100 protein-coding genes, 6 tRNA genes, 4 pseudogenes and 1 CRISPR repeat array (2 of these 111 cut by a window edge) are annotated in these 115,343 nt (G+C 52.9%); of the genes and pseudogenes, 38 read left to right on the top strand and 72 right to left on the bottom strand.

What is annotated here, in order from left to right:
* The 5 genes from lysS to xerD form a co-directional block, all read right to left on the bottom strand.
* A protein-coding gene (gene lysS / locus DAQ1742_RS03435; RefSeq protein WP_035339881.1) for a lysine--tRNA ligase crosses the window boundary here: on the bottom strand, positions 1-407 show its 5' portion. It extends 1,111 nt beyond the left edge of the window; 407 of the gene's 1,518 nt are visible here — the first part of the coding sequence; its start codon is at positions 405-407; its stop codon lies off the left edge, out of view.
* Between the two features lie 9 nt (positions 408-416).
* Positions 417-1,515, bottom strand: a protein-coding gene (gene prfB / locus DAQ1742_RS03430) for a peptide chain release factor 2 (protein WP_145916151.1) whose coding sequence is annotated in 2 segments (ribosomal slippage) — positions 417-1,439 and positions 1,441-1,515 — 1,098 coding nt in all. Because the reading frame shifts where the segments join, the coding sequence is not laid out codon by codon here.
* Between the two features lie 184 nt (positions 1,516-1,699).
* Positions 1,700-3,430 (bottom strand): single-stranded-DNA-specific exonuclease RecJ, encoded by a 1,731-nt coding sequence (gene recJ / locus DAQ1742_RS03425; protein WP_035339877.1) that lies wholly within the window; start codon positions 3,428-3,430, stop codon positions 1,700-1,702.
* A gap of 81 nt (positions 3,431-3,511) precedes the next feature.
* Positions 3,512-4,243, bottom strand: coding sequence for a bifunctional protein-disulfide isomerase/oxidoreductase DsbC (gene dsbC, locus DAQ1742_RS03420; RefSeq protein WP_035339875.1), 732 nt, complete (start codon positions 4,241-4,243; stop codon positions 3,512-3,514).
* 88 nt (positions 4,244-4,331) lie between these two features.
* Positions 4,332-5,231: a site-specific tyrosine recombinase XerD gene (xerD, locus tag DAQ1742_RS03415; protein WP_035339873.1), complete on the bottom strand. Its 900-nt coding sequence runs from the start codon at positions 5,229-5,231 to the stop codon at positions 4,332-4,334.
* A gap of 262 nt (positions 5,232-5,493) precedes the next feature.
* Here xerD and DAQ1742_RS03410 point away from each other — a divergent pair, with 262 nt between their 5' ends.
* Both DAQ1742_RS03410 and fldB read left to right on the top strand, forming a co-directional pair.
* Complete coding sequence (locus DAQ1742_RS03410; RefSeq protein WP_035345729.1) at positions 5,494-6,819, top strand: MFS transporter; 1,326 nt, start codon at positions 5,494-5,496, stop codon at positions 6,817-6,819.
* 107 nt (positions 6,820-6,926) lie between these two features.
* Entirely contained in the window at positions 6,927-7,445 is a 519-nt protein-coding gene (gene fldB / locus DAQ1742_RS03405; RefSeq protein ID WP_035339871.1) for a flavodoxin FldB, read from the top strand.
* Between the two features lie 66 nt (positions 7,446-7,511).
* Here fldB and DAQ1742_RS03400 read toward each other — a convergent pair whose 3' ends face one another.
* Entirely contained in the window at positions 7,512-7,943 is a 432-nt protein-coding gene (locus DAQ1742_RS03400; RefSeq protein WP_035339869.1) for a protein YgfX, read from the bottom strand.
* Positions 7,924-8,190 carry an FAD assembly factor SdhE gene (gene sdhE, locus DAQ1742_RS03395; RefSeq protein ID WP_035339867.1) on the bottom strand — a complete coding sequence of 89 codons (267 nt, stop codon included), beginning with the start codon at positions 8,188-8,190 and terminating at the stop codon, positions 7,924-7,926. The genes DAQ1742_RS03400 and sdhE overlap by 20 nt, the downstream gene beginning before the upstream one ends.
* A 318-nt stretch (positions 8,191-8,508) precedes the next feature.
* Here sdhE and ygfZ point away from each other — a divergent pair, with 318 nt between their 5' ends.
* Positions 8,509-9,489: a tRNA-modifying protein YgfZ gene (ygfZ, locus tag DAQ1742_RS03390; RefSeq protein WP_035339865.1), complete on the top strand. Its 981-nt coding sequence runs from the start codon at positions 8,509-8,511 to the stop codon at positions 9,487-9,489.
* 102 nt (positions 9,490-9,591) lie between these two features.
* Here ygfZ and trhA read toward each other — a convergent pair whose 3' ends face one another.
* On the bottom strand, positions 9,592-10,242 hold the full coding sequence (trhA, locus tag DAQ1742_RS03385; RefSeq protein ID WP_035339863.1) for a PAQR family membrane homeostasis protein TrhA: 651 nt from the start codon (positions 10,240-10,242) through the stop codon (positions 9,592-9,594).
* A 206-nt stretch (positions 10,243-10,448) separates the two neighbouring features.
* Here trhA and DAQ1742_RS03380 point away from each other — a divergent pair, with 206 nt between their 5' ends.
* Positions 10,449-11,057 carry an HD domain-containing protein gene (locus DAQ1742_RS03380; RefSeq protein ID WP_035339860.1) on the top strand — a complete coding sequence of 203 codons (609 nt, stop codon included), beginning with the start codon at positions 10,449-10,451 and terminating at the stop codon, positions 11,055-11,057.
* 71 nt (positions 11,058-11,128) lie between these two features.
* On the opposite strand, the gene DAQ1742_RS03375 is transcribed toward DAQ1742_RS03380, so the two are convergent.
* From DAQ1742_RS03375 to gcvT, 4 genes are all read right to left on the bottom strand, one after another.
* Positions 11,129-11,770 carry a LysE family translocator gene (locus DAQ1742_RS03375; RefSeq protein WP_035339858.1) on the bottom strand — a complete coding sequence of 214 codons (642 nt, stop codon included), beginning with the start codon at positions 11,768-11,770 and terminating at the stop codon, positions 11,129-11,131.
* Between the two features lie 124 nt (positions 11,771-11,894).
* A complete protein-coding gene (gene gcvP, locus DAQ1742_RS03370; RefSeq protein WP_035339856.1) occupies positions 11,895-14,765 on the bottom strand; it encodes an aminomethyl-transferring glycine dehydrogenase in 2,871 nt (956 codons plus the stop codon).
* Positions 14,766-14,915: 150 nt separating this feature from the next.
* Entirely contained in the window at positions 14,916-15,323 is a 408-nt protein-coding gene (gene gcvH, locus DAQ1742_RS03365; protein WP_035339854.1) for a glycine cleavage system protein GcvH, read from the bottom strand.
* Positions 15,324-15,353: 30 nt separating this feature from the next.
* Positions 15,354-16,454, bottom strand: coding sequence for a glycine cleavage system aminomethyltransferase GcvT (gene gcvT / locus DAQ1742_RS03360; RefSeq protein WP_035339852.1), 1,101 nt, complete (start codon positions 16,452-16,454; stop codon positions 15,354-15,356).
* A gap of 551 nt (positions 16,455-17,005) precedes the next feature.
* Between gcvT and fucO the strand changes: the two genes are divergently transcribed.
* Entirely contained in the window at positions 17,006-18,157 is a 1,152-nt protein-coding gene (fucO, locus tag DAQ1742_RS03355) for a lactaldehyde reductase (RefSeq protein ID WP_035339850.1), read from the top strand.
* A 226-nt stretch (positions 18,158-18,383) separates the two neighbouring features.
* Here the strand turns inward: fucO and alsS are convergent, their stop codons facing one another.
* Positions 18,384-20,063 carry an acetolactate synthase AlsS gene (gene alsS / locus DAQ1742_RS03350; protein ID WP_180706311.1) on the bottom strand — a complete coding sequence of 560 codons (1,680 nt, stop codon included), beginning with the start codon at positions 20,061-20,063 and terminating at the stop codon, positions 18,384-18,386.
* A 65-nt stretch (positions 20,064-20,128) separates the two neighbouring features.
* Positions 20,129-20,910, bottom strand: a pseudogene (gene budA, locus DAQ1742_RS03345) (acetolactate decarboxylase).
* A gap of 117 nt (positions 20,911-21,027) precedes the next feature.
* On the opposite strand from budA, the gene DAQ1742_RS03340 reads away from it, so the two are divergent.
* Both DAQ1742_RS03340 and DAQ1742_RS03335 read left to right on the top strand, forming a co-directional pair.
* The gene (locus tag DAQ1742_RS03340) at positions 21,028-21,921 is read left to right on the top strand and encodes a LysR family transcriptional regulator (RefSeq protein ID WP_035339844.1); all 894 of its coding nucleotides are present in this window, start codon (positions 21,028-21,030) and stop codon (positions 21,919-21,921) included.
* A 168-nt stretch (positions 21,922-22,089) separates the two neighbouring features.
* On the top strand, positions 22,090-22,377 hold the full coding sequence (locus tag DAQ1742_RS03335) for a DUF1435 family protein (RefSeq protein WP_035339842.1): 288 nt from the start codon (positions 22,090-22,092) through the stop codon (positions 22,375-22,377).
* A 103-nt stretch (positions 22,378-22,480) separates the two neighbouring features.
* Here DAQ1742_RS03335 and DAQ1742_RS03330 read toward each other — a convergent pair.
* The 4 genes from DAQ1742_RS03330 to rsmC form a co-directional block, all read right to left on the bottom strand.
* Positions 22,481-22,566: transfer RNA gene (locus tag DAQ1742_RS03330), tRNA-Leu, on the bottom strand.
* 63 nt (positions 22,567-22,629) lie between these two features.
* Positions 22,630-22,715: transfer RNA gene (locus DAQ1742_RS03325), tRNA-Leu, on the bottom strand.
* Between the two features lie 33 nt (positions 22,716-22,748).
* A tRNA-Leu gene (locus DAQ1742_RS03320) sits at positions 22,749-22,834 on the bottom strand.
* Positions 22,835-23,050: 216 nt separating this feature from the next.
* Positions 23,051-24,079, bottom strand: a complete 1,029-nt coding sequence (rsmC, locus tag DAQ1742_RS03315) for a 16S rRNA (guanine(1207)-N(2))-methyltransferase RsmC (protein ID WP_035345727.1) — start codon at positions 24,077-24,079, stop codon at positions 23,051-23,053.
* 141 nt (positions 24,080-24,220) lie between these two features.
* Here rsmC and DAQ1742_RS03310 point away from each other — a divergent pair, with 141 nt between their 5' ends.
* The 6 genes from DAQ1742_RS03310 (at position 24,221) to DAQ1742_RS03285 (ending at position 31,092) form a co-directional block, all read left to right on the top strand.
* Positions 24,221-24,655, top strand: a complete 435-nt coding sequence (locus tag DAQ1742_RS03310) for a DNA polymerase III subunit psi (RefSeq protein WP_035339840.1) — start codon at positions 24,221-24,223, stop codon at positions 24,653-24,655.
* Complete coding sequence (rimI, locus tag DAQ1742_RS03305) at positions 24,603-25,067, top strand: ribosomal protein S18-alanine N-acetyltransferase (protein WP_232046585.1); 465 nt, start codon at positions 24,603-24,605, stop codon at positions 25,065-25,067. The genes DAQ1742_RS03310 and rimI overlap by 53 nt, the downstream gene beginning before the upstream one ends.
* A 99-nt stretch (positions 25,068-25,166) precedes the next feature.
* Positions 25,167-25,706, top strand: a complete 540-nt coding sequence (locus DAQ1742_RS03300; protein ID WP_035339836.1) for a sigma-70 family RNA polymerase sigma factor — start codon at positions 25,167-25,169, stop codon at positions 25,704-25,706.
* Positions 25,703-26,710 (top strand): FecR domain-containing protein, encoded by a 1,008-nt coding sequence (locus DAQ1742_RS03295; protein WP_051124004.1) that lies wholly within the window; start codon positions 25,703-25,705, stop codon positions 26,708-26,710. Before DAQ1742_RS03300 ends, DAQ1742_RS03295 begins: the two co-directional genes overlap by 4 nt.
* 121 nt (positions 26,711-26,831) lie before the next feature.
* Positions 26,832-29,351: a TonB-dependent siderophore receptor gene (locus tag DAQ1742_RS03290; RefSeq protein WP_083960973.1), complete on the top strand. Its 2,520-nt coding sequence runs from the start codon at positions 26,832-26,834 to the stop codon at positions 29,349-29,351.
* A gap of 49 nt (positions 29,352-29,400) precedes the next feature.
* Entirely contained in the window at positions 29,401-31,092 is a 1,692-nt protein-coding gene (locus DAQ1742_RS03285; RefSeq protein ID WP_035339834.1) for an ABC transporter ATP-binding protein/permease, read from the top strand.
* Positions 31,093-31,252: 160 nt separating this feature from the next.
* Here DAQ1742_RS03285 and deoD read toward each other — a convergent pair whose 3' ends face one another.
* The 4 genes from deoD to deoC all read right to left on the bottom strand — a co-directional run bounded on the left by deoD (position 31,253) and on the right by deoC (position 35,620).
* Positions 31,253-31,978 (bottom strand): purine-nucleoside phosphorylase, encoded by a 726-nt coding sequence (gene deoD, locus DAQ1742_RS03280; protein ID WP_035339832.1) that lies wholly within the window; start codon positions 31,976-31,978, stop codon positions 31,253-31,255.
* A 70-nt stretch (positions 31,979-32,048) separates the two neighbouring features.
* Positions 32,049-33,272, bottom strand: coding sequence for a phosphopentomutase (gene deoB, locus DAQ1742_RS03275; protein WP_035339830.1), 1,224 nt, complete (start codon positions 33,270-33,272; stop codon positions 32,049-32,051).
* Between the two features lie 77 nt (positions 33,273-33,349).
* Complete coding sequence (gene deoA, locus DAQ1742_RS03270) at positions 33,350-34,681, bottom strand: thymidine phosphorylase (RefSeq protein ID WP_035339828.1); 1,332 nt, start codon at positions 34,679-34,681, stop codon at positions 33,350-33,352.
* 159 nt (positions 34,682-34,840) lie between these two features.
* Positions 34,841-35,620, bottom strand: coding sequence for a deoxyribose-phosphate aldolase (gene deoC, locus DAQ1742_RS03265; RefSeq protein WP_035339826.1), 780 nt, complete (start codon positions 35,618-35,620; stop codon positions 34,841-34,843).
* A 189-nt stretch (positions 35,621-35,809) separates the two neighbouring features.
* A CRISPR array of direct repeats spans positions 35,810-37,180; the repeat unit is 29 nt; unit sequence CGGTTTATCCCCGCTGGCGCGGGGAACAC.
* 205 nt (positions 37,181-37,385) lie between these two features.
* On the opposite strand from deoC, the gene DAQ1742_RS03260 reads away from it, so the two are divergent.
* Positions 37,386-37,688, top strand: coding sequence for a GIY-YIG nuclease family protein (locus DAQ1742_RS03260; protein WP_035339824.1), 303 nt, complete (start codon positions 37,386-37,388; stop codon positions 37,686-37,688).
* On the opposite strand, the gene DAQ1742_RS03255 is transcribed toward DAQ1742_RS03260, so the two are convergent.
* Entirely contained in the window at positions 37,675-38,178 is a 504-nt protein-coding gene (locus DAQ1742_RS03255) for a GNAT family N-acetyltransferase (RefSeq protein ID WP_035339822.1), read from the bottom strand. The two genes, DAQ1742_RS03260 and DAQ1742_RS03255, sit on opposite strands and share 14 nt — an antisense overlap.
* Positions 38,172-38,696 carry a ubiquinone anaerobic biosynthesis accessory factor UbiT gene (gene ubiT / locus DAQ1742_RS03250; RefSeq protein ID WP_035339820.1) on the bottom strand — a complete coding sequence of 175 codons (525 nt, stop codon included), beginning with the start codon at positions 38,694-38,696 and terminating at the stop codon, positions 38,172-38,174. Before ubiT ends, DAQ1742_RS03255 begins: the two co-directional genes overlap by 7 nt.
* A gap of 320 nt (positions 38,697-39,016) precedes the next feature.
* Here ubiT and ubiU point away from each other — a divergent pair, with 320 nt between their 5' ends.
* From ubiU to DAQ1742_RS03235, 3 genes are all read left to right on the top strand, one after another.
* Positions 39,017-40,015, top strand: a complete 999-nt coding sequence (gene ubiU / locus DAQ1742_RS03245) for a ubiquinone anaerobic biosynthesis protein UbiU (protein WP_035339818.1) — start codon at positions 39,017-39,019, stop codon at positions 40,013-40,015.
* A gap of 14 nt (positions 40,016-40,029) precedes the next feature.
* On the top strand, positions 40,030-40,908 hold the full coding sequence (locus tag DAQ1742_RS03240; protein WP_035339816.1) for a U32 family peptidase: 879 nt from the start codon (positions 40,030-40,032) through the stop codon (positions 40,906-40,908).
* Positions 40,909-41,025: 117 nt separating this feature from the next.
* Positions 41,026-42,045, top strand: a complete 1,020-nt coding sequence (locus DAQ1742_RS03235; RefSeq protein WP_035339814.1) for a luciferase-like monooxygenase — start codon at positions 41,026-41,028, stop codon at positions 42,043-42,045.
* A 57-nt stretch (positions 42,046-42,102) separates the two neighbouring features.
* On the opposite strand, the gene DAQ1742_RS03230 is transcribed toward DAQ1742_RS03235, so the two are convergent.
* The 17 genes from DAQ1742_RS03230 to rlmE form a co-directional block, all read right to left on the bottom strand.
* Positions 42,103-43,989 carry a DEAD/DEAH family ATP-dependent RNA helicase gene (locus DAQ1742_RS03230; RefSeq protein ID WP_035339812.1) on the bottom strand — a complete coding sequence of 629 codons (1,887 nt, stop codon included), beginning with the start codon at positions 43,987-43,989 and terminating at the stop codon, positions 42,103-42,105.
* 12 nt (positions 43,990-44,001) lie between these two features.
* Positions 44,002-44,061 carry a protein YrbN gene (gene yrbN / locus DAQ1742_RS20825; protein ID WP_107760761.1) on the bottom strand — a complete coding sequence of 20 codons (60 nt, stop codon included), beginning with the start codon at positions 44,059-44,061 and terminating at the stop codon, positions 44,002-44,004.
* 108 nt (positions 44,062-44,169) lie between these two features.
* Complete coding sequence (gene nlpI, locus DAQ1742_RS03220; protein ID WP_035339809.1) at positions 44,170-45,054, bottom strand: lipoprotein NlpI; 885 nt, start codon at positions 45,052-45,054, stop codon at positions 44,170-44,172.
* Positions 45,055-45,181: 127 nt separating this feature from the next.
* A complete protein-coding gene (pnp, locus tag DAQ1742_RS03215) occupies positions 45,182-47,302 on the bottom strand; it encodes a polyribonucleotide nucleotidyltransferase (RefSeq protein WP_035339808.1) in 2,121 nt (706 codons plus the stop codon).
* 272 nt (positions 47,303-47,574) lie between these two features.
* Positions 47,575-47,844 carry a 30S ribosomal protein S15 gene (rpsO, locus tag DAQ1742_RS03210; RefSeq protein ID WP_035339806.1) on the bottom strand — a complete coding sequence of 90 codons (270 nt, stop codon included), beginning with the start codon at positions 47,842-47,844 and terminating at the stop codon, positions 47,575-47,577.
* A gap of 180 nt (positions 47,845-48,024) precedes the next feature.
* Positions 48,025-48,981: a tRNA pseudouridine(55) synthase TruB gene (gene truB / locus DAQ1742_RS03205; protein WP_067486584.1), complete on the bottom strand. Its 957-nt coding sequence runs from the start codon at positions 48,979-48,981 to the stop codon at positions 48,025-48,027.
* Positions 48,981-49,382, bottom strand: coding sequence for a 30S ribosome-binding factor RbfA (rbfA, locus tag DAQ1742_RS03200; protein WP_035339800.1), 402 nt, complete (start codon positions 49,380-49,382; stop codon positions 48,981-48,983). Before rbfA ends, truB begins: the two co-directional genes overlap by 1 nt.
* A 74-nt stretch (positions 49,383-49,456) precedes the next feature.
* Positions 49,457-52,171 carry a translation initiation factor IF-2 gene (gene infB / locus DAQ1742_RS03195; RefSeq protein ID WP_067486581.1) on the bottom strand — a complete coding sequence of 905 codons (2,715 nt, stop codon included), beginning with the start codon at positions 52,169-52,171 and terminating at the stop codon, positions 49,457-49,459.
* Positions 52,172-52,196: 25 nt separating this feature from the next.
* Positions 52,197-53,687: a transcription termination factor NusA gene (gene nusA, locus DAQ1742_RS03190; protein WP_035339796.1), complete on the bottom strand. Its 1,491-nt coding sequence runs from the start codon at positions 53,685-53,687 to the stop codon at positions 52,197-52,199.
* Positions 53,688-53,708: 21 nt separating this feature from the next.
* A complete protein-coding gene (gene rimP / locus DAQ1742_RS03185; protein ID WP_035345723.1) occupies positions 53,709-54,161 on the bottom strand; it encodes a ribosome maturation factor RimP in 453 nt (150 codons plus the stop codon).
* Between the two features lie 221 nt (positions 54,162-54,382).
* Positions 54,383-54,459, bottom strand: a tRNA-Met gene (locus tag DAQ1742_RS03180).
* A gap of 59 nt (positions 54,460-54,518) precedes the next feature.
* Positions 54,519-54,605, bottom strand: a tRNA-Leu gene (locus DAQ1742_RS03175).
* A 55-nt stretch (positions 54,606-54,660) separates the two neighbouring features.
* Positions 54,661-54,996, bottom strand: coding sequence for a preprotein translocase subunit SecG (gene secG / locus DAQ1742_RS03170; protein ID WP_035339794.1), 336 nt, complete (start codon positions 54,994-54,996; stop codon positions 54,661-54,663).
* A gap of 295 nt (positions 54,997-55,291) precedes the next feature.
* Complete coding sequence (gene glmM, locus DAQ1742_RS03165) at positions 55,292-56,629, bottom strand: phosphoglucosamine mutase (protein ID WP_035339792.1); 1,338 nt, start codon at positions 56,627-56,629, stop codon at positions 55,292-55,294.
* Positions 56,630-56,638: 9 nt separating this feature from the next.
* Entirely contained in the window at positions 56,639-57,472 is an 834-nt protein-coding gene (gene folP / locus DAQ1742_RS03160; RefSeq protein ID WP_035339790.1) for a dihydropteroate synthase, read from the bottom strand.
* A gap of 111 nt (positions 57,473-57,583) precedes the next feature.
* Positions 57,584-59,533, bottom strand: a complete 1,950-nt coding sequence (ftsH, locus tag DAQ1742_RS03155; RefSeq protein WP_067486578.1) for an ATP-dependent zinc metalloprotease FtsH — start codon at positions 59,531-59,533, stop codon at positions 57,584-57,586.
* 47 nt (positions 59,534-59,580) lie between these two features.
* Positions 59,581-60,210, bottom strand: a complete 630-nt coding sequence (rlmE, locus tag DAQ1742_RS03150) for a 23S rRNA (uridine(2552)-2'-O)-methyltransferase RlmE (protein ID WP_035339788.1) — start codon at positions 60,208-60,210, stop codon at positions 59,581-59,583.
* Between the two features lie 271 nt (positions 60,211-60,481).
* On the opposite strand from rlmE, the gene yhbY reads away from it, so the two are divergent.
* Positions 60,482-60,775, top strand: coding sequence for a ribosome assembly RNA-binding protein YhbY (gene yhbY, locus DAQ1742_RS03145; RefSeq protein WP_035339786.1), 294 nt, complete (start codon positions 60,482-60,484; stop codon positions 60,773-60,775).
* Between the two features lie 125 nt (positions 60,776-60,900).
* Here the strand turns inward: yhbY and greA are convergent, their stop codons facing one another.
* On the bottom strand, positions 60,901-61,377 hold the full coding sequence (gene greA / locus DAQ1742_RS03140) for a transcription elongation factor GreA (RefSeq protein WP_035339784.1): 477 nt from the start codon (positions 61,375-61,377) through the stop codon (positions 60,901-60,903).
* A 265-nt stretch (positions 61,378-61,642) separates the two neighbouring features.
* Between greA and dacB the strand changes: the two genes are divergently transcribed.
* On the top strand, positions 61,643-63,076 hold the full coding sequence (dacB, locus tag DAQ1742_RS03135) for a serine-type D-Ala-D-Ala carboxypeptidase (protein WP_035339781.1): 1,434 nt from the start codon (positions 61,643-61,645) through the stop codon (positions 63,074-63,076).
* Between the two features lie 135 nt (positions 63,077-63,211).
* Here the strand turns inward: dacB and cgtA are convergent, their stop codons facing one another.
* From cgtA to rplU, 4 genes are all read right to left on the bottom strand, one after another.
* Positions 63,212-64,387, bottom strand: a complete 1,176-nt coding sequence (cgtA, locus tag DAQ1742_RS03130) for an Obg family GTPase CgtA (protein WP_035339779.1) — start codon at positions 64,385-64,387, stop codon at positions 63,212-63,214.
* 267 nt (positions 64,388-64,654) lie between these two features.
* Positions 64,655-65,599, bottom strand: coding sequence for a DMT family transporter (locus tag DAQ1742_RS03125; protein ID WP_035339777.1), 945 nt, complete (start codon positions 65,597-65,599; stop codon positions 64,655-64,657).
* Positions 65,600-65,709: 110 nt separating this feature from the next.
* Entirely contained in the window at positions 65,710-65,967 is a 258-nt protein-coding gene (rpmA, locus tag DAQ1742_RS03120) for a 50S ribosomal protein L27 (RefSeq protein WP_035339775.1), read from the bottom strand.
* A gap of 19 nt (positions 65,968-65,986) precedes the next feature.
* Positions 65,987-66,298, bottom strand: a complete 312-nt coding sequence (gene rplU / locus DAQ1742_RS03115; protein ID WP_035339773.1) for a 50S ribosomal protein L21 — start codon at positions 66,296-66,298, stop codon at positions 65,987-65,989.
* A 259-nt stretch (positions 66,299-66,557) separates the two neighbouring features.
* Between rplU and ispB the strand changes: the two genes are divergently transcribed.
* Positions 66,558-67,529 carry an octaprenyl diphosphate synthase gene (gene ispB, locus DAQ1742_RS03110; protein ID WP_035339771.1) on the top strand — a complete coding sequence of 324 codons (972 nt, stop codon included), beginning with the start codon at positions 66,558-66,560 and terminating at the stop codon, positions 67,527-67,529.
* A gap of 15 nt (positions 67,530-67,544) precedes the next feature.
* Here ispB and DAQ1742_RS03105 read toward each other — a convergent pair whose 3' ends face one another.
* Both DAQ1742_RS03105 and DAQ1742_RS03100 read right to left on the bottom strand, forming a co-directional pair.
* On the bottom strand, positions 67,545-67,961 hold the full coding sequence (locus DAQ1742_RS03105; RefSeq protein WP_408609429.1) for a DNA-binding protein: 417 nt from the start codon (positions 67,959-67,961) through the stop codon (positions 67,545-67,547).
* A gap of 275 nt (positions 67,962-68,236) precedes the next feature.
* Entirely contained in the window at positions 68,237-68,623 is a 387-nt protein-coding gene (locus tag DAQ1742_RS03100; protein ID WP_035339769.1) for a DNA-binding protein, read from the bottom strand.
* A 188-nt stretch (positions 68,624-68,811) separates the two neighbouring features.
* Here DAQ1742_RS03100 and DAQ1742_RS03095 point away from each other — a divergent pair, with 188 nt between their 5' ends.
* Positions 68,812-69,081, top strand: coding sequence for a helix-turn-helix domain-containing protein (locus DAQ1742_RS03095; RefSeq protein WP_071604054.1), 270 nt, complete (start codon positions 68,812-68,814; stop codon positions 69,079-69,081).
* A gap of 73 nt (positions 69,082-69,154) precedes the next feature.
* Here the strand turns inward: DAQ1742_RS03095 and mdh are convergent, their stop codons facing one another.
* A complete protein-coding gene (gene mdh / locus DAQ1742_RS03090) occupies positions 69,155-70,093 on the bottom strand; it encodes a malate dehydrogenase (protein ID WP_035339767.1) in 939 nt (312 codons plus the stop codon).
* 472 nt (positions 70,094-70,565) lie between these two features.
* On the opposite strand from mdh, the gene argR reads away from it, so the two are divergent.
* On the top strand, positions 70,566-71,036 hold the full coding sequence (gene argR, locus DAQ1742_RS03085; protein ID WP_035339763.1) for a transcriptional regulator ArgR: 471 nt from the start codon (positions 70,566-70,568) through the stop codon (positions 71,034-71,036).
* A 79-nt stretch (positions 71,037-71,115) separates the two neighbouring features.
* Here the strand turns inward: argR and tsaD are convergent, their stop codons facing one another.
* Entirely contained in the window at positions 71,116-72,129 is a 1,014-nt protein-coding gene (gene tsaD / locus DAQ1742_RS03080; protein ID WP_035339761.1) for a tRNA (adenosine(37)-N6)-threonylcarbamoyltransferase complex transferase subunit TsaD, read from the bottom strand.
* Between the two features lie 226 nt (positions 72,130-72,355).
* On the opposite strand from tsaD, the gene rpsU reads away from it, so the two are divergent.
* The 4 genes from rpsU (at position 72,356) to DAQ1742_RS03060 (ending at position 76,754) form a co-directional block, all read left to right on the top strand.
* Complete coding sequence (gene rpsU / locus DAQ1742_RS03075; protein WP_001144069.1) at positions 72,356-72,571, top strand: 30S ribosomal protein S21; 216 nt, start codon at positions 72,356-72,358, stop codon at positions 72,569-72,571.
* Positions 72,572-72,699: 128 nt separating this feature from the next.
* Positions 72,700-74,454: a DNA primase gene (gene dnaG, locus DAQ1742_RS03070; protein ID WP_035339759.1), complete on the top strand. Its 1,755-nt coding sequence runs from the start codon at positions 72,700-72,702 to the stop codon at positions 74,452-74,454.
* 157 nt (positions 74,455-74,611) lie between these two features.
* Positions 74,612-76,453: an RNA polymerase sigma factor RpoD gene (rpoD, locus tag DAQ1742_RS03065; protein WP_035339758.1), complete on the top strand. Its 1,842-nt coding sequence runs from the start codon at positions 74,612-74,614 to the stop codon at positions 76,451-76,453.
* A gap of 225 nt (positions 76,454-76,678) precedes the next feature.
* A tRNA-Ile gene (locus DAQ1742_RS03060) sits at positions 76,679-76,754 on the top strand.
* Between the two features lie 102 nt (positions 76,755-76,856).
* Here DAQ1742_RS03060 and DAQ1742_RS03055 read toward each other — a convergent pair.
* The 5 genes from DAQ1742_RS03055 to DAQ1742_RS03035 form a co-directional block, all read right to left on the bottom strand.
* On the bottom strand, positions 76,857-77,690 hold the full coding sequence (locus tag DAQ1742_RS03055) for a DUF4942 domain-containing protein (RefSeq protein WP_180706228.1): 834 nt from the start codon (positions 77,688-77,690) through the stop codon (positions 76,857-76,859).
* Between the two features lie 115 nt (positions 77,691-77,805).
* Positions 77,806-78,120, bottom strand: coding sequence for a TA system toxin CbtA family protein (locus DAQ1742_RS03050; RefSeq protein WP_180706227.1), 315 nt, complete (start codon positions 78,118-78,120; stop codon positions 77,806-77,808).
* 64 nt (positions 78,121-78,184) lie between these two features.
* Positions 78,185-78,658, bottom strand: a complete 474-nt coding sequence (gene radC / locus DAQ1742_RS03045; RefSeq protein ID WP_035339552.1) for a RadC family protein — start codon at positions 78,656-78,658, stop codon at positions 78,185-78,187.
* A 30-nt stretch (positions 78,659-78,688) separates the two neighbouring features.
* Positions 78,689-79,510: a DUF932 domain-containing protein gene (locus DAQ1742_RS03040; RefSeq protein ID WP_180706226.1), complete on the bottom strand. Its 822-nt coding sequence runs from the start codon at positions 79,508-79,510 to the stop codon at positions 78,689-78,691.
* 90 nt (positions 79,511-79,600) lie between these two features.
* The gene (locus DAQ1742_RS03035) at positions 79,601-80,467 is read right to left on the bottom strand and encodes a GTPase family protein (RefSeq protein WP_180706225.1); all 867 of its coding nucleotides are present in this window, start codon (positions 80,465-80,467) and stop codon (positions 79,601-79,603) included.
* 422 nt (positions 80,468-80,889) lie between these two features.
* Between DAQ1742_RS03035 and DAQ1742_RS03030 the strand changes: the two genes are divergently transcribed.
* From DAQ1742_RS03030 to DAQ1742_RS02995, 8 genes are all read left to right on the top strand, one after another.
* Complete coding sequence (locus DAQ1742_RS03030) at positions 80,890-81,795, top strand: helix-turn-helix transcriptional regulator (RefSeq protein WP_035339755.1); 906 nt, start codon at positions 80,890-80,892, stop codon at positions 81,793-81,795.
* Positions 81,795-85,073, top strand: coding sequence for a helicase-related protein (locus DAQ1742_RS03025; RefSeq protein WP_035339753.1), 3,279 nt, complete (start codon positions 81,795-81,797; stop codon positions 85,071-85,073). The genes DAQ1742_RS03030 and DAQ1742_RS03025 overlap by 1 nt, the downstream gene beginning before the upstream one ends.
* Positions 85,070-85,759, top strand: a complete 690-nt coding sequence (locus DAQ1742_RS03020) for a DUF4391 domain-containing protein (protein WP_035339752.1) — start codon at positions 85,070-85,072, stop codon at positions 85,757-85,759. The genes DAQ1742_RS03025 and DAQ1742_RS03020 overlap by 4 nt, the downstream gene beginning before the upstream one ends.
* 30 nt (positions 85,760-85,789) lie before the next feature.
* A complete protein-coding gene (locus tag DAQ1742_RS03015) occupies positions 85,790-87,670 on the top strand; it encodes an ATP-dependent nuclease (protein WP_035339750.1) in 1,881 nt (626 codons plus the stop codon).
* Between the two features lie 2 nt (positions 87,671-87,672).
* Complete coding sequence (locus tag DAQ1742_RS03010) at positions 87,673-89,082, top strand: DUF2130 domain-containing protein (RefSeq protein WP_035339748.1); 1,410 nt, start codon at positions 87,673-87,675, stop codon at positions 89,080-89,082.
* Between the two features lie 59 nt (positions 89,083-89,141).
* Positions 89,142-91,160 (top strand): site-specific DNA-methyltransferase, encoded by a 2,019-nt coding sequence (locus DAQ1742_RS03005; protein WP_051124002.1) that lies wholly within the window; start codon positions 89,142-89,144, stop codon positions 91,158-91,160.
* Positions 91,161-91,170: 10 nt separating this feature from the next.
* Positions 91,171-94,242, top strand: a complete 3,072-nt coding sequence (locus tag DAQ1742_RS03000) for a type III restriction-modification system endonuclease (protein ID WP_035339747.1) — start codon at positions 91,171-91,173, stop codon at positions 94,240-94,242.
* Positions 94,243-94,550: 308 nt separating this feature from the next.
* Positions 94,551-96,092 (top strand): glycosyltransferase family 9 protein, encoded by a 1,542-nt coding sequence (locus DAQ1742_RS02995; RefSeq protein ID WP_051124001.1) that lies wholly within the window; start codon positions 94,551-94,553, stop codon positions 96,090-96,092.
* Here DAQ1742_RS02995 and DAQ1742_RS02990 read toward each other — a convergent pair.
* From DAQ1742_RS02990 to DAQ1742_RS02955, 8 genes are all read right to left on the bottom strand, one after another.
* A complete protein-coding gene (locus DAQ1742_RS02990) occupies positions 96,047-96,838 on the bottom strand; it encodes a glycosyltransferase family 32 protein (RefSeq protein ID WP_035339745.1) in 792 nt (263 codons plus the stop codon). The two genes, DAQ1742_RS02995 and DAQ1742_RS02990, sit on opposite strands and share 46 nt — an antisense overlap.
* Positions 96,835-97,965, bottom strand: a complete 1,131-nt coding sequence (locus tag DAQ1742_RS02985; protein ID WP_035339743.1) for a hypothetical protein — start codon at positions 97,963-97,965, stop codon at positions 96,835-96,837. The genes DAQ1742_RS02990 and DAQ1742_RS02985 overlap by 4 nt, the downstream gene beginning before the upstream one ends.
* 11 nt (positions 97,966-97,976) lie before the next feature.
* Positions 97,977-98,822 (bottom strand): histidinol-phosphatase, encoded by an 846-nt coding sequence (locus tag DAQ1742_RS02980; protein WP_035339740.1) that lies wholly within the window; start codon positions 98,820-98,822, stop codon positions 97,977-97,979.
* A complete protein-coding gene (locus DAQ1742_RS02975; protein ID WP_035339738.1) occupies positions 98,819-99,847 on the bottom strand; it encodes a radical SAM protein in 1,029 nt (342 codons plus the stop codon). Before DAQ1742_RS02975 ends, DAQ1742_RS02980 begins: the two co-directional genes overlap by 4 nt.
* A gap of 870 nt (positions 99,848-100,717) precedes the next feature.
* A complete protein-coding gene (locus DAQ1742_RS02970) occupies positions 100,718-101,341 on the bottom strand; it encodes an inovirus Gp2 family protein (RefSeq protein WP_035339736.1) in 624 nt (207 codons plus the stop codon).
* A 240-nt stretch (positions 101,342-101,581) separates the two neighbouring features.
* Complete coding sequence (locus DAQ1742_RS02965) at positions 101,582-102,991, bottom strand: YfjI family protein (RefSeq protein WP_035339735.1); 1,410 nt, start codon at positions 102,989-102,991, stop codon at positions 101,582-101,584.
* Between the two features lie 136 nt (positions 102,992-103,127).
* The gene (locus DAQ1742_RS02960; protein ID WP_035339734.1) at positions 103,128-103,364 is read right to left on the bottom strand and encodes a helix-turn-helix transcriptional regulator; all 237 of its coding nucleotides are present in this window, start codon (positions 103,362-103,364) and stop codon (positions 103,128-103,130) included.
* 273 nt (positions 103,365-103,637) lie between these two features.
* The gene (locus DAQ1742_RS02955; RefSeq protein WP_033575779.1) at positions 103,638-104,426 is read right to left on the bottom strand and encodes a hypothetical protein; all 789 of its coding nucleotides are present in this window, start codon (positions 104,424-104,426) and stop codon (positions 103,638-103,640) included.
* Positions 104,427-104,578: 152 nt separating this feature from the next.
* On the opposite strand from DAQ1742_RS02955, the gene DAQ1742_RS02950 reads away from it, so the two are divergent.
* Positions 104,579-104,725 (top strand): hypothetical protein, encoded by a 147-nt coding sequence (locus DAQ1742_RS02950; RefSeq protein ID WP_145916150.1) that lies wholly within the window; start codon positions 104,579-104,581, stop codon positions 104,723-104,725.
* Here DAQ1742_RS02950 and DAQ1742_RS20770 read toward each other — a convergent pair.
* The 4 genes and pseudogenes from DAQ1742_RS20770 to DAQ1742_RS02935 all read right to left on the bottom strand — a co-directional run.
* Positions 104,722-104,847: pseudogene (locus tag DAQ1742_RS20770) on the bottom strand (cell filamentation protein Fic); the annotation flags it as partial. The gene DAQ1742_RS02950 and the pseudogene DAQ1742_RS20770 overlap by 4 nt on opposite strands.
* Positions 104,848-105,063: 216 nt before the next feature.
* On the bottom strand, positions 105,064-105,465 hold the full coding sequence (locus DAQ1742_RS02945; protein WP_035339731.1) for a hypothetical protein: 402 nt from the start codon (positions 105,463-105,465) through the stop codon (positions 105,064-105,066).
* A gap of 56 nt (positions 105,466-105,521) precedes the next feature.
* A complete protein-coding gene (locus tag DAQ1742_RS02940) occupies positions 105,522-106,088 on the bottom strand; it encodes a hypothetical protein (RefSeq protein ID WP_035339729.1) in 567 nt (188 codons plus the stop codon).
* Between the two features lie 153 nt (positions 106,089-106,241).
* A complete protein-coding gene (locus tag DAQ1742_RS02935) occupies positions 106,242-107,558 on the bottom strand; it encodes a tyrosine-type recombinase/integrase (RefSeq protein ID WP_035339726.1) in 1,317 nt (438 codons plus the stop codon).
* A gap of 416 nt (positions 107,559-107,974) precedes the next feature.
* On the opposite strand from DAQ1742_RS02935, the gene DAQ1742_RS02930 reads away from it, so the two are divergent.
* Positions 107,975-108,481 carry a membrane protein gene (locus DAQ1742_RS02930; protein ID WP_035339724.1) on the top strand — a complete coding sequence of 169 codons (507 nt, stop codon included), beginning with the start codon at positions 107,975-107,977 and terminating at the stop codon, positions 108,479-108,481.
* Positions 108,482-108,779: 298 nt separating this feature from the next.
* Here the strand turns inward: DAQ1742_RS02930 and DAQ1742_RS02925 are convergent.
* The 4 genes and pseudogenes from DAQ1742_RS02925 to DAQ1742_RS20765 all read right to left on the bottom strand — a co-directional run.
* A protein-coding gene (locus DAQ1742_RS02925) for an IS3 family transposase (protein WP_180706169.1) occupies positions 108,780-109,900 on the bottom strand; the annotation gives its coding sequence in 2 pieces (ribosomal slippage) (positions 108,780-109,642 and positions 109,642-109,900; 1,122 coding nt in all).
* Between the two features lie 361 nt (positions 109,901-110,261).
* Positions 110,262-111,397 (bottom strand): IS3 family transposase gene (locus tag DAQ1742_RS02920; RefSeq protein ID WP_202959069.1). Its coding sequence is split into 2 segments (ribosomal slippage): positions 110,262-111,151 and positions 111,151-111,397, totalling 1,137 coding nucleotides; the frame shifts between segments, so codons are not numbered across the junction.
* A gap of 289 nt (positions 111,398-111,686) precedes the next feature.
* Positions 111,687-111,782, bottom strand: a pseudogene (locus tag DAQ1742_RS02910) (tail assembly protein); the annotation flags it as partial.
* Positions 111,782-111,883: pseudogene (locus DAQ1742_RS20765) on the bottom strand (cell filamentation protein Fic); the annotation flags it as partial. The pseudogenes DAQ1742_RS20765 and DAQ1742_RS02910, both read right to left, overlap by 1 nt.
* Before the next feature lie 220 nt (positions 111,884-112,103).
* Here DAQ1742_RS20765 and yjjJ point away from each other — a divergent pair.
* Positions 112,104-113,417, top strand: a complete 1,314-nt coding sequence (yjjJ, locus tag DAQ1742_RS02900) for a type II toxin-antitoxin system HipA family toxin YjjJ (protein ID WP_180706224.1) — start codon at positions 112,104-112,106, stop codon at positions 113,415-113,417.
* Here the strand turns inward: yjjJ and DAQ1742_RS02895 are convergent.
* A protein-coding gene (locus tag DAQ1742_RS02895; RefSeq protein WP_152482109.1) for an IS5 family transposase occupies positions 113,414-114,258 on the bottom strand; the annotation gives its coding sequence in 2 pieces (ribosomal slippage) (positions 113,414-113,913 and positions 113,913-114,258; 846 coding nt in all). The two genes, yjjJ and DAQ1742_RS02895, sit on opposite strands and share 4 nt — an antisense overlap.
* A gap of 355 nt (positions 114,259-114,613) precedes the next feature.
* On the opposite strand from DAQ1742_RS02895, the gene DAQ1742_RS02890 reads away from it, so the two are divergent.
* On the top strand, positions 114,614-115,343 hold the 5' portion of the coding sequence (locus tag DAQ1742_RS02890) for an aldo/keto reductase (protein ID WP_067486572.1). 320 nt of this gene lie beyond the right edge of the window; only the first 730 of its 1,050 coding nucleotides appear in the window; the start codon lies at positions 114,614-114,616; its stop codon lies off the right edge, out of view.

Here is a 115,343-nt window from a genome sequence, read left to right as displayed (position 1 = left end):
AGTTCACCGGTCTTGGTTTTGAACAGCTTGCCGCGTGCGCCAAGGATGTCGCCCAAATCCCACTTTTTGAACTGCTCGTTGTAGATACCTTCTGGCAGATCGTCGCGGGAGACATACAACTGGATACGGCCACCGACGTCCTGCAAGGTGACGAAAGACGCTTTACCCATGATACGGCGGGTCATCATACGGCCAGCGACCGTCACTTCCAGACCCAGCGCTTCCAGCTCTTCATTGTCTTTTTCGTCATAGCTGGCGTGCAGCCGATCGGCGGTGCTGTCACGGCGGAAATCGTTCGGAAAAGCGATGCCGGTATCACGCAACGCCGCCAGCTTCTCGCGGCGGGTTTTGAGTTCGTTATTAAGATCCAGCGCCTGCCCGGCACCCTGATGTTGTGATTCAGACATGAGAATTCCTTATAACCCCGCTTTTAAGCTTGCTTCGATAAACTTGTCCAGATCCCCGTCCAGCACCGACTGGGTATTGCGTGTTTCCACGCCGGTGCGCAGATCTTTAATGCGGGAGTCGTCCAGCACATAAGAACGAATCTGGCTGCCCCAGCCGATGTCTGACTTATTGTCTTCCAGCGCCTGTTTCTCCGCGTTCTTCTTCTGCATTTCAAACTCATACAGCTTGGCTTTCAGCTGCTTCATGGCTTGATCTTTGTTCTTATGCTGGGATCGGTCGTTCTGGCACTGAGTCACAATATTGGTAGGAATATGGGTGATACGCACCGCAGATTCGGTACGGTTAACGTGCTGACCACCGGCACCCGAGGCGCGATACACGTCGATACGCAAATCGGCCGGATTAATCTCGATATCGATGTCATCGTCAACTTCCGGGTAAACAAACGCGGAACTGAATGACGTATGGCGGCGACCACCGGAATCGAACGGGCTTTTTCGCACCAGACGGTGTACGCCGGTTTCGGTACGCAGCCAGCCGAACGCATAGTCGCCCATGATTTTGATGGTGGCAGACTTGATACCGGCCACTTCACCTTCAGACTCTTCAATGATTTCCGTCTTGAAGCCTTTGCTTTCCGCCCAGCGCAGGTACATGCGCAGCAGCATGCTGGCCCAGTCCTGCGCTTCGGTGCCACCGGAACCGGCCTGCAAATCGAGATAACAGTCTGCGCTGTCATACTCGCCGGAGAACATACGGCGGAACTCCAGTTGGCCCAGTTTGCCTTCCAGTTGGTCAAGCTCAGCCAGCGTGTCATTAAAGGTTTCTTCGTCGTCCTCTTCCACGGCCAGATCCAGCAGGCCGGAAACGTCGTCCAGCCCCTGAACCATCTGATCGATGGTATCAACGATCATTTCCAGAGAAGAACGCTCTTTACCCAACGCCTGCGCGCGTTCAGGTTCGTTCCATACGTCGGGCTGCTCCAGCTCGGCGTTTACCTCTTCCAGACGCTCTTTCTTGGCGTCATAGTCAAAGATACCCCCTCAGAACGGCTGTCCGTTCAGACAGGTCCTGAATGCGGTTTTTTACCGGATTGATTTCAAACATGGTGTGAGATCTTATAGGTTGTTTATCGATGAAAGAATGCATGTAAACCGCGAATTGTAGCGGATCCACGTCGGGGTTTATAGTTTTTTACCGACTTTCGCGTTTTACCTCTTTGAGCAGGAAAGCGTGTACAGCGAAGAAAAAACGCCGGTGGAGGCCCGGCGTGAGTATCAGCGTGTATCGATTACAACGGCCAGAGGTGTTCTATCAGCAACTGCACCGTGCGTTTACCACGAAACTCATTGACGTCCAGTTTGTAGGCCAGCTCCACTTCGCGCACACTTTGGTCAGGCCAGCGGGTGGTTTCAACATTAAACGCAATACCGTCAAGCAGCGGGCCTCCGCCCAGCGGCTCAACCATTACCTTGAGGTGGCGCTCTCCCACCAGCCGCTGTTGCAGCAGGCGAAAACGCCCGTCAAACGTCGGCTCAGGAAACGCCTGCCCCCAGGGGCCAGCATCACGCAGCATTTCAGCGGTATCCAGCGTCAGCTCTGTCATGGCGAGTTCGCCATCTGACCACACCACGCCTTCAAGCTGAGAAACATCAAGCCACTCGCCCACCAGTTCGGCAAAGCGCACACGGAACTCGTCAAACCGGGATTCCATCAGCGACAATCCAGCCGCCATCGCATGGCCGCCAAACTTCAGCATCATGCCAGGGTAACAGGTATCGAGGCGCTCCAGCGCATCACGCAAGTGCAGCCCGGCAATCGAGCGACCCGAGCCTTTCAGGATACCCTCCCCGGCGGGTGCAAACGCAATTACCGGGCGGTGAAAGCGCTCTTTGATGCGGGAAGCCAGAATCCCCACCACCCCCTGGTGCCACTGCGGATGGTACATCGCCAGCCCCAACGGCAGGGTATCGCGGCTGCGCTCTAACTGCTCGCAGAGCTGTAATGCTTCCACCTGCATTCCCGCTTCTATTTCGCGGCGGCTTTGGTTTAACGCATCAAGCTCAAAAGCCAGCATGCGCGCCTGGGCGATGTCCTGACACAGCAGCAGCTCAACGCCAACGGACATATCATCCAGACGGCCTGCGGCATTCAACCGCGGGCCCAGGGCAAATCCGAGATCGCTTGCCACCAGTTGAGAGGCCTCGCGATTAGCAACTTCCAGCAGTGCCCGGATCCCCGGCCGGCATTTGCCTGCACGAATGCGACCCAGCCCTTGAGCCACTAAAATACGGTTATTGGCATCAAGCGGCACCACATCGGCTACCGTGCCAAGTGCGACCAAATCAAGCAGCTCAGCCAGATTGGGCTCGGCAATCCCCTGTGCGCTAAACCAGCCGGATTCGCGCAGCCGCGCACGCAACGCCATCATCAGATAGAACGCGACACCAACACCCGCCAGCGCTTTTGAGGGAAAGGTACAATCCGGCAGGTTAGGGTTGATCATCGCCTGCGCCGCCGGCAGGGTGTCGCCGGGCAGATGGTGGTCTGTCACCACGACGGCAATACCGCGCTGATGCGCATCATCCACCCCGGCATGAGATGAAATACCGTTATCAACGGTGACAATCAGCTCAGCCCCTTTGGCCGCGGCCTGCGCCACCACCTCAGGGCTAAGCCCGTAGCCATCTTCAAAGCGATTGGGCACCAGATACTGCACCTCGCGTGCGCCCATACTGCGCAGCGCCAGCACGGTCAACGCCGTGCTGGTGGCTCCATCCGCATCAAAATCGCCGACAATGACAATGCGACGATGCAACGACAGCGCCTGCTCCAGCACGCTGACCGCCTGGTTAATGCCATGTAACTGGCGATAATCGAGCAGGCCACGCAGGCTGCGCTCCAGTTCCTGCGGCTGTGTTACGCCGCGCTGGGCATATAAGCGGCGCAGCAAATCGGGCAGGGTATCGGGCAATTGCGTCGACACCACCGGACGACGACGGAGTTGGGTAACGACATTCACGCTGATTTAACCATCACACTGACTTCACTTAACCCTGATGTTTATTGAGCCATGAGCTTGATTCAACGGCTCGCGATGAGATTAGCCGCCGGACTTCTGTGACGCTTTATGCGCTTCGAGCATCGCCAGCATCTCTTTGGGGGGCTGATAGCCCGGCACGACGGTGCCATCATTAAGCACAATCGCCGGAGTGCCCTGCACGCCAAACAGCACGCCCAGTTGATAATGGGCAGCAATGTCGGTTTTGCAGGTAGCAGGAGAGATATCATCGCCTTTCATCGCGGCGTCAAAGGCTTTGTTGCGGTTCGCCACACACCAGATGGACTGCATCTCTTTTGCCGGCTGGGAATTCATGCCCTGGCGGGGAAAGGCCAGATAACGCACGGTAATCCCTTGCGCATTATAGTCTTTCATCTGTTCATGCAACTTGTGGCAGTAACCGCAGGTGATATCCGTAAACACGGTAATAACGTGTTTCTCCTGCGCGGCTTTGTACACAATCATCTGATCGCTGAGGGCATCAAGGCGACCGTTCAAAATCGAGTTGGTAACGTTGACCGGCGTGGCTCCGCTCACATCATACAGCGGCCCCTGTAGCAGGTGTTTCCCATCCTCGGTGATGTAGAGTACGCCGTTATCCGTCAGCAGGGTTTTCATGCCGCCAATCGGCGACTCTTTGACTTCCACATTTTGTAAACCCAGCCGATTAAGCGCCTGCTTAATCGCTGCGTCATCTGCGCGTGCGACACCACTCAGCGCCACACCGCTGAACGCCAGGGTCAATAGCGAAAGCCATACACTACGTTTTTTCATGGAGTTATCCTGTTATCAAGGCGCAAGCGCCGTGCGTGTCCATCATTGGCGAACCGCCCGCCATGACATCCTGTCAATCCACCAGGCATTATGCCCGGGGATGATGTTGTTGATGCAGCGTTCTTAGCCGCTCCGTCGCAACATGGGTATAAATCTGCGTGGTCGAGAGATCGCTGTGGCCCAGTAACATCTGCACCACGCGTAAATCCGCCCCGTGATTCAGCAAATGGGTTGCAAAAGCATGACGCAAAACATGCGGAGAAAGTTTATTGCTGTCAATAGAGGCGAGTGTCGCATAGTGCTTAATCCGGTGCCAGAAGGTTTGTCGCGTCATCTGCCGGGCACGGTTACTGGGAAACATCGCATCCAGCGTATGTCCATTAAGCAGCCACGGCCGACTGTATTGCAAATATTGCTCCAGCCAGTACACCGCCTCTTCTCCCAGTGGAACCAGCCGCTCTTTGTTGCCTTTACCAACCACACGCACAACGCCCTGACGCAAGCTGACATCACTCATGGTCAGCCCCACCAGTTCGGAGACGCGAAGGCCGGTGGCATACAGCAACTCCAGCATGGCTTTATCGCGCAGCTCGATGGGTTGGTCGATGGCCGGTGCGGCCAGCAGGGCCTCGACCTGTGCTTCGGTCAGATCTTTCGGCAAACGCTGCGCCAGTTTAGGGGAAGCCAGCGCCGCACTGGGGTCATCGGCCCGCCGCTTTTCCCGGTACAGATACTGAAACAAGCGCCGCATGGCACTGAGCAGACGGGCAGAACTGGTGGCTTTATATCCCCCTTCGACCCGTTCTGCGAGGAACCCTTGTAAATCGAGTGGCTGAGCGTGCAGCACACTGCTGCCGTGATGTGACAACCATTGCGCCATCGCACACAAGTCATTGCGGTAGGACGACAGCGTATTCTCCGCCAGGTTACGCTCAAGCCACAATGCATCCAGAAACTGTTCGATTAATGCCTGATCCGGTTGTTGCATCTCCCCTCCTGATTCGGTCATACAGGGCTCTGCCCTTTATTATGCCCTACGGTGCATGTTCGGGGTACAATTCGGTAATCATTCTCAACTTCATCACATCCTGTTGCGAAATGAAGTCAGTAACGGATTATATTTTCTTATTCTCATCTAACCCGGAATGCCCTTCCTGCAAGGCCTGACGTCAGACTGCCCCCCGGTTTGAAAAGAAATTTTTTCTATGCATAGAATGCGCGCCCGTGTGTTACAGAAAAGCAAAAAAATTATGCAAGCCTCCATCTCATCCACTCTTGATAATCAAACCGCCGATGCGCCGGTTAACTCACGCAACAAGGTGATTGTCGCATCCCTGATCGGCACCGCCATCGAATTTTTCGATTTTTACATTTACGCCACCGCTGCCGTGCTGGTGTTTCCGCATATCTTCTTCCCGCAGGGAGATGCCACCGCCGCAACGCTGCAATCACTGGCCACATTCGCCATCGCCTTTGTTGCCCGCCCGATTGGCTCGGCGCTGTTTGGCCACTTTGGCGATCGCATCGGCCGTAAAGTCACCCTCGTCGCCTCATTGCTGACCATGGGGATTTCCACCGTATTAATCGGCCTGTTGCCCAGCTATGCCACCATTGGCGTGCTGGCTCCAATGCTGCTGGCGCTGGCCCGCTTCGGTCAGGGACTTGGCCTTGGCGGTGAATGGGGGGGGGCGGCGCTACTGGCAACGGAGAATGCGCCAGCCAACAAACGCGCGCTGTATGGCTCCTTCCCGCAACTGGGCGCACCTATCGGTTTCTTCTTTGCCAACGGCACCTTTTTGCTGCTCTCCTGGGGGCTGACGAACGAACAGTTTATGAGCTGGGGCTGGCGCGTGCCGTTTATCGCCTCGGCGGTGCTGGTGATAATCGGTCTGTATGTGCGTGTATCGCTGCATGAAACGCCGGTATTCACCAAGGTCGCCAAAGCAGGCAAACAGGTGCGCATCCCGCTCGGTACGTTGCTGAGTAAGCATGTGAAAGCCACAATTCTGGGCACGTTTATCATGCTGGCGACTTATACGCTGTTCTACATCATGACGGTGTATTCCATGACCTATGGCACCACACCAGCACCGGCAGGTCTTGGCATTCCCCGTAACAACTTCCTGTGGATGCTGATGATGGCGGTGATTGGTTTTGGCCTGACCATCCCGATTGCCGGGTATCTGGCCGATGCGCTGGGTCGCCGCAAAACCATGATTGCCGTGACCTGTATCATGCTGGTATTTGCCATGGCTTTTCCGTCACTGCTGGGTTCTGGCAACCAGGCGCTTATCATGGCGTTTCTGGTGTGCGGCCTGAGCCTGATGGGGCTGACTTTCGGCCCGATGGGTGCACTGTTGCCAGAACTGTTTCCAACCGAGGTGCGTTATACCGGTGCCTCTTTTTCTTATAACGTCTCCTCGATTCTGGGCGCATCTGTCGCACCTTACATCGCGGCCTGGCTAACCAGTCACTATGGCCTGTTCTATGTGGGCGTTTATCTTGCGGCCATGGCATCGCTGACGCTTATTGCGCTGCTGCTGACCAAAGAAACCCGTCATCAATCGCTCAGTTAAGGTTGTGGGTGAAGGCCATGCCTTCACCCTGTACCTGCGCCACCCTGTACGCCCCCGTCATATTCCGCTAGGCTAACGCCTTTATTAATGCCACCACTCAGACACTTATGAAAATAGGACTTTTTTACGGTTCAAGTACCTGCTACACCGAGATGGCCGCGGAGAAAATCCGTGATGTGCTGGGCGAAGAGCTGGTCGAATTGCACAACGTCAAGGATGTCGCGCCTCAGGCGATGGAGTCATACGACATCCTGATTTTAGGCATTCCAACCTGGGATTTCGGTGAAATTCAGGAAGACTGGGAAGCTATCTGGGCAGGCCTGCCCACCCTTAATCTGCAAGGCAAAATCATTGCGCTCTACGGCATGGGAGACCAGGTTGGCTACAGCGAGTGGTTTTTAGATGCGCTCGGCATGTTGCATCAACAGCTCGTGCCGCTGGGCGTGCAGTTTATCGGTTACTGGCCGACTGACGGTTATACCTTCACCAGCCCAAAACCCGTGACCGGCGATGGCAAGCACTTTGTCGGGCTGGCACTGGATGAGGTTAATCAGTACGAACTGAGTGAAACGCGCATTGAACAGTGGTGCGAGCAAATTTTGCAAGAAATGGCGGCGCTGCTGTAACGCCACGGCATGAAAACTGCCGAGTTCCTGAACGGCGCATTGCAGGCTGCACGCCTCTCTGTGGCGTTAAGGGTGCCGGGAGGACTCGGCACCCGACAACGCAGGGTGTTGCAGTAACTGACGCAAGCGTCGCCACTCCGCGTTTCCCATACTGTCTGATGCCAGCCACAAATGCTGTCGGCCTTTGCCATTAGCCGCACGCAGCGACAACAGAATGCCGCTACGCAGCATCCAGGGCCGCCGAACAATCAGCCAGTCTCGCTGTTGCCAGTGCAGACGGTTCTCGTCATGCAGCGATATTTCACCCTGACGCGATTTAATCACGCGCTGGCTACGCACAAACCCAAACACCACCAGTGTGACCAGGCCAAGCCATAGCGGCGCATAGCCGTCCGGCCACGGGGCCAGCAGGATCATCAGCACCAGCAAGCCATGCATCATCAGTGAAAAGAGCTGCATGCGCCAGGATACGCGCAGATCACATTGCCACAAGGCCACGATCTTTATTTCGCGTCTGAATGAGGGAAACCATACGTTTCAGGCCAGGATCCACCGGTTCCCCGTGGTTCATCAGCCAGTTAAACAAATCAGGATCATCGCATTCCAGTAAACGGATGAACTGATGTTTGTCATCATCACTTAACGCATCATACTCATGCTCAAAAAATGGCATGATGGAGATATCCAGTTCGCGCATTCCGCGCCGACAGGCCCAGTGAATACGTGATTTATTATCAATATCCATGTTCTTTCACCCACTTCGCTGTATGGTTATTGCCGTTGGCAATTGAAAATCATCGGCGTTTTACTCATTCTACCTGATGGTCTTCGATTAAGAGTAACACTTTGACATATTCTCGCGTATTACCGTGCGTACCATTTTACAGGTACACCGTCAGAAATGCGTATCCTGTCGCAGAGATGACCGTCTGATAGCGTGCTTTTCACAACACCCTCCCCTCTCCCTTCCAAAGTGAAAAAACACCGCCTAAATTGCTTGCAAACCCTTGTCGCTCTTTTACCATTGGGCAACCGCTGACATTACGCATCGCAGGATTGTAATATGGCTCATACGTTTACCGCACAACCGTTGTTCCCTTGCACCCAATTGCCCGCCACCTTGATAGCACTGGATGACTGGGCGCTGATTACACTGACCGGGCCGGATACCGTCAAATACCTTCAGGGTCAGCTTACGGCTGATGTGGCTGCCCTGACTGACAGCCAGCATGTTTTATGCGGCCATTGTGATGCCAAAGGAAAAATGTGGAGCACTCTGCGCCTGTTCCATTATGGCGAGGGACTGGCTTATCTGGAGCGCCGCAGCCTGCGTGACTCACAACTGTCGGAACTGAAGAAGTACGCGGTATTTTCCAAAACCACCCTGAGCGCTGACGACAGCGTGGTACTGCTGGGAGCCGCAGGCCTGAATATCCGTGAACATCTGGCCGGGGTGTTCGATACATTACCCGACGCCGATAACACGGTGGTGCAACAGCCGGGAGCCACACTGCTCTACCTCGCCCAGCCCGCCGAGCGCTTTTTGCTGATACTCAGCTCCGGGCGCGCACAAACGCTGAACGAAGCCCTGCTGCCTGCGCTTCAGGCCAATGACAGCCGCCAGTGGCTGGCGCTGGACATTGAAGCCGGGCTCCCGATTATTGACAGCACGAACAGCGCACAGTTCATTCCTCAGGCGACTAACTTGCAGGCATTACAGGGCATTAGCTTTACCAAAGGGTGTTATAGCGGTCAGGAAATGGTGGCGCGCGCCAAATACCGGGGAGCCAACAAACGCGCCCTTTACTGGCTTGCCGGTACAGCCGCTACCACGCCAGCCATCGGTGACGAACTGGAGCTTCAGTTAGGTGAAAACTGGCGTCGTACCGGAACGGTGCTGGCAAGTTGCCTGTTACAGGATGGTACGCTGTGGGTACAAGCGGTACTGAACAATGATTTGGATGCCCAAAGCCTGCTGCGGGTGCGCGATGACAGCAGCAGCCGCTTGACGGTTCAGCCGCTGCCTTACTCACTGCTGGACTAGCCTGAGCCGGAAATACACGGCCTGTAAAAGCTATCGGGGAGCGGCTCGCTCCCCGAAATAAGTGTTCATGCCAAGTGGGGAAGACCACATGCCGCGTCTGGGTTACGCCACATACAGGTAGATGGCCAGAAAATGGCACAAGCTGCCACCCAGCACAAAGCCGTGCCAGATAGCGTGATTAAACGGAATACGTTTGCAGACGTAAAACACCACGCCCAGCGTATATACTGCACCGCCAAGCGCCAGCAGTGTGATGCCTCCGGCCGAGAGTTTGACCGCCAGCTGGTACACCACAATCAGCGACAACCACCCCATTACCAGATAAGTTGTCAGTGACAACACTTCAAAACGGTGGGCAAAGGCCAGTTTAAAAATCACGCCTGACAGGGCCAGGCTCCAGATAGCAATCATCAGCCCATGGGCCAATGGCGAATTCAGCCCAACCAGCAAAAATGGGGTATAGGTTCCTGCTATCAGCAGGTATATGGCACAGTGATCCAGCTTTTTCAGCCAGCGCTTGATGCGTTGATGCGCAATCGCGTGGTAGAGCGTAGAGGCAAGGAACAACAAAATCAAACTACCGCCGTACAAGCTATAGCTGGCGATCGCAGTAGTATCCGCCCCGGAATTAACGGCCTGCACCAGCAGCAAAACCAACCCGACAACCCCCAACACAAAGCCAATTCCGTGACTAATGCTGTTGGCAATCTCCTCTGCCAGCGAATATTCCGATGCTTGCGTTTTTCTCGTCATAACTCACCTCTTCTTTACCATGTGTGAGACGTCCACCGACCATACGGCAAGCACGATTGAATACACTTTGCGCAGATTAGCTGAGAACCATTCCAGTGTACACCTGTACGCTAAAATAAAGGCCGCCCATAAATAGCCCGCATCGCAGCATATTCATCACCGGGGACATCCTCTACAATGACCGGGTTACTTACAGGAGGTTAGCCATGTCATCTGCTTTACCCGTGCTGGATTTCGGCCCTATGACCGAAGTCGTGCAATTTCTGATGGAAATCGACAAACTCAAGAGCGTTCAACGCCGTTCAAAGGTGATTGGCACTGACAGACAGGAAGACTCGGCAGAACACAGCTGGCATTTTGCGGTCGCGGTGATGAGCCTGACGCCTTATGCCGCGCCCGATATTGACATCACCCGTGTACTGAAAATGGCATTGATCCATGACATCGTAGAGATTGATGCCGGGGACGTCCTGGTTTATGACCTCAAAGCCCGTGAAGCTATTCAGCAGCAGGAACAGGCGGCCGCCATACGTATTTTCGGCCTGCTGCCACAACCTCAACATGATCAGTTTCTGGCGCTGTGGCATGAGTATGAAGCCGGTGAAACCGCCGAGGCGCGTTTTGCCCTGATGATTGACCGGGTGATGCCGGTACTGATGAACCTGCACAACGGCGGCCAGAGCTGGGTAGAGCACGGTATCCGGCTGGAACAGGTGTTAAGCCGCAATGCGTTTATCGGCGATATTAATCCGGCGCTGTGGGGTTATCTGCAACAGCATCTGGAAGAGGCGCAGGCGAAAGGCTGGCTTCAGTAAACGGGCGGCTCTGGCTCTCATGGTGAGCGGCACATCGGGCCGCTCATCGCCCGATGTCATACCCCGCGGACTCAATTTTTGGCCGAAAGCGCCAGTTTCACCCCTAATGAAATAAACAGCGCACCAATGGTTTTATTCAGCCAGAAACGCACCACGTTGCTGACGTTAAACCTGTTACTGGCTATCGCGGTCGAGATAGCAAGGAAGTGATACCACAGCATACCGGTGGTATTGAAAATCAGCCCCAGCACAATAAACGCCAGCGCTTTTTGCGGGGCCTGTGGGTCAATAAACTGCGGCACAAACGCCAGAAAAAACAGCGCAACTTTCGGGTTTAGCACATTGGTGAGAAACCCTTGCCAGTAAATCTTACCTTTAGACAGTTGCGCCGGGCGGGTGGGCCGGAAGGCACTGGCAAGCGCAGACGTTTTTGCCAGCAGCACCTGTACGCCCATGTAAATCAAATACACGGCCCCTAACACTTTTACCACCACAAAGGCGGTGGCAGAGGTCGCCAGAATCGCAGACAACCCCAGCGCGGCTGCCAGCACATGCACCAGCGTACCCGAGCCAATCCCCAGTGCCGCCGACACCCCTACGCGCCACCCGCGAGAGGCGCTGTTTGTCATTATCAGTAATGAGTCCGGGCCGGGCATAATATTGAGTACAATGCCAGACAAGATAAACAGTGACAGATCGTGAATCCCTAACATCCTTCCTCACCTTGTATTCGTTATGCCTGTGTGCGCTCACACCCAGGCGCGCAAAAAAACGGGCACCACTCACGTCGTGCCCGTTACAGAGTGTGTGTCTTTCACCCTCAAGATACGGTGAAAACTACTGATACTCGCTTACCGGGACACAGGAGCAGAACAGGTTACGGTCGCCATAGACATCATCAAGGCGCTTCACCGCTGGCCAATATTTATGGGCCTGACCGGCCGGGAATACCGCCTGCTCACGGCTGTACGGATGTGACCATTCCGCCACCAGCTCAGCCTGGGTATGCGGCGCATTCACCAGCGGGTTATCATCCTGCGGCCAGTCACCGGCCACAACCTGTTCAATTTCAGCACGAATGGCCAGCATCGCATCAATAAACCTCTCCAGCTCAACCTGGCTTTCCGACTCGGTCGGCTCAATCATCAGCGTACCCGCTACCGGGAATGACATGGTAGGCGCATGGAAACCGTAGTCGATCAGGCGTTTGGCGATATCCATTTCACTGATGCCGGTGCGCTCTTTCAGCGGGCGAATGTCCAGAATACACTCGTGCGCCACTCTGCCATCACGACCGGTGTACAGCACCGGATAGGCGTCTTTCAGGCGGGTCGCCACGTAGTTGGCATTCAGAATCGCCACCTGACTGGCCTGCTTAAGCCCCTCGGCCCCCATCATGCGAATGTACATCCAACTGATAGGCAGGATCGAGGCACTGCCAAATGGAGCGGCAGACACCGCCCCCTGACGGGTCAGCACACCGTCCATCGCCACTACCTGATGGCCGGGCACAAACGGAGCCAGATGCGCTTTCACCCCAATCGGCCCCATGCCGGGGCCGCCACCACCGTGCGGAATACAGAATGTCTTGTGCAAGTTAAGGTGAGAAACATCCGCACCAATGAAGCCCGGCGAGGTGATACCGACCTGCGCATTCATGTTGGCACCGTCCAGATACACCTGGCCGCCGTACTGGTGCACTATCTGGCACACTTCACGGATGGTTTCTTCATACACACCGTGCGTTGACGGGTACGTCACCATAATGCAAGAGAGTGTGTCACCCGCCTGCTGTGCTTTTTCCCGCAGGTCGTGCAGGTCAATGTTACCCTGCTTATCACACGCCACCACCACCACCTGCATTCCCGCCATCTGGGCTGATGCCGGGTTGGTGCCGTGGGCTGAGCTTGGGATCAGGCAAATTGTGCGCCCGCCTTCGTTGCGGCTTTCGTGATAACGGCGGATCGCCAGCAAACCGGCATATTCCCCCTGCGCACCGGAGTTCGGCTGCATACACACGGCGTCATAGCCGGTCAGTTTTACCAGCCAGTCGGATAACAGGGTAATCAATTGACGATACCCCAGCGCCTGCTCTGGCGGGCAGAACGGGTGCAGTTCGGCAAATTCCGGCCAGGTGATCGGTAACATTTCAGCCACCGCATTCAGCTTCATGGTGCAAGAACCAAGCGGGATCATCGCCTGATTAAGCGCCAGATCTTTGCTCTCCAGGCGATGCAAATAGCGCATCATCTCGGTTTCACTGTGATACTGGTTGAAGACCGGGTGAGTCAGGATGTCATCAGTACGCAGTAACGCCGCCGGAACAGAAACGCTATCGCTCAGCGCCGCATCGAGCGTATCAATATCAAGCCCGTGGTTGTCGCCCAGTAACACGGCAAACAGCGCCAGTACGTCATCACGGGTGGTGGTTTCATCCAGCGCTATCCCGACAGCGCCATCCAGATCGGCACGCAGGTTAATGCCCGCGTTCACGGCGCGGTGCAGTAACGCCGCTTTATCGGCCACCTCGACGGTCAGGGTGTCAAACCAGGTGTGATGGCGCAGGGTCATGCCACGCTGCACCAGCCCGGCGGCCAGAATATCGGTGAAACGATGAATGCGGTGGGCAATGCGTTTTAGCCCCTGCGGGCCGTGATACACGGCATACATCCCGGCAATATTCGCCAGCAACACCTGCGAGGTACAAATATTGGAGTTGGCTTTTTCACGGCGGATATGCTGCTCGCGGGTCTGCATCGCCATGCGCAGCGCGGTGTTCCCGGCGGCATCGCGCGACACGCCGATAATGCGGCCCGGCATCGCACGTTTGTATTCGTCTCGGCAGGCAAAAAACGCTGCATGCGGGCCGCCATAGCCCATCGGTACACCGAAGCGCTGTGCCGACCCCAGCACGATATCCGCTCCCTGCGCGCCCGGTGCCGCCAGCAGCACCAGCGCCATGATATCGGCTACCACACTGGTGATGATGTTGCGGTTTTTCAGCTCCGCCATCAGCGCACGGTAATCGTGCAGCTCACCCGTGGTGCCGAGGTATTGCAGCAACACGCCGAACACGCCCTCTTGTTCCAGCGCCTCGTGCGCTTTCCCGGTGACAATCTCAAAGCCGAAGGTCTCTGCGCGCGTGCGCACCACATCCAGCGTTTGCGGGTGCACATCCTCTGCGACAAAGAAACGGTTCGCCTGCTTGAGCTTGCTCACGCGCCTGGCCATCGCCATCGCTTCTGCTGCGGCCGTCGCTTCATCAAGCAGCGAAGCCGAGGCCAGTTCAAGACCGGTTAAATCCTGTGTGACCTGCTGGAAATTCAGCAACGCCTCCAGACGCCCCTGCGACACCTCTGGCTGATACGGCGTATAAGCAGTATACCAGCCAGGGTTTTCCAGCACGTTGCGCAAAATGACCGGTGGCGTCAGCACCGCGTGATAGCCCATGCCAATATAGCTTTTATGGCGCAGGTTACGGCTGGCTATCGTTTTCAGCTCAGCCAGTGCCTGCGCTTCGGTTGCAGCATCGCCGACCGCTGGCGGCTGCGGCAACTGGATATCGGCAGGCACAATCTGGCGAATCAGCCCGGCCAGAGAGTCCGCGCCAATCGCATTCAGCATGTGCTGCTGTTGGCTATCCGACGGGCCGATATGACGTTCGATAAAAGCATTGGCGTGTTCAAGTTCACTGAGGGTCTGGGTCATGGGGGGATTTCCTGCATTTAGCACAGTGATATGCCGCAAACGGCATCAAAACGCCGCAGGCACACCGAAACAGACAACAAAATAAAACCGATTGCAAAACCAGCGGGCCACTGCCATGCCCTGCCGCCATCAGGCCGCAGGGCAACAGCGTTATTCGTCTTCGTCGCCGTCTTCTTCTTCCAGCAACGCCTGGTAGCCTGCGGCATCCAGCAATTCATTGAGTTCTGCCTCATCAGCAGCTTTGATGCGGAACAGCCAGCCTTCGGCATAAGGAGCGCTGTTCACCAGCTCTGGCGCACCTTCCAGCTCGTCATTAATTGCCACAATCTCACCGCTGAGGGGAGAGTAGATATCCGAGGCTGCCTTGACCGATTCCGCCACGGCGCAGTCATCACCCGCGTTCACCGTGCTGCCCACTTCCGGCAGGTCGATAAACACCATATCCCCCAGCAGTTCCTGTGCGTGCTCGGTAATGCCCACACTGTAAACGCCGTTGCCTTCTGCCATCACCCATTCATGGGAAGAGGTATATTTCAGTTCAGCCGGAACATTGCTCATTGCCACTTTCTCCTTACTCAAGCCAAAAAATTAAAACTGAACCAGCGCCTTACCGGCGCGGACAAAATTCGGTTTGGTGACATGCACCGGCATTTCACGATTGCGAATCTGCACGGTTGCCTGTTCACCGATACCCGCAGGCACACGGGCCAGCGCGATGCTGACGCCCAGCGTAGGTGAGAATGATCCGCTGGTGATGACACCCTCATGCACAACCCCGTCGCTGTCGGCAAAACGCACCGTCTGACCGTGGCGCAACACGCCTTTCTCGGTCATCACCAGTCCCACCAGTTGCTCGGTGCCTTGCGCCTGCTGACGCTCCAGCGCCTCGCGGCCGATAAACTGACGATCTTGCGGCTGCCAGACAATCGTCCATGCCATATTGGCGGCCAGTGGCGAAACGGTTTCATCCATGTCCTGACCATACAGGTTCATGCCCGCTTCCAGACGCAGCGTGTCACGCGCGCCCAAACCACAGGGTTTTACGCCAGCGGCCAGCAACTGTTGCCAGAGGCTCACCGCCTGTTCCTGTGGCAGGGCAATCTCGTAGCCCGCTTCGCCAGTATAGCCAGTGGTGGCAATAAATAACTCGCCGGCCTGCACACCGAAGAACGGTTTCATACCGGCTATCTGTTCACACTGTGCTGCGCTTAACAGGCTGCGCACCTTTTCCTGCGCCTGCGGCCCTTGCACCGCTATCAGCGACAGGTCTTCACGCTCGGTGAGGGTCACCTTAAACGGTTTGGCGTGCTCGCTAATCCAGGCCAGATCCTTCTCACGGGTGGCGGAATTCACCACCAGGCGGAAATAGTCTTCGCGCTGAAAATAGACGATTAAATCATCAATCACGCCCGCTTGCGGCGTCAGCATCGCGGTATAAAGCGCTTTGCCTGGCTGGGTCAGTTTAGCGACGTCGTTGGCCAGCAGATAACGTAAAAATTCGCGCACCCGCGCGCCGCGCAAATCGACAATGGTCATGTGTGACACATCAAACATACCGGCGCTGTTACGCACGATGTGATGTTCGTCGAGTTGTGAGCCGTAATGCAGCGGCATCATCCAGCCATGAAAGTCCACCATCTTGGCACCATCGGCCAGATGCTGTTGATACAACGGAGTGTGGTTCGCCATTTTTCTCTTCTCTACGCCTTTCTACGTTGTTAGCCACGCGTTGTGACGCCAGGCCCCACGACGCAAACGTTTATCCTGCCGTTGAACTTACCACCGAAATGCGCCCGCCACCACACCTTTGGTCATAAGTTTATCTATATAAAATAGAACATTCCCGCCACACTTTCTCGAACCGAGAAAAGCCATTAAAACCAAAAAATGATAATAATAAAGAATTTAATTTTAATTAATTGCTATTAAATGAATATTTAATACATAAAAATTCGATTAAGAAGTGCGTTATTGAATAATCAAAAACCACGATAAATTAGATAAAGTAATGCGAAAAAAACCTGAAATTAGATTATTTCAGGTCAGTTACGCACGCGTTAACATCACCGCAGTATGACGTTTTGTGATAAGGCGCATGACTATCTTCCCTTTAGCGCCAGCCTGCCGGTAACAATGGCAACAACCGGAAGGTTCCCCCGATAAGAGGTTCACACTGGTTTTCATCAGCGAATTATTTTTATCAATGAATTGTTGTTATCAGCGAATTAGGGGAGTCAATAATGACACACAGAATGATACTCAATGAGACGTCTTACTTCGGCCAGGGTGCGATTGCCCACCTGACGCAAGAGGTGCAACGGCGCAGTTTTCATAAAGCGCTGGTGGTGACAGACAGCGCGCTGGTGGCGCATGGGGTCGCAGGAAAAGTGACCGGCCTGCTCGATAACGCCGGGCTGCCTTATGAGGTCTACGACGGCGTTATCCCCAACCCGACCATTGCCGTTGTTCACCAAGGTGTCAGGTGTTTTCAAGACTCGGGGGCTGACTATTTGATTGCCATCGGCGGCGGCTCACCGCAGGATACCTGCAAGGCCATCGGCATTATTATCAACAACCCGGAATTTGCCGACGTGCGCAGCCTCGAAGGGGTCGCCGCCACGCGCAAACCCAGCGTGCCGATTTTCGCCATTCCGACCACCTCCGGCACCGCCGCGGAAGTGACCATCAACTACGTCATCACCGATGAAGAGAAACGGCGCAAATTTGTTTGCGTTGACCCGCACGACATTCCGATGGTGTCGTTTATTGATGCCGACATGATGCGCTCTATGCCCGCCTCTCTTAAAGCGGCGACCGGTATTGACGCACTCACCCACGCCATCGAAGGCTTTACCACCCGTGCGGCCTGGGAGTTGACCGACATGCTGCATTTAAAAGCCATTGAGATAATCAGCCGCTCACTGCGTGATTCGGTAGCGGGCCACGCTAAAGGCGTTGAAGACATGGCGCTGGGTCAATACATCGCCGGAATGGGCTTTTCTAATGTGGGATTGGGGCTGGTGCACGGTATGGCGCATCCGCTGGGAGCGTTCTACAACACGCCACACGGGGTGGCGAACGCGATTCTGCTGCCGCACATTATGGCCTGGAATGCCGATTACACCGGTGAAAAGTACCGTGCGATTGCGCAGGCGATGGGGGTAAAAGAGGCCGCGACGCTGCCGCTGGCACACGCCAGAGCCGCTGCGATTGATGCCGTCACCCAACTGGCGCGGGATGTGGATATTCCGCCGCGCTTGCGTCAGGTTGGCGTCAAAGAGCAAGACATTCCGGCGCTGGCGCAGGCCGCCTTTGACGATGTCTGCACCGGCGGTAATCCTCGGCCAGCCAGTGTGCAAGAGATTGCGGCGCTCTATCGGTCAATTTACTGACACCAGTCAATTTACTGATTCGCTGCTGTTCACAGAAAAAAAGGCGCGTCCAGCCAGTCTCAGGCTTCGCCCTGCAACACCTGGCGGTGTATGGCAGGGGCAGAGCCCCGTGTCGGAGTGTCAGGACGCGTAGAGCGAAAGCTCTGCCGTGGCAGTCAGATGATCGGCGTCACGGCAGAGTGGCTCAAAGGCTGCACGCTATCGATGCAGCAGGTAGGGAACCTGTTCAGATAAGCTGGCTGATATTCACATTCTCCATCAGGTAGTGGTTATCTGAGTAATCCACCGGAATGGCGATAACAGCCGGGCCATCCACTTCCATCGCCTGCCAAAGCTTGGGCACCAGCTCACCGGCCGACTCCACGGCGAACCCTTTCGCGCCAAACGCCTCGGCATAGGCTTTGAAATCAATCGGCCCGAAGGTAACACCGGATGTACGCTGATACTTTTTCTCTTCCTGAATCGCCACCATGTTATAGGCGTTATCCACCCAAATGATGTGCAGGATATTGGCGTTTAAGCGCACGGCAGTTTCCAGCTCCATGCTCGACTGCATAAACCCGCCATCACCGGATACCGACACCACTTTCTGTTTCGGGTTTACCAGCGCAGCCGCAATCGCCCACGGCAGGGCCACCCCCATAGTTTGCTGGCCGTTGGTCATCAAAATCTGGCGGGCGCGGAAGCTGTAGAGATAACGCGCCAGCCAGATATGAAAGCTGCCCATATCCACACACAGCGTCACATCCTGATTCACCAGATCCTGCATCACCCGCACCAGCCGCAGAGGGTGAATGGCAAAGCCCTCCATGTTAATCGCCCGGGTGGCCAGTTGATGACGCAACTGACTGCGTTCAGCCAGAATCTGCTGTGCGCCTGAGGAAAGCGCTATCGGTGAGCGTAATTGCTGATTGAGCATGTCAACGGTGATGCTGATGTCACCGACCAGTTCAACATCCGGGCGATAGGCGCTCTCGACCTCGGCGGGAAGCACATCAATATGCACCAGCGTCGCATTACCGCTGTTCCACAGTGCAGGTGCATACTCAACCGGGCTGTAGCCGACGGTGACAATCAAATCAGCCTGCTGTAATAGCTTGTCACCGGCCTGATTGTTAAATAGCCCAACGCGTCCGGCAAAGTGGTCAAAATGTTGTTGATCGATAACACCGGCGGCCTGATAGGTGCTGGTGACCGGTAAACGACTCTGATGCAGCAAGCGGCGCAGCGCCTCGGCATTTTTCGGCTGACTGGCCATCAACCCCAGCAGCAAGATGGGGTTTTTCGCTTGCTTTATCAGGCTGACCACGCGGTCTACATCCGCCTGTGGTGCGCTGTTTAACGTTGGCAGCGCACGACGGGCCAACACGGCGCTGGTCACAGGCTCGTTGACGATATCTTCAGGCAGGCTAATAAATGCCGCCCCAGGACGGCCAAATTCCGCCGCGCGAAACGCATTGGCCATCACTTCTGAAATGGCCGATGACACGGTGATTTCCGCGCTGTATTTACTCACCGGCTGAAACAGGCTTACCGTATCGAGGCTTTGGTGAGTAAGCTTTAAGCGATCGGCGCGTTTCACCCGCCCCCCCAGTGCGACCAGCGGGTCGCCTTCTGCCGTAGCGGTCGCAAGTCCCGTCACCAGATTGGAGCAACCCGGCCCGGATGTCACCAGCGTCACCCCCGCTTTCCCGGTCAGGCGACCGATGGCCGCAGCCATAAATGCGCCGTTGGCTTCGTGGCGCACGGCAATGGTTTGAATCGGCGAGTCTTCCAGTGCATCGAATACGCGGTCTATTTTGGCACCCGGGATACCAAAGACATAATTCACGCCTTGTTGTTCAAGATGCTTAACAATCAGCTCCGCCCCACTCGACCAGTGCTGTTGATAATCCCTATTTTCCATCATGTTTATCCTCTGCGTAACGATGTGCTTTTACTTTGAGTCTCTGACTGGTGCACGCTCTCGCGTTAGCTCTCGACCGAGTGAATCACCTGGTCGAGATCTTCGGGGATAAATTGGCATTGAGAAAATCCCGGTCACGGGGAAGGTCAATCACCAGTTTGGCAATCGTGCCGAATGTCAGCACGCCTTCTTCGAGTTGGTAATCCAGAATATGCCCGCCGCCTTGACGGTTATCGGTAATGAAATGTTCGTGATAACCGGCCACATTAATCCCCTGCACATAAGCAGGACTACGAAAACCGATGGCGCTACCCTGACAGTGTTCAAAATGGAACGTAGGCTGTTGGGCAACCGCTTCCAGCATCGGTTTATAAGGGCGTTCCTGGCGGGGCACCGTGCGGGTTTCAACATGGCTAAAATGGCCATCTATCCGCAGGGCGCAAAACAGATTGTCGGTTGCAATAAAATCGTTAATACGCTGATGAATCGCCTCACGGCGAATGGCCTGGGTAAAACGAACCTGTTCTGTTGGCCGGAAAAACGTCATCACCGCAAAAGGCGTTTTCTGATGGGGCTGCGCCGCACGGGCGCTGCCATCTTCGCGTAACTGGAAAATACGGCTGTTAAGCGCCACCAGTTCACCATCCAGACCGTTAAATGTCCCTAATCCAAAATCGCCGTGCTCCAGCAATTCCGACATGGTTGTCTGTCCTTCATAGAGACCATTAATCAGGCCGCTCATTAATGAGGTCTGATAGATAACGCTCTCTGGATGCTGTTTCTGATGATGAAGTGCAAAGCTGGCCAGTTCCGCAACACAAGGATCGACACAGTTGACCTCTTTCATATTCTTTCCTTTCTGACGATTGGCAACTTAAATTTTTTTAATGTTTCGCTTGAATATTGACGTGCGTCACACCAAAGTTCCAATACAGAAAGGTGGCCATTTGGAGATCGAAAATATATGGAGTTACGTTATTTGCGCTATTTTGTCGCAGTGGCCTCAACCCGGCATTTTACCCGCGCAGCAGAATTACTGGGCATTTCGCAGCCGCCGTTAAGTCAGCAAATTCAAAAGCTTGAAAGAGAAGTCGGCACACCGCTTTTCAAACGCCTGACGCGCGGCGTGGAGATGACCGAAGCTGGCGAAGCGCTGTTTCAGGATGCCAGCCATATTCTGGAACTGACCGACTCAGCGCTGGAGCGGGTGCGCAGCATTGCCCGTGGCGAGCATGGAATCATTAATGTCGGCTTTTCTTGTGCCGTGACATTCCATCCAATGGTCCTCACCTTGTTGCAGCACTACCGCCAGCGTTACCCGCATGTGCGTCTGCAACCCAGGGAAGAACATATTGACCAAATCCTGGAAAGCCTGCGCAACCGCACCACGGACGTTGCCTTTGTACGCCTGCCCAGTGATATCGGCGATGAGTTTGAGGGCGAGTTGCTGGTCAACGAGCCGATGCAACTGGTTCTGCCGGAGCACCATCCCCTCAGCCAGCAAACTCACGTCACATTGAGTCAATTGCAGCGTGAACCGTTGATCATTTTCCCGCGTGAACTCTGCCCCAGCCTGCATGACATGATTGTGCGCGCCTGTTACCTGTCGGGTTACCAGCCCGCCATTAACCCGCTGGCTCCGCACATCACCGCCACCATCAGCATGGTGGCATCCGGTTTCGGCATTACTTTCGTGCCTGAATCACTTTCCAGCATCCAGACCGGCAACGTCACCTATCACGATACCGGTGAATTGCATCTGACCACGCAAATCGCGGTTATCTGGCGTAAACACGACCACAGCGCCACGTTAATGAATATGCTGCAACTGGTGCGACATCACCTGAACCATCGCTGATCAGCCAGCCTGCCTGCCGCAATGGTACGGCAGGCCTGCGAATAAATTATTTCCTGTTACCGATGAGTCAGTTATCGCTCTGCCGGGCTAAATCATGGCCTGCGCGGTTGTCTGGCATGAAATCTTATATATGATATTGGTTATCATTATCATCACGGAACCACCACAATGCTGACCGCCATGATAGCTGCCTGCGGGCTATGGGGAGTAAGCTGGTATTTCGGTAAACGCCTGTCGAGCGCCTGGGGGGTGTTGCTGCCAGCCGCGCTGATGCCATTACTGGCCTTACCCGCGCTGAATCTGACGCATCTGAAATGCATCTGCATGCTGGCCATGCTCATCACGTTAAGCATGCTGTTTCATCATCGCCTGCGCCACTACCTGCTGCTGCCTTCCTGTATTGCTCTGGCAGGCGGCCTGGCAGCACTCTCTGTCACGCTGATGAGAATAAGTTAACGGTCTTGGGTTATTGAGACGAATACGTTGATATATCGCTAACTGCGGCGCGGCAAAGGCCAGCGGTATGAATAATGAATTGAAGGGAATTTACCGGAAATATTGGTGCGAAGAGAGGGACTTGAACCCTCACGTCCGAAGGACACTAACACCTGAAGCTAGCGCGTCTACCAATTCCGCCACCTTCGCACTGTGTAAACTACGGTACTGCTAAAAGGCACTGCTTTAGAACTGACTCAATGTGTATCCCAGTGGTGCGAAGAGAGGGACTTGAACCCTCACGTCCGAAGGACACTAACACCTGAAGCTAGCGCGTCTACCAATTCCGCCACCTTCGCAGGTACTGAGTGATACAAATTTCGTGGTGATTATGGTGCGAAGAGAGGGACTTGAACCCTCACGTCCGAAGGACACTAACACCTGAAGCTAGCGCGTCTACCAATTCCGCCACCTTCGCAAACCCAGCAACATTACGTCACATAATGCCACCACGGAGGCGCATTCTAGAGATTTTCGCACCAAGGTCAATCATTATTTCCATCCCGCATCCGTATTTGCCGTAAAAAACAGCACCCGGCAAAACAGAACCGATTGAAAGCCTTAGACACGCTATGCAATGGCTGGGCACAAGCGTTGCCCGGCACCCGCCGGGCGACACGCGTTGACGTATGGATTAACGGTGTTTATGGCGGCGCAGGACGGCGCGATACACCTTAAAACGCCCGGTTTGTGCCAGCACTTCGTGACTGCCGAAGGTTTCATCAAGCAGCGCCGGGTAAGGCAGAAAGGCGTTGGCGACAATACGCAGCTCGCCTTCCATGTTCAGGTGAGAAGCTGCACCGCGAATCATCATTTCTGCGGCGTGCAGGCTGGTTTGCATACCATCATGGAACGGCGGGTTAGAGATGATCAGATCAAAACGCCCCTGAATGTTCGAATAGACGTTGCTTTCGACCACTTGCCCTTCCAGACCATTGGCCTCGAGGGTCGCCCGGCTGGCTTCCAGCGCCGCCGCACCGACATCACTCAGCGTCAGGCGAATTTTCGGCGAAATACGCGCAAAGGCCGCCGCCAGCACCCCGGCACCACAGGCGAGATCCAGCACCTTGCCACGGCGATGCGGCTCCAGCGTCGAGAGCAGCAACTGGCTACCGACGTCCAGACCATCACGGCTGAACACACCCGGCAGGGTACGTACCGCCACACCGTCAACATCATACTGGTGCCACCACTCCTCGTGCGAGAATGTTGCCTGCGTTTCCAGGCGACCGTGATATAAGCCACAGCGGCGGGCGCTGTCGATTTTATTGAGTGGCGCAAACGGCTCCAGAATAGCTTCGGCGCTGCGCACCCCGCTGCGGTTCTCACCGACGACGAAAATTTCACAGCCCACCGGCAACAGTGACAACAGGTTAAACAACTGGAACTGTGCTTCCTGTTTGCTTTTCGGCCAGTAGTAGACAAGGGTATCGCACCCGGCCACCATGTCCGGTGTCGCCAGCAGCGAAAAGTGCGCCTGCTCCCCCAGCGCCGCCTGTAACGACTGCCAGTGGTGGTACTGCATGGTGTGCACAGTGACGGTGCTCGCGTCAAAATGGGCAGGCAGGGTGTCCTGCAAGTCACCGGCAAACAGCACCCGGCGGGTAACAAATTCATCACTGTGGCGCAGTATCACTTCACTGGCGGGGGTTAATGCTGACATCAGGTGTGGCTCCTCAATAAACTGAGCGGCGATTATAGTGGTTTGTTGGCGCATGTTCAGCGATTTGTTAGCATAGCGGCGCACAATCACGCACCGTTATCTGCTATCCACACACCCTGAGCATCGCGCACGGAGTAAGGCATGACATCAAGACGAGACAGGCTGCTGGAGCAACTGGGGATAACGCAATGGAATTTGCGCCGTCCATCAGTGCTCAAAGGCGAGATAGCCATCAGCCTGCCACCTGCCGCACAGTTACTGATAATCAGCGACCCGCTGCCGGCCAACGATGATCCGCTGGTGCAAGACGTGGTGCGCAGCCTGTGCCTTAACCATACGCAAGTCGTCAGCCTGACCCCGCGCCAGGTGGAAATGCTGCCTGAACACACCCGCTGCCACTGTTGGTGGCTGGGCCTGCCCGCCACTGAACAGTGGCATGGCGTACACCTGACCAGCCCGGCTCTGACCGAGCTTTACCATGATGCCGGGGCGAAACGCGCCCTGTGGCAACAGATCTGTCACCATGAACAAGCCTTCCATGCCGACCACAACGCTCTCAATACTGACCCAACCTGATCTGGCGGCCGCTTTTGCCATTGAATGCCAGAGCCATGCCTTTCCCTGGAGTGAAGCAACCTTTGCCAGCAATCAGGGCGAGCGTTACCTCAACCTGAAACTGTGCCATGACCAGCAACTGGTGGCCTACGCCATCACCCAGGTGGTGGTGGATGAAGCCACGCTGTTCAACATCGCGGTAGCCCCAACGTACCAGCGCCACGGCTACGGGCGTCAGTTGCTGGAGCACCTGATAGCCGAACTGGAGCAACGGGAGGTGCTGACGCTGTGGCTGGAAGTGCGTGCTTCTAACGCGCGTGCCATCGCGCTGTATCAATCCCTCGGCTTTAATGAAGTTTCGGTACGGCGCAACTATTACCCCACAGCCACCGGGCGGGAAGACGCGATTATTATGGCGCTGCCCTTGGGCTAACCCGCGCACAGGGCGGGATGGCTGTGATAATTTGAAATGGAAATCATTCTCAATTAATATGCGGCGATATTTTGCGCTTTCCGCGTTCAGGAACCCGTTATGTCTGCCGTCAAGACCGCCAGCCCCACTGATGTTCAGCAGCTTTACCAGCAGCACCACGGCTGGTTGCAAGGGTTGCTGCGCCATCGGCTGGGCAACCTGTGTGACGCCGCCGATCTGGCGCATGATATTTTCGTGCAGTTACTGACTCGCCCGCGTGATTTCGACAGCCACGCCGGGGCGCGAGCCTATCTGAGCGTCATGGCACAAGGCATGTGCATCGATTTATGGCGACGGCGCACACTGGAGCAAGCCTGGCTAGCCTCACTCAGTGCCAGTGACGTGCAGGTGTCCGTCAGCGCCGAGCAGCACACCATTATTCTGGAGACGCTCTATCAGGTGGATGCCATGCTGCGCCAGTTACCGGAAAAAGTCCGCACGGCGTTTATCCTGTCACAGATAGAGGGGCAGACCTATGCCCAGATAGCCATCACGCTCAGCGTGAGTGAAAGAATGGTGAAAAAGTACATGGCGCAAGCCATGCTGCACTGCCTGTTACTGGAAACTGACCTGATGCACAGCAAAAGCCCGCCGCCATGAGCACAGCCATCAACACCACAGACCGGCCTGATTATGCCGTGTTGCAGCAGGCGGCACAGTGGTACGCCAGACTGCTCGACACCCCACCGGACAGCGAGCAGCTCGCCCGCTGGCAGCTGTGGCTTTCGCAAAGCGAGGCCCATCGACAGGCATGGCACTACGTAGAGACTGTCAGCCAGCGCTTTCAGCCGCTGCGGGGTGATGTGACCCCGCTGGCGGCACAAACCCTGTTGACTCCGGCCCCGGCGTTAAGTCGCCGCCAAACCTTGCGCCTTGGCGCTGCGTTGGCGGGCGGTTCACTGCTGTCGTGGCTCGCCTGGCAATCGCCCTCGCTTCGGGAGCCTGTACTGGCGATGGGGGCTGATTATCGCAGCCAAACCGGGGAAATCCGCGCGCTCACCCTGAACGACGGCTCACACCTGTGGCTGGATACCGCCTCCGCACTGGATGTTCGCTATAGCGCAACCCAGCGACAACTGCATTTACTGGCAGGTACAGTGTTTGTCGAGGCGGCCTTTGATAAGCAGCGCCCGCTCATCATGACCACGCGAGAAGGCACAATACACACCCGCACGCCGGAGGAAAATGCCTCCGCCAGCCGCTTTAGTGCACGCCAGCTAGCGGGCCATACCCAGTTAAACGTCTATGCCGGGCAAGTGAGCGTTGCGCCGTCACAGCGCGATGAGGCACAACGGATTCGGGCTGGCATACAGTGGCAATTTGACGCGGCAGGCAACGGCACGACAAGCCCGCTGCTCAGTGAGGATGCCGACTGGCGGCTTGGCCTGCTCAATGCCAGCGACACCCCGCTTGCGCAGGTCATCACCCGGCTGGCGCGCTATCGCCGCGGCTATCTGGCCTGTTCGCCTGACATCGCCGCCCTGCGGGTGGTAGGCACCTTTCCACTGACCGATACCGATAAGGCACTGGCGATGCTGGGCCGCGCACTGCCGATACGCATACGGCGTCGCGCCAACTGGTGGGTTACGGTTGAACCGGCCTGAAAACAGGCCGAAAACACCGATAATCGAAAAAAAACGCTGCCCGCAGTTCCCCTTTTACCGGCCTGGTTCGATTCCTGATTGAACGTACTTGATTGATTTTGATCCAGGGATACCACACACCATGACACCGATCACTTCTGCGCCAGCACCTTTGGCACCGACAAGCGCACGCCAGCACGGCGGCACCCCCACGCGACTGGCACTCACACTGCACCTGAGCCTGCTGGGCCTCTTCCTGCCCTGCGGTAACGCCATCAGCGCCGCTGCGACGGCAGCACCGGTCGGCCCACACCAGTACGCGGTGACGGCCGGGTCGCTCGGCAGTCAGCTAAACCAGTTGGCTGCCCAGATGGGGTTTTATCTGGTAGCCGATGCCAGCCTGACACAGGGTCTCAGCGGCCCGGCACGACACGGTGAGGCCAATGCGACCGAAGCCTTGCACCAACTGCTCAATGGCAGCGGATTAGTTGCCATGCGCGAGCCTGACGGCAGCTACATACTCAAAAAACAGCCTGCGCTGTCAACACAGCACGGCGTGAGCCTCACCGGTGATGAGATGTACGTTACCCAGCGCCTGAACCTGAATGGCCCGACGGAAGACACCGGCGCTTACACGACCCGCCAGCTCAGTACCGCCACCCGGCTGGCCCTGAGCCCGCGCGAAACACCGCAGTCGGTCAGTGTCGTCACCCGCCAGCAGATGGACGACCAGCGCATGACCTCGCTGGAAGACGCCATGACCACCTCCACCGGTGTCACCGTGGTGAAAGAAAGCTCTTATCAGAGCCGGTTCCAGTCACGCGGTTTTATGATGGACAACGTGCAGGAAGATGGCGCAGGCAGCTCATTTCAAAGTAGTGTCTCCGGCATGGGCTCGGCCGAGTCCTCCAGCGAGTCACCCGATTTAGCCATCTATGACCGGCTGGAGATTTTGCGCGGGGCCTCCGGGCTGTTGCAAGGCAACGGCGAGCCAGGCGGCACGGTCAATCTGGTGCGCAAGAAACCCACCAGCGATGTTCGCCGCACATTTAGCACCAGCGCAGGCAGTTGGGATAACTACCGACAGGAGGCTGACGTGTCAGGCCCGCTCAGTCAAGACGGCTCCCTGCGCGGCCGTTTTGTCGGCGTCACCCAGAAAAAAGGCAGCTTCGTCAACGACATTCACAGCGAACGCCATGTGATGTACGGCACGCTGGCCTATGACCTCACCCCTGACACCACACTCACCACCGGACTCAACTGGCAGAAAACCCGCACTGTGCCGGATCTCTACGGTGTGCCAATGTCAACCGACTACAGCAGCCTGAACCTGTCGCGCGATACCTTTTTAGGGGCAAGCTGGAACCAGATAACCTTTGAGAAAATCAACACCTTTGCCGAAATAGAGCACCACTTCAAGAATGACTGGACGCTCAAAAGTGCGCTGAACTACACCCACGCCACCGCACTGGGCCGTTTTACCGGTATTTTCGGCAATGGCACCAGCGGCGTTGGCAGCAGTGGCACCGGGCGGCTGAACAACCTGCTTGAGCGCGACAATCAGGGTGCCCAGTGGAGTTATAACCTGAGTGCCAGCGGGCCATTTGAGTGGCTCGGGCGCAGCCATGAGCTGGTCGCTGGCGTTGATTATCAAAAAGAGCACTTTGATAACCTGTTTGGCCGCATCACCGATACGCGCGTGGTCAACATCTATCACTGGAACCCCGCGGCACTGGCGGAACCGACCTGGCCGACATACAGCAACAACTACACCTATGACCTTGAGCAGACAGGTCTGTTCACCACCACCCGTCTGACATTGGCCGATGACTGGAAACTGATCATGGGTGCCCGTTACAGTCATTTCAGCTACGACAATAGCCTGCGCAACATCAACAGTGGCTCCGCCACCAACACGCACTTTAGCGCCAGTGACCAGCTAACCCCTTACGGCGGCCTGCTGTGGAACTTCGCCGGGCATTACACCTGGTATCTGAGCTATGCCGACATCTACAAACCCCAGGGAAACGTTGACCGCTATGGCAACCTGCTGCCTGCTGTCACCGGGAAAAATTACGAAACTGGCATAAAAGGCGAATTTTTTGACGGCGCGCTCAACACCTCGGCGGCGCTGTTTCGTATCGTGCAGCAAAACCGGCCGCTTGAAGACGTGAACTGCCCGGGCGCACTGGCGTGTTACCGGGCTGATGGCGAGGTGGAAAGCCAGGGGCTGGAGCTGGAAGCCGCAGGCAAACTGGCCACAGGCTTACAAATCGCCGCCGGTTATACGCTTACCAACAGCAAATACCTGAGCGCCGACGACAGTGCTCAAGGCCAGCGCTACAGCCTGAACACCCCTCAGCATCAGTTCAAGCTCTACACCCGCTATCAATTACCGGGGCGTTTTAATGCCTGGACCGTTGGGGCTGGGTTAACGGCACAAACCGACACCACCACCAGTCGCGGCATCACACAAGGGGGCTACACGTTGTTTAACGCTAACCTCAACTACCGCTATAACGATAACCTTAGTTTTAACCTGGCCGGCTACAACCTGACAGATAAGGTTTACTACGTGAACGTCGCCAACCGCCATCGCGGGGGCAACAATTTTTATGGCGACCCGCGCAACCTGATGTTGACCGCCAAGTGGACCTTCTGAGCATGAAAGTGCCGACAACCCGCACCGGTCATCGGTCTGGGCGCGAGCCATGACCAGCCTGCGGCATTTTTACCGGCTAACCGCACCGCTGTGGTTACGCCGCCAGGCCGCAGGGCTATGGCTACTGCTGCTGGCGGAGATAGCGTTGACGCTCGCCGTGGTGTGGATAAGCGTGCAGTTTGCGCACTGGAGCAAACTGTTCTATGACGCGCTGGCGGATAACTTCCGCCATGCCGCCGTCAGCGAACTGGCGTTCAGCTATCTGGGTTATACCGCGCTGTTTGTGGTGGTGGTGGTATGCGCCAATGGCCTGAAAAAATGGCTGATCCTGTGCTGGCGCAGGCAGATGACTCAGCACGTTGAGCAATGCTGGTTGCAGCATCACGCTCACTACCATCTCCACCTGACGCCACAAGGTGCGCCGGATAACCCTGACCAGCGTATCGCAGAAGACATTCGTTTACTCACCGAACAAAGCCTGACGCTGCTGTTATCGTTGATAAAAAATAGCGCCCGGCTATTTTCATTTCTGGCGATCCTCTGGCAGATTTCCGGCACGCAAACGCTGGCACTGGGCAGTGTACAGCTCGCGGTGCCGGGCTATCTGGTGTGGATAGCGCTCGGCTATGCAGCGCTTGGCAGCGCCATCACCCACGGGCTTGGCGCGCCGCTCCATCGCGTTAACGCCAGCCTGCAACAGGCAGAAGCGGAATACCGCGCCACCTTGCTGCGCACCCATGACCACAGCGAACAAATCGCCTTTCATCAGGGGCAACCGGCCGAGCAGCGACGTATGCAGCACCACTTCAGCGCCATTGTTAACCGCACCAGTCAACTGATCGGCCGGGAATTCCGGCTGGAGAGCTTTACCACCAGCTATTTTCGCCTGAGCCTGATTTTACCGGTGTTTGCCCTGCTGCCGCTTTACCTGGCCGGGCAGATCTCGCTGGGCATCATCATGCAAGCGCGCACGGCATTCGGCTACGTGCTGGATGCCTTTGGCTGGTTTGTTGACAGTTACCACGAGCTGGCGCGCTGGTCGGCCACCGTCAGCCGCCTGTGGGAGTTGCAACAGCGGCTGGCCGGGCTGCCCCAGTGCTCCCGGCCACTACACCGGGGGGATGCATTACACATCCATCGATTGCACCTGCACACACCACAAGACAGAGCGCTCCTGAAGCCGGTTACGCTGCACCTGCCACCCGGCCATTGGTGCCAGTTACGCGGGGCTAGCGGCTGCGGTAAAACCACCCTGTTACGCGCACTGGCAGGGATCTGGCCGTTTTATACCGGTGAGATCCTCTTCCCGGCCGGCCGGGTGATGTTTTTACCACAAAAGCCCTACCTGCCACCGGGTACCCTGCGCCAGCTTCTCAGCTACCCCCAGCCGGACATCCGGCATGATGCGCGGCTGCATCTTGCGCTGCAACGGGTGCAATTAGCCCACCTTAGCGGTGAGCTCGACCACCAATGCCCCTGGTCGATGCGGTTATCCGGTGGGGAACAGCAGCGGCTGGCACTGGCGCGGGCTCTGTTACAGGCACCGGTACTGTTGTGCCTTGATGAAGCCACCAGCCAGTTAGATGATGACAGCGCCTGGCAGTTGATGCTGATGCTGCGCCAGCAACTGCCCGAGACGCAAGTGCTGGCCGTTACCCACCAGCGCATTCTCTCTACGCTGTTTGACAGCGTGGTGCACGCCATACCCGACCCGCAGCACGAAACCGCAGTGGCCGGGTAGACTGGCTCACGCAGTACGCCAGAGCACAACTAAAGAGGAACACCGGGGGAAAGCACACGGGGGAAAAACGCAGCATAAAACGTCAGAACACGCCTTTCGGCTGAAAAAAAACAGGCCCGAGTGAATCGGGCCTGTTTGCACCATTCGTATCAATCGGGCATCACGCCTCGGCTTTATCGCCCAGCAACACCGATTCCAGCGCGATTTCGATCATCTCGTTAAAGGTGGTCTGGCGCTCGGCAGCGGTGGTCTGCTCGTGGGTACGGATATGGTCAGACACGGTGCAGATGGCCAGCGCTTTCGCGCCGAATTCCGCCGCCACGCCGTAGATACCGGCCGCTTCCATTTCCACGCCCAGAATGCCGTATTTTTCCATCACGTCGAACATGTGCGGGTCAGGCGTGTAGAACAAATCAGCGGAGAACAGGTTGCCGACGCGGGCGTTGATGCCGCGTGCTTTGGCCGCGTCCACCGCGTGGCGCAGCAGGTCGAAATCGGCAATGGCGGAGAAGTCGTGATCTTTAAAGCGCATGCGGTTGACTTTGGAATCGGTGCACGCGCCCATGCCAATCACCACGTCACGCAGTTTCACGTCTTCGCGTACCGCACCGCAGGAGCCGACGCGGATGATCTTCTTCACGCCGTATTCTGTTATCAGCTCTTTGGTGTAGATAGAGCAGGACGGAATGCCCATGCCGTGGCCCATCACCGAGATGCGGCGGCCTTTGTACGTGCCGGTGAAGCCCAGCATGCCGCGCACGTTATTCACTTCAACGGCGTTTTCCAGAAAGGTTTCCGCGATGTACTTGGCGCGCAGCGGGTCGCCCGGCATCAGTACCACGTCCGCGAAGTCACCCATTTCTGCATTGATATGTGGCGTAGCCATCTCTTTTCTTCCTTATCGAATTCGATTCAAAATCATGACGATAGATTATAGCGCCCGTGAGCGGTAGCTGTCACAGCATTGCGGTGCCGTAATCCATCGGCGACACGCCAAAATAGCGGGCAACCGTCTGGCCGATATCGGCAAAGGTAGTGCGGTGGCCGTAGTCGCCCGGTGCAACCTTCGGGCCGTAAATCAGCACCGGCACATGCTCGCGGGTGTGATCGGTGCCCGGCCAGCTCGGGTCACAACCGTGGTCGGCGGTCAGAATCAGAATGTCATCCTCCGTCACGCGCGCCAGCATCTCCGGCAGACGGCGGTCAAACAGCTCCAGCGCGGCGGCGTACCCTGCCACATCGCGGCGATGGCCGTAAGAGGAGTCGAAATCGACAAAATTGGTGAACACAATGGTGTTGTCACCGGCCTGCTCCATCTCGGCAAGCGTGGCGTCAAACAACGCGTCGATACCCGTTGCTTTGACTTTTTTGGTGATGCCGACGTTGGCGTAGATGTCGGCAATTTTGCCCACCGACACCACCTGACCGCCCTTCTCGTCCACCAGTTTTTTCAGCACCGTCGGCGCAGGCGGCTCGACCGCCAGATCGTGACGGTTGCCGGTGCGCTGGAACTGACCGGCTTTCTCACCGACAAACGGCCGGGCTATCACCCGCCCGATGTTGTACCCGCCGTCAGTCAGCTCTTCACGGGCGATTTCACACAGTTCATACAGTTTATCCAGCCCGAAGGTCTCTTCGTGGCAGGCAATCTGGAATACCGAATCCGCCGAGGTATAGAAAATCGGCTTGCCGGTTTTCATGTGCTCCTCGCCAAGCTGGTCAAGAATTACCGTCCCTGACGAGTGGCAATTGCCGAGATAACCCGGCAGCCCGGCACGTTCAACCAGCCGGTCTAACAGCGCCTCGGGGAAGCTATTGTGTTCATCACGGAAATAGCCCCAGTCGAACAGCACCGGCACCCCGGCGATTTCCCAGTGACCGGACGGCGTATCTTTGCCAGAAGAGAGCTCGCTGGCATAAGCATAGCCACCGATTATCTGCGCCTGTTCATCCAGCCCCGGCGGGAAATGCCCGGTGGAGCCTTGCGCCGCTTTGCCCAGCCCCAATCGGCTTAGGTTCGGCAACTGCAACGGCCCCTGACGCCCGCGATTGGCCTGGCCCTGTGCGCAGGCATGTGCGATATGGCCCAGCGTATCTGAACCTGCGTCACCAAACTGCCCGGCATCTGCGCTACTGCCGATACCGAACGAGTCCAGCACCATAATAAATGCACGTTTCATCTTGTTATCTCCTGCATCGTGCGTAAGGCACAGCATGTCCATCCAGTATAGATGTTCGTCACGTCGGGCCGTGAGGATCAGAGGTCAGCCATATCCAGCCGACGGTAAATCAGCGGACAGGTTGCGGGCGGCACCTCGTCAATCCGCACCGCAGCGCGCAGCGCCTCTGCCGCCTGCTGCCAGTCAGACTCCGTTTTAGCGTGGATGACCGCCAGCGGGCGGGCCGCATCAACCCTGTCGCCCAGGCTGACCATCTCACTCAACCCGACACTGCTGTCAATGATATCACTGGCCTGACGTCGCCCACCACCCAGCGCCACCACCACCATGCCCAGCGCACGCGCATCCATCGCACTGACGAAGCCCTGCTGGTCGGCAAATACCGGTTTGCTTAACGTGGCCGGTTGCAGATAACGATCGTAATGCTCGACGAAATCCACCGGGCCTTGCTGGGCCGCCACCATCCGGCCAAACACCTCGGCGGCGCGGCCATTGTCCAGCACCGCCTGCAATTTGGCGCGCGCTTCGGCAGGGTCATGCGCCAGCTTGCCTGACAGCAGCATCGACTCACATAACGCCATCGTCACCTCAAGCAGGCGCGGATTACGCTGTTCGCCGGTCAAAAAGCGCACCGCTTCACGCACTTCCAGCGCATTACCGGCGCTGGAGGCCAGCACCTGATTCATATCGGTCAGCAATGCGCTGGTGCGGCAACCGGCATTATTGGCCACACCAACAATCGCGCGCGCTAACTGTTCAGACTGTTCATAGGTCGGCATAAACGCGCCGGAACCGACTTTGACATCCATCACCAGCGCATCCAGCCCTTCTGCCAGCTTTTTCGCTAAAATCGAGGCGGTAATCAGCGGGATGGAGTCCACCGTGGCGGTAATGTCACGGGTGGCATAAAAGCGCTTATCGGCAGGGGCCAGCGAGGTCGTCTGGCCGATAATCGCCACACCGACATCACGGATAATGCGGCGAAAGCGCTCATTATCGGGCAAAATATCGAGCCCCGGGATCGACTCCAGCTTATCGAGCGTGCCACCGGTGTGGCCAAGTCCCCGGCCAGAAATCATCGGCACGTAGCCGCCACAGGCGGCCACCATCGGGCCTAACATCAGCGAGGTGACATCGCCCACGCCGCCGGTCGAGTGTTTATCCACCAGCGGGCCGTTGAGATTCAGCCCCGACCAATCCAGCACGGTGCCAGAATCACGCATCGCCAGCGTCAGCGCCACCCGCTCATCCATGTTCATATCATGAAAAAAGATGGTCATCGCCAGCGCGGCGATTTGCCCTTCAGAGACGGTATTATCACGCACCCCATTGATGAAAAAGCGGATTTCTTCAGCACTGAGCGCATGTCCATCCCGTTTTTTACGGATAATTTCCTGAGTCAAAAACACTGTTGTTCTCCTGCATAACGCAAAACATACGCCAGCAAAGGCAGGCGTATTGTCGGTGCAAAACCGCAAGGTTATCCGAAATAAGTTACCGAACGACCTGCTCCCCGCCGATTCATCAATCGCGTGTTTGATTCATTTTATTGATTGATAGCGTATCGGTTAATAACCGCTTTTCTCGCCCGAAGTCGCATGGCCGAGCGTCGTGAGCAGGCTGGCAAGCAAACCGGATGCGCCAAAGCGGAAGTGGCGGGCATCCGCCCAGCCTTCGCCCATGATGCTATCAGCCAGTTGCAGGTAATCCGCCGCGTCTTGCGCACTGCGCACGCCGCCGGCCGGTTTAAAACCAACGTGCTCGCCCACGCCTTTTTCGCGCAGCACCGTCAGCATCACTTCAGCCGAATGCAGCGTGGCATTCACCGCCACCTTGCCTGTGGAGGTTTTGATAAAATCCGCCCCGGCATCAATCGCGATTTCGCTGGCTTCACGGATCAGCGCATCGGTTTGCAATTCGCCAGTTTCAATAATCACTTTCAGCAGCACACCGGCTGACTCACAGGCCGCTTTGCAGGCTTTCACCAGGTCAAAACCAACCTGCCGATTGCCCGCCATCAGCGCCCGATACGGGAACACCACATCCACCTCATCCGCGCCATAGGCAATGGCGGCATTGGTTTCCACCAGTGCGATAGCGATATCGTCACGGCCGTGAGGAAAATTGGTCACGGTGGCGATGCGAACATCCGGCGTCCCCTGCTCACGCAGCACTTTACGCGCCAGCGGGATAAAACGCGGGTAGATACAAATCGCCGCCGTTTTACCTGCCGGGCTATTGGCCTGACGACACAGTGCGATCACCTTCTCTTCGGTGTCATCGTCATTCAGGGTGGTTAAATCCATCAGCCCCAGCGCCCGCTGCGCCATTATGGTCAGTTCACTCATACAACACTCCGCTTTTGGTCACGCCGAGACATTGGGCGCGATAGGTTTTTTTAAGCGATACGGTATTTCACCGCGATCGCCCGCTGTTTTTTGTGTTTTTATTCACATAAAAAAGAAACAATAGACACATAAAACATCATCACTGTGAATATTATCACAAAAAAGAGGTAATATGGCGAGCACGGTCGATGGTTTATCCCCGCTGATGCGGGGAACACTTTAGCCCCAACCGGGCACCGATTACACCTGCCGGTTTATCCCCGCTTGCGCGGGGAACACAATTCGGCGGTGTACATCTCGCCATTTTTGAACGGTTTATCCCCGCTGGCGCGGGGAACACGCCTCAGTTGTGGCCGTAACATCCTCATACCCCGGTTTATCCCCGCTGGCGCGGGGAACACGAAACTCGGGTGCGTGTGTGCAGTCCCGCCACCGGTTTATCCCCGCTGGCGCGGGGAACACCCATCAGACTCTAGCCGTCAGGCCCGAAACCGCGGTTTATCCCCGCTGGCGCGGGGAACACTGCGCCACGCGCAGGGATTGGGAAAAATATGACGGTTTATCCCCGCTGGCGCGGGGAACACTGTTACGAACGCGTTGGCCGTCTTTCGTCAGCCGGTTTATCCCCGCTGGCGCGGGGAACACTGCGCCACGCGCAGGGATTGGGAAAAATATGACGGTTTATCCCCGCTGGCGCGGGGAACACTGTTACGAACGCGTTGGCCGTCTTTCGTCAGCCGGTTTATCCCCGCTGGCGCGGGGAACACATAGTCAGCATCGCGGAAGTTTTTACCCGTGCCGGTTTATCCCCGCTGGCGCGGGGAACACGGCGTGAATGTCAGGATTGAGAATTGCCCGTGCGGTTTATCCCCGCTGGCGCGGGGAACACCTCGCTGTTCTCAGAAATCCATTTTTCAAACGCGGTTTATCCCCGCTGGCGCGGGGAACACGTCTTTCGTCAGCCTTACAACACCCTCGTACACGGTTTATCCCCGCTGGCGCGGGGAACACATAGCTGCTGATATCAACGTTTTGCGGCGCTCCGGTTTATCCCCGCTGGCGCGGGGAACACCGCCATCAGCTTTGGTAGAGTGTTCGAAATGACGGTTTATCCCCGCTGGCGCGGGGAACACGCTGTTAAATAGAGGTCAGTCATGAGGTTTACCGGTTTATCCCCGCTGGCGCGGGGAACACCACCCTCTCGTTTTGCCACAGCGGAAGAGGCTCGGTTTATCCCCGCTGGCGCGGGGAACACACTGGTATCAGGGGATGCGTTCATCTGGCACGCGGTTTATCCCCGCTGGCGCGGGGAACACGCACTAAGCGGGTGCGGCTCCTCTCCGCCAACCGGTTTATCCCCGCTGGCGCGGGGAACACCTCTGCTATCTGTAGCTTTATCCGAATCATGCCGGTTTACCCCCGCTGGCGCGGGGAACACGCCGACTTTAAGTTCTGGTTACCCGAAGGGCGCGGTTTATCCCCGCTGGCGCGGGGAACACGCGATATTGCACATATCACGGCGAATAGTTATCGGTTTATCCCCGCTGGCGCGGGGAACACTCTAAAAGTATATACTTGTTTTCTAATGACTTTTAAAGCCTGAAAAATTCCACCCACTTTTTCATGTTGTTAAAGAACACTAACTTATTGATAAATAAAGGCCGTGATGTACCTCACCGGCTGCCACCGATAAATGGCGTCAAACAGGCAGCCTGTATCGGCCTGTCACCGTAAAATAGGCGCTAAACCACGAAAAGGAAATGACGTGAACAGCAGCGACAGCATATGGTTCTTATATCTGCTCCGCACCGAGGCCGGAGCGCTCTATACCGGTATCACCACCGATGTGGCGCGCAGGCTGGCACAGCACCAGGCCGGAAAAGGGGCGCGGGCATTACGCGGCAAGGGGCCGCTGACGCTGGTGTATTACTGTGTGGCGGGCGATCGCTCAACGGCACTAAAATGGGAATATCGCATCAAGCAATTGAGCAAAATGCAAAAAGAAAGGCTGGTGCAACACCAGCCTGCCACACTTGACGATTTTCCGCCGCTATTCAGAAGCGATTAAACGGCTCGGCGTATTCCACCAGGCCACTGGCTCCCTGAAAATGGTTATCCGCCAGCGGATAGACCTGAAAATCCGCCTCGCACCCCAGCCAGCGGCAATGCAACTGTTGCGCGGCCGCAGGCACAAAGCCGAAGCGCGCATAGTAATGAGCATTACCCAGTACGACAACCGCGGTATAGCCGAACTCATTGAGTGCATCCAGCCCTTCATATACCAGTTGCTCACCAATGCCCTGACGGCGGTGCGACTCATCTACCGCCATCGGTGCCAGTGCCACCCATTGCAGGTCTTCCCCGCCCAGCGTCACCGGGCTGAACGCGGCATACCCAATCACGCCGCCTTCGTCGTCGGTAGCGACGATACCCAGCGTCAGTTGGCCATCCTCGCGCAATTGCTGAACCAGTTCGGCCTCAGCACTGGTGGGAAACGTACGCCGCAACAGCGCATCAATGCCGGGGGCATCGACCGGAATTTCTACACGAATCAGCATGATACTGGCATGTGCGCGCCGACAGGCTGCGCACCCTCCTGTAACCCGGCAGCAATAAACCCGGCCAGTTGCAGCAAGCCGGTACGCAGCGGTGCCGGCATGTTCTCAAGCTCAATCGCATCCATCAAATTTTTGACATACAGACCCAGCTCGGTGTCACCTTCAATACGCAAACGGCGCTGGAAAAACAGCGTGTCCGGGTCTTCGAGGCGGGCCGCTATCAGAATCAGGTCGTTGGCATCGGCGCTAAAGCTCACATCCGCCAGCTCATTATGGCTGATAGCCAGACGGTTATTGCACAGCGTCACAAACCACTGCAAACCAATATCCCGCACTTCAACGCGCAACCAGCGTCCTTGCAGAAAATCCAGTTCCCCTTCCTCCAGTGCCTGGCGAAACTGCCAGTCCAGCAGTTGCTCCATCACCCGACGTTGCAGGAAAAAAGGCGTTAATGTTAATGGCTTACTCAGTAAGCGCGGCCCTTGACGCACAATCTGTGCCCGTAGTTTTTCCAACACTGGCCTACTCCTCATAAAGCGATACTGCCTGACCGATATGGCCCTCATTCTGCCACATAACAGGAAACGGGCAGCACAGGTCTACATCATAAAAAACGCCAGACCGGTGTATTCCGCCTCACCGCACCACGCCCGGCAGACCAACAATCGTTACCCAACGGGGTAAATTTAGCCTGTTCTGCGCCAAATCACGAACCGAAACCACCGGTAATCCCCTTTTATGCTGGTTTAAATCAAAGTTACCGGGGATTCGCTTCACTAAGATCCGTTTTTATTGCCAACAGGCGCGCAGCGCCAGGCCGACATGAAAGGATGTAACCATGGAGTTGCTTTGCCCCGCCGGGAACTTACCGGCACTGAAAGCCGCCATTGACCAGGGGGCCGATGCGGTGTACATCGGGCTGAAAGACGATACCAACGCCCGCCACTTCGCTGGCCTGAATTTCACCGACAAAAAATTGCAGGATGCTGGCGACTATGTGCATCAGCGTCGGCGCAAACTGCACATCGCCATCAATACGTTTGCTCACCCTGATGGTTACTCGCGCTGGCAACGGGCGGTGGATACGGCCGTGCAAACAGCCGGAGCGGATGCGTTGATCCTGGCTGATTTAGCGATGCTGGAATATGCCGCCGAGCGCTACCCGAGCGTTGAGCGACACGTCTCGGTACAGGCATCCGCCACCAATGAGCAGGCCATTCGCTTCTACCAGCGCCATTTTGACGTCGCACGGGTGGTTTTGCCACGCGTGCTCTCGATTCATCAGGTCAAACAGCTGGCACGCACCAGCCCGGTGCCGCTGGAAGTGTTTGCCTTTGGCAGCCTGTGCATTATGGCCGAAGGACGCTGTTATCTGTCGTCCTATTTAACCGGTGAGTCCCCGAATACCGTGGGGGCCTGCTCGCCGGCACGCTTTGTGCGCTGGCAGCAAACGGATCAGGGCATGGAATCCCGCCTGAATGATGTACTGATAGACCGCTATCAGGATAACGAAAATGCCGGTTATCCCACCTTGTGTAAAGGCCGCTATCTGGTTGATGGCCAGCGCTATCACGCGCTGGAAGAGCCGACCAGCCTCAATACGCTGGAGTTGCTGCCGGAGCTGATGGCCGCCAACATCGCGTCGGTAAAAATCGAAGGCCGCCAGCGCAGCCCGGCCTACGTCAGTCAGGTGACAAAAGTGTGGCGTCAGGCGATTGACCGCTGCAAAGCCGACCCGGCGCATTTCAGTGCCACCCCAGAATGGATGGATGCACTGGGCGCACTTGCCGAAGGCACACAAACCACGCTGGGCGCTTACCACCGTCAGTGGCAGTAGCGGGAGAACACACAATGAAATATTCACTAGGCGCACTGCTTTACTACTGGCCAAAAGCTGACATTGAGGCTTTCTATCACGCCGCCGTTACCAGCAGTGCCGATATCATCTATCTGGGTGAGACGGTGTGCAGTAAACGGCGCAGCATGAAAGTAAACGACTGGCTCGCCTTAGCGCGTGATGTCGCGCGCAGCGGCAAGCAAGTGGTTATCTCCACGCTGGCGCTATTGCAAGCCCCCTCTGAACTCAATGAGCTACAACGCTATGTGGAAAACGGCGAGTTTCTGCTGGAAGCCAACGATCTCGGTGCGGTTAATATGGCCGCCGAGCGCGGTCTGCCGTTTGTCGCCGGACATGCGCTGAATTGCTACAACGCCTATACGCTGCGCTTGCTGCACAAACAGGGCATGATGCGCTGGTGTATGCCCGTTGAGCTGTCGCGTGACTGGCTGCAACATCTGCTCAATCAATGTGATGAGCTGGGCTTTCGCCATCAATTCGAGGTTGAAGTGCTGAGCTATGGTCATCTGCCGCTGGCTTATTCCGCACGCTGTTTTACCGCTCGCTCGGAAAACCGCGCCAAAGATGAGTGTGAAACCTGTTGTCTGAACTATCCACAAGGCCGTCAGGTGCTATCGCAGGAAAACCAGCAGGTGTTCGTGCTCAACGGTATCCAGACTCAGAGCGGTTACTGCTATAACCTGGGTAATGATTTGGCCTCCATGGACGGGCTGGTGGATATCGTGCGCCTGTCACCGCAGGGGCCTGACACGCTGGCGATGCTGGCGCGTTTTCGCGCTAACCAGCATGGGGAACACCCGCTGGTGCTGGAAAACCAGCAGGATTGCAACGGCTACTGGCGGCGTCTGGCCGGGCTGGAGCTGGTTGATTAGCTCGTCAGGGACGATGCGCACGCATCGTCCGTTATCTCGTGTTAAGACAGCGTAACATCTTATCCGTGTTTATTTTGGGCTGACACGTTCAGCCCCTTAACCTGATGAGTGACGCTTATGACCGCTAACGTTCCTTTCTCGCTGCTCGATCTGGCTCCCATCCCGCAGGGCAATACCGCCCGTGATGCGTTTCACCATTCTTTGGATCTCGCGCAACATGCAGAATCCTGGGGATACCAGCGCTACTGGCTGGCCGAACACCACAACATGACCGGCATCGCCAGCGCCGCCACCTCAGTGCTGATCGGTTACATTGCCGGTGGAACACAACGTATCCGGCTCGGTTCCGGTGGAGTAATGCTGCCAAACCATGCGCCACTGGTGATTGCCGAGCAGTTCGGTACACTCGAATCGCTCTACCCCGGCCGTATCGAGCTCGGGCTTGGGCGTGCGCCGGGCACCGACCCGCGCACCATGCAAGCACTGCGCCGCCATTTGCACACCGATCTTGACGATTTTCCGCGCGATGTCGCCGAATTGCAGCACTACTTTGCCGATGCCAAACCAGCACAAGCCGTGCAGGCGGTGCCGGGACAAGGGCTGAATGTGCCAATCTGGCTGTTAGGCTCCAGCTTCTATAGCGCGCAGTTGGCCGCCTCAATGGGATTGCCATTTGCCTTCGCCGCCCATTTTGCCCCCGATATGCTGTTACAGGCGCTACAGCTTTACCGCGACAATTTCCAGCCTTCCGCTCAACTGGAAAAACCGTACACCATGGTGTGCGTTAACGTCATCGCCGCCGACAGCGACAGCGACGCCCGTTTCCTGTTTACGTCACTGCAACAGCAATTCATCAACCTGCGCCGCGGCACACCGGGGCCGCTGCCTGCGCCGGTCGAGTCGATGGCGGCTTACTGGTCAGCCGCCGAGCAGTTTGCCGTGGAACAGACATTACGGCTCGCCATCGTCGGCTCGCCGGCCAGCGTGCACCACGGCCTGCAAACCCTGCTGCGGGAAACCCAGGCCGACGAGCTGATGCTCAACGGCCAGATATTCAACCATCAGGCCCGATTGCGCTCTTTTGAGCTTATCGCACAATTACAGCCAGAGGTTGTACGCCAGCCGCGAATGGCCTAATCACAGGCATAAAAAAACCAGCCCGAAGGCTGGTTTTTCACATCAAGACCGGTTGTATCAGGCGTCATTGAAACGACGTGGTGCACGCTGGCCTTCACGGTTGCCACGACGCTCACCACCACCTTCACGGCGCTCACCGGCAAACGGACGGCGGCCATTACCGCTGCCAGCACGTTCACCGAAACCACGACCACCGCGTTCGCCACGCTCACCGCCTTCACGGCGCTCACGACGTTCATGCGGCTGTGCATCACCCATCAGTTGCATATTCATCGGCTTGTTCAGAATACGGGTACGAGTGAAATGCGACAGCAATTCTCCCGGCATTCCTTTCGGCAGCTCGATGGTTGAGTGAGAAGCAAACAGCTTGATGTTACCGATATAACGGCTGCTGATGTCACCTTCATTGGCAATGGCACCCACGATATGGCGAACTTCAACACCATCATCACGGCCCACTTCAATGCGGTACAACTCCATTTCACCCACATCACGACGCTCACGGCGAGCCGGGCGCTCATCACTGCCACTGCGCTCAGTCCGCGGGCCACGATCATTACGTTCGCCACGGCGCTCGAAACGATCTTCACGCTCACGGAATTCACGACGCGGGCGTGCCGGTGCATCCGGCGGCAGGATCAGCGGGCGTTCACCCTGTGCCATTTTCAGCAGAGCCGCTGCCAGCGTTTCCACATCCAGCTCATCCGCAGGCTGCAATTTCGCCAGCAGAGCACGGTACTGATCCAGATCACTACTTTCCAGTTGCTGCTGAACTTTTGCCGCAAACTGCGCCAGACGACGCTGACCCAGCAATTCCGCATTCGGCAATTCCACTTCAGGAATGGTCAGCTTCATGGTGCGTTCAATATTGCGCAGCAGGCGGCGTTCGCGGTTTTCCACAAACAACAGCGCACGGCCGGCACGGCCCGCACGGCCGGTACGGCCGATACGGTGAACATAGGACTCGGAATCCATTGGGATATCGTAGTTCACCACCAGACTGATACGCTCAACGTCCAGACCACGAGCGGCAACGTCGGTGGCAATCAGGATATCCAGACGACCATCTTTCAGGCGCTCCAGCGTTTGCTCACGCAGCGCCTGGTTCATGTCACCATTTAGCGCCGCACTGTTATAACCGCTGCGCTCCAGCGCTTCGGCCACTTCCAGCGTGGCATTCTTGGTGCGCACGAAAATGATGGCTGCATCAAAGTCTTCCGCTTCGAGGAAACGGATCAGCGCTTCATTTTTACGCATGCCGTATACCGTCCAGTAGCTCTGGCTGATATCCGGGCGCGTGGTGACGCTGGACTGAATACGCACTTCCTGCGGATCGTTCATGAAGCGACGGGTAATGCGGCGGATCGCCTCCGGCATGGTGGCGGAGAACAGCGCGGTCTGATGTTCAGCCGGGATCTGCGCCATGATGTTTTCCACATCTTCAATAAAGCCCATACGCAACATTTCGTCGGCTTCATCCAGTACCAGACCGCTCAGGTTGGACAGATCCAGCGTACCGCGTTTCAGGTGATCCAGCAGACGACCCGGCGTACCGACGACGATCTGCGGCCCCTGACGCAGGGCACGTAACTGCACGTCATAACGCTGGCCGCCATACAGTGCGACCACGTTAACACCCTGCATATGTTTAGAGAATTCATTACAGGCTTCTGCTACCTGCACCGCCAGTTCACGGGTCGGTGCCAGCACCAGCATTTGTGGCGCTTTCAGTTCAGCCTTGATGTTATTGAGCAACGGCAAAGAAAACGCCGCTGTCTTGCCGCTACCTGTCTGGGCCATACCCAGCACATCACGGCCGTTCAACAAATGGGGAATACACTCCGCCTGAATCGGGGACGGTTTTTCATACCCCATGTCAGACAGTGCATTCAAAATAGGAGCAGACAGCCCCAAGCTAGCAAAAGAGGTTTCAAACTCTGCCATGTAAACTAAGCCTCACTTCAAAATGGCGGCCAGTCTACATAACTTGTCGAGAAAATACTCAATCATTTTCATTGAAAAGTGTGAACCGGCTCAAATTGGATTAAAAAGCGAACAATAAAGCCTCGCCCGTTAAGGCGATGAAGAAATCATCATGATTTCAGGCTGAAAGGTGTTCGTCAGCTATTGCTGGTCCGATCCTGATAGGTCGTCTTGCTCTTGGCCTAACTGCGCCAATTCCAACAATGCATAGCGGTGCTCAACAAAATTGTGAACATTGTTAGCAACCGTCAGCTTGAACAACGCCTCGGCGGTGTTCTTGTCCCCCAGACTTAGGTAGTGCTTACCTAAATAGAAGTCAGTTTCACTGAGATGCTCGGCGAGCGAAGTGTTATCCTTAGCTTCTTCCTGAATCCGCTGCATCAAGGTTTTCTCGTTGATGTAGCCCAGGTAGAATTCGACAATCGTCCATCCCCACACACCTTTCTTTGCGCCCTCGTAGCGTTCTTTTAACGCCGATTTGGCCTTCTCGGGATTGATTTCTCTCTCCACCAGATAAAGCCACAGGGAACGGAAAGGATCATTAGGATCGTCGCGATAAAACGCTAGCAGATCATCCTGCGCCAACAGGTAGCGACCGCCGTAGTACAAAGCGATGCCCCGATTCAAACGCGCATAATTGTAAGTTGGATCAAGCTCTAATACAGAATCAAACGCTTCATAGGCAGCATCAAAATTGCCTGCCTGCGTCAAATAAATGCCGAGATAATTAAATACCTCCGGCATATCGGGGCGGATAGAGAGCGCTTGTGAAAAATCATTTCGCGCTAATGCCCGTAACCCGAGACTATCATACAGCACTCCGCGCTCATATAACAGCTGTGCCCGCTCATCGGGAGTAATTGCCCGGCTCGCGAGGATTTGTTCCATGCGTGCCAGGATGACTTCCTGTTGCAACGTAGGCTGCAACGGGACGGCCAGCAATGCATCTTTGCGCCAATCCGTGTTGCTGCATCCTGCCAGCATGATTGCTGTCGCAACATAACACCAGCGCAAGAAAGGCTTCATTTCCCACTCCCGAAGACAAACATTGGATGAACATCCTGTCCCCGACTGCTCAGTATAAGGATATCCGTTCCTTATAATACACGCAGCTCCTTCACACTGTAAGGAGCTGCCAATCGATTATCCGTTATTATTCTTCACTGGAAACCGGAACAGTTTCCTGAGATTGAGCAGTTGCTTCTTTTATGCTCAAACGGACACGCCCCTGACGGTCTACTTCCAGCACTTTGACCGGTACTTCCTGGCCCATCTGCAAGTAGTCGGTCACTTTCTCAATACGCTTGTCCGCAATTTGAGAAATGTGTACCAGCCCTTCTTTACCGCCACCGATCGCCACAAATGCACCGAAATCAACAATGCGGGTCACTTTACCCTGGTAAATACGACCCACTTCGATTTCAGCGGTGATTTCTTCGATGCGACGGATCGCCAGGCGGGCTTTATCGCCATCAGTAGACGCAATCTTCACCGTACCATCATCTTCAATTTCGATGGTGGTACCAGTTTCTTCGGTCAGCGCACGGATAACCGAGCCACCTTTACCGATCACATCTTTGATCTTGTCAGTGCTGATCTTAATCGTGTGGATACGCGGAGCGAACTCAGAGATTTCACCACGCGGAATGCTGATAGCCTGCTCCATCACGCCCAGGATGTGCAAACGCGCCCCTTTTGCCTGATTGAGTGCCACTTGCATGATCTCGCGGGTGATCCCTTCGATTTTGATGTCCATCTGCAAGGCGGTAACGCCTTCACGACTACCGGCAACTTTAAAGTCCATATCGCCGAGGTGGTCTTCATCGCCGAGGATGTCAGACAGCACAACGTAGTTGTCGCCTTCTTTTACCAGACCCATCGCAATACCCGCGACGGCAGCCTTGATAGGCACGCCAGCATCCATCAGCGCCAGAGAAGCACCGCACACGGACGCCATGGAAGAAGAGCCGTTAGATTCAGTGATTTCAGACACCACACGCACGGTGTACGGGAAGGCTTCTGGTTTCGGCATCACGGCCAGCACGCCACGTTTCGCCAGGCGGCCATGACCAATTTCACGGCGTTTCGGTGAACCTACCATGCCGGTTTCGCCCACAGAGTACGGCGGGAAGTTGTAATGCAGCAGGAAACGATCGGTACGTTCACCCATCAGTTCATCAATGTTCTGCGCATCACGCTCGGTACCCAGCGTCGCCGTCACCAGCGCCTGTGTTTCACCACGAGTAAACAGTGCAGAGCCATGAGTACGCGGCAGCACGCCGGTGCGCACGTCCAGACCACGGATCATGTCTTTTTCGCGGCCATCAATGCGTGGCTCACCACGCAGCACGCGGCTACGTACCACGTTTTTCTCAATGCTGCCGAGAATGTCACGCAGTTCATTTTCGTCCAGCGTTTCATCTTCAGCCAGCAGTGCCGCAACGACATCAGATTTAATCACATCAACCTGAGCATAACGCTCTTGCTTTTCAATGATGCGATAAGCATCGCCCAGACGGGCTTCGGACAACGCCTGCACGCGGTTATGCAATTCCACATTCACAGCAGGAGCTTGCCAGTCCCATTTCGGTTTACCGGCTTCTGCGGTCAGTGCTTTGATATTTTCGATGACGATCTGCTGCTGGTCGTGACCAAACACCACCGCCCCCAGCATCTGATCTTCACTGAGCAGATCCGCTTCAGATTCCACCATCAGCACCGCACCTTCAGTACCGGCCACTACCAGATCCAGACGGCTGGTTTTCAGCTCTTCGCTGGTCGGGTTCAGTACGTACTGATCGTTGATATACCCAACGCGTGCCGCACCAATCGGGCCATTGAACGGAATGCCAGACAGGCTCAGCGCAGCAGAAGCACCAATCATCGCCACGATATCCGGGTTAACCTGCGGGTTAACGGAAACGACGGTGGCAATCACCTGTACTTCATTGACAAAACCGTCTGGGAACAGCGGGCGGATCGGGCGGTCAATCAGACGCGAAGTCAGCGTTTCGCCTTCGCTCGGGCGGCCTTCACGACGGAAGAAACCACCGGGGATACGGCCAGCTGCGTAAGTACGCTCTTGATAGTTAACGGTCAGCGGGAAGAAGTCCTGACCCGGCTTGGCATTTTTCGCGCCCACAACGGTAACAAATACGGCAGTGTCATCCATGCTAACCATGACAGCGGCAGTGGCCTGACGAGCCATCATACCGGTTTCCAGCGTAACGGTATGTTGGCCGTACTGGAATTTACGAACGATCGGATTAAGCAAAATACTATCCTTTACCAGAGGGATACACGGTGTGTCATCCAACAAGTCTGTCACCGACACCGTGAAACCAGTTAAATAACCGACCCTGTCACTACATCCTCGCGACTAATGACAAGCCTTATACCGCTTTTAGCAGATAAAACTTCTCATTAGCCGCGCGAATCGCTGTAATAACGGATCATTTTTGCAACAGCAATACATTACTCTGTTTTGCTGGCACTTCCTAGAAGAAAGGGGCCAAAAGAGGCCCCTTTCTCCTGAAACTCGTCGAATTAGCGACGCAGACCCAGACGTTCGATCAGGGTAGTGTAGCGTGCCAGATCTTTACGTTTCAGGTAATCCAGCAGCTTACGACGCTGAGATACCATACGCAGCAGACCACGACGGCTGTGGTGGTCTTTTTTGTGCTCGGAAAAGTGACCTTGCAGATGGTTAATCTGTGCAGTCAGCAGGGCAACCTGAACTTCGGTAGAACCGCTGTCATTTTCGCCGCGACCAAATTCCGCAACAATCTTCGCTTTTGCTTCAACGCTTAGAGACATGATTTACTCCAAAATAGATAAACAGAAACAGGTGCCGATCTCTAATTCAGCAACCCAGGATTTAAGCCGCGCCATTTTACTCTTAGCCTACCCCAATCGCAAGGCACAAGGCATCTAAACACGCCGGGCCCACGGCCTTTTCGGAGGGGAAAATATGATGACATCGCGGCTGGCTCGTTATCAGGCAAAAGATGGAGGAAAGTTTTCGACGACTAACCGACGCGGTGCTACGCGACCTTCATCATCAATTTCACCCATGCCAATAAACTTGTGGGATTCACCTTCCGTAATACGCACCATACCTTGTGTCGGTGCATCCGGCGCTCTTACTGCCTGACCGAGCTTTAAGTAACCCGCGACGACAGCAGATAAGTTGACCACGGGAAATGCCTGCACGGCAGTATCCATCGGTAGCAGCAGGTCATCCAACAGTTCACCGACAGGTTGCTCTTGCGCCAACGCCTGCTCATGCAGTGCCTGCAATTGTGCCAGTGTCACCATCCGTGCGGTCGGGTATGTCGCCACCTGTAAACGGCGCAGATAGATAACATGCGCACCACATCCTAGCTTCTCGCCCAGATCGTCAATAATGGTGCGAATGTAAGTCCCTTTCGAGCAGTGGATTTCAAGCTCCAGCTCATCCCCTTCCCAGCGAATGAATTGCAGTTCGTACACCGTGATATCACGAGCCTCACGCTCTACCACTATGCCTTGACGTGCATACTCATACAGCGGGCGGCCTTCGTGTTTCAGAGCCGAGTACATGGAAGGAACCTGTTGGGTATGGCCGCGAAAACTGTCTAAGGCCTGCATCAGTGCATCATTATCAAATGTGACAGGACGCTGTGCTATCACATTACCATCTGCATCTGACGTATCCGTTCGCTGCCCAAGACGGGCGATAACACGATAGCGTTTATCTGCATCCAACAAGTATTGGGAAAATTTGGTCGCTTCTCCGAGGCACACAGGCAGCATGCCCGTTGCCAGTGGGTCAAGCGCACCGGTGTGCCCAGCTTTGTTGGCATTAAACAGGCGTTTTACCTTTTGCAGCACATCGTTGGATGATGCGCCTTGCGGTTTGTCTAACAACAAAACGCCGTGAATATCCCGACCACGACGACGAGGACGCGACATTAGCCCTCCTGCTCATCGTCAGCCGTTGAGGAACGACGTTGGGCATCGCGTCTGACGACGTTTGTCACCAGGTTTGACATTCTCATCCCTTCGACCAGCGAATTATCGTAAGAGAAGGTCAGCTCAGGCACGACACGCAGGCGCATCGCTTTCCCAATCAGCATACGAATAAAACCAGAGGCATCCTGCAATGCCTTAATACCCACTCTGATTTGTTCCGGTTCGTTGTCATTAAGGAACGTGACAAAGACCTTGGCATAAGCCAGATCGCGAGACACTTCGACACCGGATACCGTTGCCATGCCAACACGCGGATCTTTCACTTCGCGTTGAAGGATAATGGCTATCTCTTTTTGCATTTCCTGCGCCACACGCTGTGTGCGGCTGAATTCTTTCGCCATGACGAATCCTCAGGGAAAAAGCGGGGGGCACTCGGCCCCCCAGCATGAAAACATCAGGTACGTGATGACACGCCTTACTCGATGGTGCGTTTAATCTCAATGGTTTCAAACACTTCGATCATATCGCCGGTGCGAACATCATTGTAGTTCTTCACACCGATACCACACTCCATACCGTTACGGACTTCGTTGACATCATCTTTAAAGCGACGCAGAGATTCCAGTTCGCCTTCAAAGATAACCACGTTATCACGCAGTACGCGGATCGGGTTGTGACGTTTCACCACACCTTCCGTCACCATACAACCTGCGATAGCACCAAATTTCGGTGACTTGAACACATCACGAACTTCTGCCAGACCGATAATTTCCTGCTTGTATTCAGGTGCCAGCATACCGCTCATCGCCTGCTTCACTTCGTCTATCAGGTCATAGATAACCGAGTAGTAACGCAGATCCAGACTTTCTGCTTCAACAACGCGACGGGCTGAAGCATCCGCACGCACGTTAAAGCCAAGAATAATCGCATTCGATGCGGCAGCCAACGTGGCGTCGGTTTCGGTGATCCCACCCACACCAGAGCCCACGATTTTGACTTTAACTTCATCGGTAGACAGTTTTTGCAGTGAATCGCAAATCGCTTCCGCAGAGCCCTGAACGTCGGATTTCAACACGATGTTCAACTCGGACACTTCGCCTTCGCTCATGTTGGCAAACATGTTTTCCAGCTTGGATTTCTGCTGACGCGCCAGTTTCACTTCACGGAATTTACCCTGACGATAGAGTGCCACTTCACGGGCTTTCTTCTCATCACGCACCACGGTCGCTTCGTCACCGGCAGCCGGTACACCGGACAGCCCCAAAATCTCTACCGGAATAGACGGGCCAGCCTCAGTGATTTCTCGGCCTAACTCATCACGCATCGCACGCACACGGCCATATTCAAAGCCACACAGTACGATATCGCCTTTGTTCAGCGTCCCTTCACGCACCAATACGGTCGCAACCGGGCCACGGCCTTTATCAAGGAAGGACTCGATTACCACACCGCTCGCCATACCGCTGTGAATAGCTTTCAGTTCCAGGACTTCGGCTTGCAGCAAGATCGCTTCCAGCAACTCGTCAATACCCGTACCGCTCTTAGCCGAGACGTGTACAAACTGCGACTCGCCGCCCCACTCTTCCGGCATAATGCCGTACTGTGACAGCTCGTTCTTAACGCGATCGGGGTCTGCTTCGGGTTTATCGATTTTGTTTACTGCAACAACTACCGGCACTTTCGCTGCCTTGGCATGCTGGATAGCTTCGATAGTCTGCGGCATGACACCGTCATCGGCTGCGACAACCAGCACCACGATATCGGTCGCCTGAGCACCACGAGCACGCATAGCGGTAAACGCAGCATGCCCCGGGGTATCCAGGAAGGTAATCATGCCGTTATCGGTTTCAACGTGATAAGCACCGATGTGCTGGGTAATCCCACCTGCCTCGCCTGCTGCCACTTTGGTAGAGCGGATGTAGTCCAGCAATGAGGTTTTACCGTGGTCAACGTGACCCATGATGGTCACCACCGGCGCACGCGATTCAGACTCAGAAGACAGGCCCGTATCACGATCGCTCATTACCGCCTCTTCCAGCTCGTTTTCACGGCGCAGGATCACTTTGTGACCCATTTCTTCCGCTACCAGCTGTGCCGTTTCCTGATCGATAACCTGGTTGATGGTTGCCATCGCGCCCAGTTTCATCATAGTTTTGATGACCTGAGAGCCTTTGACAGCCATCTTGTTCGCCAGCTCAGCCACAGTAATGGTTTCGCCGATCACCACATCACGGTTGACCGCCTGCACCGGCTTATTGAAGCCCTGTTGCAGCGTACTTGGTTTACGCTTGCCTTTACCGCCGCGAGTCACCGCACGGGCCTCTTCGCGATCGGCTTTCGATTCAGACAGGCGGCTGCCTTTTTTCTGTTTGGCAACTTTACTGCTGCGAGCACGGCCGCGACCACCTTCTACCTGACGATCGTTCTCATCTTCCGCTTCACGCGCATGATGAGACGTAGTGACATGGTAATCAGAGTCTTCGGTCTCTTCGCCTTCTTTCTCCCAGCGTCCGGCATTTTCTTCTGCCATCTTGCGAGCTTCTTCGGCGATACGGCGGGCCTCTTCTTCGACTTTAAGACGGGCTGTTTCCTCCGCCTTACGCTTGAGTTCAGCCGCTTCCGCTTCGCGACGCGCTTTCTCAGCCTGAGCTGGTTTAGTCATACTATCGTTCTGTTGATTGCTCACTTTCTCTTTTTCCGCTACGTCACGCTTAGCTTTTTCCACGGCCTCACGTTTGGCTTGCTCTTCAGCAACAGCACGCTTTGCCTTCTCTTCTTCCTCACGTTTTGCTTTGTCTTCAGCATCTCGTGTGGCTTGTTCTTCGGCTGCGCGTCGCGCCTGTTCTTCCGCTTCACGCCGTGAACGCTCTTCCTCTGCGGCTTGCTGCTGATCTTCGAGAGGATCGCGTTTTACATAAGTGCGCTTCTTGCGGACTTCTATCTGCACCGACTTACTCTTACCGCCAGTGCTGGGAATACTCAATGTGCTACGGGTTTTACGCTGCAACGTCAATTTGCTGGATGCCCCACCGCGTTCACGGTTCAGGTGAGCCAATAAGGTTTCTTTCTCGTGCTGAGTCACAGAATCTGACGCAGATTTGGTAATTCCCGCGTCAGCAAACTGCTGTATCAGGCGGTCAACCGGCGTCTGGATTTCTGCGGCCAGCGATTTTAGGGTTACATCTGTCATGCTGTTCCTTTCCTGCTACAGTTCGTTATTCGTTACTGCCACCAAACCAACAGATATTGCGTGCAGCCATAATCAGCTCACCGGCTTTTTCTTCATCAAGCCCTTCAATATCTGTCAGGTCATCGACGCCCTGCTCAGCAAGATCTTCCAGCGTGCACACACCACAGGCAGCCAGTTTAAACGCCATTTCGCGCGAGAGCGATGGTAAATTCAGCAAATCTTCCGCAGGCTGGCCACCACCACGATTCTCTTCATTAGCCAGCGCCAGCGTCGTCAAGGCTGCTTTAGCCCGTTCACGCAGTGCTTCAATGGTTTCTTCATCAAGCCCGTCAATCTCTTGCAGCTCATGCATAGGTACATAAGCCAGTTCTTCAAGCGATGAGAAACCCTCTTCAACCAGTGCGGTAGCAAACTCTTCGTCAACATCAAGATATTTGGTGAAGACATCAATGGCTGCGTGTGCTTCAGCCTGATGTTTCGCCTGCAAATCTTCAATCGTCATAACGTTCAGTTCCCAGCCACTCAGTTGGGAGGCGAGTCGAACGTTTTGACCATTACGGCCGATAGCCTGGGCCAGATTGCCAGCCTCGACAGCAATATCCATGGTGTGTTTATCTTCATCCACCACGATAGAAGCCACATCTGCGGGTGCCATCGCATTGATGACAAATTGTGCCGGATTATCATCCCACAGCACGATATCAATACGCTCCCCACCCAATTCGCTGGAAACCGCCTGAACGCGCGCACCACGCATACCTACGCATGCCCCGACCGGGTCAATACGTTTGTCGTTCGTTTTTACCGCGATTTTGGCACGAGACCCAGGGTCACGAGCGGCGGCTTTAATCTCAATAACTTCTTCACCAATTTCAGGCACTTCGATGCGGAACAGTTCAATCAGCATTTCAGGGCGGGAACGGCTGACAAACAGCTGAGCGCCGCGAGCTTCAGGGCGAACCGCGTACAACACACCACGGATACGATCCCCAGGACGGAAATTTTCACGCGGCAACATATCTTCTCGGCCAATAACGGCTTCAGCATTGTTGCCTAAGTCCAGGCTAATATTATCGCGATTTACCTTTTTCACGACACCGGTGACAATTTCGCCTTCCTGCTCACGGAATTGGTCAACCACCATAGCTCGCTCAGCTTCACGAACCTTCTGGACGATAACCTGCTTGGCAGTTTGAGTGGTAATACGGTCAAAGGTTACTGATTCAATTTGATCTTCAATGTAACCGCCGAGATCTATCGAAGGGTCTTCAAATTGGGCCGCATCTAACGTGATTTCACGCGTCGGCAGGGTAACTTCGTTCACCACCTGCCAACGACGGAACGTATCGAAATCTCCCGTTTTGCGATCAATGCAAACGCGTACGTCGATTTCCTGTTCGTATTTTTTCTTTGTTGCTGTCGCAAGCGCCGTTTCTAGCGCTTCAAAAATCTTCTCGCGCGGTACAGCCTTTTCATTGGAAACCGCTTCAACAACAGCCAGAATCTCTTTATTCATCCTAGTTGCCTCATCCAAACTTTAAAAGTGGGGTACCAGATTCGCTTTCTGGATGTTGCTCAGCGCGAACACTTCATCTTTGCCTTCCACCGTGACAGTAATCATCTCACCTTCAACAAATTTAATGATACCTTGCCACTTGCGGCGATTCTGGACGGCCATACGCAACACCAGGCTAACTTCCTCATTGAGGAAACGCGCATAATGCGCCGCAGTAAAAAGAGGACGTTCCAGACCTGGCGATGACACTTCCAGGTTATAGGCAACGGATATAGGATCTTCGACATCCAGCACCGCACTGACCTGGTGGCTGACATCAGCACAATCATCAACAGTGATGCCATCTTCACTATCAATATAGATACGCAGTGTAGACTGGCGTCCCCGGATGAACTCAATGCCCACCAGTTCATAGCCAAGGGCTTCAACAGGTGCCGAAATCATCTCTGTTAACTTTTGTTCTAATGTGGACAAGCCCACCCCCAAGACATAAAAAAAGGGCCTAATAGCCCAGTCATTCTGTTGTCAGATAACAAAAAACCCCGAGATATCGGGGCTTTATGCAACTGGACCCTGTTTACCACAGCGAAGCTGTAGTGTCACTTACCATGAAGTATTCTTTCAAAACCCACCGTACCGGGCATAATCTGGTGCAATACAGTTTATTTGAAAAAAAACTTTTCTGGGAAGTTAAGTGGTTGCGGGGGCCGGATTTGAACCGACGACCTTCGGGTTATGAGCCCGACGAGCTACCAAGCTGCTCCACCCCGCGTCCGAAAACGTGGCAAATACTACGCTGACAACCGCTAAATTGCAAGTTATCTATAGGATTGGTACCGAGGACGGGACTTGAACCCGTAAGCCCAATCGGGCACTACCACCTCAAGGTAGCGTGTCTACCAATTCCACCACCTCGGCATCACAATTTGCTATTACCAGCAGCATGGTGGCACTGCTGGTAAGACGTCCGCGATTATTTAGGAATATCGCTTGACGGTGCAGCTGGCGCTTTAGTTTGCTCGGCTTTCGCCGGCGCAGCTGGCTGATTCAGGTTTTCCCACTCACTGCTTTTTTTGCCGTGGCCGGAACTCATGTTGCCCAGAATCAGACTGAGTACGAAAAACAGCGTGGCAAACAGCGCCGTCATTCGGGTCATAAAGTTGCCTGAACCACTAGAGCCAAACAGCGTAGCGGAAGCTCCGGCTCCGAACGACGCGCCCATATCTGCACCTTTACCTTGCTGTAGCATAATAAGACCAACAAGTCCGATTGCTGATAGCAGGAAAATAACCAGAAGAGCTTCGTACATAGTTGTACCCGTTATTCGCCTCATCTTAAATCAGGTGAGGTATCAATAAGTTTTGCGTTTACCCGCTATTGACCGAGCAGGACTAACAACATCCTCTACAAAGCGGGTCTGAATACTAACCAAAGCCTCTGAGGTGCGCAAGGGTAATTTATCTCGCTGGAATCATTTGCAGAAAAAACCACCACAAAGAGCAAAAACAGTACTAAACGGGTAACTTTAACATGCCATTTCCTACTGGCGGTGGGGCGCAGGCACAGAAAACCACCGCCCTATCATCTGTGCCGTGCATAAAAATTTACCCGGCCGCCCTTACCGCATCTGCAATTTTATTTGCCATCTGCGTTACCGTTGCTTCATCTTCACCTTCAACCATGACACGAATTAGCGGTTCAGTGCCAGATTTACGTAACAGTACACGCCCCCGGCCGGAAAGCTGTTCTTCCACCATGCGGGTGACTTGCCTGACCGGCTCACTTTCCAGTGGGTTACCCTCACCATTGAAGCGTACATTCACCAGAACTTGTGGAAATAATGTCATACCGCTGCACAGATCATGCAGACTCATATGATTACGTACAATTGCCGTCAATACCTGTAACGCGGCGATGATGCCATCCCCCGTCGTGGTTTTATCCAGCAAAATAACGTGCCCTGAATTCTCAGCGCCAATCCGCCACCCTCGTAATTGCATCAGTTCAAGCACATAACGGTCACCAACTTTAGCGCGCGCAAACGGAATACCCAGCTGTTTTAATGCCAGCTCCAGGCCCATATTGCTCATCAGTGTTCCAACCGCGCCACCACGTAGTTGACCTTGACGCAGAGCCTCTCGGGCAATGATATAAAGAATTTGATCGCCATCGACCTTATTGCCGAGATGATCAACCATCATAAGGCGATCGCCATCGCCATCAAATGCCAGTCCCACATCAGCTTTTTCTGCCAGCACACGAGCCTGAAGCTGGGTAACATCCGTCGCGCCACATTGCTCGTTAATATTCATGCCATCAGGCTCACAGCCAATCGCAATCACTTTTGCGCCGAGTTCACGTAATACGCTAGGAGCAATGTGATAGGTTGCACCGTTCGCACAATCAACAACAATCTTCAAACCGTTCAGGCTCAGCTCGCCAGGGAATGTGCCTTTGCAAAACTCGATATAGCGACCTGCGGCATCAACAATACGGTTGGCTTTACCCAGTTCAGCAGATTCGACGCACGTTAATGGTTTCTCCATCTCCGCTTCTATCGCTTCCTCTACATCATCAGGTAATTTTGTGCCATCAATTGAAAAAAACTTAATGCCATTATCGTAATAAGGATTGTGTGAAGCAGATATCACAATCCCGGCTTCTGCACGGAAGGTGCGTGTCAGGTAAGCAACGGCAGGCGTCGGCATCGGTCCTGTAAAAGAAGCAGACAAGCCAGCAGCAGCCAGACCGGCTTCCAGGGCTGACTCCAGCATATAACCGGAAATGCGGGTATCTTTGCCGATAATGATTTTTCTGGAGCCATGGCGGGCCAAAACCTGCCCGGCGGCCCATCCCAGTTTTAAGACAAAATCAGGAGTGATAGGCAGGTCGCCGACCTTACCTCGAATACCATCAGTGCCAAAATATTTGCGACTGCTCATAATCTATTGTTATTCCTTTTCTGAAAGCGTTGCTTCAACGACACGTATTGCATCAACCGTCGCTTTTACATCGTGGACCCGAATGATGTGAGCCCCCTGCATCGCAGCAATAACCGCGCACGCGACACTGCCATGAATACGTTCAAGCGGTGGAACACCCAGCAATTGCCCAATCATCGATTTTCTGGACATCCCCACCAATAGCGGTAAACCAAAGCGGTGCAATGCGTCCAGATGTGCAAGAAGACGGTAATTATGCTGCAAATTCTTGCCGAAACCGAAACCTGGATCCAGTAACAACCGTTCGCGGGCAATCCCCGCAGTGGCACAACGTTCAATATGATGCTCAAAAAACATCGCGACCTCACCCACCACATCGTCATAATGCGGCGTGTGTTGCATGGTTTTCGGTATCCCTTGCATATGCATCAGACAGACTGGCAAGCCGGTTGCCGCCGCGGCTTCAAGCGCCCCCGGTTCGCCCAGCGCACGAATATCATTAATAAGATGTGCGCCCGCTTCAGCACAAGCGGTTATCACCTCAGGCTTGGACGTATCGACGGAAATCCAGATTTCGAAACGCTGCGCCAGCGCTTCTACTACAGGAACGACCCGCTCCAATTCCTCTTCGACACTCACTTCATCAGCACCTGGCCGGGTAGATTCACCGCCAATATCAATGAAAGTCGCGCCTGCGGTAATCATTTGTTCAGCATGGATCAACGCGGCATTCAACGTATTGTGACGGCCACCATCAGAGAAAGAGTCTGGCGTGACATTTAATATTCCCATCACCTGGGGGCAGGAGAGGTCTAGCACCTCACCGCGCACATTTAATTTCATTTTTACCTCTTACGTTTTCAGGCTGGGTATCAGTCCTGAGTCACCAGTAAAAAACCCCGGCAAGCCGGGGTTTGAGGTCGATAACGATCCTATCAGGTGACGGATGTTCTGTTATTTATCGTTCAACGGACCAGACACTGTGTTATCAGATGTCGGTGCTGGTTCATCCACCTGAGCAGGCGATTTAGGTGCACCGCCGTTGTCCGATGACGATGTATTTCCACCCGACGTCGGTTCTTCCCAGCCAGCGGGAGGACGAACATCTTTGCGAGCCATAAGATCATCAATTTGTGGCGCATCAATCGTTTCGTATTTCATCAGCGCATCTTTCATCGAATGCAGAATATCCATGTTGGACATCAACAATTCGCGGGCACGCAGATAGTTACGTTCAATCAGTGCTTTCACTTCCTGATCGATAATACGGGCAGTCTCATCAGACATATGCTTGGCTTTCGCAACAGAACGGCCAAGGAAAACTTCCCCTTCCTCTTCCGCATACAGCAATGGCCCCAGTTTTTCCGAGAACCCCCACTGTGTCACCATATTGCGAGCAATAGACGTCGCCACTTTAATGTCGTTAGAGGCACCGGTAGAGACATGCTCCGGGCCATAAATGATCTCTTCAGCAAGACGACCGCCATAAAGCGTAGAAATCTGGCTTTCCAGTTTCTGGCGGCTGGCACTGATAGCATCCCCCTCCGGCAGGAAGAACGTTACCCCTAAAGCACGGCCACGAGGGATAATCGTCACCTTATGCACCGGGTCATGTTCAGGCACAAGCCGCCCGATAATGGCATGACCGGCTTCATGGTAAGCGGTGGACTCTTTCTGGGCTTCCGTCATCACCATGGAGCGGCGCTCAGCGCCCATCATGATTTTGTCTTTCGCCTTTTCGAACTCAACCATCGATACAACACGCTTATTGCCGCGGGCAGCAAACAATGCCGCTTCGTTGACCAGGTTAGCCAGATCGGCACCTGAGAAGCCTGGCGTACCACGCGCAATCACCGAGGCATCAATATCCGGTGATAATGGTACACGGCGCATGTGAACTTTAAGAATCTGCTCACGTCCACGCACATCCGGTAAACCAACCACTACCTGACGGTCAAAACGACCGGGGCGCAATAGCGCAGGGTCAAGCACATCAGGTCGGTTAGTCGCAGCAATAACAATGATGCCCTCATTGCCTTCGAAGCCATCCATCTCAACCAGCATCTGGTTAAGCGTCTGCTCACGTTCATCATGCCCACCGCCAAGACCAGCACCGCGCTGACGACCAACAGCATCGATTTCATCAATAAAGATGATGCAGGGCGCGGCTTTTTTAGCCTGCTCAAACATGTCACGTACGCGTGATGCACCGACCCCGACAAACATCTCGACAAAATCAGAACCAGAAATGGTGAAGAAAGGAACTTTGGCTTCACCAGCGATAGCTTTCGCCAGCAGTGTTTTACCTGTCCCCGGCGGGCCAACCATCAGCACGCCTTTGGGAATTTTACCGCCCAATTTTTGAAAGCGGCTAGGCTCACGCAAATACTCCACCAATTCGGCCACTTCCTCTTTGGCCTCATCACAACCGGCAACATCAGAGAAGGTGGTTTTTATCTGGTCTTCCGTCAGCATGCGAGCTTTGCTTTTACCAAAAGACATCGCACCTTTACCGCCGCCACCCTGCATCTGGCGCATGAAGAAAATCCAGACACCAATTAGCAGCAGCATCGGGAACCAGGAAATGAAGATAGAAGCCAGCAGGCTTGGCTCTTCAGGCGGTTCACCGACCACTTTCACGTTTTTGGTCAGGAGGTTATCCAGCAGTTTTGGATCGTTGACAGGGATGTATGTGGTGTAGCGACTGCTGTCTTTTTTGACAACATTGACCTCGCGCCCGTTGATTCGTGCTTCACGGACCTGATCCTGATTCACTTCAGTCAAAAAGGTTGAATAATCCACCCTACGGCCATTCGACTCGCTGGGCCCAAAGCTCTGGAATACAGACATCAGCACCACCGCGATGACTAACCAGAGAATCAGGTTTTTCGCCATGTCACTCAAGGGATTAACCTCATATTACAACTGTATTAAAAAATAGCGTCAGAGTACTACAGTTTACGGCCTGTCGCTACAATGTACACCTCACGAGACCGGGCTCGAGAAGCATCTGGCTTACGAATCTTAACCGTCGTAAACAGGGAGCGAATCTCGCGCAGATACTCATCGAATCCCACGCCCTGAAAGACTTTCACTACAAAACTGCCACCCGGAGCCAACACATCCCGGCACATTTCCAGCGCAAGCTCCACCAGATACATAGCACGAGGAATATCAACCGCCGGGGTACCACTCATGTTCGGGGCCATGTCTGACATCACCACCTGAACTTTTTGGTCTCCCACCCTTTCCATCAGGGTTTTGAGCACTAATTCATCACGAAAGTCGCCTTGAAGAAAATCGACACCAACAATCGGATCCATCGGCAAAAGATCGCATGCAATCACACGCCCTTTACCACCGATTTGGCTGACCACATATTGTGACCACCCACCGGGTGCCGCCCCCAGGTCAACCACGGTCATTCCGGGTTTAAACAGCCTGTCAGTTTGCTGTATTTCATCAAGTTTAAACCAAGCGCGTGAACGAAGCCCTTTTTTCTGCGCCTGCTGTACATATTTATCGCTAAAGTGTTCCTGCAACCAGCGGGTTGAGCTTGCAGAACGCTTTTTGTTAGCCATCGATTTTCCAACTATTATTGATTAAACCAGTTATTGTCTTGAAGCCGCTGTTATTCTGAATCTGTATTGTTTGAATCAGTATTGCTCTAGACCGCGTTTCTTTAGGTTGCTCTCTTGCACCCTTTGCTGCGTCACAGCCAGTGACTTGACGCAGGGCCTACACCATAGACAGTGTCATCAATGATAGCCAATCATTATAGCCGGATTGGTGATAATCATGAGATGGCGGTAGAATGGTCTGTTTTCAATCCTAACCTAAGCAAAAAAGACGATGAATCTGAGTAATAAACAAAAACAACACCTGAAAGGCTTGGCCCACCCGTTAAAACCGGTTGTTATGCTTGGCAATAACGGCCTTACCGAAGGTGTCCTGGCTGAAATCGAGCAGGCACTAGAGCATCATGAACTGATCAAGGTGAAAATTGCCACCGAAGATCGCGAAACCAAAGGGTTGATTGTCGAAGCCATTCTGCGCGAAACCGGTGCCAGCAATGTTCAGGTCATTGGCCATACACTGGTGCTCTATCGTGCGTCAAAAGAACGCAAGATTGTGTTGCCGCGTTAACATTTTCCCGTTCAGGGTACCTTGTTTCACCGCAAGGTTCCATGACCTGCTGGTGAGAAAAAAGGCCGATATCGGCCTTTTTCCTTTCTTTACAAATTACCATCACAGCGGATTATCTGAATAAATTAAAGATATTCCACCTTCAGGATCTCATATTCAACAACGCCGCCAGGCGTAGTGATCGTCACGACATCATCACCTTCCTTGCCGATCAGACCACGAGCAATCGGTGAGTTAACAGAAATCAGATTTTGTTTAAAATCCGCTTCATCATCGCCCACGATACGGTAAGTTTGCTCCTCTTCAGTATCCAGATTCATTACCGTTACTGTAGAGCCAAAAATAACACGCCCATTCGCAGCCATTTTCGTGACATCAATGATTTGGGCATTAGACAGTTTGGCTTCAATCTCCTGAATCCGGCCTTCACAGAAACCTTGCTGCTCACGGGCGGCATGATACTCGGCGTTCTCTTTTAAATCGCCATGTTCACGCGCATCTGCGATAGCAGCAATGATCTCGGGGCGACGCACCATCTTCAGGTGTTCCAGTTCTTCGCGTAACTTTTCAGCACCACGCAACGTCATCGGAAATTGTTTCATATTGTCACTACCTCTAAAAAATCCGTACGGCTCACGTCACCGTCATCCTGATGCGGTAAAATCACCTGCAACGGAATCTCTCCATGCCAGTGCATTCTGACAATTTAAACAAAAACAGCCTAGCCCGGAATTTTCGTTCCAGACCAGACGCGTTTTTGCATTTTGATACGCATTTTACCCCAGAGTTCCGGTAGGGTCATCGTTTACTTTAGCCCTTGATGCGCCGTAGTATGACCACCTCGTTTCCCGGTACTTAGTTGAGATTATGCGTTTTTTATCGATTCTGACTGGCTTTCTTTGTGCTATCGCCCTGAATGTGGCGGCAGCTCCCATTGATGAATATACGAAATATTTACCTGATGGAGCCAATCTGGCACTGATAGCCCAAAAAGTGGGAGCATCTGCTCCTGCTATCGACTATCACAGCCAGCAAATGGCGCTGCCAGCCAGTACACAGAAAGTCATTACCGCGCTGGCAGCACTGCTGCAACTGGGTCCAGACTATCGTTTTGTCACCACAATGGAAAGCCACGGCTCGGTCTCAAACGGCGTATTGCGCGGCAATCTGATTGTACGGTTCAGTGGCGATCCTTCGCTCAAACGTCAGCAAATTCGAAACATGGTACAGGAACTGAAAAAACGTGGGCTGCGCGAGATTAATGGTGATGTTCTGATCGATACCTCGGTATTTTCCAGCCATGATAAAGCGCCAGGCTGGCCCTGGAATGACATGACACAATGCTTCAGTGCTCCCCCTGCGGCAGCCATTGTCGATAAAAACTGTTTCTCCATTTCACTCTACAGTGCCCCTAAAGCGGGAGAAAACGCGTTTATTCGCGTTGCCTCTTATTACCCAGTACATATGTTCAGCGAGGTTAGAACGCTGGCAAAAGGCTCACCGGATGCGCCATATTGCGAACTGGATGTGGTGCCAGGGGAGCTTAACCGGTTTACTGTTACCGGTTGTCTGACACAGCGGGCAGAGCCGCTGCCTCTGGCGTTCGCAGTTCAGGATGGAGCCAGCTACGCCGGAGCCATCGTTAAGGATGAATTGCAGCAAGCAGAGATACATCTCACAGGCAGTTTACGTCGCCAAAGCTTGCCGGGTACGGCGGGAACGGTGTTAACACAAACGCAATCCGAACCGCTGCATGACTTATTGACGACCATGCTCAAAAAATCAGACAACATGATTGCAGACACGGTATTTCGCACCATCGGTCATGAACGATTTAAAGTACCGGGGACCTGGCGGGCCGGCTCTGATGCAGTACGTCAGATATTGCGCCAGAAAGCAGGTATCGACCTTGGCAACACCATCATCGTTGATGGCTCCGGCTTATCCAGACACAACCTTATCGCTCCCGCCACCATGATGCAGGTTCTGCAATATATAGCTCAACATGATACAGAGCTGAACTACATTAAGATGCTGCCACTGGCCGGTTATGACGGCACGCTGCGCTATCGCGGTGGCCTGCACGAAGCCGGGCTTGATGGCAAAGTTTCAGCGAAAACGGGGGCCTTGCAAGGCGTCTATAATCTGGCTGGATTCATTACCACAGCCAGCGGTCAACGTATGGCATTTGTGCAATACCTGTCCGGCTATGCCGTGCCACCAGAAGATCAAAAAGAAAGGCGCATTCCACTGGTGCGTTTCGAAAGCCGAGTTTATAAAGACATCTACCAAAATAACTGACCGAGAATCACATAAAAAATTCCCTTATCTGCCAGGCAGATAAGGGAAACATACACAACTAACAAGCAAACTTTTAGATGGAGCGTTTTATCGTGGCATCAATACTTATTTGACGATGAAAGTCAACGCAGGCACTCAGCGCTGATAAACAATTTCCACACCCTCATCATCATCTTCATCCCAGTCATCATCCCATTCTTCTTCTGCTTCCGCCTGCGCCGCCTCCAGTTGTTCACGGTGGTAGTCGTCCCACATGAAATCCACTTTCTCTGGCGCTTTGCTCTCGTGTTCTTCCATGGCTTTCGGTTGCGTATTCAGGAAACTCATCACATCCCAGCACAGTGCATTCACACCTTCACGGCTAGCCGCAGAGATAAGGTAATATTTGCCTTCCCAGCCTAGTGCCGTTGCAATGTCTTTAGCGCGTTTTTCGGCTTCGGCTTTATCAAGCAAATCGACCTTATTAAATACCAGCCAGCGTGGCTTTTCCGCAAGATCGGCGCTGTAGCACTGCAATTCGTTGACGATCACTTTGGCATTTTCGATAGGATCAGACTCATCGATCGGAGCCAGATCGATAAGATGCAGCAACACTCGGCAACGCTCAAGATGTTTCAGGAAACGAATGCCAAGCCCTGCACCGTCTGATGCTCCCTCAATGAGGCCGGGAATATCCGCCACCACAAAGCTCTGCTCACTATCCATACGCACCACCCCCAGACTGGGTACCAGTGTGGTAAAGGGATAGTCTGCCACTTTAGGTTTAGCCGCTGAAACTGCACGAATAAATGTTGATTTACCCGCATTGGGCAGCCCCAACATACCCACATCGGCTAACAGCAACAACTCAAGCAGCAATTCACGTTCTTCGCCCGGTGTACCATTGGTTTTCTGTCTTGGCGCTCGATTCACGGAAGATTTAAAACGCGTATTACCCAGGCCATGCCAGCCACCTTTGGCAACCATCAATTGCTGCTGATGACGGGTCATATCGCCCAGCACTTCTCCCGTGCTTTTATCTAACACCCGGGTGCCTACCGGCACTTTGATAGTAATGTCTTTACCCCGCTTGCCGGTACAGTCACGGCTTTGGCCGTTCTGGCCACGTTCAGCGCGGAAAGATTTCTCAAAACGGTAGTCAATCAGGGTATTGAGGTTTTCATCTGCCAGCAGATAAACGTCACCACCGTCACCACCGTCACCGCCGTCCGGGCCACCGTTGGGTATGTACTTTTCACGGCGGAAGCTGACACAGCCATTACCACCATCACCTGCCACCACCAGAATGGTGGCCTCATCTACAAACTTCATGAACTGTCTCCGCAAAAAACCAATAGAGAATGATCGACGCGTTTGAATAATTTATTGGTTCTCTTTGGCGCAAAAACCTGAATTGATGACAGATAACCGTAGCATGTCATCTGCCATTGGAAAACCGACGCATCAGAACCGTTCTGATAAAAGGGCGCTGATTGTACCTGCTTGGCGCAAGGATTTCACCTGTATTAAAAATAATCAGCGCCGATTCTCTTCATCCTGCCTATTTTATAGCACGGGCATTTTTCCTCTGAAACCGCATCACTTGGCTGAAACCGTGCCTCGTCTAAAAGCGATAAGATGATGACCAACGGCCGCAAACATCGCCCCGGCCACAACCACAAATGCACCAACATAGCCGAGCATATTGAGTGAAGGGGCTGAAAATACCGTCGGCCAGGCCAGCGACAGCAAATCGGAAAACAACAGTGTAAACAACGGGGTCAGCGTAATAATGGTACTCACCTGAGCGGCCTGCCAGCGCGCCATGGCTTCAGCCAATGCACCATACCCCACCAACGTATTCGCGCCGCAAAATAGCAGGCAGGCCAGTTGCCAGCCAGACAGCTGCATCAGTACGGCTGGCTTTGCCAGCGGCGTAATAAAAAGCACACAGAGGGAATAGAGCAAAAAGAGCAATTGCTGTGAAGTTAGCCGACGCAGTAACACTTTCTGCGCAACCCCATACGCCACCCAGACGGCAGAGGCACAAATGCCAAGGAGAATCCCCAGCGTATAATCCGTCAGCCGGGTGAACAGTTCAGTCAGGCTATTGTTGAAAAACATTAGCAAGCCAGCAATCAGCACACCCGCACCAATCACCTGATTCAGCCGCATTTTTTCTTTAAGGATCACTACGCTTGCAACCATCAATCCTACTGTTGATAGCTGCCCGATAACCTGTGAAGCCGTTGGACTTAGGTATTGCAACGATGAACTGAATAAAACGAAGTTACCGAGCAACCCGCCCGTGGCTATTAAAAGCAGAACCCACCAGCGCTGATGATTAAATAAACGGGCCTGTGGCAATGCACCTTTTCGATAGAGAAAGAGCCCAAGCCCGACTGACGCAATCAAAAAACGATACCAGACGATGGTGTAGGGCTCCATCACCACCAGAACCTGCTTCATCGCGATTGGTAGCGCCCCCCAACATACCGCCGTGGTCAGCGCCAGACAAAATCCGATGCCAGCATTCTGTTTCATTACATCACCTGTATTATCACTTTTTTATTGCGCATTCTGCTTTACGACCCAAATGTAAAAAGCCCTGCAACACGTTGCAGGGCTTTTTGATTCAACCTGATACCGGATAATTACTCAGCAACGATGCTGATGTATTTACGGTTGTTCGGGCCTTTAACTTCAAATTTCACTTTGCCGTTAGACAGAGCAAACAGGGTGTGGTCTTTACCACAACCTACGTTGCTACCAGCGTGGAATTTGGTGCCACGCTGACGAACGATGATGCTGCCAGCCAGAACTGATTCACCGCCAAAGCGTTTTACACCAAGGCGTTTGCTTTCTGAGTCGCGGCCGTTACGAGTAGAACCGCCAGCTTTTTTGTGTGCCATTAATCCGCTCTCCTAAAACTTAAGCGCTGATGCCAGTGATTTTCACGTCAGTGAACCACTGACGATGGCCAGCCTGCTTACGGTAGTGTTTACGGCGACGAAACTTAACGATTTTAACTTTCTCGCCACGACCGTGAGCAACAACTTCGGCCTTGATTTTGCCGCCATCGACGAAAGGAACGCCGATTTTGACATCATCACCATTGGCAACCATCAGAACCTGGTCAAACTCAACAGCTTCACCGGTTGCGATGTCCAGCTTTTCCAAGCGAACGGTCTGGCCTTCGCTTACTCGGTGTTGTTTACCACCACTTTGGAAAACTGCGTACATATAAAACTCCGCTTTCCGCGTGCTTTCATGAATGATTTGAAGCGCGCTATAAATATTCACAATAGGGCGCGAATTCTACGCAAAAAACCTACTGATGACAAGCGCAGAATCAATCAATACGAAGAAAAAGGATACAACCCGTGAACTGTCGTTTATCTGTGTCGTTTTTCAAGTACAATCGGCCCTTATGTTCCGCTTTCAGTGCCGATACCCTCACCCTTTTCACGGCAGAAACACAAGCAATCAGTTGGCAGAAACAATGAACTTAGAGCAAATCACAGCGTTAAGCGCACAGGATATGGCCGCCGTCAACCAGACCATACTGGATCAGCTCAACTCCGATGTTGTGCTGATCAATCAGTTAGGGCATTACATTATCAGCGGCGGGGGCAAGCGTATCCGGCCAATGATTGCGGTACTGGCCGCAAAGGCATTGAATTATCAGGGAGATAAACACATTACTGTGGCGGCACTGATTGAGTTTATCCATACTGCAACCCTGTTGCATGATGATGTGGTGGATGAATCAGATATGCGCCGCGGCAAGGCAACCGCTAACGCTGCATTCGGTAATGCAGCCAGTGTGTTGGTGGGCGATTTTATCTACACCCGCGCATTTCAAATGATGACCAGCCTGTCATCGCTTCCTGTCATGACAGTGATGTCTGATGCCGTGAACGTGATTGCCGAAGGTGAAGTCCTTCAGTTGATGAATTGTAATGATCCCGATATTACTGAAGAGAGTTATATGCGGGTCATCTACAGCAAAACCGCGCGCCTGTTTGAGGCCGCAGCACAGGCCTCCGCGATTCTGGCCGGAGCCAGTCAGGAACAAGAGATAGCCCTGCAAGAATATGGCCGCTATCTCGGCACGGCGTTCCAGTTGATTGATGACTTGCTTGATTATAGTGCCGACGGCCAAACGCTGGGGAAAAATACCGGTGATGACCTCAATGAAGGCAAGCCAACCTTACCTTTACTGCATGCTATGCATCACGGCAATGAGGAACAGCGAGCCATGATCCGTGAGGCTATCGAGCAAGGTAATGGTCGCCACCTTCTGGAACCCGTTCTGAATGCAATGCAGTCTTGTGGCTCCCTAAACTACACCCGCCAGAGAGCGGAAGAGGAAGCAGACAAAGCCATTAGCGCGCTGCAAAGTCTGCCGGAAAGCGAGTTTCGCACCGCGCTCGAAGGGCTGGCCCATCTTGCCGTTCAGCGCGATTTTTAATCCCGCTTTATCTGTTTATTGCCCTGGCCTGTCATCCAGACGGGCCAGCATTCCTTTCGCGCCTTCGCGCAAAATATGCCCAACGATACGGGTACGCTCTTCAGCAGAAAGCTCATAGTAAAGCTGTATCCAGGTGTCTTCCTGCACCAGGTTGCCCGCTAATGCATATTCCGGCACCGAAGACTCATGCACAGCAGAGCGCATGTACATACTCATTTGGCGGCGGTCAGTTAAATTCCCGCATATCAATGAAATCCTGACCTCTTCGGGCAAACTCCAGATTGCGTACTCAACACTTTTTCCTCGCCCTCCCTTTCGACGCCGCCGCTCCCAGCCATGAGCTCTGGCTTTACTGTTCAGCCCCTGACGCGTTTTAGGCAACCCGGCAACGCCCAATAGCTCATTCGTTGCAAACCATGTTTTTTCCACCATCGTTCTCCCTTTCAGCTCATCCTGATATGAATACGCAACCATGTTACCAAAAAGTCGCGTTACGTTTCCATATAATAGACTAATTTTATTCAACCAACTAATTCGTAATTGTTAAAATTAAAGCTAATCAAAGGAGCGGACGACCTGAAACAGCGGGTTATTGCAACAAAGGTAGCAAACGGAAACAGAATGGTGTGACAAGAGAGGTTGAGGGAAGTTAATGAAGCCATTCCACAACAAACGCCGGGAATGGCTGAAGGGTTTAATAAGAGAATTTAATCAGAAAAATCTTTTATCAAAGAAGCGGTTGTCACGTTGACAAGCCCTAGCTGCTTCAGGGTAGAAGAGACACCTTCACGCATAATATACGCAATCAACTTTTCCCGTTCAGGCACAGACAGTTGATGGTAAATCTGGATCCAGACCGACAGCATATCCGACGGTTTAGCCGAATATTCACCTGGCGTTTCCTGCATCAGCAGTGTTTGCTGAACAGTCTGAGGCAAGCTATGAATAGAATATTCTACTCCACGTCCTTGTACACCTTTGCGGCGACGCTTTTCCCAACCATCTTCTCGGGCTCGCTTATTCAATCCTTGCCGTGATTTAGGGAGTCCGCCAATACCAACCAACTCGCTGGTCGCAAACCACTCTTTTTTCATGTCCTTTTCATCCCGATAGTGATACTCGTTACCTAATCAGATCCATTTGGAAATTAATTTGGAAATATTAAGGAAATTGGTGCTATATTATTTCCAAATAATGGTTTGTGGTTAGCGAAACCATTCACCATTAGCTGTTAGTTATACCATTAATACGCTGTCGTCTTAATAGCAATAAGGGAAGGATTATGAATTCAAGGAAAAATGACTGGCATTCCGCCGATATTATTGCGGCCTTAAGAAAGAAGGGGACAACACTTGCCGCTGTCTCGCGCGCTGCCGGACTCAGTTCTTCCACACTAGCTAATGCGCTATCACGCCCATGGCCAAAGGGTGAATGGTTGATTGCTAATGCATTAGGCATTCATCCATCAGAAATATGGCCCAGTCGTTATTACGACCCTGAGACTCAAGAACTGCTTGATAGAAAGAAGTTGATCCGTCCCTCTGCCGAATAACAGCCTGCAAAAACAGAGGCCGGAGAGTGTTCTCCGGCCTCATTTACATATTGCTTAATTGTCTGATTAACAATCACTTATTGACGAATTCTTCGCCCAGTACAATATCTTGCTTCAGCGTATCCAGCATGCTTACCAAAGCCTGCTGTTCAAACGCACTCAATGTACCGATGTCTTTGCGTTCAGCAACGCCCTCTTTACCCAGCAACAGGGGTTGTGCGAAGAAGCGCGCATATTTGCCATCACCTTCAACGTAAGCACATTCAACCACACCGCTTTCGCCCTGTAGCGCACGCACCAAAGACAAGCCAAAGCGCGCCGCAGCCTGCCCCATGGACAAGGTTGCCGAGCCACCACCGGCTTTTGCTTCCACAACTTCAGTACCCGCATTCTGAATGCGTTTGGTCAAATCAGCGACTTCCTGCTCAGTGAAGCTTACACCGGGGATCTGAGACAACAAAGGCAGAATAGTCACGCCAGAGTGCCCACCGATAACCGGCACCTCAATATCCTGCGGTAACTTACCTTTCAATTCGGCAACGAAAGTATTGGAGCGAATGATATCCAGCGTGGTAACACCAAACAGTTTGTTTTTGTCATAGACACCCGCTTGTTTTAACACCTCCGCTGCGATAGCTACAGTGGTATTCACCGGATTAGTAATGACGCCGATGCAGGCTTTAGGACAAGTACGGGCAATCTGGGACACCAGATTACGCACAATCCCGGCATTAACGTTAAACAGATCGGAACGATCCATCCCCGGTTTACGGGCAACACCCGCAGACATCAGCACAACGTCTGCACCTTCCAGGGCGGGAGTGGCGTCTTCACCACAAAAACCTTTGATTTTGACATCTGTAGGGATATGGCTCAGGTCAACAGCGACACCGGGCGTAACAGGGGCAATATCATAAAGAGAGAGCTCTGAACCTGAAGGAAGCTGGGTTTTAAGGAGAAGAGCAAGGGCTTGACCAATACCGCCTGCGGCTCCGAGAACTGCTACTTTCATCCTAAACTCCTTTATTATGTTAAGTAAAAATTACCGTGGATGCGTTTGATTAAAAACGTTTATGCTCGCGCAAGTGGCCTGATTACAGACCGGTTTTTAGGGTGGCACTGCACAGATACGCAGCAACAACGTACGCTGTGGTGCATAATAGACTAACCATCTGTCTGATTTCTCAAAGGTAATTAAATTAACAGATGATTATGCGCCGCCCTGGCATAAGCCCACGACTGATTTAACGGGTGCGTTACATTACACCGACCATCAGCCTCCAAACAACATCATTTTGATAACATTTATTTTACTTTTATGTGACTGAGGCCACATTTTTTGACACCACGGCAAAGTAAAGCCGTAGAAAGCGTAAAGGTCGCTACACGTTTTCAACAATTCGCTTCTGTAGTCGTTCTTATTGCATAAAAATTCATTCATCTGCATAATGATTGCATGACTCCTTTTCCCAGGACGGTACGCCATGCGTCACTCCAATAAACAAGAAGATCTGGTTAAGGCGTTTAAGGCGCTGTTAAAAGAAGAGAAATTCAGCTCGCAAAGCGAAATTGTGCAGGCATTACAGGATGATGGTTTTGAGAATATTAATCAGTCCAAAGTCTCCCGCATGCTGACCAAATTCGGTGCAGTGCGCACCCGCAATGCAAAAATGGAAATGGTCTACTGTCTGCCTGCTGAACTGGGTGTTCCCACCACAACCAGCCCGCTGAAGAACCTGGTGCTGGATGTGGATTATAACGATGCGGTGGTTGTGATTCACACCAGCCCAGGGGCTGCGCAGTTGATTGCACGCCTGCTGGATTCACTGGGAAAATCAGAAGGGATCCTCGGGACCATTGCCGGAGACGACACCATTTTTACGACGCCTGCTCGCGGCTTTAGCGTTAAACAGCTCTATGAGGCTATTCTGGTGTTATTCGAACAAGAGCTGTAAGCCCGAGCCATGCACAACCCCATCATTTATGCATGGGTTGCGCCCACGGACAGCGGGCGCAAATGCGCGCATACGCACACTACAACGCTGGCAGCTCAGCCAATGGCCAGCGCGGACGTACGTTAATCCCCAGTTCATCGCGTGAGCCTTGAGCCAGCCTTACAGCGCCTGCGTAAGCAATCATCGCGCCGTTATCGGTACAGAATGCCGGGCGTGCATAAAACACCTCGCCGCCACGTTTAGTCATGAACTCAGCCAAACGCTGGCGCAGTGTGCGGTTCGCACTCACACCACCGGCAATCACCAGCCGCTGGTACCCGGTTTCATCCAGTGCACGTCGGCATTTAATCGCCAGCGTATCGACAACGGCGTCTTCAAACGCGCAGGCAATGTCAGCCTGCGTTTGCGCATCTCCACCCTTCTCTCGAATGGTGTTTGCGGCAAACGTCTTCAGACCGGAAAAGCTGAAATCAAGCCCGGGACGATCGGTCATCGGGCGAGGAAAGACAAAACGCCCAGCGACACCCTGTTGCGCCATTTTGGATAACAACGGCCCGCCGGGATAATCCAGCCCCAGCAGTTTAGCGGTTTTATCAAACGCTTCGCCTGCCGCATCATCAATCGACTCGCCAAGCAACCGATATTCTCCCACACCGGTTACGCTGATAAGTTGTGTATGACCACCAGATACCAACAGCGCCACGAACGGAAACGCAGGTGGGTTATCTTCCAGCATCGGTGCCAGCAAATGCCCTTCCATATGGTGCACCGGTATCGCAGGAACATTCCAGGCAAACGCCAGCGCCCGGCCGATGGTTGCCCCCACCAATAACGCGCCCACAAGGCCCGGCCCGGCGGTATACGCCACTGCGTCAATATCCACAGATTGCAGGCCCGCTTCTTTCAGCGCCGCCTGAATTAACGGCACCGTTTTTCGCACATGATCGCGGGAAGCCAGCTCAGGCACCACGCCGCCATAATCGGCATGCAACTTTATCTGGCTGTAAAGTTGATTCGCCAGTAATCCGGCCTGAGTGTCATAAATGGCGACCCCGGTTTCATCACAGGATGTTTCAATACCCAATACGCGCATGGCTGTTTTCACTCTCACTTCATTACTGCGACCAGCGTTGGCCACAGACTTTAGGCTGTGCGCAGTCTACCATAAGCCAACACACAGACGAGCAAACCGGCATCGCACGTTTTATGATCGCCGATAGACTTTACAAACTGGCCTGGGTTGCAGTAGAATTCCGCACCATTTTGAAAAGGCTGGCACAAGGCCAGCGGCAAACCGAATTTACTGAGGTGAGAGGCACATGCCGGTAATTAAAGTCCGTGAAAACGAGCCGTTCGACGTTGCTTTGCGTCGTTTCAAGCGTTCCTGTGAGAAAGCAGGTGTATTAGCTGAAGTTCGTCGTCGTGAGTTCTATGAAAAACCAACGACTGAACGTAAGCGCGCTAAAGCTTCTGCTGTGAAACGTCACGCCAAGAAGCTGGCTCGAGAAAACGCACGCCGCACTCGTCTGTATTAATTTTCAGGAGGCCCGGCCTCCATCGCGTGATTAATCCGCAGACTTAGCAGTTGCATACGAAGGCCGTGCTTTCCGAAAGGAATGCGCGGCTTATTGTCGTTTTACAAGCTTATAGATATAAGGGGCTTATGGCTGGACGTATTCCCCGCGTATTCATTAATGACCTGCTGGCACGCACTGACATCGTTGACCTTATCGATGCACGCGTCAAACTAAAAAAGCAGGGCAAAAATTATCACGCGTGTTGCCCGTTCCACCACGAAAAAACCCCGTCGTTCACCGTCAACGGTGATAAGCAGTTCTACCACTGTTTTGGTTGCGGAGCCCACGGCAACGCCATCGACTTCCTGATGAACTATGATCGTCTGGAGTTCGTTGAGAGCATCGAAGAGCTGGCGGCGATGCATGGTCTGGATGTGCCTTATGAAGCAGGCAACGGCCCCACTCAGCTAGAACGCCATCAACGCCAAAGTTTGTATGAGTTGATGGAACAATTAAGTGCTTTTTACCAACATACCTTAAATCAACCTGTCGGTGCGCCCGCCAGAGACTATCTGGCAAGACGGGGATTAAGCGATGATATTATCCGGCAGTTCGCTATTGGCTGTACGCCCCCTGGATGGGATAACGCCTTAAAGCGTTTTGGGCGCGACAGCGATAACCGGGCCACCTTGACTGATGCCGGCATGCTGGTCACTAATGACAATGGCCGGACTTACGACCGTTTTCGCGATCGGGTGATGTTTCCCATCCGTGATAAGCGTGGCCGTGTTATTGCGTTTGGCGGACGAGTCATGGGAGATGGCACGCCCAAGTATCTGAACTCACCGGAAACTGAGGTTTTTCATAAAGGCCGTCAATTGTATGGCCTGTATGAAGCCCAGCAGCGTCATCCAACGTTAAAACGGCTGCTGGTAGTAGAAGGCTATATGGATGTGGTTGCTCTGGCCCAGTTTGGCATTGATTATGCCGTCGCTTCGCTTGGCACATCGACCACCGCGGATCACATCCAGTTACTGTTTCGCGCCACCGATAAAGTGGTGTGCTGTTATGACGGTGACCGTGCCGGACGTGATGCGGCCTGGCGGGCACTGGAAACCGCACTCCCCTATCTGGATGACGGCAGGCAACTGCACTTTATGTTCCTGCCAGACGGCGAAGACCCGGATACACTGGTGCGTAAGGAAGGCCACACGGTCTTTGAGCAACGAATCGAACAGGCGATGCCGCTGTCAGCATTCCTATTCGATTCTCTGCTGCAACAGGTTGATATGAGCACGCCTGACGGACGTACCAAGCTCAGCACGCTGGCGCTGCCCCTGATAAGTCAGGTACCAGGTGAAACATTGCGCTTATACTTACGCCAGCAGCTTGGCAACAAATTGGGGTTACTGGACGACAGCCAGTTAGACCGCCTGTTACCCAAACAACAGGAATCCGCGTCGTCCTACCAGCCGCCACGGCTAAAAGTCACAACTATGCGTATACTGATAGGACTTTTAGTGCAAAATCCACGGCTGTCTAAAGAGGTGCCGGAACTGGCGCTCGATGGTGTGGATGAGAGCAAAGTGCCTGGGTTAACGCTCTTTTTAGACATCGTGAACATCTGTAATGAGAGTCCGGGGATGAATATGGGGTTGCTGCTGGAAAAATATCGCGAGAGTCATTATCGCAAGCAGCTTGAAACTCTCGCGTCCTGGGACCATATGATTGAAGAGGACGAGCTCGAAGAAAAATTCCGGGTCAGCCTGGCCGAGCTCTATGACCAGTTGCTACAACAACGCATGGAAGTGCTGATCGCCCGCGAAAGAACACACGGGTTGAGCACAAACGAACGCAAAGAACTGTGGTCGTTGCAACTGGCACTAACACGAAAGAACTGATTTCCTGCGGCTTAACTGCCGATAAAAAGTAGGGTTTGATCCCTACAGCGTGCCGCTACAGGGGCTGCGGCAATAAGAAAAACTCCCCTAATGTTATTGTTAGCGATTTACGCTGACCGACACCAACCCCAATATTCTGAAGTGTGGATACCGTCTTATGGAGCAAAACCCGCAGTCACAGCTCAAGCTACTTGTCACCCGTGGTAAGGAGCAAGGCTACCTGACCTATGCCGAGGTCAATGACCATCTGCCGGAAGATATCATCGACTCCGACCAGATCGAAGACATCATCCAGATGATTAACGACATGGGCATCCAGGTGCTGGAAGAAGCACCGGATGCCGATGATCTGATGCTGGCCGAAAATACTGCCGACGAAGATGCTGCCGAGGCGGCCGCGCAGGTACTGTCGAGCGTTGAATCCGAGATAGGCCGTACAACTGACCCGGTTCGCATGTATATGCGCGAAATGGGTACGGTCGAACTGCTGACTCGCGAAGGTGAAATCGATATTGCCAAACGCATTGAGGACGGTATCAACCAGGTGCAGTGCTCTGTTGCTGAATACCCGGAAGCTATCACCTACCTGCTGGAGCAATATGATCGCGTCGAGGCGGGTGAAAGCCGTCTGTCTGATCTGATAACCGCCTTTGTCGATCCGAATGCCGAAGAAGACCTGGCACCGGCCGCCGCGCCAGAAAGCACCGTATTGGCCGACGACGGCATCGATGATGATGATGAAGATGAAAACGAAGAAAGTGACAGCGACGACGCCGATGACGATAACAGCATCGACCCGGAACTGGCCCGCCAGAAATTCACCGATCTGCGCGATCAGTACGAATCCACCCGCCTGAGCATCAAGGCGCATGGTCGCAGTCATCCAAGCGCTATCGAAGAAATTAACAAACTGTCCGAAGTGTTCAAACAGTTCCGTCTGGTGCCAAAACAGTTTGATCTGCTGGTCAACAACATGCGCGCCATGATGGATCGCGTGCGTGCTCAGGAACGCCAGATCATGAAACTGTGCGTTGAACAGTGCAAAATGCCGAAGAAAAACTTCGTCACCCTGTTCACCGGCAACGAAACCAACAGCAAATGGTTCGAAGCAGCACTGTCACTGAACAAACCCTGGTGTGAAAAGTTGCGCGAAGTTGAAGAAGACGTACTGCGCAGCCTGCAAAAATTACAGCAAATTGAAGAAGAAACCGGTCTGACCATCGAGCAGGTGAAAGACATCAACCGCCGTATGTCTATCGGTGAAGCCAAGGCGCGTCGTGCCAAGAAAGAGATGGTAGAAGCGAACCTGCGTCTGGTTATCTCGATTGCCAAAAAATACACCAACCGTGGCCTGCAATTTCTGGATCTGATCCAGGAAGGCAACATCGGCCTGATGAAAGCGGTAGACAAGTTCGAATATCGCCGTGGCTACAAGTTCTCCACTTACGCCACCTGGTGGATCCGTCAGGCGATCACCCGTTCTATCGCGGATCAGGCGCGCACTATCCGTATCCCGGTGCATATGATTGAGACCATCAACAAACTCAACCGTATTTCCCGCCAGATGTTGCAGGAAATGGGTCGCGAGCCGACGCCGGAAGAACTGGCTGAACGCATGCTGATGCCGGAAGACAAAATCCGCAAAGTCCTGAAGATAGCCAAAGAACCTATCTCGATGGAAACGCCGATTGGTGACGATGAAGACTCACATCTGGGGGATTTCATCGAAGACACCACGCTGGAGCTACCACTGGACTCTGCCACCTCAGAAAGCCTGCGTTCTGCAACCCATGATGTGCTGGCTGGCCTGACCGCGCGTGAAGCCAAGGTACTGCGTATGCGTTTTGGTATCGACATGAATACCGACCATACGCTGGAAGAAGTCGGCAAACAGTTCGACGTCACCCGCGAGCGTATTCGCCAGATAGAAGCCAAAGCACTGCGTAAACTGCGCCATCCAAGTCGCTCGGAAGTGCTGCGCAGCTTCCTCGATGACTAAAAGCGTTTGCGCCCGCTCTATCTCTTTAAACCATCAACCCCCGGCTATACCGGGGGTTTTCTTTTTGACTCGACTCATCAAGACGTATGACACAGGCCATCTTCCCAACAACGACCAAATCAACGGTAAGTGATAATAACCTGCCGTAAAGTGGGCATAAAACAACCATATAGCCATCTGGCTATAGACCCGACCTAACGGATTACCTATAATCTACACCCGCTTGGCCCCTTAGCTCAGTGGTTAGAGCAGGCGACTCATAATCGCTTGGTCGTTGGTTCAAACCCAACAGGGGCCACCAAATAAAACAAGGAGTTAGATGATAAATCGTCTAACTCCTTTTTCTTTGGATGCAATTTGGGTCAGGTAATGGGTCAGGTAAGGAATTGCCTCCCAGCCCTCTTCACCTCGCCGCTAACATCCCCGGATAATGTTTGGCGATAATGTCGTTCATCTGATCGATCAAGTCAGGGCGTTTAAAGATGAGATGCCCGGTGCCTTTCTGAAAGTAATGCACACTAAAATACGCATCTTCGTATTCTTGCTGATGAGGATTATCACGAATATGGTTCATCAGCCGGATAGTCACATCGCCCCGGTTATCAGGAATGGGTTTGCCATCCAGCAAGGACAGCATCCGCTCCAGATCGGCCAGTTGATCGCGTCGCCAGCCCCAGTTCAGGCCAAAACCCCAACGGTGGTACGTCACCAGATTACTGATGATGATTTTCTTACCGAAGTAGCAAGGATGGTTGGTTTTGTAATCCCATGATAACCCTTTGAATACGTTAATCACCCCGCGTTCGAATACCTCCCGCTTGCTCTGGTGAAGCTGTTCAAACGTGCTGAGAATATTGGCCTCGCTGATGGTCGGTAGATCGCCCTCGTCCAGATTCTTATGCCACTGGCTGCGGGCTTGTGCGTCCATCAGTGACAACATGCCGGATTTCAGCATCAGGTCGCGCCAGATATGGCTGTCCAGCGTGCGGATAATGGCTGGCATCGCCTTGTCAGGCGTTTCTGTCAGCCAGCAATCATAGCGATGCCCTGGCTTCAATGCCCAGTCTTCAGCGGTGCCGCCACCGATAGTCGCCGTTAGCGTTGAAATAGCCTGTAACCGGGTAATGAGCTGTTCTATCTGTTGCAGCGCGGCATCACGTCCAGTGACGATACGCGCAATGTTGGTCGAGCCAATCAGCTCGGTGTGGCCGGTTAACACCTCGGGTTCAGTTTGCATAGTGTGTTGTCCATACATCACAGCCAATGCGCCAGCCGGTAAGGCTGGCGCATTATGCATCGGGGGAAGGATTAATCGGTTTGGTGTTGTGTGACTGGAAAGCTGCTCGCAGTCTTTATGGCTTGAGCAGGCCGGTGGCGCGTCTGGCGCGGAGAATATCGACCGCGTTCAGAAACGGTTTTTGCTCCTGCCAGCTAAAACCGCTGCGATCGATACGCACCAGTTCATAGCGCTCCACCAGAAAGTTCACGGCGTCCGGCAGCGAAACTCCGGCGTCGAGGTGGGCCTGGATCTCGGCTTCCTCGCAAAACGGCGTGTCGTTGAGCGTCAGCCCGTAGTGCTTGTCCAGCAGGTACGTCAGCAGGCGCTGCCAGATGTGGACCGGCGTTAACGGCAACGCATCGTGAGACGATGCAGGGTGGTGGGTCATGGTAAAAATCCTTGCGAAAAAGAGTGAGGGACGTGAAGCGGCAACAGCCAGAAGAAGGCTGGCATTACAGCCAGCCGCGTTCGGCGAACGACACCACCTGATTGCCGCCAATGACCAGATGATCCAGCGTGCGGATATCCACCAGCTCAAGAGCGCTTTTCAGCCGCTCGGTGAGCGCCCGGTCCGGCGTGCTCGGTTCGGTATGGCCGGATGGGTGGTTGTGCGCCAGGATCACCGCCGCCGCGTTGTGGCGCAGGGCCGCTTTGACGATTTCTCTGGTGGGAATCTCGACATGGCTGATGCTGCCCAGCGCCATGATTTCCCGGTCTATCAGGCGATGCTGGTTATCGAGAAACAGCACCATAAACACCTCCCGCTCCAGCGGGGCCAGATGCAGTTGCAGCCACATTCGGGTATAAGAGGAGGCGGTAAACTGCTCGTCCGGCTGGCGCAGGTGGCGCTCCAGCAGGCGCTGGGCCCGGCGGATGATGCGCTGCTCATGTTCGGTAAACGGGGTCGGTAAAACCGGTTGATTCATCGGGGGTCTCCCTGAAAACACAAACAGGATTTAGTCGGCATGTTGCAGCAGCGATTCCGCCAGCACCCACAGCGCCCGGTTGAGCCGCACATCGTTGTCGATGCTGCTGACGGCACGGGTGCGGGCCCGTTTCCCCTGCGGGTTGCGACCGGGCAGCCCGCCCTTTATCAGGTTCTCCTGAATACGCTGAAAGGTAGTCCACAGGTCTTGCCGGTCGTCCTGCCAGCGGCGCGGCATCAGGATTTGCGTGGCCGTCACCGGCTGATGCGCCTCACCAAAACGGTACGTCAGGGCGGCGTTTGCCAGCGCGGATTGCGCCGGAGGCGGTAACAGCAATGACTGCATGGCATCGCGCTTTTCCCCGATGCGCTCAAAGGTATCCAGCACCTCATACGCGCCTTCAATCACCCGGCCCACCACATCGCCTTTATGGGGCACCCGCACCTCACCAAAACTTTCGCCGCAAATCAGCCCGTTCTGGCACACCTGCCGGAACAGCCCCGGCAGCATCTGGTACGAGCTGGAGCCGTCATGACTGTTGAGCAGGATGATTTCCGGCACCTGATGGCCGGTGATTTGCCCTTCCCGACGCAGGCGCAGCATGTGTTTGGTGTGCTCGCGGCGGCTGTCGTCGCGCACGCGGGTCTGGCAGGCAAAGAACGGCTGGAAGCCTTCACGTTGTAAATTATCCAGAAGGGTAATCGTCGGAATGTCAGTGTATCGGTCACTGCGGGACTCATGCTTTTCCTCACTGAACACGCTGGGTACGGTGCGAAACAGCTCTTCGCGGGTTAACGGGCGGTCACGGCGGATCAGGTTTGCCGCGCCAAAGCGCGAGGCCAGACGGGTCATGGCAGACTCCTTGAGATAGCTGAAAATAAAAAGCCCGGACGCACAGGCGACCGGGCTCGGAAAACGGATGGGTAATGCAGAATTAACGGCTCAGAAGAACACCGCCCACAGGGCGCGGGCCACGGACACCACGGTATCGCGCAGCGTCTGGATAAGCGTGCGCACCGTGGCCGGTATCAGCGGCAGACGGCTGACGGTATCGAGCGTGCTGCCCACCGTATCGGCAAAATCATCGCGGGCTTTTTGAGTGACACGTTCGCTACGAAGGGGCGGCTGTAGCTGTGTGACCAGCGGGCTGCTGGCTTCGCGCGGCAGGCTTGCCACCATCAGCGCCGCCATGTGCGACAGCCCCCAACGCAGCCGTACCGAAACCGCACAGACCGGATGCACCGGCAAAAACAGGGTGTGCAGCAGGGTGATTTTGCGCGCAAGGCTCTGCCGCTGTGTGGCAGACAACGCCTTCACGCCGCCCTCAGTGGGTTCAATCTTGTCCGCCTGACTGACCACAAACAGCACCTTGTGCCGCCAGGCTTCGCCAATCACCTGATGGTAAAAGTGCTCGTCCACCGCCAGCGCCCGGTCATCGGCCTTGATAAGCCACAGCACCAGATCGAGATGCGGAAGTTGCTGGCGATACATCGCGGCATACTCCGCATCACGCCGTTCACTTTCACCGACACCGGGCAGGTCTACCAGCGTCATACAACGCTCACCCACGTTAAGGCGAAAGCGCAACGGCTCACGGGTGCAGGCCGCCACATCACTGACCGGCGACACCTCACCGGCAAACAACGCATTACACAGGCTGCTCTTGCCCGCACCGGTCTTGCCCATAATGCCGATAACCGGCTCGTAGTGGGTTAACTGGTTTATTTGCTGCAGAATCCGCTCTGATGCCCACTGCGGCAGGCCAGAAAGCGATTGCTGAAACGACTTCAAACCTTCAGAATTGTTCATTACTACTCCTCTGAAAAATAATACAAAAACGGCAGAATCGTGAGATTCTGCCGTTAATCGGGTATGTTCAGAAGAATGATATATATCTGAAAATTATTTGAATTGAGGTAAGCGTCAAACCACTGCCTCCTGTGATCCCAGTCCTTGAGTCGTTAGGTTATTCTGGCATCCCGCAGACCAAAACAGCGGATAAGGGCAAATTGCCTGAGGGGCTATAGAGCATTGGCAGCAAGGTTTTATAGTTGGATGGCATCAATCTAGCGGTATAGAGAAATCAGCCAATACGATGACTGTCTACGTTTGAGACATCATTTCTTGCTGTTACATAAGTATTAATGCATGATTATCATCAATTTGATTACAACCATGGCACTTTATGGATTACCGTATTCAATTTTCATTTTCCCCTATAGTGATGATTCATGCCTAGTTCCCCTTCTAAGCGGCTTGAGGGCTTGAGTTTGGTCCAGCGCGAGCGGCTCGCCTACATCGATTTTCGGCTCTACTTCTTCGGTGAGATCGGTCGCCCAGATCTGATTGAGCGCTTCGGTGTGGCTCCGGCTGGAGCCACACGCGATCTGGCCTTATACCGGGAAATTGCACCGCATAACATCACCTTCGATGGTAGCAACAAGATCTATCGCATCGGGCAAGCGTTCTCTCCGTTGTTTGAGCACGCATCGCAGCGTGTTCTGTCGGCGCTGGCTCTCGGCTTTGGCGATGGAGTGAGCGGCCCAATGCAGGCGCTGCTACCATGCGAATCTCCCGCAGCCCTGAGCATCCCCAAAATGGATGTGTTAGCCGCGATTTGCCGAGCTATCCACACCAAGCGACCTGTCGCCATCCGCTACCATTCGATGAGCAGCGGCGAGTCCGAGCGGGTCATTGTGCCCTTTGCCTTGGTAGATACCGGACTGCGCTGGCACGTCCGGGCCTTTGATCGCAAAAGTGGAGAGTTTCGGGATTTCGTCGTCACCCGCATCGAAGCGCCAACATTGCTCATCGAGGCTCCACAGGCCAACGAACAACCGGATAACGACATTCAGTGGACGCGCATCGTCGAGCTGGATTTCGTGCCGCACCCGAGCGTTGAGCGCCCCGAGATCATCAAGATGGACTACGGGATGACCGATGGCTCGATCAGGATGCGCGTTCGCGCGGCGGTAGCAGGCTATATGTTGCTGCGCTGGCGGGTGGACTGCTCACCCAATCATTGTCTTCGTGGACCGGAGTACCGATTATGGCTCAAAGATCATCTCGCGATTTACGGCGTGAAAAACGCCTTACTGGCACCAGGCTATAGCACCGCTACAAAGGCTGACTCTTGATGGAACTGATCGACAATATCAACCGCCTGCTCGGAGACGACCTAAAGCAGACGCTCAAACCCGGTACTCGCCTGAAGATCGCCGCCTCCTGCTTTTCGATGTACGCGTTCGAAGCGCTCAAAGCAGAGCTGGAAAAAATCGACGATCTGCAATTCATCTTTACCTCGCCGACGTTTACCGCTAACGAGGTTACCGATAAGATTCGCAAGGAACGCAAAGAATTCCACATCCCGAAGGCTGACCGCGAACGGAGTTTGTATGGGAGTGAATTCGAAATTCAGCTGCGCAACAAACTGACCCAGCGCGCAATTGCAAAAGAGTGCGCGGATTGGATGCGGCGCAAGGCAACATTTAAGTCCAATCGCAGCAAAGCACCAATGCAGCAGTTTGCTTGTGTTCAGGCTGCTGCCGTTGAGACTGCCTACATGCCACTGCACGGCTTTACCGCCGTCGATCTCGGCTACCAGCAGGGCAACGCGGTCTCCAACCTCGTCAACAAGATGGACGAGCCGACGTTTACGGCGGCCTATCTCAGTCTGTTTAACCAGATCTGGCAAGACCGCGATAAGCTGGAGGATGTAACGGCGCAGATCTGCGACCATATTGCGTCCGTCTACCAGGAAAACTCGCCCGAGAGCATCTACTTCCTGATGCTCTACAATATCTTCAATGAGTTTCTGGACGACATCAACGAGGATGTCCTGCCGAACGACCGCACGGGCTATCAAGACACGCTCATCTGGAACAAACTCTTCAACTACCAGAAAGATGCTGCCACCGGGATCATCAACAAACTTGAGAGCTACAGCGGCTGCATCCTGGCCGACAGCGTGGGCTTGGGCAAGACTTTCACCGCGCTGGCCGTGGTAAAGTATTACGAACTGCGCAACAAGTCAGTTCTGGTGTTATGCCCCAAGAAGCTGGCAGACAACTGGCTAAACTACAGCCGCAACCTCAAGACCAACATATTTGCTCGCGACCGGTTCAACTACGACGTGCTTTGTCATACCGACCTCAGCCGTACGGGCGGTGAGTCGTTCGGCACACCGCTGAATCGCATCAACTGGGGCAACTACGACCTCGTCGTCATCGACGAGTCGCACAACTTCCGCAACAATGACGCCTACAAGGACAAGGAAACCCGCTACCAGAAGCTGATGAACAAGGTCATCAAGGAGGGCGTGAAAACCAAGGTGCTGATGCTTTCAGCCACCCCGGTGAACAACCGCTTCAATGACCTGCGCAACCAACTAGCACTGGCCTACGAGGGCGACTCCGAGAACCTCAGCAAGAAGCTGCGCACCGGCAAGACGGTAGAGGACATTTTCCGTGGTGCGCAGGCCAGCTTCAATGCATGGGCAAAGCTTCCATCGGAAGATCGCACAGCGCGGGCCATCTTGGATTCGTTGGACTTCGATTTCTTCGAATTGCTCGACAGCGTCACCATCGCACGCTCGCGCAAGCATATCCAGACCTTCTACGACACCAAGGAAATCGGTCAATTCCCCGAGCGCCGCAAACCCTTGTCGTTCCACTGTCCGCTCACGCAGCGAACGGATGTGATGAGCTTCAACGAGATCTTCGAGCAGTTGTCTTTGCTCAAGCTCGCCGTTTACGCCCCGATCAGCTACATTCTGCCCAGTCGGCTCAAGAAGTACGAGGAGATGTATGACACTCAGGTCGCAGGCAAAGGCAAGCTTAAGCAAGTCGACCGCGAAAAGAGTCTGCAGGCATTGATGACGACCAACTTGCTCAAGCGCCTAGAAAGCTCGATTGAGTCCTTCCGCTTGACACTCCAGTCCCTGCGTTCGAACCACACGAATACGCTGGGCAAGATCAGCGCTTTCAATCAAACTGGCGACCTCAGTGGCATTGACAGCAGAATCAATGACCTGACCGACCAGTTAGAGAACCTCGACGCAGACGACGACTTGCCTAACATTAGCGAAAGCGAGATCGGCGGCAAGGTCAAAATCAGCCTCGCCGATATGGACTTGCCTTCATGGGAGCATGAGCTGAAGGTCGATCTGGAAATCATTGATGCCTTGCTGACGTCGATGAACAAGATCAAGGCTGCCGATGATGCCAAACTGCAGCATCTGAAGGCACTGGTTCTGGAGAAGATCGCAGCGCCGCTGAATCCCGGCAACAAGAAGGTGCTAATCTTTACCGCCTTCGCCGACACCGCTGACTATCTGTATGCCAATTTGGCTCCGGAATTGCTGGCCACACAGACCTTGCACAGCGCGAAAGTCACTGGCAAAGGTGCGCCGAAGTCCACGCTCAAGAAGAGCTACGACTTTCAGGAACTTCTCACCCTCTTCTCGCCGCACTCGAAGGAGAAAACCATTGTACTGCCGAATGAGGCGGCAGAAATTGACTTATTGATCGGCACCGATTGTATCTCTGAAGGCCAGAACCTGCAGGACTGCGACTACCTCATCAACTACGACATCCACTGGAATCCCGTGCGCATCATCCAGCGCTTCGGCCGCGTGGATCGTATCGGTTCGCCCAACAGCAGCATCCAACTGGTCAACTACTGGCCAGACATCTCGCTGGACGAATACATCAACCTGAAGGAACGGGTTGAGAACCGGATGATGATTGCCGACGTCACGGCCACCGGCGATGACAACGTGTTGAGCGCCCAAGCCAACGACGTGTCTTATCGCAAAGAGCAATTGCGACGTTTGCAAGAGGAAGTGATCGAGCTGGAAGACCTGAAGACTGGCGTGTCGATCACTGATCTCGGGCTCAATGACTTCCGAATGGACTTGCTCAACTATGTGAAAGCCAATGGCGAATTGAGCAACGTGCCAAGCGGCATACATACTGTGGTGCCTGCCAAGCCGGAGTTGGGCCTGCGCCCGGGCGTGATCTTCACGCTGCGCAACCGCAATCCGAGCGTCAATGTCAGCCAGCACAACCGTCTGCACCCTTACTACCTCGTCTACATCAACCGCGAAGGTGAAGTCATTCACGATCATACCGAGGTCAAGCGTTTGCTGGATCTGGTGCGCAGTTGCTGCAAGGGACAAGCCCAGCCTATTACAGATGCCTGTCTCCTATTCAACGAGGAAACGGCCGATGGCCGCAAGATGCAGGTGTATTCGGATCTGCTTGGCAAGGCCATCCGCTCAATGATTAAGGTGAAGGAAGAGAAGGATCTGGACAGCCTGTTCAGCGGCGGTAAAACCACCGCGCTGGTCAATACCATCGCCGGGCTGGACGACTTCGAACTGATCACCCTCATCGTGATTCAGGAGGCCGGATGAGTTTGCACGCCCGATTCGAGTCGAACGCCGCATTCATCAACTACCCGAAGCAAGCCGCTTTTGGCCGCACCCTGCCAAAGAACAAAATCTACGAACACAGCGGTGCCAACACAAGGTTGAAGGACTTGTTCGTCGAGCAGGTGGAGCAGATCGTCTGGCAATACAAGTTGGCCCCGGAAACGATCAACCTGCCCGCCAGGCCGGGAGTACCAGAGCTTCAGATTTTCTCGATCCAGCTTAAGACATCTGAGCTGAATATAGACGTTTTGCGTTGCATTGATGGCGCGGTGCCGTTTCCCATCATCTTCGAGCTAAGCTTTGATGGCCGAACACAGGTAATCGCTGCATACAAACGCCCCAATGAGTCAGACGCCAGTCGTTGGGTCTTGAGTGACTACTTTGCAACAGTCTGGTTGCCGAGTGACTGTGAGCGCGCTGCCATGCCCTTGGCACTCAACTTGGGCGGCTTGTATGAGCAGATGCTTCACCGTCTGATCCCCACTCCCGCGCGCCCACAAGAAAGTCTCGCGGGCTTGGTCGCACGCGTCGAACTGGTTGCAGCCAAGCGGCGTGAAGTTGAGAAAGCCGCAAGTAGACTTGCAAAAGAAAAACAATTCAACCGCAAGGTAGAGATCAACGCCGAACTGCGGATGTTGAAAGTTGAACTGGAAGAGCTCAAACATTGATAACAACAGGTGTAAAGGAATAAAACTGAAATGAAGATTCAATCCGTTGGCATCAAGAACTTCCGGGCACTCAAAGACGTCACGATTCCCTTCGACTCCGTTACGACGTTCATAGGGCCCAATGGCGCTGGCAAGTCGACAGTGCTACATGCACTCGATTGGTTCTTTAACGGCAAGCCCGGCTCGCTGACAGAGAAAGACTGCTCTTTTGGAGAGACTAACGAAGACATCGAGGTGCAAGTCACGTTCGCAGATCTCACCGAAAAGGATCGGGAGGCGCTTGGTAAGTACACTCCAGAGGGCGCAGCTACATTCACGGCGTGGAAGCGCCGTGCGGCTGACGGCACCGATGTGCTCTCTGCAAACGCAAAGGGATTCCCAGAGTTCAACGCAATCAAAACTGCAAATGGTGTAGCGGCGAAGAGGGAGCTTTATACCAATCTCAGAACTAGTCGCCCAGAGCTGGAGCTTCCTACAGCCACTACCGGTACAGCCATTGACCAGGCAATGACTACTTGGGAAGCATCACATACAGAACTACTCGTAGACGCCCCCGAATCATTGCAGACCAACTTTTTCGGTTTCAACAGCGGCGGCAAGATGAGTGGCCTTTTCGATTTCGTGCTGGTGACTGCAGACCTTCGCGCAAGTGAAGAATCAATCGACGGAAAGTCGAGCATCATTGGACGCATTCTTGAGCGTTCGGTTGATCGTGCTTCAGCTGATGAAGAGATTGCGAAGATCGTCGAGGAATCACGAACACAACAGCAAAAGGTGTACGACGAGAAATTCAAAGCACAACTTGATGTCATGACGACTCAGCTTAACGCGGTCGTTGCGTCCTATTCACCGGGTCGGGCAGTCACTGTTGCCCCGGCAGAGGTGGAGCTCAAAGCCCCCAAGACCACGTTCGAAGTAGCCGTGCTCGATGGCACAACCGAAACAGCGGTAGAGCGACAGGGGCATGGTTTTCAGCGGACGATTTTGATCTCGGCGCTCCAGCTCTTGGCACAGTCCGGCTCTGCATCAGCCAACGGGGTCATCTGCTTGGCAATCGAGGAGCCAGAACTCTTTCAGCACCCGATTCAGGCACAGGCGTTTGCAAAAGTGCTCCGCTCACTTGTCGAAGATCCCGACAAGTGTATCCAGGTGACGTATGCGACACACAGCCCTTATTTTCTTGAGGCCCGCCATTTTGATCAAGTCAGGCGATTGACGCGATCATCTGGAGAGACTCCGGCTGTGACTATCCACTTTGCCTCCGTTGATGATGTAAAGACCAGACTGCACCAGATAGTGAACACTGATGTTGTCGAACGTCAGTTAGATGGCATCGTTTCAGATCAGCTGGCTGTAGCCCTCTTTGCCCATCGCGCTTTTCTTGTGGAGGGTACCACCGAGTCATCGGTGTTCCACGGTATAGGCGACAAAATATCTCTTGGTGCGCTTGAAGCCGCTGGCATTTCCATTGTCCCAGTCGGAGGCAAGACGTCGATCCCTCTTGTCCATGCCATCCTGTCCGCACTCGGTATCCCGGTTTATGCGCTTTTCGATGCTGACAGAGCATGTGCGGCACGAGCAAAAGCCAAAGGAAAACAGCAAAACAAGATCGATGAAGAACTTGCAAAAAACGCCCGGGAAAACCGGACCACTCTGAAATACTTCGGCATTACTGAAGAGGATTTTCCGGAAGCTGTCGTCGGCGACACAGTCGCCATTTTTGAAGACCATCTGGAATCATTTCTCGTAGCCAACTGGCCTGAGTGGCTAGCCGCCTGCAGTGAAATCGAGGTTGCCACAGGTATCAGTCTCTCGAAGAATCAACTCGCATACCGCACGGCGACACTCAAAGCCGCAGGGGCGGTGCCAGAGATGCTCCAGCAAATTTTGGCCAAGGTAGAAGGAAAATGACTATGCATGAAATCATCTGCCCCCATTGCGGCAAGGCTTTCAAGATTGATGAAGCTGGTTACGCAGACATTCTTAAACAGGTTCGCGATGCTGACTTTGAGAAGCAGCTACATGAACGCCTTGAGCTGGCCGAAAGGGACAAGCAAAACGCGGTCGAACTGGCTCAAGCTAAGGTTACCAGCGAATTGCAGAAGGCTGCTTCTGCAAAGGATGCCGAAATCCAGGCATTAAAAGCCAGGTTGGATGCAGGAGAGGTTGCGCAAAAACTTGCTGTCAGTGAGGCGCTGAGCGCGGTAGAAAAAGATCGCGATGCGCTGGCGAACGCACTGGAAAAAGCACAGCAAGAGAATGAAACTAAAGCTCAACTGGCCGAGGCGAAGCGATTAAGTGATCTACAGCAAGCCGAGGCCACCAAGGATGCGGAGATTCAGCGTCTGCAGGCCAAGCTTGCAGCGGGCGAAGTTGCCCAAAAGCTCGCGCTCACCGAAGCGGTCAGCGTGGTGACGAAGGAACGTGACGAACTCAAGAGCGGACTAGATCGAGCTGCACTGGAAAAGCAACTTGCCGAGACTGCACTCAAAGATAAATACGAAACACAGCTCAAGGATCGCGATGGTGAGATTGTGCGTCTTCGGGACATGAAGGCACGGCTGTCGACCAAGATGATTGGGGAAACCCTGGAGCAGCATTGCGAGATTGAGTTTAACCGTCTCCGGGCCACCGCATTCCCAAAGGCCTACTTCGAAAAAGACAACGACGTGCGTACCGGCAGCAAGGGCGACTACATCTTCCGGGATATGGATGATGCAGGCACCGAGATCGTCTCGATCATGTTCGAGATGAAGAATGAAGGTGACGAAACAGCCACCAAGAAGAAAAACGAAGACTTCTTCAAGGAGCTCGACAAGGACCGCACCGAAAAAGGCTGCGAATACGCCGTGCTGGTATCCCTGCTGGAGCCCGACAGTGAGCTTTACAACGCCGGGATCGTTGACGTGTTTCACCGCTACCCGAAGATGTACGTCGTTCGGCCACAGTTCTTCATCCCCATCATCACGCTGCTACGCAATGCGGCGATGAAGTCACTTCAATACAAGTCCGAGTTGGCGCTGGTGAAGGCGCAGAACATCGACATCACCCAATTTGAAACCCAGCTCGATGACTTCAAGACTGCATTCGGTCGCAACTGGCGTTTGGCTTCAGATGGGTTTGAAGAAGCGGTCAAGCGCATCGACGAAGCCATCAAGGATCTTGAAAAGACCAAAGAAGCCCTGCACAAGTCGGCTAACAATCTACGGCTTGCCAACGATAAAGCTGAAGACCTGACAGTCAAGCGGCTCACCCGCGGCAACCCAACAATGGCCGCCAAATTTGCCGAGCTCAAACACCAAAACAATTCTGACGCCGAATAAAGCCAGCCCAGAAAGAATTAGGACACTGCGCAATAGTGCGGCGTCAGGAGGAAAAGAACATGGAAAAGCTAAAAATGCATTCACCCAATCTCACGCAGGACAACATCGCCCGCATTCGCGATCTGTTTCCTGGCTGCGTCACCGAAGCCAAGGGCGAGGACGGTACAGTGAAACTGGCGGTAGATTTTGACCAATTACGGCAGGAACTGGCAGATTCGATTGTCGAGGGACCACAGGAACGCTACCACCTGAACTGGCCGGGCAAACGTGAAGCCTTGCTTACGGCCAACGCGCCGATTGCTAAAACGCTGCGCCCGGTGCGAGAGGAGAGCGTTGAATTCGATACTACGAAGAATCTGTTTATCGAAGGCGATAACCTTGAGGCGCTCAAGTTGTTGCAAGAAACCTATCTCGGCAAGGTCAAGTTGATCTATGTCGATCCACCATACAACACGGGCAGTGATTTTATTTACGAAGACGACTTCGCTGAGAACTCAGAGGAATATCTTCTTCGTTCGAATCAAAAAGACACTCATGGAAACAGACTTGTTGCCAACAGCGAGTCAAATGGACGTTTCCATTCTGACTGGTTGAGCATGATTTACCCACGGCTAAAGCTCGCGAGGAGCCTTCTAGCTGATGACGGGGTTATATTTCTTTCAATTGATGACAATGAATCTGCGAATCTGAAGCATATCCTTGACGAGATTTTTGGGGAGGGAAACTTCATTGACACAATTGCCGTGGAAATGTCGACAACCTCCGGGCCAAAAACAGTTAATGCACAACAAGGAACGATTGTAAAAAACGTTGAATTCGTCCATGTATATAGAAAATCGGCTGCATTTGATAGCACCCCACACACCCCTCTTTTAGACGGTATCGACTCGTACGATACGCACTACACAGCTTGGCTTTACGAAGACGGAACGTTGGGTAGCCTTGCAGAGCAACTAATCGCGGACAAGGAGGTTGGGGCTGACATTCGACGCTTCGAACTAGTGGAGCGAGGTTCATTTAGCATCAAGAATATGGACAAGCTGTTGGCCGTATCTGATTCAGCCAAATCCTTTATCACGAAGAATCTCGCGAAAATTGCACGTATCGATCGAGCGCCAGTATCTGCAGCTGGGAAATCCACCCAAATTGGTCGATGGGAGTCTTTTGAGGTCGACCATAGAACCTATTTTCTAACGACACTTGCTAACGGCTCGCTGCAAGCCTTGATGCCACTTTCCCTCAACTTCCGAATGTCTGATGACTACAAACCTAGATTTGGTAGAACTGTCATACGGGGAGATCTTTGGAAAGGTTTCCACCAAGACATGGGGAACGTTGCCAAGGAAGGTGGTATTGCATATGCGAATGGCAAGAAACCCGTACGTCTAATTAAGCAGTTGATTAAGTGGGCGAATAATACTCGCGACGCTGTTGTGCTCGATTTTTTTGCGGGCTCAGCGACGACGGCGCATGCCGTTATGCAAGCCAATTCGGAAGATGGAGGAAACCGCCGGTTCATTTTGGTGCAGCTTGATGAAGTACCTGATCCTAAGTCAGAAGCAGCAAAAGAGGGCTATAAATCCATTGCGGAACTCTCTCGGGCGCGAATCTGCAAAGCGGGTGCGTCGATTGCTTCAAGCGCTGAACCGTCAGGTCAGAGAGCCGACGTTGGATTCCGTTCTTTGCGGGTAGATACGTCCAACTTGGCCGACGTCTACTACACGCCCGATGCGCTCGACAAAGCCAAACTCGACCTGTTCGTTGACAACATCAAGCCCGACCGCACTCCTGAAGACCTGCTGTTCCAAGTGATGCTGGATTGGGGCGTCGATCTAGCCCTGCCCATCAACAAACAGTCTATTCAAGGTAAAGATGTGTTCTTTGTCGATGGCAATGCCCTGGCCGCCTGCTTCGACGCCAGCGGTAGTATCGACGAAGCCTTTGTGAAGGAACTGGCCAAGCATCAGCCGCTGCGCGTGGTGTTCCGCGACGCGGGCTACAAGAACAGCGCGATCAAGATCAACGTCGAGCAGATTTTCAAGCTCTTGTCGCCCGCTACCGAAGTGAAATGTATCTGAGGGGCGCGCAATGAAACTTAAATTCAAACATCAGCCCTATCAGGCTGCGGCCGTGCAGGCGGTCGTCGATATTTTTCAGGGGCAGCCACCGGCCTCTGATGCGGCCATGAGCTATCGTCTTGACCCTGGTAATACCAAGAACGGCATGGGTGATCTGTTTGCAGTAGATACCGGTTTTAAGAATGTTGAGCTAACCCTCAGTGAGGTTGCTTTGCTTGATAATATCCAACAAGCGCAGCGCCAGAAAAATCTGCCGTTGTCGGAGAGCTTGGCCAAGACCACGGTCGCCAGGCTAAATCTTGATATCGAGATGGAAACGGGTACTGGCAAGACCTATTGCTACATAAAGACGATCTTCGAGTTGAACAAACAGTACGGCTGGAGCAAGTTCGTTATAGTGGTGCCGAGCATTGCCATCCGCGAAGGCGTGGCCAAGTCGCTGGAAATCACGGCCGAGCACTTTCTGGAGACCTACCACAAAAAGGCGCGCTTCTTTATTTACAACTCTAAGCAGTTGCACCATCTGGAGAGCTTCTCCTCCGATGCCGGTATCAATGTCATGGTGATCAACGTACAAGCGTTTAACGCCACCGGCAAAGATAACCGCCGCATCTATGAAGCGCTCGATGATTTTCAGTCACGTCGCCCGATCGATGTGATCAGCGCCAACCGGCCCATCTTGATCCTCGATGAGCCGCAGCGGATGGAGGGGGGAAAAACGCTGGATTCCTTGGCTAATTTCAACCCGTTGATGGTGTTGCGCTATTCCGCTACCCACAAGACCACACATAACAAGATCCACCGCCTGGATGCGCTCGATGCTTACAACCAGAAGCTGGTGAAGAAGATTGAGGTGCGCGGTATCTCGGTGAAGGGACTGGCGGGAACCAATGCCTATCTCTATTTACAAGCCATCGAAATCTCAAACAAAAAACCGCCAGTCGCGGTTGTGGAGTTCGAACAGAAACTCAGCGGTGGCAACATCAAGCGCGTCACTCGAAAACTGGGCAAGGGTGACAATCTGTTTGTGCTATCGAATGAGCTGGATCAATACCGCGATGGGTTTGTGGTATCGGATATCAATGCCAATACGGACACCTTGAGCTTTACCAATGGCGTAGAACTGACGGTGGGTGATGCGACTGGTGATATTTCCGAGATAGCGCTGCGCCGTATTCAGATCCGTGAGACGATCAAGGCGCACTTTGATAAGGAGATGGAGCTCTTCGATAAAGGTGTTAAGGTTCTCTCATTGTTCTTTATCGACGAAGTAGCCAGGTACCGGGACTACTCCGCTGCTGATGAAAAGGGAGAGTACGCAAAAATCTTTGAAGAAGAGTACGCCAAGCACCTTCAAGAAGCGTTTGATAATGGGTTTATGGAGGGGGATACCCCTTATGCTAAATATCTACGCCGCATTGCGGCCGATAAGACGCACAACGGCTACTTTTCCATCGACAAGAAGAGCAAGCGCCTCACCGATCCCAAAGTCGCTGCGCGCGGTGAAAATGCAGGCTTGTCGGATGACGTAGATGCTTATGATCTGATCCTCAAAGACAAGGAACGGTTATTATCGCTAGCTGAGCCGGTGCGTTTTATCTTCTCACACTCGGCCTTGCGTGAGGGTTGGGATAACCCGAACGTGTTTGTTATCTGCACGCTCAAGCATAGTGATAACACCATTTCACGCCGCCAAGAGGTCGGGCGTGGCCTGCGTTTGTCCGTTAATCAAAATGGTGATCGCATGGATCACCCGTCCATTGTTCATGACATTAACGTACTGACAGTCGTGGCCAGCGAAAGTTACAAGGACTTCGTGACCGCCTTGCAGAAGGACATTAGCGAGTCCTTGTCAGCTCGTCCGCGTGTGGCGGACAAGGCCTACTTTACGGGCAAGATGCTGAACACGAAGGAAGGCCCGATTACGGTATCGGACGACCAGGCCACGGACATCGAGTTTTATCTGATCCAGAACGGCTACGTCGATAAGAAGCGCAATATCACGGAGAAGTACCATCAAGCTAAAAAAGACGGCTCGCTGGAGGCATTGCCGGACGAGCTGCAGTCCTATGCAGAGCAGGTATTCCAGCTGATTGATAGCGTATTCAGCGAAAGCCAACTCATGCAGGTAGAAGATGGTCGCAAGCCCAAAAGACTGCAGACCAATGCCAACTTTGAAAAGCAGGAATTCAAGGCGCTGTGGGGGCGAATCAATCGCAAGGCTACTTACAGCGTGTTGTTTGATGATGTTGAGCTAGTGAACAATGCGATCAAGGCGCTCAATGACAACAATGCTGGGTTACGAGTGACGCCGTTACAATACACCATTCACCGTGGCGAGCAGACTGATACGGCAACTTACGATGGCCTCAAAAAGGGTAATGCCTTCGAGCTGAAAGTTACCGAAACAGAATCGCACAACGCCTCCATCCTCTCCGCTGTGCAGTACGATCTGATTGGCAAGTTATCAGAGGGGACTCTGCTTACAAGACGAACTGTTGCCGAAATTCTTAAAGGCCTCAATGCTGACGTCTTCGCACAATTCAAGAGCAACCCGGAAAGCTTCATTGCCGAAGCCATTCGCCTGGTCAACGAACAAAAGGCCAATGTCATTATCGAGCATCTGGCCTATGACACGCTAGAAGACAAGTTTGATTTGGACATTTTTACCACGGGACAGAGCAAACAGGATCTCAGTAAGGCCGGGAATAAATTGCAAAATCACATCTATGATTACGTGCTTACCGACTCTGCGATTGAGCGTAAGTTTGTCGAAGAGCTGGATACCAGCAAGGATGTGGTGGTATATGCCAAGTTGCCACGTGGTTTTCTGATCCCAACCCCTGTCGGCGATTACAACCCCGATTGGGCCATTTCCTTCAAAGATGGCTCGGTCAAGCATGTGTATTTCGTTGCTGAGACCAAGGGCTCGATGTCGTCACTGGATTTACGGCCTATTGAAGCTACCAAGATTAAATGTGCCCGTAAGTTCTTCGATGAGATCAACAAGAAGTTTGCTCCAGAAAACGTGAAGTATGACGTAGTGGATAGCTTCGGTAAGCTGATGGAAGTGGTCAAGTAAGATACAAAGGATCGGCCATGTGGTGGTGAGATTATGGCGTTCACAAATTGCCACCTATAAACATGGCCACATCTGAGCTCTCGTCCGGCATGTAGTGGCACACTGAATTTGTCCACCTGAACAGAGCTGATATCGTCGGGTATTACAGCTCGCTAAGGCCGCATGAATATAACAGTGGGTTATCGGCAAACGAATCGGAAAACCGATACTGGAAAAACTCTAAGCGGTGGCCAGTTTTTGTTGACCACTACACCGCATCACGCCGAAAAAACCGTATGGTGGGGATCAGTCCTATGAGAAAATAACTGGTGAGCACATTGTTGAGTTTACAGATTTTACGCAAAGCGGTTTCCAGGTTGATATTTCGCCTTCTGGCGGACAAACCTCTGCCCACGAAAGTCCCCGGTGAAAAAATGCATATTCTTCTGCTTCGCTGGGATGCAAAATTGGGCGATGCCATCGTATCTTCTTTCTTTTTTCGCGAATCACGTAAGCTCAATGCCCGATTGACTGTACTTACAGTTAACGAGTTAGCTGAAATGCATACCAACACCTTCGGTGTGGATGAAGTCATCGTTACGAATCCGCATCCAGGGCTTGGTGAACTACGCAGATTGGTGAACCGGCTAAGTAATGTCGATGTCGTTGTTCATCTGGTTGGACGACTGCAACCTGCCGAAATCGTTTTTATGCGGTTACTCCGCCCGGCGAGTCTCTATTCGCTTGATGATTCGCTGCGCTGTGTGAATCGTAAAATGGGTTTTGCTGCAAACACGCTCAATATCGTGGAGCAGTATCAGTATATTTTGCAAGATCTGGGCGCGAAGGTAATCGACACCCAGTACATTGTGCCGTTGCCTGCCGAGCTCCCGCCTGCGACTCTTTCCCCTCAAATACTTTTTAATCCTTATGCCAGCCGAAAAGACAAGGGGCTATCACCTTCCCGGGCAACCGCAGCTCTACAAGCCATCACCGACGAGTTTCCTAGCCATTCCGTGGGCATTCTTTGCAGCCCTTCAACACTGCACAGTGCACAGCATCTGGAAAACGCAGTTGCACGCGACAATGTGGCAGTCTTGCGCGATGGGCTAACGCCCGAAAAGGTTGCAGGATATATTTGCCGTGCCCAAACGGTTGTGAGTGTGGATACAGCCATTGTGCATATGGCTGTCGGCCTGAAGGCGAAGCTGGTGGCGATCTACCCGTTGATTACAGGCCAACACAACCCATGGCTGCCACCTCGATCACCTTTTACACAGGTGATCTACAGCGAGCAACAGCCAGACACACTCCGCCGTACGGGCAAAAAAAATATGGATGCTTTTTCGCTAACATCATTAATGAACGCATTGCAGACTCTCTTAACGCTGCCAGCAGAAGCGAAAAACAGCATGTCGCTTAACGCCAGAATCATCTCCGGGCTAGGGGTAGCGACGGGCACTTTGGCGCGACAACTGCCCTTAATCTGCGAAAAATTTCCTGAAGTTGCAGGCTGTTATGCCGGGACGATCAACCTTGAATTCAGCGTTCCTGTCGCAGTCGTGCGGCCTGATCACCGTACCGCGCCGTTGGCTTGGACACCCAGTGGACGCACCACCGAGATATTCGATCTATTGCGTATTGAACTTGAATTCAGCCATTTACCTGAACGCATCCCCGCATGGCTGTATATTGCCCACGGCTCGCCTCACCGCCGAACGCCGACCATTCACGAAGCAATCGCGCCGCGCATTAACCTCAATGGTGCCACGCATTGTCGACTCCACTTACCCGCTGAGGCTATCGTACTGGGCGAAAGCGGTACTCAGGCTACTGAGGCTATCAATTTGTCACTTTCATCAACCCAGTAATCCGCATTCGCCTCAATATGCAAAAACAGTCTTGCCAGCAGCGAGCCACCCGCCAGGAATTCAGCCACGGTTTCTCTCCGGGCTTCGGTACGCCGGAAATAGGTGTTGTAAAGTTTGAGAATGGCCACGTCGTTAATCAAAAACGCCCCGACGGCAATATCGGTGCGACGCATCACCTCGCAACCAGCAAAGTTGTAAAGAGGACGGTATCCGGGATCGATGACCCTCCCACCAATCGGGATGGCAGCATCGGCAGTCTGGGCAATGATATTTTTGATTCTCCCAGGATTACCCCAAGCATGATTCTCGCTCTCAAGCCCTATAGCTAAGGCTTGCGCAAGTATGGGGTTTCCCGGCAGGGACGCGAAAATACACTCGCTATGCCAGTGCAATTTATGGCTCAGCCCTGTCGGAAATAACTCAACAGTCGGATCCCTAAACAGCAACGTATCCGCATCCAACCATGCCCCGCCCCAGCGATGCACAAACGCCATACGAATGAAATCGCTTTTCGCCACAATTGCTTCAATGCCGTTCGCCAGCGTAAAGGTCAGCGGTTCAAAGGCCCAAGTTTTATTCATGATATCAGCATCGATGTACTCGCTTACTGTTCGCGGCGTAAGCAGAAGAAAACGATCGCCCAACGCTCTATGCATAGAAACCAGTGCCAGGGCAACATAAGCCGACATGGTCTGACCCGGAGCGTTTTCCCAGTAACTGACGTAATGGATAGTGTCGAGGGTCATTTCACCAGCACCTTACCTTTCGCACTCAGCAGCCCGTTCTGCGTTAGATGTGCTTTAAGCATCACCAGCGATGGAGCACATGCAGGCTGAGCCAAAAACTCATTATTTAATGCCGATTTGTACAGATTAAGCCATGTCAGTACCGGCACATTTGGCAGGAAAGCCGGTAAACTCTCCCGGTTGTCTTCGCCAAACAACAGACGCAACGCACGCAAAATAGGCTGATAGCCCGGCGTAGAGAGCAGTTGCGCTACAGTTTCATCCAGATGCTGTTTCACGCTCACGCTGTTCAGGCGATCCTCCACCGACGCATCGGTTAATGCCACCCGGGGATCTAGCGCCACAGGGTAAATGGCACGAAATGACCGGGCACCGTTACACAGCGATTCATACAACACTTTGTCCGCCGTTGCCCCAGTCACCAGTACGTCATCTCCGAAAATGACATGCACGCCGCTCCAGCGGTAAAAATTCTCCGCTGGAATCACATGATCCTGCACAAGATTGACCCGATCGCGCTCGGCCTGGCTGAGGCTGGCATAATTTTCACACGGCGGCGCAATCCTGGGCAGTTTGACGTTGATAATGGTGGGTAATCCTTTATGCGCCAACGTGAGATTAATTTCCTCAACCACGATGTCGTAGAGTACATTGGCCGTGGAAGGCACATTACGCCAGCCCGTTGTCATCATCACGACACTCTCCCCTTCCTCTTTAGCCTGGCAAAATAACCCTGACCATGATGAAGAGGTGTCTTCCAGTTCTTCGACAAGGTAGTCGATAACGCACCGTGCAAGATAGCGTATCTCGCTCACTCCGCCATATTTCGCACGGCTATAAATGCCCGCCAATATTGTCGCTTCAGCACCGGTGCGCATATCGCAAAATGATCCAGTCGCATTCGGCGTCAGATAATGCAGCGCCGTACCACCAAAAATCGCGACGTAATCGGACATGTCGATCAAACCGCGCGCCAGCAGATCGGCCGCGAAGGCGCGAAAACCGGATTTAACATCCTGCGTATTGATCTGTGCACTGGCTTGGCGAAACATTGCCAACTGGGTTGCGAGCGGTTCGCTGTGCAACGTGTTCCACGCAAGTGAATTCGGGGTTTTTAGTCCATTCATGGTGAAGATCCTTAGCGAGATGCTAACGCAGCGTGAAATTGAAGGTCATCAAGCAAAACATCAATGCGTTGACGCTGCTGATAATAGCTGAGGGATTGAAGCCCTAATGGCCTGAGTGCCGCCACCAGTTCGGCGATCCCCGCTCCGGCATCGAGCGGATCATGCGCATCGGATCCGATGGTCAATGGAACATTGTTCCCCAGTAATTTCTCCAGCAAAGCACGGGAAGGATAGGACCATCTTCCGGTCATTTCTTTACCCGTCGTAGGATCAAGGCTGGATTTTCGCAGGCCCGAAGCATTCAGTTCATATGCGATACCGCTGCGTACGAGCGGCGCAATCAGCGGTTCAAAGCGACGCAAAAACACATCCTCTGGAATTGCGCGCAGTAGCGTGTCAGCGTGTCCAACCGCATCAAACAACTGGCTTTCCAGCAATGCTTCAAGATGAGCAAAGTATTTGTCCAGAAAGGAGGCTGCCTCCAACCGGGGCAGTTCCCAGACCTTTACCATCGTTTCATCGGCAACAGTGACATAGTGAATTGAACCGATGACAAAATCCATCGGATAGCGGGCAAGTAATTGCCGGTTATAACGCTCAGTACCCGGCATATAATCCAGTTCCAGACCGCGTAGCAGCGTGATCTCGCCTTTATAGGTCTGCTGCGCCTTATCAATATCGCTGAAATAGCGCTCCAGTTCCGATTCCAGTAAACGGTTCTGCGCATCCACCGGGAACGGAGCATGATCGGTGATGGTGAGTACCGTCACCCCCGCAGCAATCGAGGCACAAACAAGTTCGTCGATGGTACCAACAGCATGTTTCGAGTAGAACGAGTGGCAATGGGAATCAATCATGCGGCCTTCCATTGTTCAAGCAACCCGGAATGCTTCGCCATCTCTTTGACCAGCCAGTAAGGATTATTGGCAGTCGCGATGATCGCGCGAAGCTGCGGGGTGTTTTCTAGCCGCGCCAGTAGTTCGGTTAACGGCTGAGTATATAACGCGCGCGACAAGGGATTTTCCCGCACATGGCTCGCCAGATGATGCCAGTCGATCGCATCAGAATGGATATTCGCCACACGCTCGGTCTCAATACCGTACAGAAACACATCGCCGTTGGGTTTAATTGTCACGTCCATGCCATTGGGCTGGGGCGCACGGTTCAGGCTGCCAAAGGTAAAAGGTTTATCCATTTTGGACTCAATCGCGGCAATATATCCCTGCAAGTCCAGATAACCCTCCGGCGTATCTCTTGCCGGATGAACCAGATTTTTGTAGTCGATGTTAAACGTGTCCGCACCTATCAATAATTTGTCTTCCAGTACGCTGACTTGCTTTATGCTGGCGTTAATTCCCCATGAGGCCAGTTCACTCACCAGATATTCGCGAGTGAAGGCCCGATCGGTATCAATTGAGCGAAATGAAAAACTGAGCGATGACGGTTTTTTGCGCTGAACATAATCCAGACTAAATCCATGTGCACGCCATTTTACTTTTCCAATATGGTGGCTATCTGAACTCAGGCGAATATTACAGGTATCACCATTGGCGGAGACAAGACGATTGATCTCATCAAAGATCTTTTCCATTTTCTCATGGCGAAAAAATCCGCTGGTAATAAACTCAAAGCTGTTGCCCCCTCGGGATAACGCCAGTAGCTCATAAAAGGTATGAATGTTATTGAGCGGTTCACCTTCGCCACTCACGGAAATACGTTTTACGGATGGATCATTAATGAGCGCCGACAGGTTGTCACGTGCCTGCGTTGACAGCACCATACTCTTACCCGTTACGTGCTTATCCGCATACATGCAGAACGCACAGCCGATGCCGCAGATCTGGGTGATATCCACATAAAGCAAATGACCATGTAAGTCCATATATAATATTCCGCCATATTTTCAAAAAAATTCAATTTGGTACAAATAGAAATCTTTTGCAGTGTATGTTTCAAACACCAATTCTCTGCGTATATCCCCTCAGCAACTTTACTGTATTTAGGCTGGTCCTGGGACCGATCCTAACAGAGCCAGCAAACGCGCATCGGCCTGCGCCTTACCGTCCTGTAACATCGCTAGTACTGCATTGTCGCCCTGTTGGTGCTGCGCGCCAAACAGATAGAACCTATCGAGCAGATAGACCGTTATACAGTACCAAGGCGGGTGACGCACCCCGTCAGCACAGCTACCAGAGTCGTGACCAGTCCGCTGGGCAGAACGGCAAACATCGCGACGAGAGTTTTGCTGAGGTACTCTTCAAGCAGTACGCCACCAATGACGAATGCGCCGCTGACAGCAATCTTCAGCTCTGCATCTAAATAGCCTGCTGTAGCCCCATTTTTCCAACTTCGACAGCGCTGGTTTTCAGTAAATATGCACCGAATTTCGTACTACTGTAGTAGCCCCAACGAAGACTGCTTTCATACTGCTTGCGCACCACTTCATCCAGCTCGCGCCAATTTTTCCTGATCGACGGCGTTTTGCTGTTTGTACTTCTACAGTGCGTTCTGATCTTTTTTGCTCAGAGGCTCATTTTTGGCTTTCTCTTTCAAGTGGGCGATTTTGGAATCGCGATCGGCACGGTTTTTGTTCAACCAGGCGAAGACAAAGATCTCTGATTTAGCACTGCACTGATTTTTGGTCAGGGTCAATCTGGCGGGCTCTCAAAAAATGCATGGAACTAATATGGGTGTACTTACAAGATTAGTTTGGCCTTTCTCGCATAAGAAAGGCCAATACTGTAAAAATAAATTAACCTAGGCTACAGCCAAAATTACGATCACCCTCACCAAAAATCTTACTTTTCACTTTGGTGAGATAATCAATCCGGTTCAGTAAATCTCTGGGATAAATATTATTGAGAATATCGTCACGGTTCAGGGTATATTTACCATTAGTAGGGTATTGTACCAAGTGCTGTCCCTCTTCGGGGGTCAGATTTAATGCACTACACCATGCCGAGGTGATCATGGTTCTTAGCGTATCTTCATCCAGATTGAAATCACCCAGGTGGTAATAAGCATCTTTGTTCAGGAACAGAAATACATGAAAGTGACGTTTACCATTCTGAGTAAACTCCCGTACCCACGCATAACGGAGCGTATTTGGGTGTACCCTTTTATCATCTTTACGTTTACGTTGTTCATCTGCTGCCAGTTTGGCTTTCAGTGAACTGGTAAATCTTGATATAGCACCTGAATCAGTATTAGCGATACAGGAAATGGTATCACCATTATCCAGAATAGCCGGGTCATGAAGATCCACCCGTATTGCCAGTGTACGGTTGTGTTCTTTAACAGCCTTATTAATGACTTCGATAATCCTTTGTTTGTATGATTTAACATGACTTCCATACTCGCTCTCGTAGATATTCATAATAAATTATTCCTTGATGGATAACAGTCATCGCATTACTGGCTATATCTTATTAGCGTAGTGGATATACAGGCATGGTTAATGACAATACGTTAATAGCAATATAATAACTATCCGACACTCTATTTCAGAAAAAAATAGCCACAGCCTGCGATGACTGATTAAAAGTTACTCTGCAATTAGTTGCAATGATGACTCTTTAATAAAACGATTATTATCGTTTTAAATTTGGCTTATCCGTTACATAAAACTATCGGCAGGTTGTATAAAAAGGGTTTTCCCTCTTTTCTCTGCCCGTATTTTCTTTTGCGAGTAAAGCGTACTGAGTAGTTCATTCACTTTACTCCGGTTCCTGAACCGGTTCGGACCATATTGCAGGATAGTTGTCTTCCTGACATATGGCACGAAACACTTATAGCAATAATCTTTTATCCACGCGTAAAGTTCATCCGCTTCGGAACTTACCAGAATCAGGGGCTCGGGCTTAGAGAAAATTCGCACATATTCATCTGCATACCAGGCACTTATTTCTACGGCTGATTCCACGGCATTGAGAGATATGTCTCCTTCATCACCGTTGAAATAATGCAGCAGTGCAGCAATCCTTGCCATGTTCTCTGCGATCTTAGACGCATAATCCTTAAAGTCAGACAGGAAGCCAATCAGGCCCATTTCCGACTCGACTTTGTTATAAAATTCGATCCAGCGTTTTTCTGCCTTAGGAGAGAAGTGCAAGCATTGACGCTCATTTTCATCGTTTTTGGCTATGCTCTCATTAACGATCTCCATCAGTCGCTGATGAAATATCGGCAGATGCTCACTTGAGACAACCGAACTGGTAATTTGTCTGTAGCCTTGTGTTGAGCTAGGCTGGCACATAAGACACCGTGCGAAGAAGCCTATCCCTTTTGCCATATCGCCTTTCCGATCGATGTAGGCCTTAAAAACATCAGGCTGAATCATCAGCGACAGCGTCATTCTGGCATCCCTGATTAATTTATCAGGCTCTTTTTTCCTTTCTACGGGAAACATTGCACCATCCCACATCTTGTTGATGAAAGGCAGCTCGTTCAACGTGTAACCGTTAAAAATAGTGCCTGCCTCATCAGACATAATACCGACAGATCGCCAGCGCCCACAGAGGTGATCTTTTATCGCCGCTGGTGTGGCATCGTTGAATATCTGTTTGTACCTTACCGGTGCCTCCGGGTACGCCGCCAGCAGTGCTTTCAGTCGTTCATTCGTTATGGAATGCTCTTTGTTAAGGCGAATGTCTGATTTCAGTTTTGACATCAGGGCTTTCTTCTCAACATTAAAAGCCGTTTCATCATTTCGCCAGATGGCAAGATCATGCGTATACTTTTTAAATAAATTTTCCTCCAGTTGATGTAATGGCTTCATCAGCAGTTTATCAACCGTACTTTTTCGCTCACCAGATTCCGCCAGCGTCAGTAAAAAAAGCGATACCGGGCTGCGCAAATTATTCAGTCGGCACACATCAATCCGGTTCTGACAGGCAAGCGAAATAACCCCCAGTACCGATGCGGCAATCAAGCCCGTGGGAGCCTGAGTGTGCTGCTCCACTTCATAAACCGCGTTTTTGATGATCTGCGGAAACACGTGTACAGGAAAAGGACGACCACACAGCATAGATACCTCTTATTCAGTTAATGTTTAAAACGATTCCCCTTACCTTGCTATTCCGCTATTAATGGCAGAAATAGCAGGATGAACACGGGGCATTCAGGAAAAAAAGCAAAAAATAAATGCCAAAAAAATCCTGATGCTAACGCTCATTGATCCAACAAAGCAGGTCACTTAACAGCCATCCGCAGGATTTCAGGCCGATAGACTTACGTTGTGGAAACTTACCCACCTGTTCCAGTTTCCACGCGGTAGAGCGGGAAATGGACGTGATTCTCTGGCGCTCACGTTCACGCACCAGGCGATCGCCTTGCTCACCGTAATTGCGCAGGACTTGCAAACGTTGTTCTGGGGTTGGGGAAATAAATGTTGTACTCATACTGCCTCCTTTGTTTCAGTGGATACAGCATGTCGCAGGAGGGTAACTGAATAAAAGCAGCAGACACCTTATTAAGGTGTCAACGCTTATTGCGGAGCTTAATGCGGTTACGGTCGGTCACGGGCCAACCGGCAGGAAAGCATGACCGTGGGCGATGATACGGCGTTGCCTAAATGCCACGACTGATATGGACACACTCTGCACTGGCGGACGTGCAACGGCTTTACCATTTTGTGGCGATTCGCTACCAGCAGGAGATTGAGTATTAATTTTTTATTCTTTTTTATCGTCGAAACGTTTTATCCATTCTGCAATAGTGTCATCACTGAATGTGTTACTGAAGCCATGTTTTCTGGCCGTCACCGTAAGCATCTCCGCCATTTTTGAAAAATTAACCTCACCATTGCCATCAAGGTAATGCTCTTTCAGCATGACATACAGGGCTATTCTTTCTGGTCTTGAAATGCGAGTTTGTTTTTCTTTTTTCTCTTCAGGCATAGATACCTCGATCTGTGGCAATAACGTATTCGCGTCAAAAAACAATTCTGATTTATCCCTGTATACTTTATTTGGGAATATCAAGTAATCCCAGTCATCTCTACCATATACAGAAATTGCACCTGCAACATTATTATTCTCTCTGACAGTATCCATATCCGCTAGCACGTAATGGCCTTCAGCAAACTGAGTTACAGGCGTCGCTTTTACGCGCCAGTAACCATGTGCATGTCCATTATAGGTATAACGGCATAATCCCAAATCATCATCCAGAAGTCGGGCCTCTATTTCTGTATTTTTCTCTGGATAAAACTGCCTTATTTTAAACTCTGGCATTTCTTCATTCTGATAAAAATCCATGCCCGATTTAATTTTCCTCTGCCAGTCTTTCAGAAGAAATCGACCTCCACCAAGGTACCTGACGATCTGGCATGGCAATGCATCCAGCCGAATGTAGAGTGGGATCTTATGCTCAAACCAATCATGTAGTATATCGTCAGGCGTTATACGGCATTTTTCAGATGCCAGAGACAAAGGATAAAAATCAGGCTGCTTTGATGTCATTCAATGGGTCGTCCTGTGTGATGCCTTTCCGTTTTTACTATACGTACTTTATATATTGATTTATATAACTTAAAGTGGAACTCATCCTATGCCTTGCAAGCATTCTCGTTACCCTCTACAATTTCCAGACTAATTCAGGGAGATACGGCATCATGAAAAAAGCGCCTATAACAAAAGCCCAGATTTATCGTGCCGTAGCCAGCTCAACCGCTATTGAAACGGGTGTTTCTGTGCAACAAATTGAGCAGCAACTCAAAAAAAATCAGACACAGGCGAAAGCCGTCGGCCTTTCCCGTTAATTTGGCAAGATGTCGCTCACCAGTTGCATCATGGGGCTGTAGTTTCCTGATACGCCTGCCTGAATTGCCTTGAAGTAAAACGCCTTGTGCTTATCCCATAAACAATAATCTACAATCCCTTCCTGAGGCGTTAAGGAGTTATAGCTGAATTTGGGTAAGGGGGAAGCAAGAAACCGCACAAATATACACACCACCTTTCAGTGAAATAGAACCGTATTTAGGTTGAAGTTATTGGTTTTATCACGTGTTAATTTTTATGTCTTATTGGCACCCACAATATCTCCATTACAACTCACACAGCTAAGCAATGTGAGTTGACCGGACACATTTACCTTATATCAACTGATCTTACGCAACCGGGATGCACCAGCTAACATGCCGCTACTCCGTTCGAGGACCTTTTGAGGCTGCCAGTTGCGCTGGCTGCGTGCAGAGTTTGAGCCACTTGTAACCATCTGTCTGACTTTAGACGGCGCTATTCTCTGCTTCTGACCAACATACACAATACGCATGACAGCCTGTTCAACGACCCTATTGAGAATGGGATTATCAAAATGGCCTGATTTAATTGCATTTTGTCTTTTAAGTGTCAGAAGCTCTTTTACCACCACACGATATTCGCTAGTGAAATCATCAAGAGTGAGTGGACCCGGTTTTTTTCCGTTCTCTACATGAACGGAAACAATGGTATTCCCGGTTGCTGGCGTAGCATTTACAGATTTGCGTTTAACTTTAGCCATCTCGTCACCTCGTTTCTGCTATAAGAGGGATTATATCATATCTGTTCATTTTACACTCACACGGTGTCCGTCAGTTTCTTAACCAGAACTTTTGCACGTATATTGCAGGATCGCCTTTCTCGTGATAGATCTGCCTGAGTTAGTTCAAAACCCTGTTCACGATACAAGGATACAAGCTGTTTATCGGGCTGACTTACCATAACTTCCTTCGCTCCATAAGCACGGGCAAAGCTTTCGGCAATGATTAAGCCTATCGGGATCATATATCCACTGAGTGGCGTCGGATAAGGGTTGCCTTCTAGATATCTCAAAGCAACGTTGACACGTCTTCTGGACAATTTGGCTAGAAACAAACCGCAGAGATGTCCATCGCACCAAATACTCGCATCCAGCTTGTCCCGCCTTTTATTACGTTGACGCAACCAGTTAAAATCTATGTTCAAATGTTGGCGATCTGGGTGATTACGCCAAGCGGGATGAACAATCGACCAGTGCTCCGGCCGAATTCTTTCCAACGAGATATCATCGACAGGAAGTATGTCGAGAAAGGCATCAACAAATCCATCGTATGCCAAGTTTAACGCAACTTCTCTTTTATCCCTGTGTTCCTGTGCTGTTCCCATAGGATCCCTTACGCATTCCCCTTCAGAAATAACATCCTACAATGCCTGACTGGCTTCATGATAGATGACTTCATTTATAATCAGCAGCGGTTTAGAGGAAAGTCAACCAGATGACGCTCTTCTGCTGAATTAAGCTCATATTTTGCCAAGCTCTTACCTCCGCCCAAACAGGTTTACAACGTTGTTTTCCTGCTGTCGCTGATAGTTATTCACTCTATCCTCCCAGATCTCAAGCGCTCTGCGCTTTTCAGGCAGGTAATCATAACGATCATAGTGTTTCGAGCTGACATCGTTCAACGCGTGATTCTGAATACGGTCGCGGATCTCTTTGCTGATCCCCGCCTCCCCCATCAGCGTCTTGCAGGTGCGACGTAAATCTCGCGCCGTGAAAACTTTAAACTCAGGATTGAACGCCCGGAAATACATGATGGAACGCGCCAGACTATCGGTGCGCACCGGTCGCTCACCGTTGGTCGAAAGTGGGAAGATATAGGGACTGTTACTTTCCTTAGTCAGCTCTTTCACTGAGGCTAATTCCCGTAATGCCGATTCAGTCAGCGGGATCAGATGCTCACGCTTGTTTTTCGATACCTCGGCAATAACCAATAACGTCTTTTGCTGCCAATCAATGGCGCTCCACTGGCTGGCAATCATTTCAAATGGGCGCTGCCCACCGGCATAAACACAAAAGCGTATAAGGTGCTGCATCAACGGCCCAACGTTAGTTGCCTGAGCGAACTGCTCCATGACAACACGCAGCTCCTCCAGCGTTAACCATGTATCACCCACTTTCTCCGCCGAGGACTGCTTCGGTATGGCCGATACCGGATTTACTTCAAGCCCGAACGTAATGCCCACGCTGGTATTCATCGGATCGTTATCGGCTTTAAGACCGTAGTTAAACGCCGCCATCAGGTAGGAACGAATCCGGTTTGCATGGACCACCGCATCACGCTGGATAATGCCCGAGAGAATGGTTTTGATCTGTAACGGTGTGACATCCTTCGCTTTGGTTTCACGAGGAATAACCGAATAGCACTCTTTTTCAAGACGTTTCAGGACATCGGCCCAGGTTCGCTTGTTGTCGAGCTTCATCTTATTAACGTAGCCATGCACCAGTTCTTCAAACGATCCTTGAGAACGATGTAGCTGCATAATGTGCTGCTCGGCCAGGCGCTGTTGCTCCAGTTCTTGCTGAGGATCTTTTCCTTCAACAAGCCAGGCACCATATTTTTTCGCCAGCTCATTGGCCGTTACCAGTTTCATCTCCGGCCAGATGCCCAATTGAATAAATTTCTCTTTCTTCCCTTTCTCAACGTAGTAACGGAAATAAAAAACTTTGCTGCCTGAAGGCTGAACCTTAACGCCAAGCCTGCCGGTACCGCGTTGAGCGCTGTTGCTCCACACGTAGTACGACGTGCTTTTTGTCTTCAATCCACGTATAGCAGTCTCGGTAAGATTAGCGGCCATGAGTTTACCTTTCTAAGGATAAGCGTTACCTGACCCGATGCCCATTTTGGGTCAGGTAATGGGTCAGGTAAGGATAGTACAATGGAGAAACGAGACAACCAATCAGAAACAAAAATAACTTCATAACCAATTGATTATAGACAATTAAAAACACAAACAGAGACAAAGGCGAACAATTAAAAACATGTCAATTTTATGACTCATAATCGCTTGGTCGTTGGTTCAAACCCAACAGGGGCCACCAAATTTTAGCTTTAGAATCATATAATTAAGCCACCTATCAGCAGGTGGCTTTTTTATTACTCCGATATCTGTGTCCCTTTTTTGTCCCCCCACTATTAAAACCGCCTCCAATCTGATGCTTTATTTGTCATATAATTAGGGTCTTTTAAATTGAATCAAATAGGACTTGATTTATGGCTTTAACAAAATGCAAAGAATGTAAGAAAGAAGTATCAACCTCTGCAAAAGTTTGCCCACACTGTGGCGTTAAGAATCCTGGTACCACAGCAGGTCAGGCAATCGGTGGTCTTGTAGTTCTGGTGTTATTGGTTTGGGGTGCTACAAAAATCTTTGGCGGAAGTGATGATGATAAGCCTACCGCAAAAGCTGACACCCCAAAGAGTTGCGCAGCAAATGACGATCAATGCTTGTTTGATAAAAACTGGATTGAAGCAGCATCACGCTGCCGTCCTCTGGTAGAAAAGTCATCCAAGTATGATTTCGAATGGACTGACGGCATGATGACCCCCATGTTTTCACACTTCCGTCTGAACGAAGCTAAAAAACAAATGACGTTCATCGGTGACAAAGTGAAGTTTACCAACGGTTTCAATGCAAAAATAACCATGACATACAACTGCACCTATGACCTTCAAGGTAAGAGCATCGTCGATTTTAGGATTACCGAAGGCAAACTTTAAGCACCTCGCCCCGCCCTGGCGGGGTTCACCGCTTTTCAGTTCCTGCAAACAGCTTCACCACACCCAAACCCGCATCATTGCTGCAAACAAGGTGGCCCAAGATAACGCCTGCTCACGCTCAGAGATCCATTCAAAACTGACCAAATCCACACAAAACCCTTTTATTTCTTACAGTTGCAATTTCAAAGCGATCCTTTATTGATCCAAAAAGCTGAAAAACGCTGAAATTCCTTTCACTGTTTTCAGTGGACGTTCTTCTGCAAAAGCCCTGACCTGCCCCCAGTATTAGATACAACGATCAGTTAGTAATATCGGTTTGTTTACCTTCTAATTTTCCATTTCTCCAGCTTGCTGCAAATTCAGACGGCGTCTGGTAATTCAGCGATGAATGAGGTCTGGACTCGTTATAGTCCTGCCGCCAGTCATTAATGATTTTCCGGGCATGAAGAATATCGCTGAACCAGTGTTCATTCAGGCATTCATCCCGAAAGCGACCGTTGAAACTCTCAATAAATCCGTTCTGCGTTGGCTTACCTGGCTGGATAAGTCGCAACTCCACACCATGCTCAAAGGCCCATTGATCGAGCGCACGGCAGGTAAATTCCGGGCCCTGATCGGTTCTTATTGTCGCCGGATAGCCACGAAAGAGCGCGATGCTGTCCAGAATACGCGTGACCTGAACGCCTGAAATACCGAAAGCAGCAGTGATCGTCAGACACTCCTTCGTGAAATCATCCACACAAGTCAGGCACTTAATCCGGCGGCCGCTGGCAAGTGCATCCATGACAAAATCCATCGACCATGTCAGGTTCGGCGCATCCGGGCGAAGAAGCGGAAGCCGCTCAGTCGCCAGACCCTTACGGCGCTGTCTGCGTTTTACGCCCAGGCCATTGAGATGATAGATGCGGTAGACCCGTTTGTGGTTAACGCAAAGGCCTTCACGACGCAGAAGCTGCCAGATACGCCGGTAACCGAAACGTCGGCGTTCCATTGCCAGTTCGGTGATACGTGCAGACAGATACGCATCAGTAGCCGGGCGGTGCGCATCATAACGGCAGGTCGACAGGGACAAACCTGTCAGCCTGCAGGCACGCCGTTGCGACAGACCTGTCGCTTTGCACATCACTGTCACGGCTTCCCGCTTCTGGTCTGTCGTCAGTACTTTCGGCCCAAAGCCACCTGTAGTGCCTCTTTATCCAGCATGGCTTCGGCGAGCAGCTTCTTGAGGCGGGCGTTCTCTTCTTCAAGTGACTTAAGCCTTTTTACTTCAGGTACGTCCATGCCACCAAACTTCTTACGCCACGTATAAAACGTGGCGTCGGAGATGGCGTACTTACGGCAAAGTTCGCGGGCGGAAACACCCGCCTCGGCTTCGCGAAGAATATTGATGATCTGTTCGTCGGAAAAACGCTTCTTCATGGGGTTGTCCTCATGTTGCTGATGAAGACATTACTAACATCGTCGTGTGTTAATCAATGGGGAGCAGGTCAACGTTCTTTAGCAGACAAGCCGCTGTTAAGGCGGGTACGGATGATTAGCCGCTCCTGCCCGTTCAGTTCACGGCCCTGCAGACGAGCTATTCCCTTTATTGACTTTTTAAGGTCGTCCTCATCAAGCATGTTCACCTCAGTTGATGGAGTTAGTACTCTGCGCAAATACAGCCAGGCTTGCAGCAAGCCGATCTTTCATGTGTTCTACCCAAGCGTCAAAAATAGCTTTATCTGTACCGGGAAACGTCACCAAAATGGACTGACCCCACGACAGTAGACAAAACCTGTCCTCACGACGAGGCCTGTTCAAAGGCCTCCGGGCTGACGCCGCCGAGATGACTGTGGCGCCGGGCCCGGTTGTAAAACACTTCAATGTAATCGAAGATATCCGCTCGGGCCAGATCCCGGGTTTTGTATATTCTCTTTCTGATGCGTTCTTTTTTCAGTGAACTGAAGAACGATTCGGCCACCGCATTATCCCAGCAGTTGCCACGCCGGCTCATGCTCGGGGCCAGGTTATTGGCCCGGCAGAAGCGCTGCCAGTCATCGCTGCCGTACTGGCTGCCCTGATCGCTATGTACGATGACCTCGCCGTCGGGTTTACGTCGCCAGACAGCCATCATCAGCGCATCCAGCGCCAGTTCGCGTGAGAGAGTCGGCTTCATCGACCAGCCCACTACGTTACGGGCGAAGAGGTCGATAACTACCGCCAGATACAACCAGCCCTGCCAGGTGCGGATATAAGTGATGTCGGTGACCCAGACCTGATTGGCCCGGACAACAGTAAACTGCCGCTGCACGCGATTAGGCGCGACTACTGAGGGTCTGCCAGCGATACGGCGTGGCGCTTTATAGCCGCGCACAGCTTTAATCCGGTTCAGTTGCATGATGCGGCTCACCCGGTTTTTACCGCAGGTTTCCCCGATTTCGTTCAGGTCGCCATGAACCCGCCGGTAACCATACACGCCTCCGCTCAGTGAGTATGAGTCACGGATAAGCATCAGCAGGCGCTCGTTATCTTTATCACGCGCCGAGACAGGGTTATGCAGCCACGCATAGAACCCGGCCCGGGCGACATTCAGTACCCGACACATCGTCATCACACCCCATATATTGCGGTGCTCATTGATAAAGCGGTACTTCAGTCGGGCTCCCTTGCAAAGTACCGCGCGGCCTTTTTCAGGATATCCCGTTCTTCTTCGGTGCGTTTTAGCTGCGCCCGTAGTTTCAGGATCTCGCTTTTGGCTTCCAGTAAATCACGGGCATGCTGTTCACTGTTATCAGGTTTGATAGCCCGTAGCCACTTGTAGAGGCTGTGTGCAGAAACCCCCAGACGGTCAGATACTTCGGCAACGGAATAACCGCGTTCCGTTATTTGACGGACGGCTTCTTCCTTAAATTCAGGTGTAAATCGTGGTGTGCCCATATGCTCCCCTATGCTCAAACTATAGAGCAGGATCGTCTACCGGGGTGGGGGCAGTCCAAAAAAGACATCAGAATGTCATCTGTGAGCTTGTCCTGCTGATCCCAGTCAACGATGAACTGCCGAAATAGTGAGTACGCCTTTTCCGGGTCTGTGTTCCGCCACGTCGCCACAACAGCATCAAACGGAGGAACGGTGTAAGTCACCAAAACGGGCAAAGGCTCATATTTTGTTGGTATCCGCACCTCACGGATGAATGTCTCACCTTCCGGCCATAACTGAGGATGATTTGTCACAGCTGATCCTCTACATAAATCCCAGCAGAAGTAATCGCGCCACCAATACGGCGTTTTCCATAAAGCAATGGCACTGGATAACCTTGTGCAGCTGGCCTTCGATAAATAGCTGTTCATATAGCATCAGCAACAGGCCAGATTCCAGCGCCTCCATTTCCTCTTCATCAGTGATCCCTAACTTATTAGCCAGCACCAGGTCTCCAGAGCCCGGCTGATACGACTCTGTTGCTGTAATTGATATAGCTGAATTTAACTATCCAATAACATCACGACAAACTCCGACCACGGTGTTAGGGCTATTCCCTCCGGGGTGACTAGTTGTAAATTAAGTGATAGGGTATACATTCACCTATCTATTCATAAATCTATTCATAAATCTATTCATAAATTTATTCAAAAAGAGATTCAACATTATGCCTACTCGCTCTGACAGGATACGCCGGTTGCTCAGCCAAGGCCCGATGCAAGCTCGACAACTCATTGATATAATAGGTATTAGCCAGCCAACGCTGTCCCGCGCATTGAGAGATATTGGCGATGACATTGTTCGAGTAGGAGCTGGTCCATCTATTCAATACGCTCTACGCGATGTTTATCGCGGATTCAGGTCTGCACCCATTTACCGCATCACTGATGAAGGACGCGTTAAACCCCTTGGCGAGCTCATCCCGGTTCATCCTGAGGGATTTGTCATGGTGCAGACCAATAACGTAAGCCTCCATAGCGATGGACTACCATGGTGGCTGTTTGACATGCGACCACAAGGGTATCTCGGGCGAGCCTACGCATCAACGTATGCGGCTGATCTCGGCTTGCCAGCGAATCCAGAGCAATGGGCTGACTCAGATGTCGTCAGGGCATTGCTTGCACATGGCCATGATGCTATCGGTAACCTGCTGGTAGGGGAGCAAGCACGAGAGCGTTTCCTTGAAATGCCTGAACCCACCCCAGTTGAGCGCGCCGCAACCTACCCCGCGTTGGCGTTGGCGGCTGGAGCCGGTGAAGCACCGGGATCATCTGCAGGAGGTGAACAGCCGAAATTTTGCACCTATACAGAGCGCGGTCACGTCTTAGTAAAATTCTCGGCTCCAGACGATAATCCGGTTAGCGAACGTTGGCGCGACCTTCTGTTGGCCGAGCACTTGGCGTTAAGGGTGCTTGGTGTGGAAACTGAGGTATATGATTTTGGTAGTCAGCGCTTCCTCGAGATCCCCCGATTCGACCGCGTTGGCCAACTGGGTCGTATTGGCGTCTTCTCGCTGAGGGCACTTGATGCAGAGTTTGTCGGCAATGCCAGAGCCCCCTGGCCTGTTCTGGTTAACAGCCTTGTTACGGAAGGGCATGTCCATCCGGATGCTGCAACAGGTACCGCCCGGCTTTGGGCATTTGGGATGCTAATTGGCAATACCGACATGCATCACGGGAACTTGTCGTTCATCAGCAGCCACGGTCGCCCGTATCACCTTGCACCGGCCTACGACATTCTGCCTATGGGGTTCGCTCCCAGAACGGGAGGCGCAATCGTGAACGAGCTTCGGCCTGCATCACTACCCGAAGTAATTAGCCGGGATATCTGGCAGGAAGCGCTAAGCTTGGCTGAGGACTTCTTTGTTATAGCTAGCAGTTGCGAGCGTTTCTCCGCCAATTTCGTCCCATGCCTTGAGACATTACGCCATCATCTTGACGAGGCCAGATCACGTATCGCCCGTCTAGGCTGTGTCCCTTAACTTAACAACCGCTTTAAAAATAACCTGATCGCCCCCAGCTTTAGCATACTCAGGTAGTTTCTGGCTGTTTTTTCCGAGCGTGTAGCGATACGACGATTTTCTTTGAGTATCGCAAAGCAGCGCTCCACGACATTGCGTTTTTTGTACAGGCCTCTGTCGAGGGGCCGACGTCTGTCCTGACTGGCTTTTTCATTCGATTTAAACGGAATTACCACTTTTATTCCCTTTATTTTCAAATGAATGCGGAGGCTGTTACTTGAGTAACCCTTATCCGCCAGTACCGCTTTCGGACGCGATTTCAGATGCCCACTTCTTCGGATAATCCCGACGCGGTTAAGCAACGTTTCCGCATACCGGCTTTCGTGGGCCTGTCCACCGCTCAGGCAAAAACTTAGCGGTAATCCTGTGCCATCTGTCGCCAGATGGATTTTGGTGCCAAAGCCGCCGCGTGAGCGACCCAGCCCATGGTCCTCGTGTTCATCGGGATGTTTTTTTTCGCACCAGCGGCCGCTTTCAGGGCGCGAACGTTACTGCCATCCAGCGCGATAACATCCCAGTCAATCAGTGCGCCCTCATCCAGAATCTGGAGTAATTTATTGAAAATACTGTTTATTACTCCGGCTTTAGACCACCGGTTAAAGCGGTTGTAAATCGTTTTCCATTGACCATAACGCTCAGGTAAATCCCGCCATGGCGCGCCGGAGCAAAGCACCCAAAATATGCCATTCATGACATGCCGGTGAGCAAAGTAAGGACGGCCGCCTCTGGAAGAGCCTCTTTCAGGCGGCAGCATGGGAGAAATCAGCGCCCATGCATCATCGGGAAAATCGTAACGAGCCAAATTGAAGTACTTTTTGTGGCAAAATCATGTCCCTGATTGTACAAAAAACAGTTACGGGACACAGCCTAGGATAAAAAGCTAGCTCAACTGGACTGCCCCCTACCATCAGCATGACTGACTCCGCCGTTCAGGTTAGTGAAGAGTGGTGACCATTCGTCACGTTACGAGTGATTACGTTGGCTGAAAATGTGCGTGACCTTCTCCCTCAAAAAGTGCCTGGAGCTAAAATGGGTGTGCTTACACATCGTCCTCTGGTCTATTGGTTTATAGATGACGATCATCATGTTTGCAAAATAGATGATGAATGACATATATTATAGATGTTAATCGACATTTATAATGTAGGAGTCATAGCATGCACTACACCACGTTTGGCCGTAACACCGGTTTACGCGTATCCGAGCTGGCGCTCGGCACTGGCAACTTTGGTACCCGTTGGGGGTATGGTTCGGAAAAAGAAGAGGCGAAGCAGGTATTTGATCGCTATACCCATGCTGGTGGCAACTTTATTGATACGGCTGATGCTTATCAGTTTGGCCAGTCTGAAGAGTTCGTCGGCGAGTTCATCGCCGCCGATCGCGATCACTTTGTCGTCGCGACGAAATACACCCTAAGCGCAATGCCGGACGCGGGCATCTCTCAAACCGGTAACAGCCGTAAAAACATGATTTCGTCGGTGGAAAGCAGTCTTAAGCGACTGAAAACCGACCGCATTGATATCCTGTGGGCGCATTTTGACGACCAGCTAACCCCGCTGGAAGAGATAGTCCGCACTTTTGATGACCTGATCCGCGCAGGGAAAATCCAGTATGCCGGGTTATCCAATTTTCCGGCCTGGCGTATCGCCCGCGCCGATACGATAGCGGAGCTGCGGGGCTGGTCACGTATTGCCGGTATTCAGGTGGAATACAGCCTGGCGCAGCGCACCGCTGAGCGGGAACTGCTGCCGATGGCCGAAGCGCTGGGGCTGGCGGCAACGCTTTGGTCTCCGCTGGGCGGCGGGCTGTTGACAGGAAAATACCGCAACAGTAATGAAGGCCGTCTGCAAGGATTCGGCGGCAGGCTGGTGCACATCGAACAGGATA

This window comes from Dickeya aquatica (genome assembly GCF_900095885.1).
GTDB lineage: Bacteria > Pseudomonadota > Gammaproteobacteria > Enterobacterales > Enterobacteriaceae > Dickeya > Dickeya aquatica.
The sequence above is the reverse complement of the archived record's forward strand: the minus strand, read 5'-3'. Positions and strand labels throughout refer to the sequence as shown.

Bases quoted from the DNA above. Each gene is read 5' to 3' on its own strand.
- DAQ1742_RS03285 (WP_035339834.1), top strand. From the start codon at position 29,401: ATGACCAGCCTGCGGCATTTTTACCGGCTAACCGCACCGCTGTGGTTA.
- DAQ1742_RS02930 (WP_035339724.1), top strand. From the start codon at position 107,975: ATGGCTTTAACAAAATGCAAAGAATGTAAGAAAGAAGTATCAACCTCT.
- DAQ1742_RS03310 (WP_035339840.1), top strand. From the start codon at position 24,221: ATGACATCAAGACGAGACAGGCTGCTGGAGCAACTGGGGATAACGCAA.
- DAQ1742_RS02945 (WP_035339731.1), bottom strand. From the start codon at position 105,465: ATGGCTAAAGTTAAACGCAAATCTGTAAATGCTACGCCAGCAACCGGG.
- DAQ1742_RS02960 (WP_035339734.1), bottom strand. From the start codon at position 103,364: ATGAGTACAACATTTATTTCCCCAACCCCAGAACAACGTTTGCAAGTC.
- DAQ1742_RS03020 (WP_035339752.1), top strand. From the start codon at position 85,070: ATGAGTTTGCACGCCCGATTCGAGTCGAACGCCGCATTCATCAACTAC.
- mdh (WP_035339767.1), bottom strand. From the start codon at position 70,093: ATGAAAGTAGCAGTTCTCGGAGCCGCAGGCGGTATTGGTCAAGCCCTT.
- ispB (WP_035339771.1), top strand. From the start codon at position 66,558: ATGAACTTAGAGCAAATCACAGCGTTAAGCGCACAGGATATGGCCGCC.
- DAQ1742_RS03340 (WP_035339844.1), top strand. From the start codon at position 21,028: ATGGAGTTACGTTATTTGCGCTATTTTGTCGCAGTGGCCTCAACCCGG.
- DAQ1742_RS02980 (WP_035339740.1), bottom strand. From the start codon at position 98,822: ATGATTGATTCCCATTGCCACTCGTTCTACTCGAAACATGCTGTTGGT.
- nlpI (WP_035339809.1), bottom strand. From the start codon at position 45,054: ATGAAGCCTTTCTTGCGCTGGTGTTATGTTGCGACAGCAATCATGCTG.
- rimI (WP_232046585.1), top strand. From the start codon at position 24,603: ATGAACAAGCCTTCCATGCCGACCACAACGCTCTCAATACTGACCCAA.
- DAQ1742_RS03040 (WP_180706226.1), bottom strand. From the start codon at position 79,510: ATGACCCGTCTGGCCTCGCGCTTTGGCGCGGCAAACCTGATCCGCCGT.
- infB (WP_067486581.1), bottom strand. From the start codon at position 52,171: ATGACAGATGTAACCCTAAAATCGCTGGCCGCAGAAATCCAGACGCCG.
- DAQ1742_RS03105 (WP_408609429.1), bottom strand. From the start codon at position 67,961: ATGGTGGAAAAAACATGGTTTGCAACGAATGAGCTATTGGGCGTTGCC.
- DAQ1742_RS03375 (WP_035339858.1), bottom strand. From the start codon at position 11,770: ATGTTAGGGATTCACGATCTGTCACTGTTTATCTTGTCTGGCATTGTA.
- DAQ1742_RS02940 (WP_035339729.1), bottom strand. From the start codon at position 106,088: ATGGGAACAGCACAGGAACACAGGGATAAAAGAGAAGTTGCGTTAAAC.
- radC (WP_035339552.1), bottom strand. From the start codon at position 78,658: ATGAATCAACCGGTTTTACCGACCCCGTTTACCGAACATGAGCAGCGC.
- rbfA (WP_035339800.1), bottom strand. From the start codon at position 49,382: ATGGCGAAAGAATTCAGCCGCACACAGCGTGTGGCGCAGGAAATGCAA.
- DAQ1742_RS02975 (WP_035339738.1), bottom strand. From the start codon at position 99,847: ATGGACTTACATGGTCATTTGCTTTATGTGGATATCACCCAGATCTGC.
- DAQ1742_RS02935 (WP_035339726.1), bottom strand. From the start codon at position 107,558: ATGGCCGCTAATCTTACCGAGACTGCTATACGTGGATTGAAGACAAAA.
- DAQ1742_RS03095 (WP_071604054.1), top strand. From the start codon at position 68,812: ATGAATTCAAGGAAAAATGACTGGCATTCCGCCGATATTATTGCGGCC.
- DAQ1742_RS03025 (WP_035339753.1), top strand. From the start codon at position 81,795: ATGGAACTGATCGACAATATCAACCGCCTGCTCGGAGACGACCTAAAG.
- rplU (WP_035339773.1), bottom strand. From the start codon at position 66,298: ATGTACGCAGTTTTCCAAAGTGGTGGTAAACAACACCGAGTAAGCGAA.
- rpsO (WP_035339806.1), bottom strand. From the start codon at position 47,844: ATGTCTCTAAGCGTTGAAGCAAAAGCGAAGATTGTTGCGGAATTTGGT.
- DAQ1742_RS03035 (WP_180706225.1), bottom strand. From the start codon at position 80,467: ATGAACAATTCTGAAGGTTTGAAGTCGTTTCAGCAATCGCTTTCTGGC.
- DAQ1742_RS02990 (WP_035339745.1), bottom strand. From the start codon at position 96,838: ATGACCCTCGACACTATCCATTACGTCAGTTACTGGGAAAACGCTCCG.
- rlmE (WP_035339788.1), bottom strand. From the start codon at position 60,210: ATGGCTAACAAAAAGCGTTCTGCAAGCTCAACCCGCTGGTTGCAGGAA.
- secG (WP_035339794.1), bottom strand. From the start codon at position 54,996: ATGTACGAAGCTCTTCTGGTTATTTTCCTGCTATCAGCAATCGGACTT.
- DAQ1742_RS03055 (WP_180706228.1), bottom strand. From the start codon at position 77,690: ATGCAAACTGAACCCGAGGTGTTAACCGGCCACACCGAGCTGATTGGC.
- DAQ1742_RS02985 (WP_035339743.1), bottom strand. From the start codon at position 97,965: ATGAATGGACTAAAAACCCCGAATTCACTTGCGTGGAACACGTTGCAC.
- DAQ1742_RS03010 (WP_035339748.1), top strand. From the start codon at position 87,673: ATGCATGAAATCATCTGCCCCCATTGCGGCAAGGCTTTCAAGATTGAT.
- nusA (WP_035339796.1), bottom strand. From the start codon at position 53,687: ATGAATAAAGAGATTCTGGCTGTTGTTGAAGCGGTTTCCAATGAAAAG.
- folP (WP_035339790.1), bottom strand. From the start codon at position 57,472: ATGAAATTAAATGTGCGCGGTGAGGTGCTAGACCTCTCCTGCCCCCAG.
- DAQ1742_RS03100 (WP_035339769.1), bottom strand. From the start codon at position 68,623: ATGAAAAAAGAGTGGTTTGCGACCAGCGAGTTGGTTGGTATTGGCGGA.
- cgtA (WP_035339779.1), bottom strand. From the start codon at position 64,387: ATGAAGTTTGTAGATGAGGCCACCATTCTGGTGGTGGCAGGTGATGGT.
- DAQ1742_RS03015 (WP_035339750.1), top strand. From the start codon at position 85,790: ATGAAGATTCAATCCGTTGGCATCAAGAACTTCCGGGCACTCAAAGAC.
- alsS (WP_180706311.1), bottom strand. From the start codon at position 20,063: ATGGAAAATAGGGATTATCAACAGCACTGGTCGAGTGGGGCGGAGCTG.
- DAQ1742_RS03290 (WP_083960973.1), top strand. From the start codon at position 26,832: ATGACACCGATCACTTCTGCGCCAGCACCTTTGGCACCGACAAGCGCA.
- dacB (WP_035339781.1), top strand. From the start codon at position 61,643: ATGCGTTTTTTATCGATTCTGACTGGCTTTCTTTGTGCTATCGCCCTG.
- rpsU (WP_001144069.1), top strand. From the start codon at position 72,356: ATGCCGGTAATTAAAGTCCGTGAAAACGAGCCGTTCGACGTTGCTTTG.
- DAQ1742_RS03300 (WP_035339836.1), top strand. From the start codon at position 25,167: ATGTCTGCCGTCAAGACCGCCAGCCCCACTGATGTTCAGCAGCTTTAC.
- rpmA (WP_035339775.1), bottom strand. From the start codon at position 65,967: ATGGCACACAAAAAAGCTGGCGGTTCTACTCGTAACGGCCGCGACTCA.
- DAQ1742_RS03000 (WP_035339747.1), top strand. From the start codon at position 91,171: ATGAAACTTAAATTCAAACATCAGCCCTATCAGGCTGCGGCCGTGCAG.
- DAQ1742_RS03240 (WP_035339816.1), top strand. From the start codon at position 40,030: ATGAAATATTCACTAGGCGCACTGCTTTACTACTGGCCAAAAGCTGAC.
- dsbC (WP_035339875.1), bottom strand. From the start codon at position 4,243: ATGAAAAAACGTAGTGTATGGCTTTCGCTATTGACCCTGGCGTTCAGC.
- gcvH (WP_035339854.1), bottom strand. From the start codon at position 15,323: ATGAGCAATGTTCCGGCTGAACTGAAATATACCTCTTCCCATGAATGG.
- DAQ1742_RS02970 (WP_035339736.1), bottom strand. From the start codon at position 101,341: ATGAATATCTACGAGAGCGAGTATGGAAGTCATGTTAAATCATACAAA.
- deoB (WP_035339830.1), bottom strand. From the start codon at position 33,272: ATGAAACGTGCATTTATTATGGTGCTGGACTCGTTCGGTATCGGCAGT.
- DAQ1742_RS03030 (WP_035339755.1), top strand. From the start codon at position 80,890: ATGCCTAGTTCCCCTTCTAAGCGGCTTGAGGGCTTGAGTTTGGTCCAG.
- fucO (WP_035339850.1), top strand. From the start codon at position 17,006: ATGACACACAGAATGATACTCAATGAGACGTCTTACTTCGGCCAGGGT.
- DAQ1742_RS03235 (WP_035339814.1), top strand. From the start codon at position 41,026: ATGACCGCTAACGTTCCTTTCTCGCTGCTCGATCTGGCTCCCATCCCG.
- fldB (WP_035339871.1), top strand. From the start codon at position 6,927: ATGAAAATAGGACTTTTTTACGGTTCAAGTACCTGCTACACCGAGATG.
- DAQ1742_RS02955 (WP_033575779.1), bottom strand. From the start codon at position 104,426: ATGACATCAAAGCAGCCTGATTTTTATCCTTTGTCTCTGGCATCTGAA.
- DAQ1742_RS03125 (WP_035339777.1), bottom strand. From the start codon at position 65,599: ATGAAACAGAATGCTGGCATCGGATTTTGTCTGGCGCTGACCACGGCG.
- argR (WP_035339763.1), top strand. From the start codon at position 70,566: ATGCGTCACTCCAATAAACAAGAAGATCTGGTTAAGGCGTTTAAGGCG.
- DAQ1742_RS03335 (WP_035339842.1), top strand. From the start codon at position 22,090: ATGCTGACCGCCATGATAGCTGCCTGCGGGCTATGGGGAGTAAGCTGG.
- ygfZ (WP_035339865.1), top strand. From the start codon at position 8,509: ATGGCTCATACGTTTACCGCACAACCGTTGTTCCCTTGCACCCAATTG.
- DAQ1742_RS03230 (WP_035339812.1), bottom strand. From the start codon at position 43,989: ATGGCAGAGTTTGAAACCTCTTTTGCTAGCTTGGGGCTGTCTGCTCCT.
- gcvT (WP_035339852.1), bottom strand. From the start codon at position 16,454: ATGGCGAACCACACTCCGTTGTATCAACAGCATCTGGCCGATGGTGCC.
- truB (WP_067486584.1), bottom strand. From the start codon at position 48,981: ATGTCGCGTCCTCGTCGTCGTGGTCGGGATATTCACGGCGTTTTGTTG.
- rpoD (WP_035339758.1), top strand. From the start codon at position 74,612: ATGGAGCAAAACCCGCAGTCACAGCTCAAGCTACTTGTCACCCGTGGT.
- DAQ1742_RS03295 (WP_051124004.1), top strand. From the start codon at position 25,703: ATGAGCACAGCCATCAACACCACAGACCGGCCTGATTATGCCGTGTTG.
- dnaG (WP_035339759.1), top strand. From the start codon at position 72,700: ATGGCTGGACGTATTCCCCGCGTATTCATTAATGACCTGCTGGCACGC.
- DAQ1742_RS03005 (WP_051124002.1), top strand. From the start codon at position 89,142: ATGGAAAAGCTAAAAATGCATTCACCCAATCTCACGCAGGACAACATC.
- tsaD (WP_035339761.1), bottom strand. From the start codon at position 72,129: ATGCGCGTATTGGGTATTGAAACATCCTGTGATGAAACCGGGGTCGCC.
- gcvP (WP_035339856.1), bottom strand. From the start codon at position 14,765: ATGACCCAGACCCTCAGTGAACTTGAACACGCCAATGCTTTTATCGAA.
- DAQ1742_RS02950 (WP_145916150.1), top strand. From the start codon at position 104,579: ATGAAAAAAGCGCCTATAACAAAAGCCCAGATTTATCGTGCCGTAGCC.
- ubiU (WP_035339818.1), top strand. From the start codon at position 39,017: ATGGAGTTGCTTTGCCCCGCCGGGAACTTACCGGCACTGAAAGCCGCC.
- DAQ1742_RS03380 (WP_035339860.1), top strand. From the start codon at position 10,449: ATGTCATCTGCTTTACCCGTGCTGGATTTCGGCCCTATGACCGAAGTC.
- glmM (WP_035339792.1), bottom strand. From the start codon at position 56,629: ATGAGCAGTCGCAAATATTTTGGCACTGATGGTATTCGAGGTAAGGTC.
- yhbY (WP_035339786.1), top strand. From the start codon at position 60,482: ATGAATCTGAGTAATAAACAAAAACAACACCTGAAAGGCTTGGCCCAC.
- DAQ1742_RS03410 (WP_035345729.1), top strand. From the start codon at position 5,494: ATGCAAGCCTCCATCTCATCCACTCTTGATAATCAAACCGCCGATGCG.
- deoD (WP_035339832.1), bottom strand. From the start codon at position 31,978: ATGGCTACGCCACATATCAATGCAGAAATGGGTGACTTCGCGGACGTG.
- greA (WP_035339784.1), bottom strand. From the start codon at position 61,377: ATGAAACAATTTCCGATGACGTTGCGTGGTGCTGAAAAGTTACGCGAA.
- yjjJ (WP_180706224.1), top strand. From the start codon at position 112,104: ATGCCTACTCGCTCTGACAGGATACGCCGGTTGCTCAGCCAAGGCCCG.
- DAQ1742_RS03255 (WP_035339822.1), bottom strand. From the start codon at position 38,178: ATGCTGATTCGTGTAGAAATTCCGGTCGATGCCCCCGGCATTGATGCG.
- sdhE (WP_035339867.1), bottom strand. From the start codon at position 8,190: ATGGATATTGATAATAAATCACGTATTCACTGGGCCTGTCGGCGCGGA.
- DAQ1742_RS03050 (WP_180706227.1), bottom strand. From the start codon at position 78,120: ATGACCCACCACCCTGCATCGTCTCACGATGCGTTGCCGTTAACGCCG.
- DAQ1742_RS02965 (WP_035339735.1), bottom strand. From the start codon at position 102,991: ATGCTGTGTGGTCGTCCTTTTCCTGTACACGTGTTTCCGCAGATCATC.
- deoC (WP_035339826.1), bottom strand. From the start codon at position 35,620: ATGAGTGAACTGACCATAATGGCGCAGCGGGCGCTGGGGCTGATGGAT.
- xerD (WP_035339873.1), bottom strand. From the start codon at position 5,231: ATGCAACAACCGGATCAGGCATTAATCGAACAGTTTCTGGATGCATTG.
- trhA (WP_035339863.1), bottom strand. From the start codon at position 10,242: ATGACGAGAAAAACGCAAGCATCGGAATATTCGCTGGCAGAGGAGATT.
- rsmC (WP_035345727.1), bottom strand. From the start codon at position 24,079: ATGTCAGCATTAACCCCCGCCAGTGAAGTGATACTGCGCCACAGTGAT.